The sequence below is a fragment of the Serratia sp. T13T92 genome (genome assembly GCF_047530105.1).
Classification (GTDB): Bacteria; Pseudomonadota; Gammaproteobacteria; order Enterobacterales; family Enterobacteriaceae; genus Chania; species Chania fonticola.
On the sequence record NZ_JBLJAK010000018.1, the window covers coordinates 1 to 106,106 of the forward strand.

A 106,106-nucleotide genomic window follows, 5' to 3' on the forward strand; every position below is an offset into this window, starting at 1 on the left:
AATCTCTCCCACGGGCTCATAGGCACTAGGGTTAGGGGGAGCTCACCGGCTATCTCCCGATGATCAGTCGGGGATCTTCTCCGCTAAGGCGGAGAAGATCAAGACATAAGGGTTAGGGTGAGGGGCAATTGCTTTGCCGATCTCACTTTTCTATCATCGTCTTACAGCTGTGCGATCAGCATATCTTCCAGCTTCTGCTGGTCGACGGCGAACAGGCGAATGCCTTCGGCCAACTTCTCAACCGCCATGGCATCCTGGTTATGCAACCAGCGGAACTCGGCCTCGGCCAGTGGCGCAGGCTGATAAAATCCTTCGGTAGACGGCATCAGTTTACGTTCGATAGGCTGATTGCTCTGCTTCAATTCTTCCAGCAGGTTTGGCGCAATGGTCAAACGGTCACAACCCGCCAATGCCAGGATCTGCTCAACCTTACGGAAGCTGGCGCCCATGATCACGGTCTGATAGCGGTGCTGTTTGTAGTATTCATAAATGGTGCGGACGGACTTCACGCCCGGATCCTGCTCGGCATCGTAATCGGTCATTGGCTGTCTGGCCTGATACCAATCGTAGATACGGCCAACAAACGGCGAAATCAGATAGACACCGGCTTCGGCGCAGGCACGGGCCTGAGCAAAGGAGAACAGCAGCGTCAGGTTGGTGTTGATGCCTTCTTTTTCCAGCTCTTCGGCAGCTTTAATCCCTTCCCAGGTGGCTGCCAGCTTGATCAGAATGCGGGATTTATCGATGCCCTGGTTTTGATACATGCCGATCAGCTTGCGTGCTTTGGCCACGCACATACCGCGATCGAAGGATAGACGGGCATCCACCTCGGTGGAGATACGGCCCGGCACGCTTTTTAGAATTTCTACCCCGATATTCACCGCCAGTCTGTCACTAGCGTTAATCAGCTGGGTTTCTTTGCTGCCGCCTTGCTGGCGGGCGTACTCCAGCGCTTCGGTGATCAGCGACTTATACTGCGGCAGCACCGCGGCCTTGAGGATCAACGAAGGGTTGGTAGTGGCATCCTGCGGCTCGAACTGGCGGATGGATTCGATATCACCGCTGTCGGCAACGACCACGGTCAGCTGTTTGAGTGCGTCTAACTGGTTCATTTATAAGCTCCTTGCCCAAAGTCATAACAGTAAATGAGAACGTATTTCATTATGGTTAACACCATGCATCATATGGCTGATGAATGAAATGCGCTTTTTCTGATTGTTGCGATGGATAGAAACAATGGGGGCAGAAATACCACTTGGGTCCCCCAAGCCGTGACCCTCTGTCGACGTTGGTTCAGCGTTGGCCAACGACCTGTTCGTAATAGCCGATCCTTGCCACCTTAGGCGCCGATCCCCCTCCTTCAAATTCAGAGCTCAACCAGGCTTCGACGATCGATTTTGCCAGTTCCGGGCCAATGACGCGTGCGCCAAGCGTGATGATTTGTGCATCGTTGCTTTTACGTGCGCGCTGTGCCGAATAGGTGTCATGGCACTGTGCCGCGCGGATCCCCGGAACCTTGTTGGCCACAATGCTCATGCCAATACCGGTGCCACACAGCAAAATGCCGCGTTGGTGTTTCCCATCCTTAATGCCCTGCGCCACCTGAAAGGCGATATCGGGATAGCCGATGGGGGCCGTATCGCTTCCCGGTGAGTAGTCGGTAACCGGAATATCTCGCTGTTGCAGAAACGCAACGATCACATTCTTCAGTTCAATGGCGGCATCATCGGCGCCAATCGCAATAGGCTGCATAACACATCTCCTGCTGGTCAAGGGTAAGGCTGACGATCCCCGGTGGCGCGTCATGGCTATTACCTTAACCATGATTTATCAAATGTTCAATTGATGTTCATTTGTTTTTGTTTTTGTTAGGGGGTTATGTCCACTAAAAGTGATTAACATCACGAATAAATCGGCTCAAAGGTCTTTCATATGACTTAAAGAGGGCTTTTTGAGCAGGATCACAATTTCAAAGGTTGGTGGTGGGCAAACATGTTGAGAGTATGTAGTGTTTATTTGTTCTTTGCGTGTACTTATGATCATAAAAATAAACCCTACCCGAGGATAGAACTATGTGTCAGAACTGCGTAACAGCGGCAAACATGGCCGAAGGCATTCCTGAAACCATGAAAGCGGTGGTGGCCTATGCCCCGAAGGACTATCGCTTAGAGCAAGTGGCGGTACCGAAAATTGGCCCGCAAGAGATCCTGGTGAAAGTTGAAGCCTGCGGCATCTGCGCCGGTGACGTTAAAGCGTTTGAAGGGGCCGCCAGCTTTTGGGGGGATGAAAAACAGCCGGCTTACATCAAAGCGCCGATGATCCCCGGCCACGAATTTATCGGCCACGTGGTGGGATATGGTGAAGGCGTTGAGGGATTTAAGCTGGGCGATCGGGTGATCTCTGAGCAGATTGTCCCCTGCTGGCAATGCCGCTTCTGTAACCGTGGCCAGTATTGGATGTGTGAGAAACACGACCTGTACGGCTTCCAGAAAAACGTTAATGGCGGCATGGCTGAATACATGAAGTTCACCAAAGAGGCCATTAACTATCACGTCCCTGCGGATATGCCGATCGAGGACGCCATTCTGATCGAACCCTATGCCTGCTCTTTCCATGCGGTACAGCGCGCCAACATCAAACTGGGTGACGTGGTGGTGCTGGCGGGGGCCGGAACGCTGGGTTTGGGGATGATCGGGGCGATTAAAAAATCCGGCCCATCGAAGCTGGTGGTGCTCGATCTGTCTGACGATCGCTTGGCGTTGGCGAAAGAATTTGGTGCTGACGTCGTGCTGAACCCACTGCGCGATGATGTGATGGCGATCGTTAAAGACATGACCGAAGGCTACGGCTGCGATATCTACATTGAAGCCACCGGCGCGCAGCAATCTGTCGAACAGGGGCTGATGCTGATCCGCAAATTGGGCACCTTTGTCGAGTTCTCGGTGTTTAAAGATCCGGTGACCGTCGATTGGAGCATTATCAGCGATCGTAAGGAGCTGGACGTGCTGGGATCGCACCTCGGCCCTTACTGTTATCCGTTGGTAATTGAAGGGATCCGTAATGGCGATCTGCCCACCAAAGGTGTCGTCACCCAAACGTTGCCGCTGGAGCAGTTTGCTGAAGGCTTCGCCATGATGAAACGGGGCGTCGGCTCAATCAAAGTGGTGCTCAACCCGAATCTGTAATGCCTGCATCATTCTTCGGGTGCGGGCTAGCCTGCACCTCCACAATTCAATGTGCTGGGGTGTTTTATGCTGAATGGACTGATTCATCGCATTGGTCTGTCACCAAAATTAATGCTCGGTTATGCCGGTGTGTTGGTCTTTATGATGGGGGAAGGGCTGGAACAAGGCTGGCTTTCACCCTATCTGATCGGCAAAGGCTTAACCATTCAAGAATCTGCGCTGCTGTTTAGCGTTTACGGTTTTGCTGCGGCAATCTCCGCCTGGTTTTCTGGCGTTTTGGTGGAAATCTTTACCGCTCGCCGCGTCATGCTGGCTGGGTTGTTGCTGTTCTTGCTGGGCTCGGTGTGTTTTCTGGTGTGGGGATTACCCAGTAATAACCTGTCGGTGATGATACCGACCTATGCGCTGCGCGGGCTGGGCTATCCCCTGTTTGCCTATGGTTTTCTGGTGTGGGTCGCCTATGAGGCTCCGCCGGAAAGGCTGGGTTCCGCCGTGGGGATTTTCTGGTTTGTCTACAGCGGTGGGTTGAGCGTGCTGGGCGTGCTCTACTCCAGCATCATGCTGCCGTACCTGGGGGAAATTCACACCTTATGGAGCGCATTAATCTTTGTGGTACTCGGGGCGATGATCGCACTGATGCTTAACCGCACCCCTGGCCATAGTGACGTGGGGGACAGGCAAAAAGCCTCTCTCAGCTATGTGCTAAAGGGGATCACCATTGCGTTTGAGAACCCGAAAATCGGCCTGGGTGGCATTGTCCGCACCATCAATACCTCTGCGGCGTACGGCTTCGTGGTGTTTATGCCGATGTACATGATGGATATCGGGTTTAGCCGCACTGACTGGCTACAGATGTATGCGGCACTGTGGACGGTGAACATTATCTTCAACCTGATCTTTGGGGTGATCAGCGACGGCTTGGGCTGGCGTAACGTCGTTATGTGGTTCGGTTGCGTCGGCTGCGCCATCACCACGCTGATGTTCTATTACGTGCCTTATTTCCTCGGCCCCAATTATCTGCTGACCGTCGTGGCCGCCGGGCTATTCGGTGCTTGCCTGGCTGCCTTCGTGCCTCTTTCGGCCATTATGCCAACGCTGGCCCCGGAGAATAAAGGTGCCGCCATGTCGATCCTCAATCTCGGCGCGGGGTTGAGCACTTTCGTTGGCCCGGCAGTGGTAGGGTTGTTTATCGGCAGCTTGGGGAGCAGCGGGGTGATTTGGATTTTCACCGGCCTGTATTTGTTCAGCGGCGTCTTGATGAAATATGTCACCTTGCCTAAAGCCGTGCCTGCCGCCGTGGAAGAAAATCATCACAGCTTGGCGTAACTAACCGTTTGAGGGAGTTTTCTATGATTACTGGTCAAAGCAAGGGAGTCTTGCAAGGGAAAGTGGCGTTGATCACCGGTGGCGCGGCGGGAATAGGTCTGGCTATTGCCAAATGCTATCTGCAAAACGGCGCGCAGGTTGTGCTGTTGGATCGCGCTGCACAGGTGGTGCAGATTGCCCAACAGCTGGATGAGCAGCTGGCGTTGGGCATCGTGATGGACGTCACCGACAAAGCCTCGGTAGAACAGGCGGTTGCGCAGGCCAATGCCCATTTCGGGCGGCTGGATGTGCTGGTCAATAGCGCTGGGATTGTCGTGCTGTATCCGGCGGAAGAACTGCCCGAAGACGCTTGGGATAGCACCATGGCGGTGAACCTGAAAGGGGTGTTCCTTACCAGTCAGGCCGTGGGCCACTATTTTATTCGTCAGGGCAGTGGCAGCATTATCAACCTGGCCTCGCAGGCCGGTGTAGTCGCCTTGCCCAATCATCTGGCTTACTGCGCCAGCAAGGCCGGCGTGATTGGCTTGACCCAGGTTTTGGCACTGGAGTGGGGGCCGCACAACGTGCGGGTAAACGCCATTTCACCCACGGTGGTGCTGACCGAGTTGGGGCGCAAAGCATGGTCAGGCGAGGTAGCGGAACAAATGAAGCAGAAAATTCCCCTGAGGCGCTTTGCCGAACCCGAGGATATTGCCGCCAGCGCGCTGTTCCTGGCGAGCGATGCGGCCAGCATGATCACCGGCAGCAATCTGGTGGTTGACGGCGGTTACACCATTCAATAACTCGATACTCAGGCAAAAGAGAGGCCATGATGAACAGAATCATTAACGATCCCGATCACGTCGTGGAAGATGCCATTCAGGGCTATCTGAAGGCTCATCCAGAATATTTCACCGCGACCGATAATGCACGAGTCCTCAAATACCCTGCTGCACCGATCCAAGGCAAGGTGGGTATTGTTACCGGTGGGGGCTCGGGGCATGAGCCAGCGTTTCTGGGCTATGTTGGCAAGAACATGCTCGATGCTGTGGCCATCGGTGAGATTTTCTCTTCGCCAACGGCGGGGGCATTTCTGGATGCGTTCAAGGCCGCGGACAGCGGGGCGGGAGTCGCCTGCCTGTATGGCAACTATGCTGGCGATAATATGAACGTCAAAATGGCGATGAAGAAGGCCAGTGCCGCCGGTATCACGGTAAAAACTGTGGTGGCAAATGATGATGTTGCCTCTGCGCCCGCCAGTGAAATTGAAAAGCGCCGTGGCGTCGCCGGTGAAATTCTGATGTGGAAAGTCGGAGCCGCTGCTGCAGCGTTAGGTTACGATCTTGACGGAGTGATCGCTGCTGCGCAAAAGGCGATTGGCCATTGCCGCTCGATCGGCGTCGGGCTCAGCTCTTGCACCATCCCTGCGGTAGGTAAGCCCAACTTCCATATAGCCGATGGCCAAATGGAGATCGGGATTGGCCATCACGGTGAGCCTGGGATTGAGGTATCACCGATCCAGTCGGCGTCCGCGATGGCTGGCACCATGCTCGACTTTGTGCTCAATGATATGCCGTTGAACAAGGGGCAGGAAGTCGCCTTGTTGATTTCCGGGTTGGGGGCCACGCCGGTGATGGAGCTCTACATCTATTATGCCGAGATTGAAAAGCGGCTGACGGAGCGTGGCATCAAGGTTCACCGTCGCTACGTGGGTAACTATTTTACTTCACTGGAAATGATGGGGGTGACGCTAACCGTGATGAAGCTCGACGACCAATTGAAAACGTTGCTCGATATGCCCGCTCATTCATTGGGCCTAACTCAGGTGGAGTGAATCATGACCACACAAATTTCGACGCAGTATGGCAACGAGATCGTCACGGCGCTGATTGGCGTGATTGTCAGCAATCGTGAGTATCTCAGTGAAATAGATGGCGCGATTGGCGACGGCGATCACGGCATTAATATGTCAAAAGGCTTCACCTTATGTGGTGAGGCCATCAAGGGCCAAAATCTGTCGTTGGCACAGGCTTTCGAAGCGGTAGCGGACGCGCTGATGGAAGGGATTGGTGGCTCGATGGGGCCGCTGTATGGCAGCCTGTTCATGGGCATGGCCGACAGCGTGCGCGATAAAATGGCGCTGGATAAACAGGTATTTCTGGCCATGTTGTGCAATGGGCTCACTGAACTGCAGGACATCAGCAGTGCTGGCGTCGGCGACAAGTGCCTGATGGATACGTTGATCCCTGCGATAGAAGGGTATGAGCAGGCGGTTCGGCGCGGCGATAGCTTCAGTGGTGCGCTGGAGCAGTTGAAACAAGCTGCCGTGGCCGGGCGTGATTCAACCCGCGATCTGGTTGCCAAGATTGGCCGTGCGAGCCGGTTGGGGGAACGTTCGCGCGGCGTGCTGGATGCCGGTGCGGTATCCTGTTGCCTACTTTTATGCCAACTGGCCGATGCGGTAGAACAACGCTTGAATACCGTTGCCGCCTGAACAGGTTATACTAGCGAGCAATGCGATAAGCTGGGTTCGGCATGCTGAACCCATCTTCTATTGAAAAAGACCAATCTGCCGTGGGGAAACGTGTAACGGATGGAAAAAAAAACAGGATCCCAGGATAACGAACTGCTGACTGAAATTGCCGTGGCTTATTATCAGGACGAAATCACTCAGGAGGAGATTGCAAAAAAGTTCGGTATTTCGCGGATTAAGGTCGGGCGTTTACTCAAGCGGGCCAAAGAAGAAGGCATTGTTGAGATCACCGTCCGCTATCATCCGGTATTCAGTACCCGGCTGGAGCAGCAAATGCTGGAGCGTTTCTCCCTCAGCCGTGCATTAATCGCGCTGGATCATCAGGATGAGGAAGAACAACGGCGTCAGGTAGCAGCATTGGTTTCCGGTTATCTGGCCATGACCCTGAAAGATGATATGGTGCTGGCGGTTGGCCAAGGGCGTAACGTGGCCGCGATTGCCGACCATGTGGGCAGCGTGGCACCAAAAAGCTGTAAATTTATCTGTGGCATTGGGGGAACGCATCGCCCTGGTGACGCTATAAATGCTGATCACATCAGCCGCCGGCTGGCGAAGAAGTTTGGTGGTAGCAGCGAGACGCTGTATGCCCCGGCATATGTCGAAAACCGGGCGCTGAAAGAGGCGTTTATGCAAAACGGTACCATCAAGGAAACCCTGGATCGGGCGCGCAAGGCCGATGTGGCTCTGGTGGGGATCGGTGATATGAACGAAAACAGCTACATGGTAAAGCTTGGCTGGTTTACTCCTCACGAGATCATTGATGCCAGTCTGAATCAGGGAGTGATCGGTGATATCGCCGGTTATGACTTTTTCAACGCGCAGGGGATGCATGTGGATACGGTGATGAATGATCGCGTCATTGGTCTGAGCATTGATGAGCTGCGGAAAATCCCTTGTGTGATTGCCATTGCCTCTGAGAATACCAAAGCGTTGGCTATTCTGGGCGCGCTGCGTACCGGGGCGATCGATATTATCGCGACCAGCGCCCTCAACATCCGCACCATTCTTAATATGTCACAGTAATCGCTGTGGCAAAAAAGGGTTTAACTGCGTCAGGTTAAACCCTTTGCGATTTCCCCTTCTGGTAAAGCTCACCTCCGGCCCTTGTCCGGTGAGCGCTCTAACAACGCAAAGCAAACGACAGCGCTGAGGTTGTCGGTATAATTATCCTCCTGAATTGTCCAATTATTAAAGAGCGATAGCATTTGATGTTATTCCAGTCATTCGGTTGAATAGTTCGCGTCGCCTAATTGTATTGAGCGTTTAAAAGTTAATGCGGCTAATAATAACCAGGAGGAGCCATGTCCAGCTTTGAGCCAGACGCCGTTGACGCAATCATTCAGCGAGTCTGTGAATATCTGCAACCGGTCTTTAATGCCCTTTTAGCGGGCTCTATGGCGTTATTGAAAGGCGCCTATCTGAATATGCCATCACGCCGCCGGTTATTAAACGCCGGTATTTGTGCCCTGTTGGCATTAACCATTCGGGATCTGTTATCGCTGATGGGTCTGGAGTTGGCATGGGCTAATACCATCAGCGTATTAATTGGTTTTCTCGGCGCGGATTATCTTGGCGATTTAATTAAACGATTTATTGGCAAAAAAACAGGATTTAACAATGATAAGTGAAAACACGGAGATTAAATTCAACGCGCGCAGCGAGAAAAACCTGCTCGGGGTGCACCCCGATTTGGTGCGGGTGATGCGTTTGGCGCTGCGCTATTCGCTGGTGCCGTACACCGTCACAGAAGGATTGCGTTCCATGGCCCGCCAACGGGATTTGCTGCGTGAGGGAAAAAGCCAAACGCTTAGAAGCCGCCATCTTACCGGGCATGCGGTTGACGTAGTAGCTATGCCTTCAGGGGCGGTGTCTTGGGAATGGGATTACTATGCCCAGATCGCATCGGCGGTGCGGCGTGCCGGGTTAGAGTGCGGTGTTGATGTCGAGTGGGGCGGGGGATGGAAAACGCTGAAAGATGGGCCACATTTCCAATTACCGTTCAAAGATTATCCGGCTTGAGCGGTCAACGGCGACTCCTGAGGTGATCAAAACTGCTGCTTTTCTGTTCGCTTAACTTCCTTTTAACTTTTATTTACAAGTTTCGCCCAAGGTTATGGCACGCTTCAAAGTTTGTGACGATTCTCTCACTATACTAGTTCAGCGATAAAGCCTTACCTCAACATAAAAGAAGAAAGCAAAGGAACCCATAATGGACGAACAGCTCAAACAGAGTGCCCTTGATTTCCATCAGTTTCCGGTCCCAGGGAAGATCCAGGTATCGCCGACTAAACCGCTAGCGACGCAGCGCGATCTGGCCTTGGCCTATTCGCCGGGCGTGGCTGCTCCCTGTCTGGAAATTGCCGCCGATCCGCTGGCCGCTTATAAATATACCGCCAAGGGTAACCTGGTGGCGGTGATCTCCAACGGCACCGCGGTGCTGGGGTTGGGGAATATCGGTGCGCTGGCCGGTAAACCGGTCATGGAAGGTAAAGGGGTTCTGTTTAAGAAGTTTTCCGGTATTGACGTGTTCGATATCGAAGTCGATGAACTCGATCCTGACAAGCTGATTGACGTGATCGCCGCGCTGGAACCGACCTTCGGCGGCATTAACCTGGAAGATATCAAAGCGCCCGAGTGCTTCTATATTGAGAAGAAGCTGCGTGAGCGCATGAAGATCCCGGTGTTCCATGACGATCAGCACGGCACGGCGATTATTACCACCGCTGCGGTGCTCAACGGCCTGCGGGTGGTGAAGAAAAACATCTCCGACGTACGCCTGGTGGTATCGGGAGCCGGTGCGGCCTCCATTGCCTGTTTGAACCTGCTGGTCGCGTTGGGTCTGAGCAAGCAGAACATCACCGTTTGCGACTCCAAAGGCGTGATCTATCAGGGCCGTGACGCCAAGATGGAAGAAACCAAGGCGGCGTATGCTATTGCGGATAATGGCCAGCGTACGCTGGGGGATGCCATTCCCAATGCCGATATTTTCCTGGGTTGCTCCGGCCCTGGCGTGCTGACGCAGGAGATGGTGAAAACCATGGCCAGAGATCCGTTGATCATGGCGCTGGCTAACCCGGAACCGGAAATTCTGCCGCCGTTGGCGAAAGCGGTGCGCCCAGATGCGATCATCTGTACCGGCCGTTCTGATTATCCCAACCAGGTAAACAACGTACTGTGTTTCCCGTTCATATTCCGTGGCGCGCTGGATGTGGGGGCCACCACCATCAACGAAGAGATGAAGCTGGCCTGCGTGCACGCCATTGCCGATCTGGCGCTGGCAGAGCAGAGCGACGTGGTGGCTTCGGCGTATGGCGATCAGGATCTCTCCTTTGGTCCGGAATACATCATTCCCAAACCGTTCGACCCGCGCCTGATTGTCAAAATCGCCCCGGCGGTAGCCAAGGCAGCCATGGATTCCGGCGTGGCGATGCGCCCGATCGAAGACTTTGATGCCTACGTGGAGAAGCTGACCGAGTTCGTCTACAAAACCAACCTGTTTATGAAGCCGATCTTCTCCCAGGCGAAGAAAGAAGTGAAACGCGTGGTAATGGCCGAGGGTGAAGAAGAGCGCGTACTGCATGCCACCCAAGAGCTGGTATCGCAGGGGCTGGCCTACCCAATCCTGGTGGGCCGCCCAAGCGTGATTGAAATGCGCCTGAAGAAACTAGGCCTGCAGCTGACGCCGGGCAAAGACTTTGAAGTGGTGAATAACGAGTCCGATCCGCGTTTCAATGAATACTGGGGTGAGTATTACCAGATCATGAAGCGCCGTGGCGTCTCCCAGGAGCAGGCTCGCCGTGCGGTGATCGGTAACCCAACGCTGATTGCTGCCATCATGCTGCACCGTGGGGAGGCCGACGCCATGATCTGTGGCACCATCGGCAGCTACCACGAGCATTATGACGTAGTGGAAAAGGTGTTCGGGTTCCGTGAAGGGGTACATGTGGCAGGGGCGATGAACGCCTTACTGCTGCCGAGCGGTAACACCTTTATCGCCGATACCTACGTCAACGATGACCCAACGCCGGAACAGCTGGCGGAAATCACCCTGATGGCGGCAGACACGGTACGGCGCTTCGGGATTGAGCCGAAGGTAGCACTGTTGTCCCACTCCAGCTTTGGTTCCTCCAACTGCCCGTCGGCGAGCAAAATGCGTAAAACGCTGGAGCTGGTCAATCAGATGGCACCGGGATTGGAGATCGACGGTGAGATGCACGGGGACGCCGCGCTGGTGGAAAGTATCCGCCACGATTTGATGCCAGACAGCCCGCTGAAAGGTGCGGCCAACATCCTGATCATGCCAAGTATGGAAGCGGCGCGGATCAGCTACAACCTGCTGCGTGTCTCCTCTTCCGAAGGGGTGACGGTAGGGCCGGTATTGATGGGCGTGTCCAAGCCGGTACATATCCTGACGCCGATCGCCTCGGTGCGCCGTATCGTCAACATGGTGGCATTGGCAGTCGTAGAAGCACAAACCCAACCGCTGTAATAGCGTGAAAGTGACCCCCTGCGGCTTCGGCCACAGGGGTTTTTTTTATGCGTGGCAGCGTTCGGCAATCGCCTGAATGTCGGCAGGTGTGGTTCGGCAGCAGCCACCAATCAAGCGGGCACCGGCATGCTGCCAATCGGCCAACTGATTGATCAGATGCTGCTGGTGGTTACCACAGCTGTGCCAGGTTTTACTCACCGCGTCGTAATGTTCGCCAGAGTTAGGGTAAACCAGTAACGGTTTATCGCTCAGCGCGGCAAGCTGCTGCAACGCCGGAGTGACGTTTTCCAACGCGATACAATTGACGCCAACTGCCAGCACCTGCGGGTTATCGTTAAGCTCAGCCATGACGACGGCCAGCGGCGTGCCATCGCTGAGATGCTGGCTATCGCGCAGAGTGAAAGAGAACCACCCACCCAGCGCTGGGAACTCCTCCAGCAGCGCCAGCAGAGCCTGTAGTTCGGCGAAAGAAGGCAGCGTTTCACATGCCAGCAGATCCACTCCGGCGTTGGCCAGAGCCGTGATACGCGGACGATGGAATGCGATCATCTCTGCTTGCGGCAGATGGTAGTCGCCACGGTATTCAGAGCCGTCCGCCAGGTAGGCACCATAAGGGCCGACTGAACCGGCGACCAGCAAAGGTAATCGCTGTGGGCGCTGGGCCAGATAATCGGCGCGCGCCTGCTGTGCCAGGTGGACGCTCTGGGCGATCAGTGCCAACGATTGCGGCTCATCCAGGCCCCGGCGTAAAAAACCTTGGGGCGTGGCCTGATAGCTGGCGGTAATGGCGCACTGTGCTCCTGCCTTGAAGTAGTCCAGGTGCACCTGATAAATCAGCTCCGGGTTTTCAATCAGCACTTTTGCCGACCACAGCGGATCGGTGAGATCGCAACCTCGGGCCTCCAGTTCGGTGGCCATTGCCCCGTCCAAAATCAACGTGCGGTTATCGGCCAGCAAGGCGGCCAGAGGGTTGTTAACCGACATGTTCTTCTCCGGTGTTCAGTAGGTTTTTCTGCCCGGAACGCCGGGTCAGGTAATAGGCCAGATAGCAGATCGCCACAAACGGCAGGCCGCAATACAGCGCCACGCGTTGCTCTGGGTCGAATGCCAGGCCGATACAGGCCAATAAACACAGCGCAAAGCCGACAATAGGCGTCAGCGGATAGCCTGGTGCACGGTATTTCAGCCCTTCAATCGGTTGACCGCTGCGCAGATAACGGCGGCGAAAAACGTAGTGGGCGGCACAGATGCTCAGCCAGACGGCAACGACCGCAAAGCCGGAAATGGCAGACAGTGCCACAAACACCGTATCGGGAGCGATCACGCTGGTCAACAGGGCCAGCACGCCGCCGAGCATGCTGAACGTTAACGCATTCATCGGGATCCCGCGCGCATTCACCCGTGAAAAATAGGCAGGCAGGGTGCGCTGATTAGCCAGCGACCACAGCATGCGCCCTGAAGCATACAGCCCGGAGTTGGCGGCCGAGAGAATGGCGGTCAGGATCACGAAGTTAAAAATATCGGCGGCATAAGGCACCCCAATGCGCTCAAAGACCAGGACAAACGGGCTTTTCACGATCCCCGCCTGCTCCATAGGGATCAGCGCTGCCAGAATAAATACCGTACCGATAAAGAACACCATCAGGCGGATCACCGTAGTGCGTATGGCCCAGGGCACCACTTTTTCCGGATTTTCGGTTTCGCCCGCCGCAATGCCGATCAGCTCAGTACCGGAGAAGGCGAAATTGACCGCTACCATGGTCATCAGGATCGGTAACGTTCCATTGGGCAGCCAACCCGATGAGGTCAGGTTACTCAGGAAGGGCGCTGGCGTGCCGTCTTTCATCGGGATCAGGCCAAACATGGCTGCACCACCCAGCACGATAAACGCCAGAATGGTGATCACCTTGATCAGTGAGAACCAGAATTCACTTTCGGCGAAGAAGCGGGTGGTAATGACATTGAGCAGAAAAATGGCCAGACAGAAAATCAGGCACCACAACCAGACCGGTGATTGTGGAAACCAGTATTGCATACAGAAACCGGCGGCTGTCAGGCTCGAACCCAACGCGACGGTCCAGGTCAGCCAGTACAGCCAGGCAACGGTATAGCCGGTAGCCGGGCCAAGATAGCGTGCCGCATAGACGTGAAATGCGCCGGTTTCCGGCATGGCGACGGCAAGTTCCCCTAGACACAGCATGACCAGATAGACCACGACAGCGCCAATCAAATAGGCCAGCAGGGTGCCTAGAGCACCGGTCGTGGAGATGATATAGCCGGTGTTGAAAAACAGACCGGTACCGATCACGCCGCCCAGCGACAGCATCACCAAATGCCGGGCTTTCATGGTGCGTTTGAATTGCCCTTCAGCGGCAGGTTGCATAACTCTATCCATATAGACGTCTAAATGGCTATCAGTTATACCCGTTCCCTTACGCGAAATCAACGTAACTCAAAATACGGTAACGAAAAAACGGCTGTCAGCCACCAGGTGCTGCCAATTCCTATATGCAAATGATAATTATTATCTATAATGTCGCCACTTTTGTGTAAGGAAAGACGTCATGAAATTTTTGATAGTGTTTGCAACGCTGGTGCTTACAGCCTGTAGCCAAGGGCCTGTGTCCTCACCGAAAAGCGACATCACCACGCTAGGCAAGATTGTTGATTTGCGCAGTGGCGAGACATTGACGCCGCAGCAGTTACTGACGCGCCTGGCAGATCAGCCACGGGTGATCGTGGGTGAAAAGCACGACAATCCTTATCACCACCAGATCGAACTGTGGCTGGTAGAGCAATTACCCAAGCTAAGACCGCAGGGCAGCGTGCTGATGGAGATGATCACACCCAGCCAGCAAGGCAAAGTGGATGAAGTAAAGCAGTGGCTGCAAACCGATCCGACGGTACGAGATAGCCGCGTAGCTGAACTGACCGCCTGGCAAGCCAGTTGGAAGTGGTCACTGTATGGCGACGTGGTAATGGCGGCGATGCGTGCACCTTATCCTCTGTTATCCGCCAACCTCGATCGCAGCGAAATCATGGCGTTTTATCAGCGGCCCGAATTCCCCAAAGGCCAGCTCTCCGTGCGGCCAGAAGTCCAGCAGGCGCTCGCCGCCACCATCCGTGATTCCCATGACGGCAAAATTGATGCGGTGCAGCTGCATGCCATGCTCGCCATTCAGCAGCAGCGCGATCGCCGTATGGCCGAAAGTTTACTGGCTGCCCCCACCCCGGCACTGCTGATGGTGGGTGGTTATCACGCCTCCAGAACGGTCGGTGTGCCGTTGCATATCCAGGATCTGCAGCCCGGTGCCAAATTTACGGTGTTGATGCTGGCAGAGCAGGGCGTGGCCATCGATCGGCCTATGGCGGATTACCTGTGGGTCACGCCAACCGCAAAATGATTACGTCAGGATAGCGAAAAGATCTGTCATTAACATTTACAAATGATTATCATTAGCAAATGTGATCTGCAATCATTCGCAATTAGGTAATCTACTATCCCTATGTTTAGTCAGCCTTATGGCCCTCAGGCGGCAACTCTGCCGCAGCCGCGCTGGGGGCGTGGTTTACTGTATGCGCTAGGCGTTCATCTGGCGCTGGTATTGCTGTTTTACTGGCCACAAACCTCGCTGCCGCCGGTGCTGATGCCACCACCGGCGATTATGCTAAGTTGGGCGGCGCAGATCGAAGCGCCAAGCCAGCCTAAGCCGTTGCCGCTGGGGTTGCAGCAACAGGCGGATAGTTCGGCGGCACAGCCTGTGCAACAGCAGAGGGAGCCTGAGATGCCCGAACTGGCACGTGCCGAAGCGGCAAAAATTGTGGTGGCCGAGCGCAGTAAAAATGCGCATAAGCAGCAGCGTAAAGCGCTGCCAAAGCCGCCAACTCCGATGGAGAAAGAGCAAGACGCCACGCATTCCGCAGCAGCCAGCACGGCGGCACCCAAGGCGCAAAACCTGGCACAGCGCGTGGCGGCACCGTTAAACAGCGATTCTACCGCGCAGGCACAGGCCAAGCTTTCCTGGGAGAGTCAGGTCAAAGGGATGCTCAACCGGGTGAAGCGCTATCCGGCAGATGCCAAACGGCGTCAGCGTTCGGGGGCACCGGTGGTGAGTTTTGTGGTGGATGCTCAGGGGCGAGTGGCCGATGTCGTACTGAAAACGCCTTCAGCTACCGCGTCGTTGGATCGTGAAGCGCTGGCGGTGATATTGCGTGCACAGCCGTTACCTTCGCCACCGGCGGAGATGCTGCGCCAAGGCAAGATTGCCGTGACCATGGCAGTGGATTTTAACCTGGCGCTGTTGTAAGCCAGCCATAAAGTATTTACCCATCAGGCTTTATCTCTTGTTGTGCGCAACAGGAGAGGGGTTTGCTACGCTCAAATTATCGTGAGGGGTTATGACATTACCTGTTCAATCGGCTCGCTGCCGCAGGCCTTTGGTGACTTATCTACTGATTTCCATGGGGTTATTAAGCTTTATCACCAAGGCGGCCGTGCAACCGCCCCAGGCTGAAATTATTCCGCATAAATTAACCGCCCAGGGCGAAACACGAATCGATAATTATTATTGGCTGCGTGATGATGAGCGCCAGAATAAACAGGTGTTGGCTTATCTGACGGCGGAAAACCGTTATACCGAACAGGTGATGCAGCCACACCAGACGCTGCGCGATCGGTTGTATCACGAGATGCTGGGCCGCATGAGCCCGGAAGATCGCTCGGTTCCCTACCAGCTCAATGGCTACCGCTATCAGGAAAGCATTGATGCGGGTAAGGAGTTTGCCGTCTACCAGCGGCAGGCCGTGGCGGATAGCTCCGCCTGGCAGACGTTGCTGGATGCCAATCAGCGCGCCCAGGGCCAAGATTATTACCGCGTAGGGGGAATGGCGGTCAGTGAAGATAACCGCCGCCTGGCCGTGGCGGAGGATACTCAAGGGCGCAGGCAATACCGCATTTCCCTGCGCGATCTGGCTAGCGGCGCTTGGGCCAAAGAGGTGATTGAAAACACCTCGGGCAATATGGTGTGGGCTAACGATGGCAACAGCCTGTTCTATGTGCGTAATCATCCCCAAACGCTGTCACCCTATCAGGTCTACCGTCATCAATTTGGTACGCCGGTTACTGCCGATAAGCTGGTGTATCAGGAAAACGATGGGGCATTTTACCTGAGCCTGGGGCGCTCCTCTTCGCGGGATTACGTGATTGTCACCATCAGCGGGAATACCACTTCCGAAGTGCGCCTGATCGACGCCAACCAGCCGCAAACTCCGGTACAACTTTTTGCCCCGCGTCAGGTCGGGCGCGAATATTACCTCGACCATTATCGCGGTGAGTTTTATCTACGTTCCAATCATCAAAGCCTGCATTTCGGTTTGTACCAGACCGCATCCGCGAGCCAGCCATGGCGGCCCCTGATCGCTCCACAGGAAAACAGTGAGTTGGAAAGCTTTGCCCTGTTTCGTGACTGGCTGGTGGTGAAAGAGCGCAGCGAAGGTCTGGTGCATCTGCGGCAGATTGCCTGGCAAGGGGGCGAGCAACGCAGCATTCCGTTTGATGATGCCAGCTATATGGCCTGGCTGGGCTACAACCCGGACCCGGAAAGTGACCGCCTGCGCTATGGCTATTCGGCCATGACCACGCCAACCAGCACCTATGAATGGGATCTCAACAGCGGCAAACGCGAGTTACTGAAACGGCAGGAGGTGAAGGGCGTAGAACCAGGCCTGTATCACAGTGAGCGCTTGTGGATCACCGCCCGCGACGGAGTAAAGGTGCCGGTCTCGCTGGTATACAACAGCGCCAAATTCAAACCTGGCAAAAGTCCGTTGGTGGTATACGGCTACGGCGCCTATGGCATGAGCATGGATCCTGCATTCAGCGCCAACCGCATTAGCCTGTTGGATCGCGGTTTCGTCTATGCGCTGATCCACGTACGCGGCGGCGGTGAGCTTGGGCAAGACTGGTATCAGCAGGGCAAACTGGCGAACAAGCCAAACACCTTCAACGACTTTATCGATGCCACTCAGGCGCTGATCGATAAGGGATACGGGCAGCCGGGGCGCGTTTACGCGATGGGAGGCAGTGCCGGAGGCTTGCTGGTAGGGGCGGTGATCAATCAGGCTCCCCAACTGTATAACGCGGTGGTGGCGCAGGTGCCTTTTGTCGATGTGCTGACTACGATGTTGGATGACAGCATTCCATTGACCGTTGGCGAATACGAGGAGTGGGGCAACCCCAATCAGCCGCAGCCCTATGCGCTGATCAAGTCCTACAGTCCGTACGATAATGTGCGCGCGCAGCACTACCCGAATCTGTTGGTCACCAGCGGACTTTATGATTCACAGGTACAGTATTGGGAACCCGCCAAATGGGTGGCGAAACTGCGCCAATTCCAGCAGGGGGATGCAGTGTTATTACTGTCCACGGATATGTCGGCGGGCCACGGGGGGAAATCGGGCCGCTTGAGTCGGTTGGAAAATAGCGCGCTGGAATACAGCTTTATTTTAGCAATGGACGAAAAAACACAAAAATAAGGATCTTGGCCGCGCAGCTTAATGGCTGCGCGGCAGATAATAACCATAATTAATTTCCGCCTACCTGGCGGTATTTTCTGCTGAGCATTGATCACTCACTGATTTTGATAGCAATACTTTAGGGGATATATGAAATTTAAACTGCTTATTGGTGCGGTTGGCACCGGTATGGTTTTGGCTGGCCCGCTGTTGGCCGCAGAAAATAAAGGCCAGGCGGTATTCAGCCCGCTGAACGTTTCGGCGGCGGCTAATAACAGCGAACAGGAGGCATTGGAAAAGCCAGGGGCATTCAGTTCGCGCGACGAAAATAAAAATCTACAGTCGATAGATAATATCCTGCGCAGCATGCCCGGCACCTTTACTCAAATCGATCCCAGCCAGGGGGCGGTCAGCGTCAATATCCGTGGGATGAGCGGTTTTGGCCGGGTAAATACCATGGTTGATGGCATTACCCAGAGCTATTTTGGCACCTCGACCTCTGGCGTGATGTCCCATGGTTCCACCAACAATCAATCCGGCGTGTTGATCGACCCGAATTTTATTGTTGGGGTCGATGTGGCACGTGGTGAGAACAGCGGTGCATCTGGGGTGAACGCATTGGCGGGCAGCGCCAACTTCCGCACTATCGGCGTGGATGATGTGGTGTTTGCCGATAATCCGTTTGGCGTGCGCACCAAGTTCTCCGTGGGCAGTAACGGTATTGGCCGCAGCGGTATGATCGCCGTTGGGGCCAAAGGGGCGGCGTTCACCGATACCGGCAGTTTGGGCGTGATGGCGGCCATTAGCGGCAGCTCCATTTATTCCAACTTCAACAACGGCGACGGCGTGAGCAGTGAAGATTTTGGTTACGACGAGTTTATGAAGCAAAACCCCAAATCGCAGCTGTTCAAGGTGGATATCAAGCCCAACGAATATCACAGCATTGAATTATCTGCCCGTACTTACCAGAATAAATTCTCGCGCCGCGATATCGACAGCAACGATTTTTATCTCAAATATCACTACGCGCCATTTTCTGAGCTGGTGGATCTGAATATGACCGCCAGCCACAGCAAGGGTAATCAGAAGTATGACAGCGATTCACTGTTCACTTTCTTTAATACCAATGCGGAAAACCGCTCCGACGCGCTGGATATCAATAATACCAGCCGCTTTAGCCTGTGGCAGACCGACGTAGCATTCACCTACGGCGGTAAACTGATGCGCAACCAGTACGACAAGCACGTTGAATCGCAGATTGAGGATCCGCAGACGGCGCATGAGGCGATCGAGAACAACACCTTTGCTCCGTCGGGCGACCAGCGTATCGCCAGCCTGTACACCGGCTTGCAGCTCAACCGTGATATCTACCAGCTCGATCTCAATCTCAATTATGCCAACAACAAGCTCACCGGCTTTAAACCGGCCTGTGATTTGCGGGTGGAGTGTTTTCCGCAGGGCAGTGCCAATATCGATCTGAAGGAGCACGGATTTAACCCGTCGGTGATGCTGTCTGCACAGGTCACGCCTTGGCTGCAACCTTTTGCCAGCTACAGTAAATCGATGCGCGCTCCTAATATTCAGGAAGTGTTCTTCTCTAATTCCGGCGGCGCTTCGATGAACCCGTTCCTGAAAGGCGAACGTTCAGAAACCTGGCAAGCGGGCTTTAACCTCAGCGGCAACGATCTGCTGTTCAAGCAGGACACCCTGCGCTTTAAGGCGGTGGTTTACACCAGTAAAATCAAAAACTATATCTTTAGCGAGTCTTACATGGTGTGCCGCAATGGCCGCAAGTGTAGTTTGGGTGAGAACTTGCAGAATGACTGGAGCGATGCCAGCGAAGAGTTCTCGGATAATATGTATATCTACGTCAACTCCCTGACGCCGGTACGTACCCACGGGGTGGAGCTGGAAGCTAACTATGATGCTGGCCGCGGTTTTGCCCGTGCCTCATTTAGCAAACAGCATACTGACCAACCTACCTCTATCGCCAGTAGCTACTTTGGCGCGGGGGATATCAATGAACTGCCGGACATGTACTTCACGCTGGATAGCGGGTTACGTTTCTTTGACGAAGCGCTGACCGTGGGTAGCATCATCAAATATACCGGCAAGGCTCGCCGCCTTTCTCCTGACTTTGAAATGAGTGAGGAAAACGGGATGTTGATGAAACAGGAGATGCCAAATATTCCCACCGTTATCGATCTGTACAGCACCTATCAGATCAACCGTAATGTTTTGCTGAAATTCAGCGTGCAAAACGTGATGGACAAAAGCTATTCCGACGCGCTTAACAAGCTGAATATGCTGCCGATCCAAGGGGATGAGGCAACCGCGGCCAACACCGCCCGCGGGCGGACTTATCTGTTTGGTGGCGAGGTGCGCTTCTAAGCTGATGGAGGGGGGCCTCCGGTGCTAATTGGCCCGTTTCGCCTGCTGCAGCCACTTGTCCAACTCATTGGCAAACTGCTGGCGATCGCGCTGGTTGAGAGTGTTCGGCCCCCCGGTCTGGATCCCGCTGGAGCGCAGGGTATCCATAAAATCACGCATGTTCAGGCGTTCACGAATGGTGTCGGGCGTATAACGCTCACCGCGTGGATTCAGGGCGATAGCGCCTTTTTCTATCACTTCGGCGGCCAGCGGGATATCCGCGGTGATCACCAGATCGCCTTTTTCACAGCGGCGCACGATTTCGTTATCCGCCACGTCAAATCCTGCAGCAACCTGCAAGGTGCGGATAAATTTCGAAGGGGGCGTGCGCAAAGGCTGATTAGCCACCAGGGTGACAGGCATTGCCGCACGGTCTGCGGCACGGAACAGCACTTCTTTGATCACGTTTGGACAGGCGTCAGCATCGACCCAAATCTGCATTATTGTTGCTCCTGTAGCCAGTCGCGTACTGGCAGAAAGTCACGGTATAGCGCGGCTTCCGGGCTGTCGGTTGCGGGCTGGAAGTTATATTCCCAACGCACCAAAGGCGGCATCGACATCAGGATCGATTCGGTGCGGCCCCCGGTTTGCAGGCCGAACAGCGTACCGCGATCCCACACCAGATTAAACTCGACATAGCGGCCACGGCGATACAGCTGAAACTGGCGTTGGTGGTCGCCCCAAGGCAGTGCTTTACGTCTTTCCACGATCGGCAGATAGGCCTCCAGGAAGCCTTCACCTACCGCCTGGGTAAACGCGAAGCAGCTTTCGAAATCCGGGGCATTCAGATCGTCAAAGAACAGGCCGCCGATACCGCGGGCTTCGTTACGGTGTTTGATAAAGAAATAGTCATCGCACCACTTTTTGTATTTCGGGTACACGTCGTCGCCGAAGGGGGCGCAGAGTTGAAGCGCTGTACGGTGCCAGTGAACGGCGTCCTCGGTAAAGCCATAGAACGGCGTTAGGTCAAAACCGCCGCCAAACCACCAAACCGGCTCTTCGCCCGGTTTTTCCGCGATAAAGAAGCGCACGTTGGCATGGCTGGTGGGAATATAGGGGCTAAGCGGATGGATCACCAGTGATACGCCCATCGCCTGAAAGCTGCGCCCGGCCAGTTCTGGACGATGCGCAGTAGCAGAGGCGGGCAGCGTGGCCCCCGAAACGTGGGAGAAATTTACCCCGGCCTGTTCGAATACCGCACCGTTGGTCAGCACCCGGCTGCGGCCACCGCCGCCTTCTTCACGCGTCCAGCGATCTTCCTTAAAATCGGCGCCGCCATCGGCCTGGGCCAACTGCTCACAAATCTTGTCTTGCAACGCCAGCAGGAAGGATTTTACTGCGGCAATGGTGGGTAAACTCATACGGGTTTTTCGCAATGGGTAACTGAACAGGGCGGCAAGTATACCTTCTCGCCCCGTATTTTGCAGGTCTAGCGCGGCTTACGTTGGTGAACGTCGTAATAGTGGAAGAAATTGATCACACCGTCTGCGATGGCACGGGCAATTTTTTCGCGAAAGGCGGTGGTACCTAACAGGCGCTCCTCACCGGGGTTGGTGATAAACGAGGTTTCTACCAGCACCGAAGGAATAGAAGGGGACTTTAATACGGCAAACGCCGCCTGTTCGGTGCTTTCGCTATGCAGGTGGTGAACCGGGCGGATCTGGCCCAGCACGTGGCGGCCCAGGGTCAGGCTGTTGTTGATGGTGTCGGTTTGCACCAGATCGAATAACACCTGCTGTAGATAGTTGTCCTGTTCTTTGTATTTGCCCCCCGCGACGTCATCGGCGGCGTTTTCCTTATTGGAGAGATAGCGTGCCATCGCACTACTGGCTCCGCGGTTGGAAAGGGCAAACACCGAAGCACCGGCGGCATCCGGGCTGGTAAATCCATCGGCATGGATCGAGATAAACAGATCGGCCTGGTGCTGGTGGGCGATCTCCACGCGCTGGAACAGCGGGATAAACTCATCCTCCTCCCGGGTCAGGCGGGCTTCAACGTGCTCGTGCTCATGCAAAAAACGCCGCACATGGTTGGCAATTTCCAGCACCACGTGTTTTTCCTGTGAACCTTCATGGCCCACGGCACCGGAGTCGATACCGCCGTGGCCGGGATCGATCATCACCACTCTTTTGCTCCCCGTGGCTTTGGGGAGCGGTTTGCTGTGCGGTTTTGGTTGCAGCATATTGGCCTGGGTGGCTGAGGTTTTTCCCCCGAGCAGGGCCAGAGCCAGGCCGGAGAGCAGCAGTTGGCGGCGGGTCGATGAAGCGGTGAGAGGGCTGAAATTGAGGTAGGTTTTGCTCTGTTTTTTCATCACGCGCGGCTCCAACTCGATCAATCTATTTCGCGACGTTATAGCGTATTGATCCCCATTAATCGACTTGATAACTATTGCCATTTATTACCTGGCAAAACGCTGCAGCTTGAAAGACTGTGGGTATCAGTTAATAATTACGCAATAATCAGAAAAAAGTTCAATTAACAGTAGCGAGCAACGATGGAAATTCGCGTATTTCGGCAAGACGACTTTGAAGAAGTCATCACCCTGTGGGAGCGTTGCGACCTGTTACGGCCATGGAACGATCCCGAGATGGATATTGAACGCAAACTGAACCACGATCCGGATCTGTTTTTGGTAGCGGAAGTGGGCGGTGAGGTGGTTGGCTCGGTGATGGGCGGTTACGACGGCCACCGTGGCTCGGCGTATTACCTGGGCGTTCACCCAGACTATCGCGGGCGCGGCATTGCCAATGCGTTGATTAGTCGGCTGGAGAAAAAGCTGATTGCGCGCGGCTGTCCGAAAATTCAGCTGATGGTGCGTGAAGACAACGACACCGTGATCGAAATGTATGAAAAGCTCGGCTACGAAATTCAGGCGATCACCAGTCTGGGGAAACGCCTGATCGAAGATCAAGAGTATTGATCGTCAGGGCGGTGGTTGCCACCGCCCCAAGCCCTGGTTTAAGGCAGTTTTTTGATGTTTTTCACATCGACTTCCACGTTGCTCCAGTCTTTATCCACTTTCCCTTCCAACTGAACCTTGTCTTTTGGGGTGATGGTCTGGCCGTTCCAGCGCTTTCTGTCGATCTCTACCGTCAGCGTGCCGGTGGCGTCGCGGAAGGTGTAGGTGTCATCACCCACGCGCTGTTCGATATTGCCCTGCAACATCACCCAGGTATCATCGCTCAACGATTTGACCTTATCTACCGTGGTCAGCGCGGCGCTAGGGCCGGAGAAGCCACCTTGCGGGCTGGTTTGCGTTTGAGCCGGTGTCGCGTTGGGGTCGAGGAACCCGCCCTGTTGAGCTAGAACCGGTGCGCTGCATAATGCGATGAGTGTAATTAAAGCGATCTTTTTCATCTGGATCTTCCTTATCAGTGGTCTGAATGATTTCCCGTTAGCGGGACATAACCTGATTAAACCATAAGGATCTTAAGAGCTTCTTAAGCTGAAGATTGAAAATGGTGGCCACCGTCGCCATTTGCAAGGGTAATCATAACATCGGCAAGGAAAAGTATTTGAAGGCGTCAACACACCGGTTTTCACCGGACGATTACGATCAGCACGGTATGTTACGGTTGCCGCTGTGGTTTTGGGGCGTACTAATCTTACAGGCTCGTACTTGGCTACTGTTTGTGATGGCGGGTACCTCACGCGATCAGGGTGCTGGCTTGTTACAGCTGTTCTATCCAGATACTCAGCGCTTTTGGTACGGTATTGCGCTTGGGCTGCCTGCGGCGCTGGCCTTCTTGATTGCTGGCCGCCGCCAGCATTGGCCACGTCTGTGGTGTAGTTGGCGTTGGGTACTGATAGTTTCGCTGGCGGCAGCGCTGCTCGGCTCGCTTTACAGCCTTTGGCAGCAAGACAGCAATGAACCTCCGTTGGATCTCCTGCTGGCGCTGTTGGATGTGCTGGCGATGGGATATCTTTTAATGAATAGGCGCTTGAAAGCCTGTTTTATCCCGCAGGATGAGGCGGGTTAATTGTTAAAAATTGCGGCACTTTTCCCAATTTACGCACTCCAACCTGGCAATTGATGGCGCAGCCACAGTGGTTATGAGAGGCTGCATATCGCCGATGTCTTTGATGTTAAGGAGCTATGAATGAATATTCGCCCACTGTTGTTAGGGCTACCGCTGTTGTTGACCGGCTGTTCGACCATGTCAAACTTCTCCTGGTCCAGCCTGTCGCCGTTCAACTGGTTTGGCGGCAGCGTGGAGGTTAGCGCTAAAGGCGTCGGTGATGTGGGGGCCGGTACCCCCATGACGGAGGCGGCGATTGGCAAGGGGCTGAATAACAATTACCGCATACGTGGCGGGATGGCGACCAATCAAGGGCAGATCGTTTCCTACTTCCAGGCATTGGACGGCGATGACGTGAAGCTGGTGATCACCGGGGAACCTAAAGGCCACGTGCAGCGCGTTGACGTGATGGACGCCAAGATCGCCACCGAATGGGGCAGCAAGCTGGGTACGCCGTTTAGCGAACTGTTCAGCAAGGCCTATGGTGCTTGTAAACCGGCCGAAGGTGAGGATGTTGGCAAGGTCGAGTGCGTGGCGCAGCAAAGCCGCAATGTCAGCTATATCTTCAGTGGCAAATGGGCTGGCCCACAGGATCTGATCCCACCGGACGATACTCTGCAGAGCTGGACGGTGAGCAAGATCATCTGGCATGCCAAAGCACAATAATTCTCGTTACGGGCGCACCTTGCGGTGTGCCTGCCTCGTTTGGCGTTAAATCCCTATTTTCTTTGCGTTCGGGCAAGGCAATCAGCCTGCTGTGCGTTATGATATTGCGCGTTTATAACAGGGCAACCTGTTACCCGATTCAGGTCTTGAGGAAATCAACATGACACAGGTTCAGAGCGGCATCCTGCTGGAACACTGCCGTTTTGGCATTTTTATGGAAGCGATGGTGCAGGGCGAATTCGTCGATCTGCGCCAAGGCTGCAAACAGTTTTGCCAGGTGCTCGGCGAGTTGCAGCAACAGTTTCCAGATGCCCATTTAGGTGCGGTTATCGCTTTTGGCTCCGACGTTTGGCATGACCTTTCCAATGGCCAGGGAGCCAAAGAGCTGAAGCCTTTCGCACCACTGGGCAAGGGGCTGGCACCGGCCACCCAACGCGATATGCTGATCCATATTCAATCGCTGCGTCATGACGTTAACTTCACCCTGGCGCAGGCCGCCCTGGCCGCGTTTGGTAACACCATTCGTATTGAAGAAGAAACGCACGGTTTCCGCTGGGTAGAAGAGCGCGATCTGAGTGGCTTTATCGACGGTACTGAAAACCCGCAGGGCGAACAACGCCCAGAGGTAGCGGTGATTGGCGCTGGTGAAGAAGACGAAGGTGGCAGCTACGTGCTGGTACAGCGTTATGAGCACAACCTGCGCCAGTGGCAGCGTTTCACCACCGAACAGCAGGAACAGATCATTGGCCGTACCAAACAAGACAGTGAAGAACTGCCGCCGGATCAACGGCCAGATACTTCGCACGTCAGTCGTGTCGATCTGAAAGAAGACGGCAAAGGGCTGAAAATTTTGCGCCAGAGCCTGCCTTATGGCACCGCCAGCGGCAAACATGGCCTGTATTTCATCGCCTATTGCGCGCGCCTGCACAACATCGAACAGCAGCTGTTAAGCATGTTCGGCGAGCTGGACGGCAAACACGACGCGATGCTGCGTTTCAGCCGCGCGGTGACCGGCAGCTACTACTTCGCACCTTCGCTGACGCGTCTGATGTCGCTTTGATGTAATTGGCTTTTATGTAGGGGTATAGCACGCTGTTAAACGGGTGCAGCATGCGGCGCCTCTACAATAAATTCATCAACATTGTCATTCTCTGGGCCAGTTCCTCTGGCTCCGGGCTTTCTCTCCCTCTGCGGTGAACCGCTCCCCTCCTGCCTTATAGCGTTTGATGCTTGAAAATCACTAAACGGTATATAAAAGCGTTACAGGTCTGCATCAAGTTATAAATACACTGGTCAATATCAGGGCATCAGCCCGGCTGTAAGACTCAGTGATAAGGTGCAGAATGAAACATTCCCGGGTTAAAAATACGCTGTTGAAAGGTTGGCTGGTGGCGGCATTGTTAGCCAGCGGTACGGCTTCGGCGGCAGAATTGCTCAACAGCTCTTATGACGTCTCCCGCGAACTGTTTGCCGCGCTGAACCCTGGCTTTGAAAAGCAGTGGGATCAGCAGCATCCGAACGACAAACTGACCATCAAACAGTCCCACGCTGGTTCTTCCAAACAGGCGTTGGCAATCCTGCAGGGTCTGCGTGCCGATGTGGTCACCTATAACCAGGTCAGTGACGTGCAAATCCTGCACGATCGCGGCCAACTGATCCCGGCAGATTGGCAGCAACGCCTGCCGAACAACAGCTCTCCATTCTATTCCACCATGGCGTTCCTGGTGCGCAAGGACAACCCGAAAGGCATCCACACCTGGAGCGATCTGGTGCGTGATGACGTGAAGCTGGTATTCCCGAACCCGAAAACCTCCGGTAATGGTCGCTACACCTATCTGGCCGCCTGGGGCGCTGCCAGCCAGGCTGATGGCAACGATCAGGCCAAGACCCGTGAGTTCATGACCCGTTTGCTGAAAAACGTGGTGGTGTTTGATACCGGTGGCCGTGGCGCAACGACGACCTTTGTCGAACGTGGCCTGGGCGACGTGCTGATCAGCTTTGAATCCGAAGTGAACAATATCCGCAAGCAGTACGGCGCAGACAAGTATGAAGTGATCGTGCCGCCGGTCGATATTCTGGCGGAGTTCCCGGTGGCTTGGGTGGACAAAAACGTCGAGAAAAACGGCACCGAGCAGGTGGCCAAAGAGTACCTGAACTATCTCTATAGTCCGGCGGCCCAGAAACTGATCACCAGCTTCTATTATCGCGTTAATGACCCACAGGTGATGGCGGCGGCCAAGAGCCAATTCCCTGAGACCAAGCTGTTCAGCGTGGAAGATCAGTTCGGCGGCTGGCCGCAGGTGATGAGTGCCCACTTTGCGACGGGCGGCGAATTGGACCAACTGTTAGCGGCAGGGCATAAGTAATGTTTTCGATGGCCAGCAAGCGGGTACTGCCTGGGTTTACTCTCAGTCTGGGAAGCAGCCTGCTTTTCACCTGCCTGATTTTGCTGTTGCCGCTCAGCGCGCTGGTGATGCAACTGGCGCAAATGAGTCTGGCACAGTATTGGGAAGTGATCACCAATCCGCAGGTCGTGGCGGCCTATAAGGTGACGCTGCTGGCGGCCGGAGTCGCCAGCGTTTTCAATGCGGTGTTTGGCATGCTGATGGCCTGGATCCTCACTCGTTACCAGTTCCCTGGCCGTTCCTTGCTGGATGGCCTGATGGATTTACCGTTTGCATTGCCTACGGCGGTGGCCGGCCTGACCTTGGCGGGATTGTTTTCTACCACCGGTTGGTACGGCCAATGGCTGGCTCATTTTGATATCAAGGTTTCCTTCACCTGGTTGGGGATTGCGGTGGCGATGGCCTTTACCAGCATTCCTTTCGTGGTACGCACGGTGCAACCGGTACTGGAAGAGTTGGGACCGGAATATGAAGAGGCCGCCGAAACGCTCGGGGCTACCCGTTGGCAGAGCTTCCGCCGCGTGGTGTTGCCAGAAGTTGCGCCAGCGCTGCTCGCCGGTACGGCGTTGTCGTTTACCCGCAGCCTGGGGGAATTTGGCGCGGTGATATTTATCGCTGGCAACATTGCCTGGAAAACCGAAGTGACCTCATTGATGATTTTTGTGCGCTTACAGGAGTTTGATTACCCGGCAGCCAGTGCGATTGCCTCGGTGATCCTGGCGGCATCACTGCTGTTGCTGTTTGCCATTAACACCTTACAGAGCCGCTTTGGCCGCCGTATTGGAGGGCACTGATGGCTGATGTTACCGCCCTGAACGGCGCAGAGCGCCCACGCGTGAATTGGGGAAAATGGACGCTGATTGCCATTGGCGCGCTGTTCTCCATCCTGCTGTTGGTCGTGCCGATGGTGATGATCTTTATCGAGGCATTCTCCTCTGGCGTGGGTGCCGTGTGGCATAACCTGTCGGACCCGGACATGCTGCATGCCATTTGGTTGACGGTGCTGGTGGCGCTGATCACCGTGCCGGTCAACCTGGTGTTCGGTACTTTGTTGGCCTGGTTGGTGACGCGCTTTACCTTCCCTGGCCGCCAACTGCTGCTGACGCTGTTCGACATGCCTTTTGCGGTGTCGCCGGTGGTAGCGGGGCTGCTGTATCTGCTGTTTTACGGCACCAACGGCCCGATCGGTGGCTGGCTGGATGCCCATGACATTCAACTGATGTTCGCCTGGCCAGGCATGGTGCTGGTGACGATATTCGTGACCTGCCCATTTGTGGTCCGTGAACTGGTGCCGCTGATGATGAGCCAGGGCAGCCAGGAAGACGAGGCTGCTGTGCTGTTGGGCGCCTCCGGTTGGCAGATGTTCCGCCGCGTTACCTTACCGAACATCCGCTGGGCATTGCTGTATGGCGTGGTACTGACCAACGCCCGCGCGATTGGCGAGTTTGGTGCGGTATCGGTGGTATCCGGCTCTATCCGTGGCGAAACCTATACCTTGCCACTGCAAGTGGAATTACTGCATCAGGATTACAACACCGCCGGGGCGTTTACCGCCGCGGCACTGTTGACCCTGATGGCGATAGTCACCCTATTTCTGAAAAGCGGACTGCAATGGCGCCTGGCGCGTCAGGATGCGCGTCTCGAGCGGGAGGAAAATCATGAGCATTGAGATTAACGGTATCAACAAGTCTTTTGGCCGTACCAAGGTATTGAACGATATCTCGCTCGATATTCCTTCCGGTGAGATGGTGGCGCTGTTAGGCCCATCCGGTTCGGGCAAGACCACCTTGCTGCGGATTATCGCCGGGCTGGAAAGCCAGAGCAGCGGTAAGCTGGGTTTCCACGGCACCGATGTCAGCCGCGTGCATGCTCGCGATCGCCGCGTCGGCTTCGTTTTCCAACACTATGCGCTGTTCCGCCATATGACGGTTTTCGACAATATCGCCTTTGGCCTGAGCGTGCTGCCACGTCGCGAACGTCCGAATGCGGCGGCGATCAAACAAAAAGTGGAGCAGTTGCTGGAGATGGTGCAGTTGGGTCATCTGGCTAACCGCTACCCTTCACAGCTTTCCGGCGGCCAGAAGCAACGTGTCGCCTTGGCGCGCGCGCTGGCGGTGGAGCCCCAGATCCTGCTGCTGGACGAGCCGTTTGGTGCGCTGGATGCTCAGGTGCGTAAAGAGCTGCGCCGCTGGCTGCGTCAACTGCATGAGGAACTGAAGTTCACCAGCGTGTTCGTCACTCACGATCAGGAAGAAGCGATGGAAGTCGCCGATCGCATCGTGGTGATGAGCCAGGGGAATATCGAGCAGGTAGGTTCACCGACCGAGATCATGCGTGAACCCGCCACCCGCTTCGTGCTGGAGTTTATGGGCGAAGTTAACCGCCTGAACGGTGAAATCCGCGGTTCACAGCTGTTTGTGGGCGCTCACCAATGGCCGCTGTCGTTCCAGCCAATGCATCAAGGCAGCGTCGATCTGTTCCTGCGCCCGTGGGAAATGGAGATCGGCACCGATTGCAGCGCCCGATGCCCATTACCGGTGCAGGTGTTGGAAGTCAGCCCGCGTGGCCACTTCTGGCAGTTGACCGTGCAGCCGATTGGCTGGCATCAGGAGCCTATCAGCGTGATTATGTCGGAAGGCCATGCTGCACCGGCGCGCGGGGACCGTTACTACGTTGGCAGCCTGAATGCTCGCCTTTACGCCGGTGAACAACTGTTACAACCGGTTGCGTTAGCTAAAAGCGCCTGATAATTTCTAACCATTCCCATTTAAGGCAACCCAGGGTTGCCTTTTTACATTATACGTAGGCAATGATTGTGACCACGCTGGAACAATGCATCGGTAATACACCGTTAGTAAAACTACAACGACTGGCCGAAGGGCTGGACAGTGAAATCTGGCTCAAGCTGGAGGGCAACAATCCGGCGGGGTCGGTCAAGGATCGGGCCGCGTTGGGGATGATCCAGCAGGCGGAACTGCGTGGTGAAATTCAGCCGGGCGATACGCTGATCGAGGCCACCAGTGGCAATACCGGCATCGCGCTGGCGATGATTTGTGCAATGAAAGGCTACACGCTGAAGCTGCTGATGCCGGAAAACATGAGTATGGAACGCCAGGCAGCGATGCGAGCTTATGGTGCCGAACTGATCCTGGTCAGCCGTGAGCAGGGGATGGAAGGGGCGCGTGACCTGGCGCTGGAGATGCAGCAGCAGGGGCAGGGCAAGGTGTTGGATCAGTTCAACAATCTGGATAATCCCTACGCGCACTTCACCACCACCGGCCCGGAAATCTGGCAGCAGACCGCTGGCCGTATCACCCATTTCGTCTCCAGCATGGGCACTACCGGCACCATTACCGGTGTTGGTGGCTACCTGAAAAGCCAAAATCCGCAGGTGAATATCATCGGCTTACAGCCCGCTGAAGGCAGCAGCATTCCAGGCATCCGCCGTTGGGCACCGGCTTATCTGCCGGGTATTTTCCGCCCGGAGCTGGTGGATCAGGTGTTGGATATGGCACAAAGCGAAGCCGAACAGACCATGCGCCAACTGGCGCAGCGGGAAGGTATTTTCTGTGGTGTCAGCTCTGGTGGTGCCGTAGCCGGTGCATTGCGCGTCGCTGCAGCTAACCCTGGCAGCGTCATCGTCGCCATTGTCTGTGACCGCGGTGACCGCTACCTGTCCACAGGCGTATTTTCGTAGCCGAGCGTTCATCGGTGGTGGGATGCAAACCCCGCCACCGGTTTTCTAATCGTGGCCTCGTTAGCCACCCGATGTTTATTGTTGTTACGACTCTCTCCTCCCATTCCCCCATGCCAACAACTCGATATTCCGCCAGCGTTCGCATATTGTGTAAGGATTAGGTAAAACCGGCTGCGTAGCGGGGCAATAGACGCGAAAATGGCGGCAAATCAGCGAAGGAGTGGGCATGAAAATTTTATTGGTCGATGACGATCTGGAACTTGGCACCATGCTGAGCGAATACCTGACGGCTGAAGGATTCAACGCGTCCCTGGTGCTGACCGGCAAGGCCGGAGTGGAGGGTGCGCTTTCTGGTGAGTATATCGCGATGATCCTAGACATCATGCTGCCGGACATGAGCGGTATCGACGTGCTGCGCGAGGTACGTAAAAAGAGCCGCTTGCCGATCATCATGTTGACGGCCAAGGGTGACAATATTGACCGGGTGATCGGGCTGGAGATGGGCGCCGACGACTATGTGCCCAAACCTTGTTACCCACGCGAACTGGTGGCACGCCTGCGTGCGGTGCTGCGCCGGTTTGAAGAACAGCCGGAAGCGGTGGATAAAGTTTCTGTCCTGAGCTTTAACGAATTGACCCTCAACCCGTCCACCCGTAGCAGTGCGTGGCAGGGCAAAGCATTCGATCTCACCGCCTCAGAGTTCAATTTGCTGGAGTTACTGCTGCGTTCGCCTGAACGAGTAGTGTCGAAGGATGAACTGTCAGAGAAAGGGCTGGGGCGGCCACGCGAGGCTTACGATCGCAGCGTAGACGTACATATCAGCAATATCCGCCAGAAACTGGGCGCGCTAACCGATAACCGACTGAGCATTGAAACCGTGCGCAGTATCGGTTACCGCATCAAGTAATGCCGATGCGCGGAAGACTGTTCTGGAAAATACTGCTCGGTTTCTGGCTGACGTTTATCATCATGACCCAGGCGTTGTGGGTGACGTTTACCTTTTATGGTAATCGCCATGAAGTCCCGGAAAACAGCATGACCTGGCGTATCGCTAATCTGCAACTGACCTCTGCGGCTTCGGTGTTGCGCAGCAGTGGGATGCCCGCGCTGAACGCAATGGTTGCCAAGTGGCCTGAAACCGAACGCCGCTTCTTAAGCGTGACACCAGCTTCTAAACCTTCGGTTGACCAGCCAGGCTCCGACCGACCCGCGAAAATGATGGTGGAATGGGTAACAGGTGCGGATAACCAGGGCTACCTGTTGAGCTACGATCTGGAAGGACTGCGTGCCGAATATCGGCCACCCAAGCGCTGGCGCCTGCTGAACATTCCGGAGCCAATGGTGTGGGTCGGTGGGCTGGGGGGCTTGCTGTTCAGCGCCATGCTGGCCTGGAACCTGACGCGCCCGATGCGCCAACTGCGCGCTGGTTTTGAGCGGGTAGCGCAGGGTGATCTGGCGGTGAGGCTGTTCCCGGCGATGCGGCGGCGGCATGACGAGCTTTCTGAGGTGGCGCGTGACTTTGACAGCATGGCGGAGCGGCTGGAGGTGCTGGTCAGCGCCCGTGAGCAATTGCTGCATGATGTCTCCCATGAGTTGCGTTCGCCATTGGCCCGCTTGCAGCTAGCGATCGGCCTGGGGCGGCAAAATCCGGAGAACGTGGAGAACTCGTTGCAGCGTATCGAGCACGAAGCCGGGCGGCTGGACAAGATGATTGGCGAATTGCTAGCGCTGTCGCGTACCGAGAACAACGGCCTGTCGGATGATGAAGAGTATTTCGATCTCTATGGGCTGGTGGAGGCGGTGGTTAACGATGCGCGCTACGAAGCGCAGATCCCCGGCGTAGAGATCGTGTTGCAGGCCAGTTCCGACGAGGAATACACCGTAAAAGGTAATGCCGAATTGATGCGCCGGGCGGTTGAGAACATTGTGCGCAATGCCTTGCGCTTTTCCAGCCATGGCCAGCGGGTGACCGTGGTATTGACGCGTATCGACCAGTTATTCCAGATCCAGGTCAGCGATCAGGGGCCGGGCGTGGAGGAGTCGAAGCTGTCCAGCATCTTTGATCCTTTCGTCCGGGTAAAATCGGCGATGTCTGGCAAGGGCTATGGCCTGGGTTTGGCTATCACGCGCAAAGTGGTGCTGGCCCACGGTGGGCAGGTTGAAGCACACAATGGCGAACAGGGCGGCCTAGTGATCACGCTGCGGGTACCGCGCTGGAGCTAAAGGTTACAGACAAAATAAAGACTGCTGAAACCCCTTTCTGGGCTCACGGCGGGGCGCTACACTGGTTGGTTTTCGCATCGTAGATGTGAGACTACTGACAAATTCGCTCCAAGCTCACTTGTAGGGGCGCTGCATGCTGCGCCCGTTATGGGCTCAGACTCAATATTGTTCTAACGGTTCAGCAATGTCGGTGCTGTTCATATCGTCGAAATTGACAGGAACGCTCCCTTTACCTTTTGCATAAAAAGACCTCGTGTTTTGGCAGCTTTATTGGTCTGGCCAATAAGGGTAGGGCAGCAAGGCTGTATGTTGCACGCAAGACGGGCGCAGCATGCAGCGCCCCTACGGAGTGAGCTAGGTGTTGATTTGACAGCAACCTGAGGCGGTTTGATTTTAACGATAATGCTGCTTATCCAGATCGTACTTTTTCATCCGCAGGTAGAGCTTCTTACGCGGGATCTGTAAATACTCGGACACCTCGTTAATCCGCCCCTGATGCAGGTTCAATGCCTCGGTAATGATCTGGCGCTCATAGTCTTCGATACGCTGATCCAGCGGCGCGGGATCGGATCCGTGCAACAGCGGGTTGGCGGTCTCTGCCAGTGGCATCACCCCGACGGCAAACAGCTCTGCGGCATTGGCCAGTTCGCGCACGTTATTTGGCCATACCCTTTTTACCAAACGCTTAATCAGCTCGGCTGGCAGATCCGGCAATGGATGGTTAAGGCGCAGGCAGGCTTGCTCCAGGTAGTGGCGGAATAACGGCTCTATATCGTCGGGGCGCAGAGAAAGCGGCAGGCAGGCGATTTGGGTCATGGCAAAGCAGTAATAGAAATCGGGCAGTAGGGTATGCCCGGCGGCCAGTTCCACCAACGGTGAAGTCCCAATGCCGATCAGCCGGAAGGGCAGCGGGTCTTGCCCCTGGAGCTGGATCAACCGCGCCTGCTGGGTGATAGACAAGTGTTCGAGGTGGCGTAAAATCAGTGTCCCGCCGCTTACCTGCTCAATCCATTGTTCTAACGGTGCTTCGCCGCCCGGGGTTAATTCACCCACGATCAACGGCTGTTCGCTGCGATGGCTCATGCGGTGTAAATAGCGGGCTGCCAAAGTCCTGCCGACCCCTAACTCCCCTTGCAGGTAAACCGCCAAATCGGTTTCGGCTACCTGCTGCAAACGCACCCGTAGCTGCTTTACCCACTCACTACGGCCAATCAGATTGCTCTGCAGCTGTTCTTGCTGCCAACGACGACGGGCAATGTAAGAACGTCTCTGGGCCAGCGCGGTAGCGACCTGTTCGAGTAGCTGGGCCGGGTTGACCGGTTTTTGCAGGAAGTCCCAGGCCCCTTTTTTCACCGCTTCAACCGCCATCGGCACATCGCCGTGGCCAGTGATCAACAACACCGGCAAACAGGCATCGTGAGCGAGCAGCAGCGCCATCAGCTCAATCCCGGAACAGCCAGGCATACAGACATCGCTGATAACGATCCCTGGCCACTCCTCACCGAGCATTTCCTGTGCCTTAAGCGGGTTATTACAGGCCTGAACCTGATAGCCTGCCTGGTTGAGCAGCATGGTATAGGCATCAAGGACGTCGGCATCGTCGTCGATTAACAGAATTTGCGCTTGTTGGCTTAGCATGGTTGATCCACCGGTTGAAACTGTAAAACGACGCAGGCGTTTTGCGTCAGCGTAGAGGCCAGATGCAGGCTACCGCCCATTTGCTGCATCAGCGAAAGCGAGATGGACAGGCCAATCCCCAAGCCTACCGATTTGCTGGTGGTGAAAGGTTTGAGTAACGATTCAGCCCGCGCTAGCGGCCAGCCAGGCCCATTATCCCACAGCATGATCTGCCAACCTGACGCTTGGCGTTGCCAGCTTATCTGCAATAGCGGCCGCTCCTGGCAAGCATCCAGCGCGTTGCTCATCAGATTGACCAACACCTGCTGAATGCGCACCTCATCACCTAACACGTTTGGCGCACCTTCCGGTAGCCGCAGTTCCCCCTGCAACGGTTGGTGGCGAAGAGCCAGCAACTCCCAGGCGGCAAGTAATGACTGGCGCAAATCAACGGGCTGAGAGGGGCTATCCTGTTCCGTTCGCCGGGTAAATTGCCGCAGCATACGGATGATGGCATCCATGCGGCTAATCAGACCATCGGCCTTGATCAGGTGATTAGACTTGAGATAAATGACAGGGGATAAGTGAGATAATTATGGGATGAACTGGGTCAACATGGGAAGAGACTGGATGGAATGTGCAATAACCTTACAGTATGTGAAAATCAGACCGGCCCGAAAAAAACAGGTTCGCACCAGTCTGGATTATGATTTTACTCCCTTGTTCCGGCATCGTCATCAGGTTCACCATCAAACAGCTTACCCTGCATCCGATCCAGTTCTTCTCTTTTGACCCTTTTCACCACGCTGTAGATCCATTGTAGCGAAACGCCGAACTTGCGGGCCAGCTCGTGATGGTTGCGTCCGTCAAACTCCAGGAAGATTTCCCTGTCGCGCTGGCTGACCTTCCAGACCATGCCCATCGGGAAATACACGTTCTGCCCGCCCCAGACCTGCATCATGCGGTTGGCTACTGCCTCGCCGATTTGGTCAGCCACTACGACGTCAATCACGATGATTTCACGCACCGTTGTAGCGGTATGCTGGGCAAGTTCAACCAGCAATTCAGGCCCCTTACTGCGAAACTGGCTATAGTCGCTCATGATCGTTTCCCCGTTGTCCGGTAATGCCACTTTTTGAGCTTCTCAATAACACTGCTGGCCTGTTCCGAATTCAGCCAGCGCAATCCGTCAACACCGGTTTCCCGTTTCACCCAACGTGCCAGCGAGAGTTCAGAACTGTCACGGATAACGCCCGCCGCAGCCATATCTAACCAGAGAGCGCGTATTTTGCGGGACTGTGGATGGTCATCCAGCGCAATACCGGTTTTGGCGTTTCCGGCAGGCTTAACCCTGAATACTTTCTTTTTCATGGACTCCAGAACGTTGGTTAGCTGCGGAAGTTCCATCCCTTTGGTTGAAGCCCTGCCGGTTAGCCCCTGCAGCATCTGACGGTAGGTGTCTTCATCCATCTTCAGGTCATTGCGGGCAATATGAATAAGCTGAATTAACTGTTGTTTAGTCATGGCTGTCGTCTCCAGCATCCCGTTGGCTAATAAAGTCGACAAAAAGCGGCAGTGTTAATGGCCAGAACAGGAAGATAACTGACCAACTAATCCAGCGTTTCGCCCCCTGGTAACGCGAGTAAAAACCCATATAAAGGTGCAACTGAGCGGTACACCAGCCCACAAATCCATACCAGAACACACCAGATACAATGAATTCTGCCATCATTGTGCCCCCAGTTTCCGCTGTTCCTGTCCGTTTACTGGCTGGTGCAGCCTGATGTTCTCGCCTTCCCTGTAACCAAGGTGGCGGGACATGTCTGCGTCACGTGATTTCCCGGCCTCACGGCCCGTGGTTGTGCCTGATTGCGGGTATTTCTGCTCAAGCCAAAGTTGAGCCAGTTCCCGTTCCTCGCGGGACATAGCAAATAAATGAACCTCGCTGCGCACAGCCAGAACCCAGCCTTCGGCAAATTTGTCACCACGGCTGGTTTTGGTTTTGTTCTTGATCCTTTTATTCTGCTGCCCGATATAGCTTTTACGTGCCGCTATTAATTGTCTGGCCAGCACTTCCCATGTGTATGAGGCCAGTTCCACGCGGTCTTTATTACCGTAAAAACCAACGCTGGGGTTAAAACCGGAATGAATAATAGATTTAACGCCAAATGCCGCCTGGATGATGCCCAGCAGGCCCAGCATATAGCGCGGGGGATTAACGCTGCCTGCGGCCCAGTAGCAACTGATGCTTTCATCAATGTCACTGAGTGCAAGGTCATTTTGGGTAATATTGTATGCCTGCATCAGTTTCTGGGCGCGTTGCAGGGCTAGCGCCGCTTCGTGAGGGTTATCAGATTTGGCCAGCGCCAGCAGTTTTTTTAACTTCTCCAGCACCTTTTCATTATTATTCTGCTGCATAAGTCACCCCCAGACGTTCGGCAAGGCGTTCCAGCTTTTGCTGCTTATGGAAGTCAATCAGCAGGCCCATCCCGTTGAGGCGGAACTGTTCAATCATGATTTCGACGTCGGCCAGCTTGCCAGCCAGGTCAACTTCATTGCCCAGTCCGTTCATGTTGCGGGCGGCGGCAGCGGCCAGTTCGGCGGCTTCTTCCATCAACTTCAGCGCCTGTGCTTCAGGGCCAAAGGTTTTCAGGGCCAGACCGTATATAGTGGAGCGGTTATATATTTTCATGCCTTTCATTGTTTTGCCTCGCAGGGGATGAACTCCATGGCAGGGACTTCCACGTAGTAATGCTGGCTGCAGTGAGGGCATACCAGCGTGACGAGAACCGCAGGGACACGGTATTTACCGGAGGTAATGACGCTGGCCTCGCTGAACTTCATGGTGGTAATACCTTTCTGGCAGTTGGTACATTTGATGGACATGTTTAATTCCTTAAAGCTGTTTTCGGCGTGCAGAAACCCACGGCGCTGACGCCGAAATAAAAAGAAAATGAATTAAAATTAAATGGCAGCGATATCTAACGGAATATTAATTAGCTTCCCGTGTTTGTCTTTCTCCCGGAAGTTAATATAGGTTTTGGACATGGCTACCTGCAGTGATTCCGATATAGCCTCCATCGCCCGCCCCCAGCGGTCGTCCTGAATTTTGACCCGGCGCAGGGAAAGAATACGCCCGGTATTAAGCTGGCCCTCTTTATCAACCTGGAAGGCGTCACCGATGATGGCCCGCAGATTGGCGTTCGCCCCTTCAGACCACTCGGTGACGCACTCGTCAATCAGGTCTTTGGCAATCTGCAGCTCAGGCCCGAAAGTCAGGGTTTCCTGCACGCGGATAGTGATTTGTTCACTGCCATCAAAGCTGCTGAATGTTACGTTACCCTTGACCCCGCCGCGTGTTCTGCCGTATTTCTCGGCCACGAGGTCAAGCCAGGCATAGCACTCATCAAAAGCGCGTTGTTTGAAGTCGCTGAGGTCAGCACTTTTGACCTTGGCTGCCGCGACCTGCTCTTTGACAAAAGAATCCATCGCCAGATCGTAATCGGATACCTGTGCAACCGGCACCAGGCGACCTTTGCGGTCTTTCATATATTCGTCTTTATTAATTTCGCTCATTTTTGTTCACCTTGTGGTTAATGTAATGACTCTGACCAGGTAATCCGGCAGCCATGCAACTCAAAGACGCCCTGACGAAAGCGCCCTGAGCCGTCATGGCCAACATGGATATAACTTGCTTTCCCCTGCGCCAGCAGGCGGGCACAGTGGCCGTTTCTGGCGATGCGGATGACCGGCTTACTGCCTACAATCATGATGCTCTGAACGGTGCTGTTCATGGCGTTCAGCGCGGCTATGGCAGACTGCAAATGGTGTATCTGCTGGTTGATATCAGTGATGGATTTCATTGTTACACTCCCTTGACGACGTCGGCGTTGACCTGCGGAACCCCGATTTCAGCGGCCAGATTCATGGCAGCTATCACCAGGTTACTGACGGCCAGCGGATACAGCAGGCTGACCATGCTTTTACGGTTACTGCCCAGATTGCTCAGGCGGGCGCGAATGGCGTCCACCGCGCTGGCGTCCATGACGTCGGCCAACTGCTTACCGGCGCGTTGCAGCTTGAACACCAGAAACTCTTCGAGGCTGTTGTCCAGTGGCAGTAGTTCAACCACTTCGCAGCGCTGTACTACTTCCCGTACCTCCATATTGCGTTCGGAAAGCTTGTCTGCCAGCTCCGGCTGGCCAATCAGCACGATAGACAGCAACCGTTTAAACCCGGACTCCAGCTCAAAGAAACGCTTGAGATGCTTTAAAGTTGGGATCGGTAGGCTGTGGGCTTCCTCAATCACCAGAACGTGGCTGAAACCCGCTGAGCAGCTGTCTTTCAGTACGCGGTGCAACTGGCGAAAGCGGGCATCCTGGCTGCGTTTGATGTTCTCCAGCGGCGCGATGGTGCTGACGATGGCCTCGGCGATAGCCGCCGCCTTCAGGGTTTTCCCTTTCACGTCATTGTCTTCCATGGCGATGATGTAGGGTTCAATGACCACCACTGGCGCATTCTCACGGTTGATGCGTTCAATCAGGTCGCGACGTAGCGTGGATTTACCCGCACCGGACTCACCGATAACCGCCATAAAACCACCGTGGCGGGCGGTCTGGTACAGCGCTTCACGCACGTAACGGATATCGGGCGTGGTGAACACATCCTCCGCGCCCTGCATGGCATCATCGGCGAACGGATCGCGGAAAAGGCCAAACGCTTTTTTAGTTGCTGGAAATAACACCTGCTTTTTGAGTAACATGTTCTCTTCCTCGCTGAGGTTAGTAGTACCCGCTGTACGGGGCGTGGCTGCGCCCTGTACAGCATCAAAACTCTTCGCTGTATCAATCCCTTTTGAGACCAGATACGTCGTCAGACGCTGGCGTACTTCGCCAGCATTGGTGCGAGGCCACTGATTGTGGTTAACAATCTGGGCCAGGGTGGCTTCAGATACCGCCAGTTTTCTGGCGACTTCGGCCTGTGGTAGTTTTGCCGCTTTAAGTTGTTGCTTCAGTACCAGCATGTTTTCCTCCTCAGTTGCCGTTAACGATGCTGATAACGCTGTTACGGACCGGAGTGGTCAGGGCGACCATCACTTCCTCCAGTTCCGTTTCGGGTACGCCTTCCGGGTACTTTGCCGTTAACTGGCGGTAGTGCTCCGGCGTCCACTTGTGCCCACTTGCTGTAAACTTCTCACGCAGTACCTTCGCGGCTTCAACGTGAGTCAAAGGGCGCTGCTCAACACGGGGGCTACGCACTTCAGAAGCCTGTCCACGGCGCGGCATATAAGTCGGTAACGTGGTGTCGTCAATATGCTTGTAAGGGTCAAGCCTGCCGCCGAACGGCAGCGCTTTCGCTTTACGCGCCGCTGCGGCATCAGTGGCGTTTTCCGTGCCGGTGACAAGCTGTTCAATCTCTTTTGCCGATGTCTGCGCCGGGGTGTCCGCTACTGCCTTATGGCTTTCGCCAAAGACAGCCGCTTTCTCGGCAAAACCAAACTCATTCTTTTTCACTTCATCGACCAGGAAGAACATCTCGTGGCCATCTTCACCAGTAAGCACCACCTGAGCGGCGTCGGTGCGCCATGGGTTGCGGGTAATCATCAGTTTCTCGCCCACCATCACGCCAGGCACCGCAGATACGTCGTATTCGATACCCCTGAACGGAACGCGCAGTTTTGACGTCACCTTACGGCTTTCCGGCGCGGCTACGGCAAGTTCGCGACAGACCTCAACAGATGGTGCTTTCAGAAGTTGTTCGGCGGTAATTTTCAGCCAGATATCCGTGCGGGTTTTACGGTGGCGGCTGTGAACTGCCGTGGCGTTAAAGTGGCTGCGCCATTTCACGGCCAGTGCGTTCAGCTCTTCTAGGCTATTGACCGGCTGGAACTTCAGCCCCGGCTCCAGCTTGCGTTCGATAATGTCGCGGGCTTTTTCCACTTGGCCAGTCGCACGGGCGTTATGCGGTTTGTGCGCTATCAGGTCGATGCCCAACGACCTGCATATATTCTTTGTCATGCCTGCGGTGTTGGCTGAGCCTGGGTCGAGGTAGAGTATTTTTGGCACACCGTGCAGCACATCCGCGCCACCGCGTTCCTGCATCGCATTGATAAGAACGGAGCAGAGGTTCTCACCGGACTCCGCACCCATCACGTACTGAACGTAAATCCAGCCGCTGGTATGGTCGGTAATTTCATAGCTCCACACGCGGTCACTGGCGATGCGGGCAATATTGGCAGGCTTGTTCTTGTAGAACTTCGCGCTGTCCATCACCTGCAATCCCTTGTGGCCGTTGCTCAGGTAATAAAGGGTGCAGAGTGAAGCATCAATCTCCCAGACGTGGTTAGGGTGCAGGCTGGCCATTTCTGAGGACGGGGCCGGGGCGTCCAGTTGCTCCGGGTGCAAACCGTAGTTACGCAGGGCGCGGCTGATGGTGTCCTCGGACAGTGGGAAAAACTCACCGGTTTCTTCATCCGTTCTGCCTGCGGCGATAAAGCCGTTAGTGCGCAGGGTCTCCACCGCATCAGCGATGGAGTAAAGACGCTTGCCATTTTTACGGGTAGCTTCACGCAGGGTCGCAGATATCAGCGCGGCCTCGTCGCGGCTCAGTGCGCTGCGCCCGGCATCAGCACGTTTTTTACGTTTGTCAGTCACAGATACCTCCTTCAGCTTGCGCAGCAGCGTTGCGCGGGAGAGGCCCAGTTCAGCGCAGGCTGCGTCATATACCGCACCGCGCTTTCCATGCCCCGCGTCACGTGCCGCGCGGGCAACAGAAACCAGTCGTTCAGTCAGGGCGGCGCTCATCGGTTACGCCTCCTGCCGGTTAATCTCAGGTGCTGGTTCAGTCAGCCAGGCTGGAGCAGCGTTGCCTGTCGGGGTATCAGGAAGGTCAAAGGTCGAACGGAGGTTGCGGGCGGCATATTCCAGCTCACAAACAAGCCCTGCCATAAAATCTTTTGGCGTATCAATCTGATTGTCTGCACAATATGCGCACAGAGTTTCAAAGGCGCTGAACAGGCGAACGGTGATGGCTGATTCCGCTTCGGTGGATAATGCTGTTACTTCAGCCCGCAATTTCTTCACCTCTTCATCAGGCTTGGGCGGCTGAATACGAGACTTTTTCTCCAGCTTCGTGGAAAGTGCGTCAATCTTCTCGTTTTTATCAGCCAGCACGCGCTGCTGAGCTGCACTGGTCTCGCGAGCTTCACGCAGAGCCTGACGCAATTCCCGGCAGCTCATGCGATCCACATCGTCTAATTTAAGCCCTACAACAGTACCACCATCGGCCAGCTCCGCGAGAGACTCATCATCTTCGGTCATTAGCTCAAACAGCTTGGATTTCCCCAAATGTGCCAACGTTGGCATATTTGATTTCAGCGAAGGGGATAAGTATTTAGTCGCTGCCTGCATCATCCTTACTGAAGTCCGGTATGGTAAACCCAGCTCATTTTCAATGATGCTAATAAACTCCCCATGTGGCTCATTCTCTTTCAGTATCACCAGACGCTTACCGGCTTCGAGCATAGACTCGGCGCTTTGTGCCATGTAGAAGCGGGTTTCGTGGACAATGCGATTACGTTCATACTGCAGACCGTCACCAAACTGCTGCATAATTTCGAGTTGATGCTCAGTAATTGCATTCAGACTGATATTAATGTCGCCACTTAGTGGTACATCTTCAACTAATTCAATTGATTGTGATTTTGTACGTCCCATTATTACTCCTTAGCGACTACCAGCCATGATTCGCTGGTTAATTTCATTGATACGGTCTTGTGCACGAGCCATCTCGCTGCTGTGCGCCATGGCGATTTGTAAAAGCTGGACACCTGGTGCAAAGCGCCCGTTATCTAGTTTCAGTGCTAACCCTTCGTCAATAAGGGTGTTTAGCGCACGATTGATATTTGCAGGGGACTCTCCAAGTGCTGATGCCAGTTCGCCATTTGAAACACCGTTCAGGGCGTGACCGCGCAGCGCTTTAAGGACTCGTAGGATGCGGGAACCAGAAGTGGAGATGTTGGTCTTCGTCATGTCATATTCCCCTTTTTACGATATGTGATAATCTGTTACACAGGCTAAAATTATCATGCTGCATGAGCTGATGGTTTGAGACCTAGTTTCACTGCAATTTCATGGGATTTACCGTAGTGGGCTTTGGCTTGGCCGTTAAGAACGCGGTAGACCTCATTACGCGTGTAACCATTTTCTTCAGCCCAGCGGGTAAACGTGATCCCCTGCTGACGGAAGAGAGTTTTAACTTGTTCTGCAGTCATCGTTGTCTCCTTGTTTGATGCAATGATGTTTGTTTTATATGTGATAGATTATGTGATCTAAACATCACTTAGTCAAGGTGGTTTTGTGACTAATAAGTCAATATTTGTGCGTCTTAAAGAAGAGCGGAAAAAATTAAAACTCACTCAGGCCACAGCAGCATTGCTCGCAGGTGTTAAGCGCGAGACGTGGAGTCGATATGAGTCTGGCATTATGTCACCAGGGATGGAGGTTCTCGCTGCGTTAGCTGCTGCAGGGGCTAACATTCAATACATTCTTACGGGGGAGTCATCAGGAGTGACCCTGTCCAGAGATGAAATGGAGTTACTACATCATTACCGAGAGGCCCCTCTTCAGGTCAAAGGGTCGGTGTTATCTGCATTAACGACAGGCTCTTCCAAAGAGCGAGCAGAACAAGTAATCCACGGAGATGTTCTCGGGAACGTCATCAAAGGTGATGTGACCATGGGCGCTGGGACAATAATGAATAAAAACACGAAGAGAAAATGAGCGAACAAAAGCAAACCGTTAACGGAGATGTAGGCAACGTTGTCAGTGGTGATGTAACCATTAATAACTACTCTGGTGAGGTTTCATCAGTTTCCCAGCAGCCGATTTCGCTACTACAGAAGCGCGATTTGCACAGGTTGATGGATGAGCTAGTGGAGGCTGGTGAAAGCAAGCGCGAAATGTGGTTGATGCTTCATACCAGACTTAACACCACCACTGTCAATGAGATGACAGCTGCTGATTATCATTGCGCAGTTGAGATCATTCAGGGATATGCTCAGCGTATCAAGTACCTTAAAGACTGTAATATTCTGGTTGCCAAAGTAATAAGCATTACTGATCCGGCTTACCGTATGGACAGAGACAGATATTGCCTGAAGCGTTTCGGGACAACTCATCTCAAGGGAATGAGTAAAGAGCAGCTTCAGGAAATATTTGGTTATTTTGATGATTTACTGAATGCTTATGACGACTCTAAAGTGTTGCCGTTGCCACAGGATAGGGTACCGCAACCAGTTCAAACGACATCTATATCAAAAAGAAAACCACTCGTTATCCTAGGAGCAGGAGCTATCATCGTTGCTGCAGTTTTGGTTGGTTTTGTGAGTTATTCTGATGGATGGGCTTCAGCAAAACAGAAAATTTCGGGTGAAGCAGATATCTTTATTGTTGAGACAAGCGACAATATATTAAATGCTTCTATTCCCGCGTTGCGTAGTATCTTCCCTGGGCTAAACAAGTACAAAGCAGATTTCATCTCAGTTTCAAGCTATAAGCAGAAATCTGGCTGGTACACAATTGTTTTACCCATTGCCGATGACGCACCAGTTCGAGCCAAGTACAAGCTTGACCAAAATAAATGCTATATCAACATATCCCCTGATGGTGGTTACGCTAAGGTACTCAATTCAACATGCCTGAAGCTTCTAATTGATAGTCCAGAAAATCAGGGGAAAGCACCAAACTATCGTTTAAAATAGCAGAAAAGTTGGATTCAGCATTATAATGTTAGTTCTGTATATTTAGAAATCAGATACATAGCGAATAACAATGAGTGGAGTCACAATGAAAGAATTTTTAGCTTTAATTGCAGCAATTGTCATCTGGGTCATCGTGGGTAAGTTCTTGTCACGATACTTTATCCGAAAAGGCCATAAGGTGTGGTTGAGCAAGACCAGTGGAACCCTTGTTGGCTCAGTAGTTGCGCTATTTTTCTTGATTTTATTTATTCCGATCCAAGATAACGATAATCCCAAAACAGCAACAATTGGCATGAGTACAGCCCAAGCTAATGCGGAACCCAAGGGGAAATCTGCTGAATTAGCTCCCAATGTTGCGAATGTGCCTATAGATTCTGCAACTGATGATTCTGAAAAGACCTTAGACATAACACCTGAAGTCTTCGCCAAACGAATGAACGAAAATCTCAAAGCAACTGAAAGCTCATTCAGGCTAAAAATTCGCGTTAAAAGTGGTGAAGTCAATGACACCTTCAACTATGCATTCAATGATCATTTGGCAATTTTAGGAACTGTCGATAAGGCAACTAAAAAACTCTCTGGCGTTACTCTCATCACCAGTGGTGATGGTACCGCAAGGTCAGGTATGGATGTTATGGCTGTTGTTGTATCGGCATACTCTGCAGCATTGGGTAAAAACACAATGAAAACTGGAGAACCGGCCAAAATAATGATGAAATTGCTTGAAATGAACAGGAAGGGATCAGAAGAAAATACAACAACTTCAACGACATTCAATGGTGCAAAATTCAGCCTCATTAGTAATGATACTATTGGTAATTGGTTCACAATTGAGCCAATCTAACTTTAAATGGGCATATTGCAATGCCCCTTTAAGTAAAAATAATGGCGAGTAGTCAGTTTTAGAAATTGCAAATTACTAATTCTTTCCGTCGTGAGGCTTTCCCTGTGACCTTCAGGTTGTAACTGATATCCACCGTCTGGATATTCAGGCCGTCGAATGCCTGCCGCATTTCCGGGATATCGTTCACCGAAATAATCATCTTCCCTTTGATACTACGCGCCAGTTCCGCCATGTGGTCATAGTTTTCCAGCCCAAACTCCACGCCGTAGCCTTCCGTTCCCCAGTATGGTGGGTCGCAGTAAAATAGCGTATGGGGGCGGTCATAGCGCTTTATGCACTGCTGCCAGTCCAGATGTTCTATCAATGTTCTCGACAGGCGTAGGTGCGCCATCGACAACTCCTCCTCGATGCGCAGCAGGTTAAAGCGTGGCGCACTGGTGGTGGAGGTACCAAAGGTGTGATCTGCAACCTTGCCACCAAATGCCTGCTTTTGGAGGTAGTAGAACCGGGCTGCACGCTGTATATCAGTCAGTGTTTCTTCTGGCGTACCCTGCAACCATTTGTAGATCTGGCGACTCACCAGCGCCCATTTAAACTGCCGGACAAACTCTTCCAGGTGATGTTTTACCACCCGATAGAGGTTCACCAGTTCGCCGTTGATATCGTTAATGACTTCGGTCTTGCTGGGGGTCTTGAGAAAATACAACGCCGCTGCGCCGCTGAATGGCTCAACGTAGCAGGTGTGAGCTGGAAAAAGCGGCAAAATATGTTTAGCCAGACGGCGTTTACCGCCGATCCATGGAACGATGGGCAAAGATTGTTCTTTCATTATCCGTAAGCCTTTTACAGTCAGTGAAAATATGGCAGGCTAGTCCGGTCTCGCGAGACTGACTGAACCTTGGTTGGCTCACAGCACACTCTGTGGGTTGATGGCCAGTCCGGTGTTAGCGCACCGGGCTGGTCGTTCTTTCACTGTCAGGATGAGGCTTAGGGATGTTCGGCGGCTATTAACGCGGTTTACTGGATATCGGTATACAGCCTCGTCATTTAACTGGTTTTATAAGGATGTCCCCCTGTTGGAAAAGTATTACACGCTTGATTCCGCTAATAGCCTGCGTTCACTCCATGAGATACCACTGCGTCACTACACCCCAAAACAGCCAGAGCTGGCTGATTTCCTGAATCAAATGTATCCAGAAGGGTTGTCAAAGCACGGCCATAACTACCTCTACAACCCTGCGCTTTTCGATGAAGACCATCAAAGGGACAGCGCCTTACTGATTGGTCTCATCCTTGAACTTGTACGGCGTAGCGACTTTGCTGATAAACCGTCCCGATATCAGTCGCTGTTTGCCTGTCAGGAAATCAGTGAGGTTAAACAATTCAGGGAATTGCTGGCCAACGAGCGTGGTGATGATGGAATACGGACAGCGCCGATATATGAAGTAAGGAACCAGAACCCTGTTCACCGTGGTGATATGAGACTGCTTAACAGTGATGGTCCGCTTCTGGATATATATCGTCGGGCGCATCTGTACTGGTCAGGTGAAAGTCTTACACATGCAAATGGTGAAGAACCATTCTGGGAGATACTGATCCCACTTCCGGCATCAACAGGCAGGCGGGTAATTGAATGAGCAATATGTCGGCCAGATAGTTAGCAAGGCGATCTGCTTTTTGGATTGGCACTAATGGTCAGTCTTATCTGTCCAATGAGTATTCCTTTCAGCTTATTTTCAGGGAGCATTCGTGGCGTTTTCTCCACCTGCTCAAGCGCGGCCTGCATCTCTCTTATTGCCTCTGTAAGATTGTCAGCATTGACGCTGAGGGTGTAAATTTTTTCCGCAGTTTCATACTCATCGCAGATGATCCCCATCAGGCAGAGTGAGCTGGATTTAGCAGTTGCCGAAGTCATACGTTTCCCCTTCAGATAAATATCTGTGGTTGTTGGCTAGTCAGGTATTGGTGCACCCGGTTTGTCGTTCTTTCAAAGTAATCATGCGTTTTGCCCCATTGGATCACTATTAACGCTGTTTAAAATCCATTTCCCCCGATATTTGTGATGCTGTCTCCCACACAATAAGGAGACGCTCCATGAAAAACCTGAAGAAAATCATTCCCACTGTTAAAAAGCCCCGGCTCAGCGGCTGGCTGCTGACCGCCGTGCTGCTGCTCGGTACCATTGGTCTGGTATCGCCGCAGCAGCTGCCGGTGGTGGTTTACAAGCTGTCACTCATCACGCTCGCTGCGGTACTCGGCTACTGGCTCGACCGTTCGCTGTTCCCCAAAGCCCGCCCCGGCCAGTATCTCAGGCATGACGTAAAACTGATGGAAGATGGCCGCTATCCCGTCCAGACCGGTTTGCATATGGTTTTTTCCGCCACGCTTATTCGCCGGGCACTGATCGTGTCGGCGGTCTGTCTGGCCGTCGCCACGGGGCTGTGATGATGAACTGGCCTCAAATCACACTCATCATCCTGCTGGCCTTCGGACTGGGCGTGACTGCCATCAAGCATGGCGAACCACGTAAAGACAGGCATAGCTTCTGGTGGCAGCTCGCTGGCAACCTGGTGATTGCCTGGCTGCTCTGGTGCGGTGGTTTCTTCAGCCAGGCCAGAGCGGCACAGCCTCCGCAGGCGGCCCTGCAGTACCGTGCCGATGTGATCCGCAATGCCCGGCTTGAATGGGGAATGTCAGCGCCGGTGGCAGACTTTGCCGCACAACTGCATCAGGAGAGCGGCTGGCGACCCGATGCCGTATCGCCGGTTGGCGCTCAGGGGATGGCGCAGTTTATGCCTGCCACTGCCGACTGGATTAGCCAACTGGTACCGGGCCTGAACAGCCGCGAGCCGTTTAATCCTGCATGGGCCATCCGGGCGCTGGTCAGCTATGACCGCTGGTTGTGGCAGCGTGTCAGTGCTGCCAATAACTGTGAGCGGATGGCCATGACGTTGTCGGGCTATAACGGCGGCCTGGGCTGGGTGCAGCGTGATAAGCGGCTGGCCGTGCAAAACGGGCTGGACGGCACCCGCTGGTTTGAGCACGTCGCCACCGTTAATGCCGGGCGCAGCACTGCCAATTGGCGCGAGAACCGTCACTATCCGCAGCGCATTCTGAAGGAACTGGCCCCGCGTTATCGCTCATGGGGAGGAGGCAGCTGTGTGGATTAGCTTGATAAAAAAACTGCCGTGGCGCGGAATCCTGCTGGCCATTCTCATAAATGCTTTCCTATTCGGCGTGTACTGGATGGGTTACAGCTCCGGGCATGACAGCGCAAAACGCGACGGGGATGCGGCGTTCAGCCAACTGCAGTCACAGTTCGATACGTACCGCCGTGAGCAGGCTGAGTTGGAAAACGCCGCGCTGCGGGCCTGGGCAAAACGCTATCAGGAGCAGGTAGCCGCAGGCCATCAGGCAGAGGCTGATTACCTTGAGCAGGTTGCGCAGCTTGAAAACCAGAACCAACAACTTAAAGAGAAAATTGATGATGTTACACAGCGCTGGATTGATGAAAAAGGCAAGAGCCATCCCATTGAGTGCGTGTTTACTCGCGGTTTCGTGCGCCAGTACAACGCCGCACTCGGATATGCCAACGCATCCGTCGACAGCGGTCATGCAGGCGACACTACCACCGCTGTCCCCGGTGCTGGCACAGCGTCCGGGCCATTTGAAGCCGCTGACGCCTGGCTACGCAACTCAGGCGTCTCACAACAAGATGTCCTCGCCAACATCATCGACAACGCAAGACAATGTCGCCTCTGGCGCAGCCAAATAAACGGCCTGCTGGACGAACGAGAAGGATTAGAGAAATGACGTTGCAGGTTGAATTTTGGACGGTGGTGGGCTTCCTCATCACCTTTATGAGCTTTGTCGGCGGTATGGCCAAGTGGTTATTCAGTAAAGCCGAGGAGCGTCAGGCGGCGCGATTTGCCTCACTTGAACAATCGCTGCAGCTGTCCACCTCGAACTGGGGTGAACTGGAAAAAGAATTTCTGCGTTTTAAGGCTGATTTGCCGTTGAACTATGTCCGTCGCGAGGATTACATCCGGGGCCAGACGGTCATAGAGGCCAAGCTCGACGCGCTTTATAACAAGCTGGAAGTGGTACAACAGTACCGTATTACCGGAGGTCAAAATGGTTGATATCGCCCGTGTGCGCCGAGAATCCCTGCGCTGGAGTCTGCTGGTCGCCCTGAACAAAACCCGCCCGTACACCGCCAGCGAAACACTGCTGCTGGATGTTTCCCGCGCCATTTACGCCGACACCACGCCGCTGGAGTTGCGTCGTGAGCTGGACTATCTGGCTGACCGCAAGATGGTTGAGCTTGAGAAAAAACCTGCCGGAGACTGGTTTGCTGACCTGACCCGCCTCGGCGTGGATCTGGTTGAATATACCGTGGAGTGCGGCCCCGGCATCGCCCGCCCGGAAAAATACTGGAGTGAATGATGGCCAGACGCAGCACGATAGACAAGCTGCCGGAAGACGTGCGCCGCTGGCTTGAGCGGGCGCTGAATGAATCCGGCTTCAGTGGTTATACCGAACTGGAGTCCCTGTTGCGTGAACGGGGTTACGTCATCAGTAAATCGGCCATTCACCGCTATGGTCAGAAGATTGAGCGCCGCTATGGTGCCATTCGCGCCGCCACCGAAGCGGCCCGCATGCTGACCGAGGGGGCTGCTGACGATCAGGATGCGCGTTCAGAAGCGGTTATCGCCCTTATCCAGACCGAACTGTTCGAGAGCATTGTCCAGCTGCAGGAAGCCGAAGAAGGCGAAGTCGACCCCAAAGAGCGCGTGGCGCTGCTGTCTAAAGTCGCCAAGAACGTCGCCACGTTGTCCCGCGCCTCCGTCAACCTGAAGAAGTTTCAGAGCGAAGTCCGTGACCGCGCCCGACAGGCGGCCAGCAACGCCGAGAAGATTGCCCGCAAGGGGGGCCTGTCTGCCGATGCTGTCCAGGCGCTGCGCCGTGAAATTCTGGGGATTGCCACATGACACAGCTTGCTCCCGTAGTACCTGATACTTCGGCGCTGGATGTTCCCGTCGCGCTGATGCCTTACCAACAGCGCTGGGTCGCAGATACGTCCCCGCTCAAGGTGATCGAGAAGAGCCGCCGTACCGGCATTACCTGGGCGGAAGCGTCCGATAACGTGTTGACCGCTGCGTCTTCGGCACCTGCAGGGGGCATGAACGTCTATTACATCGCCTACAACCAGGACATGACCGTCGAATATATCCAGGCATGCGCCATGTGGGCGCGGGCATTCAACTATGCCGCCAGCGAGATCGAGGAAGGTTTCTGGGAAGAAGACGAAGATGACAAGCACATCAAGACCTACACCATCAAGTTTCCCGACTCCGGCTTCCGCGTCGTCGCCTTGTCCAGTCGTCCGTCGAACCTGCGTGGCCGTCAGGGCATCATTGTTATCGATGAAGCCGCGTTCCATGAGCAACTGGACGAACTGCTGAAGGCCGCGCTGGCGATGTTGATCTGGGGCGGTAAGGTGCGTGTTATCTCTACCCATGACGGCGACGACAACCCGTTCAACACCCTTATCGGTGATATCCGCGCCGGGCGTCAGGGCGGCAGCGTGCAACGCATCACCTTTAAGGATGCTGTCATTGAGGGGCTGTTCCGTCGCGTTTGCCTGCGAACCGGGAAGACATGGTCAACTACCGCCGAGCAGGCATGGATGGCATCGGTGTACAAGTTTTACGGTACCGGTGCCTCCGAAGAGCTTGACTGTATCCCGGCCAATGGCGGCGGTGCCTGGCTGTCCCGCGCCCTGATTGAGTCCCGTATGTCGCCTGATACGCCAGTGCTGCGTCTGACCTGCCCGGAGGGCTACGAGCTGAAGCCCGATGCAGAGCGATTCAGTGAAACGCAGGACTGGCTGGATGAGAATCTGAAGCCGCTGCTGGAGGCGCTCCCCGCTGATGCTCGCTCGTTTTTAGGGCGTGACTTTGGCCGCAGCGGTGACCTGTCGGTGGACTATCCACTGCTGCAGGAGAAGAACCTGGTACGCCGCGTACCGTTCGTGATGGAGCTGCGTAATGTGCCGTTCAAGCAGCAGGAACAAGTTACCTGGTACCTGATGGATGGCCTGCCAAACCTGATGGGCGCGGCACTTGATGCCCGTGGTAACGGCTCATATCTGGCGGAGTATGCCATGCAGCGCTACGGCTCCAGCCGGGTGAAACAGGTCATGCCTACCGAGAGCTGGTACCGGGAACACATGCCGCCGGTCAAGGCTGCGCTGGAGGATGGCAACCTGATTGATTTGCCAAAGGATGAAGACACGCTGGATGACCTGCGTGCCGTTCAGGTGGTTAACGGGGTTCCCCGCGTACCGGAGCAGCGGTCAAAAGCGAAGTCGGACAGTGGCAAACGCCACGGGGACTCGGCTATCTCGCTGGCGCTGGCGTACTTTGCCAGCCGTGAAATTAACAAAGGGCCGGTGAAGGCAAGCTCACGCCGTCGTCGCCAGTCGGCCCGCATGCTGGAGGGTTACTGATGCCGAGTGGACTCTGGGTTTCACCCAATGAATTTGTCAGCTTTGCCGAGCCGAACAAGACGCTGACGGAGCAGATTGCGTCCCGCAGTCGCTCTATCGACTTCTTCGGGCTGGGGATGTATCTGCCCAATCCCGATCCTATTCTCAAATCACAGGGTCGGGATATTCGCATCTATCGCGAGCTGCGTACCGACCCGCTGGTCGGTGGCTGTATCCGCAGACGTAAAGCGGCGGTCAAGTCGCTAGAACGAGGTCTGGAGCAAGGTCACGCTTCGCCTCAGGTGCTTAGCTTCATCCGGGATATGCTGGACGACCTCGATATTTCCCGCATCATCGGCGAGATGACCGACGCCGTTCTCTATGGGTACCAGCCCTGCGAAATCATGTGGGGCCGTTCGGTTAAGTCCTGGGCGGTCACCGATATCGTGGGCAAACCACCCGAATGGTTCCAGTTCGACAACGACAACCTGCTGCGCTTCCGGGCAAAAGACGCCGGGCTGGAGGGCGAACCCGTACCCCTGAATAAGTTTGTTGTACCGCGTCAGGATGCGACTTACGACAACCCATATGGCTTCCCTGATTTGTCGATGTGCTTCTGGCCTGTGACGTTCAAGAAAGGCGGGATGAAATTCTGGGTACGTTTTGCCGAAAAATTCGGATCACCGTGGGTTATCGGCAAGCATCCACGCGGTACGGCACAGGGTGAAATTGACCTGCTGCTGGACTCGATGGAGGCGATGGTCGAAGACGCAGTGGCGGCTATTCCTGATGATTCCTCTATCGAAATCAAAGAGGCCGTAGGCAAAGCCGACAGCAGCGATATTTACCAGAATTTGATCACGCTCGCCCGCAGTGAAATCTCTATTGCCCTGCTGGGGCAGAACCAGACCACCGAAGCGAACAGTAACCGCGCCTCGGCGCAGGCGGGTCTCGAGGTCACCAGCGATATTCGCGATGCCGACGCCGAAATCGTCGAAAGCGCGGTGAATCAGGTGATACGCCAAGTGGTCGCGCTGAACTTTGGCGACGTTGCCAGCCCCGTCTGGCGCATGTGGGAACAAGGAACGGTCGACGATACGCAGGCTACCCGCGACGAGAAACTCAGCCGCGCTGGTGTGGTATTCACGCCACAATACTTCAAGCGCGAGTACCAGCTGCAGGACGGTGATATTGACGAGACACCGCTGTCAGAACGCCAGAAGAACGCTGCATTGCCACTGTCGTTCGCCGAGGCGATGGATGCCGATATTCAGGCTCAGCAGGATCTGGATGATGCGCTGGATATTCTGATGAACGGCGGCTCGTTAAACGGCGTGCTTGAGCCGGTGCTGGCACCGCTGTTTAAGCAGGTTGAAGGCGGTGTTAACCCATCGGAGCTGCTGGGTGCGCTGGCCGAACTGTACCCGCAGATGTACGCGGATGACCTGCAGGAGCGGCTGTCCCGTATCCTGTTTGTCTCAACACTCTGGGGGCGTCTGCATGAGCGTGACCACGGCTGAACTGGCGTACTGCATGACGTTGTCCCCGAAGCGGGCCATCAGTTACCTGAAATCCAAAGGGTACAAAATTACCTGGGACTGGGAGGAGATGTGGCAGGATGCGCATGCCCGTGCGTTCACCGTGGCCAAAGTAACCCGCCTCGATATTCTGGAGGATATCCGAAGCGCCCTGCAGAAAGCGCTGGATGAGGGGAAGACAGACCGCTGGTTCCGAAAGGAGCTGGAACTGGAGCTGCAGCGTAAGGGATGGTGGGGGCCACGAGACACCACCGACCCAGTAACGGGTGAGCCAGTCACCATCCAGCAGGGCAGCCCGTGGCGGCTCAACACCATCTTTCGCACCAACATGTCGGTACTCTACAGCGCCGGTCGCTGGGCGGAGCAGATGGAGAACGTCGACGACAGGCCGTACTGGATGTATACCGGCATCAACGACAGCCATACTCGCAAGAGCCATCTGGCCCTGCATGGTCTGGTGCTGCGTTATGACGACCCGTTCTGGCAAGCGTTCTACCCGCCGAACGGCTGGCGCTGTCGTTGTGGTGTGATTGCCCTGAGTGCGGCAGACGTCCGCGCCCGTGGGTTGAAGGTGGTAGATTCCGGCTCATCCATGGGATGGGAGCTGAAGCTGGTGTCGGAGAAAACCGGCGAGATGCAGAACGTCGCCACCTTCAACACCAGTACCACGAAGGTGGCCACCGACGTTGGCTGGTCTTATGCGCCGGGTGCGGCCTACCGTCCTGACCTTGCCCGTTATCAGGGCATACTACAACCGCTGGCACAACAAGAACTGAGAGGATAACGATGGCTTCCGATAATCTGGTTAACATCACCATTAATGATGAGTCTTTGCGCCGGAGTCTGCGGGCGTTGGATTTAGCTGCCACAGACCTAGGGCCTGTGATGCGTAAAATTGCGGGAACTCTTCTAGCAGAAACGCAGTTTAATTTTCTGGACGAGGGACGCCCAGGTTGGATACCGTCGTTGGCAGCGCAAAAAAGAGATGGCCAGACTCTGCAGGATACCGGGCGACTGATGGGGTCTATCGCCACTGACCATGATGACAGGCAGGCTGCCGTTGGTACGAACGTAATTTACGGTGCCGTCCATCAGTTCGGTGGGTTAATTGGTCGCAATAAGACCTTTAAACTCCCGGCGAGACCGTTTTTACCAATGACGGAAAGCGGGGAATTACAGCCAGATGTGGTCGTTCCTATTCTCGATACGATTGTGCGTCACCTTGAATCTGCGGCCCGTCGTTGATTTTAACCCTCCGGGGCAGGCGGTTTGCCGCGTTACCCGCCCCGGAGCCTTTATAAAGGTTTACAGCCCCCTCGTTTACGGCTTTAATCACTCCAGCTTCCCTCTCTCTGTCATATCCCCCCTTATTTTTTCTAAAGCAGATTAAAAGCGCTCTTCGTGGGTTTTCCACAAACTGTCTCCGACAACATCACGCGGGGCAGCAAAATGTCAGCCATTCATATTTTCAAAGCCGGTACTCATACCGACATGCACGGCACGAAACTGCCGTTCACGCAAAGCGATCTTGCCGCCTGCGTTAAAGCCTACGATCCGTCCATCCATGAAGCGCCGCTCGTTATTGGTCACCCTAAAACGGAAGACCCGGCGTGGGGCTGGGTGAAATCCTTGTCACTTAGCGGCGCTGACCTGCTGGCCGAGCCTGAACAGCTCGACCCGCAGTTTGCCGAGCTGGTGGGCAACGGGCGCTTCAAGAAAGTCTCAGCCTCGTTCTATCTCCCTGACTCACCCAACAACCCGAAACCCGGCACGCTTTACCTTCGCCACGTCGGTTTTCTGGGGGCGCAGCCCCCCTCTATTAAGGGGCTGAAGCAGGTGTCATTTGGCGAGTCAGAAGAAGGCGTCGTCGAGTTTGCCGACTGGGGTGATATTACCAATGCCTCACTGTGGGGACGCCTGCGCGATTTCCTTATCGGCCAGTTTGGCCTGGATGAGACCGACAAGGTGCTTCCGTCATGGCAGGTCGACTCCCTGCGCGAAGAAGCGTACCGCGAGCCGGTGCAGGCCGTGCCGGACTTCAGCGAACCAAACCCTAACCCTCAACAAGAGAACGACACGATGACCAAAGAAGAAATTGAAGCCCTTCAGGCGGAAAACACCCGTCTCAAGGCTGAGGCCACCCAGCGAGCCGAGCTGGATGCGAAGAGTCAGCAGGAGAAGCTGCACGCTGACAACGTTTCCTACGCTGAGAAGCTGGTAAGCGGTGGTCAACTGGCCCCGGCCGCGAAGCCCGTTGTTGTCGCCATTCTGGATGCGGTATCTGCTGGCGATAAGCCGGTGGAATTTGCCGAAGGCGACATTCGTACACCGCTGGCGACGGCATTCAAAACGCTGCTGGATGGCGCTGCACCGGTGCTGAGCTTTAGCGAACACGCGACCAAAGACCGTGTGGATACCGGAGTTTCAACGGCTTCAGCAGAGTTTGCTGAAGCCGATCCAGAGCGTCTGGCGCTGCATCAGAAGGCGCTGGATTTGTCGAAAAAAGAAGGCATCAGCTACGACGCTGCTGTCTCACGCTGCCTGTAATTAAGGAGAGAGCATGTCTGATTATTTAAAGGGTAAGCGCGTCGTTGATCCGGTGCTGACCAGCATCGCACGCGGTTATAAAAATGCCGCGTTCATCGGCGAGCACATCTTCCCGATTGTCCAGACCGACAAGGAAGGCGTGAGCGTGCCGACCTTCGGCAAATCGGCTTTTGTGGAGTATGACACCGAACGTGCCGTGGGGGCTGACAGTAACGTCCTTGTCCGTGAGAAGACCGGCAAACTGGATCTGGTTCTTAACGAGCACGATCTGGCCGCGCCAGTGGACTACCGCGAGCAGGCAGAGTCGATGTTCAACGAAGAAGCCAAGGCCATTCGTCGCGTTACCAGCGGTGTCAACCTGCGTCGTGAACTGTATGCGGCCCGTCTGGCCCAGGACAAAAACGTGTACCCGGCATCGTCCGTTAAAGCACTGGCAGCGGCTGAACGCTGGGTCGGTGGTAAAGGCGATCCAATTGGCATTATTGAAGGTGGCATTGAGGCTGTACGTAACAAAACCGGCCTGCGCCCAAACCTGATGACCATGGGGGCCAGCGTCATGTCGTTGTTGAAGTTCCACCCGGCGATCCAGGCCGCGATTGGGGCCAATGAGCGCAAGCGCATCACCCTCGAAATTCTGAAAGACCTTTTCCAGTTGGACAATGTGGTGATCGGCGAACCGGTCTCTATGGCTTCCATGAAAGATGCCCAGAACAAGGACAAGACCCCGTCCGATATCTGGGCCGATAACCTGATACTGCATTACGTCGGCAAACCCCAGCCGGGCACCGACAGCGCTGACGAAAATGAACCATCGTTCGGTTATACCCTGCGTCGTAAGGGCATGCCAGTGGCGGACAAATACGACGGCGTCGGCGGCAAGGTGAAATACTGCCGTTATACCGATATCTACAAAGTCGCCGTGGTCGGTGGCGATGCCGGGTATCTCATCACCAACATCGTGAAATAAGGAGACGGTTATGGGTACAACTCAGCAGGTCATTCTGACCACTACCGTGACGGCCAGTGCGGCGCTAACCCAGCAGCGTTTTGTGGGTGCCGATAATGCCCCCTGTCAGGCTGGCGCTGTCGCGTTGGGTGTGGCAGAAGTCGATGCCGCAGCTGGTGATGTCACACCGGTTAACGTGCTGGGCATCATCGTTGTCGAAGCGGGGGCGGCGGTAACAAAAGGCCAGAACGTGCAGTCGGATGCCAACGGCTGCGCCGTTCCACAGACAGCCGCAGCCGGTGATACCCCGGCAGGTATCTCTGCCGGTATCGCGCTGGATGAGGCGCTGGCCGCAGGCGACGTTATCCGCATCCTGCGCGGGGTGTGACATGTACTGCACCCTGGCGGACTTGCTGGAGCAGATACCGGAGCGGACGCTTATCCAGTTGACCAACGAGGAGATGGATTTTGACACCCCCGCCACGGTTAACGCAGATGTAGTTGATAGCTGCACCCGCTATGCAGGCGAACTGATTGATGCTCACCTGCGCGGGCGTTACACCCTGCCGCTGACGGAAGTGCCGACCGTTCTGCGGGATATTGCCATCACGCTGTCTCGTTACCGGCTGTACGCCCGCCGCCCGGAAGGCGATCTGCCCGATACCGTCAAGGATGACAACAAAGAGGCCCGGCGTCAGCTGGAGGCTATCCGCGATGGGAAGCTCACGCTGGGGCTGCAGTCCACCCAGAAAGATGTGCCTGAGTCCGGTGAAATCCGGGCGCGGGCACGCCGTCCCACTTTTGGCGGGCGTGATGGTTTGCTGGAGAAATACTGATGAATGTTCTGCCCGTCCTTGATGCAGTCCTGGCCCGCCTCAAAGAGAAACTTCCCCAGCTACCGGTGGAGTATTTTCCTGAGAAACCGGCTGAATATCGCCTCAATCATGCCGTCGGCGCATTGCTGGTGAGCTACGCCGGGTCACGCTTCGATAAACCCAATGATATCGGTGCGGTGCTACAGCCCCAGACCATCCAATTGTGCGTTACGGTGGTCTTTCGCCAGCTCAACGGCAAGCGTGGGGCGATAGACGTGCTCGATGCTATACGCCGCATCCTCGGAGGCTATACCCCGCCGAACTGCCGCCGTCGTATCTGGCTGACCCGTGAGGTGTTTATCGGGGAAGACAAGGGGCTGTGGCAGTACGCCCTCGACTTTGCAACTGAAAGCGTCTTTATCGAAGACAGCGATTTACCGTCCGGCCCGCTGTTAACCGAAGTGAATTATAAGGAAAGCGAGTGATGAAAGAATACCGCTATTTCGGCCCGGCCAGCGGCGTCACGCTGTCGGACGGAACCGAAATCCTGCTCTGGCCGGGGAAGAACGTCTCCCTTCCAGAGAACCATGAGTATGTGACGGTTCTGGTGGCGCTGAAGCACCTGACGCCGGTACCTGAAGAAACCAAACCCGCCAGCACACCCGCGCCTCAGTTACCAAAGCGCAAAAACGGTGGCGACAACGATGTGAAAACGGAGGACTCCCATGGCAGCTAACTATCTGCACGGCGTCGAAACCATTGAGGTCGAAAACGGTGCCCGCCCGGTTAAGACGGTGAAGTCTGCTGTTATTGGTCTGATTGGTACCGCCCCGATGGGTGACGTCAATACGTTAGTACAGTGCCTGTCTGAGAAAGATGCGGCAGCATTTGGTAACCAGCTTACCGGCTTTACCATTCCGCAGGCGCTGGATGCCATCTACGACCACGGTGCAGGCACCGTTCTGGTGATCAACGTGCTCGATCCAGCAGTGCATAAAACTGCTGTGGCCGACGAGGATGTGACGTTTGATAAAGCGAGCGGCAAGGCCCGATTGGCAAATCCAGTGGTTGCGGCATTGGTGCTGAAGCCTGCCAGCGATGGTCAGCCTTACGTGGAAGGCAAAGATTACTTGCTCGACGCGCAGACCGGTGTGATCAGCAACCTCGGTAAAAGCATTGCAGCGGGCGCTACGGTGAAAGCCAGCTACAACTACGCTGACCCGACCAAGGTCACGCCTGCCGATATCATTGGCGCTGTCAACGCAGCAGGCAATCGCACCGGGATGAAGCTGCTGAACGACAGTTTTAACCTGTTCGTCTACTTTGCCAAAATCTTGATCGCCCCAGTGTTCTGCACCCAGAACAGCGTCTCTGTTGAGCTTATCGCCATGGCTGAGAAGCTGGGGGCGTTGACCTACATTGACGCACCGATTGGCACCACCTTTGCGCAGGCACTGACGGGGCGTGGCCCGGAAGGCACCATTAACTTCAATACCAGCTCCGACCGTGTCCGTCTGTGCTATCCGCACGTCAAGGTGTACGACGCAACCACCAACAGCGAGCGACTGGAGCCGCTGAGCCAGCGAGCTGCCGGGCTGCGTGCCAAAGTTGACCTGGATAAGGGCTACTGGTGGTCTTCATCCAACCAGGAAATCATCGGCATCACCGGCGTGGAACGTCAGTTGTCGGCGATGATTGATGACCCGCAGAGCGAAGTGAACCTGCTCAACGAACAGGGCATCACTACGGTCTTCAGCAGCTATGGCAGTGGTTTGCGTCTGTGGGGGAACCGCACTGCCGCATGGCCAACGGTGACCCATATGCGCAACTTTGAGAATGTGCGCCGCACCGGCGATGTGATCAACGAGTCCCTGCGCTACTTCAGCCAGCAGTACATTGATATGCCGATCACCCAGGCACTGATTGATGCGCTGACGGAATCGGTCAACGCCTATGGCCGGAAAATGATTGGCGACGGTGCGCTGTTGGGCTTTAAATGCTGGTTTGACCCTGCCCGTAACGAAGAGACGGAGCTGGCCGCCGGTCACCTGCTACTGAGCTACAAATACACGCCGCCACCGCCGCTGGAGCGACTGACGTTTGAGACCGAGATCACCTCGGAATACCTGCTCACCCTGAAAGGAAATAGCTGATGGCCAAGATTGAGATCAACCGCATCACCAATGCCAACATCTATCTGGATGGCGCTAACCTGCTGGGTCGGGCTGAGGAGGTCAAACTCCCTGATGTGTCCATGACCATGCAGGAGCACAAAGCGTTGGGGATGGTAGGCAAGGTGGAACTCCCGGCAGGTTTCGACAAAATGGAAGGCGAGATCAAGTGGAACAGCTTCTATCGCGATGCCATGTTGTCAGCCGCTAATCCGTATAAATCACTGGCCCTGCAGTGCCGTTCCAGCGTGCAGCGTTACAGCTCACAGGGACTGATTGATGAAATCCCGCTGGTCACCTTCCTGACGATCATGTTCAAGAAGAACCCGTTGGGGACATTCAAACAGCATGAGAACGCCGAGTTCTCCAGCAGCTTCACCTGCACGTACATCAAACAGGTACTGGACGGTGAAGAATTGCTGGAGCTGGACTATCTGGCCAACATCTTCCGTGTCGGCGGCGTTGACCAGCTGACTGACTACCGCATTAATATCGGGGGCTGACGGTGACCGTCGAGATTGAAGACAAAGGCGGGAACTGCAGTTCTATCGGCATGGGGAATGGTACCTGGTTCACCATTCTGGATATTCCGGGCGTGGAAAACCTTTTTAATATCCGTAAAACCAATGACCCTATTGACTGTACCCGCTCAAAGGCCCGTAAGCTGGCTGATTTGATTGAAGCCTGGACGCCACCCGATCACTGGTTCACTGGTATAGGTAAAGCCGAAGGAAAGGCGCTTATCATTGCGTTCCTGCGCAACTGCAAGGGCTTTCGCACTCACTGATATAACAGGGGCTTCGGCCCCTTTCTTCTTAATCCCCTTTAATATCTGTCGCCCCCACAACTGGACATACTGCTCTGAACTTACACAGGAGCATGAACATGTCAGATACCAAATCCAACGTTTTTCTACTGGCTTATCCGTTTACCACCGCCGCAGGCACCAGAGTTGAGCAGGTTGAAATGAAGCGCCTCACGGTCAAAGACCTGAAGCAGGTGCGCAAAATCAGTAAAGACCCTGCTGACTGGGACGAACCGCTGATTGCCCGTAGTACCGGTATTCTCCCGGAAGACCTCGATAATATGGATCTTGCCGATTACATGGAGTTGCAGAAACGATTTCAGCAAGTCACTGGGCTGGGCAAGAGCAACGAGGACGCTGATGCAGGCACAGGGGCTGCTGGCGAGGTGGTTTAGGTTTCAGCCGGGGGAGATTGATGCCCTCGATACTGACGATCTGGAGATGTGGCTGGAGCAGGCTGAAGAGCAAATCAAGAGCGAGTACGGCGACAAATCGTAACCCAGACAGCCGCACTTTCGCGGCTGTTTTGCTTAGTTCGCCCCCTATCCGCATCTTTCTTCCTTTATTACGTAATCTGAGGATCCCCCGTGGTCAGTAACTTTTCAGTTGGCGTTATTATTGGCGGCATAGTCGGGAGCAGCTTTCGCTCTGCCGTTAGCGGCACCCGTCGTGCGCTGGATTCCCTCGGTGATACCTCTCGCCGACTCCAGGAACGCCAGGACGCGCTAACCCGAGCCATGGCTCGCTATGGCCAGTTGGGTTCCTCTCAGGCTAACCGTCTTAATAGCGATCTGCAGCGTGTCAGGCGCACCATGGAGCAGATTGAGCGGCAGCAACGCCGTCTGTCGGCGGTGTCAGCAACCAGTGATGCGCTCAAGTCCAACCGCATGGCGCTCTATGGTCAGGGGGCAGAGACTTACGGCATCGCCCGAACGCTGGGCGCACCGGTCATGGCCTCTGTCAAACAATATTCATCGTTTGAATCTCAGCTACGCGATATCAGTGTTACCGGTGATCTGGATTCAAGGCAGGAACATGCCATTGGTACTGCCATTCGTCGGGCATCCCTGCAGGTCAATCAGCTCCAGGAATCCCTGCTGGGCGGCGTTGGTCAACTGGTTGCCGATGGCATGAATCCGGAACAGGCAGCGACCTTTGCCGGGATGCTCGGTAAAGCGGCCACGGCCACCAAAGCTGATATGACCGACCTCGCCAAAATGACCTATGCATTCAGCGATGCGCTGAAAATTACTGATGCGAAAGAGCTGGAGCAGGCGTTTGGGATTGCGGCGACCGGGGCTAAGCTCGGCTCGTTTGAATTGAAAGATATGGCGAAGGCACTGCCGGGTATGGCCAAAGCCTTCGCTGCCCGTGGTATTTACGGTAAAGACGCCATAACCCAGATTGTCGCCAGTCTGGAAGTGGGTAAAGGCAGCGGCTCAGCGGAAGAAGCCGTCACCAATATGTCCAACTGGCTGGCAGCAATGGGACGTGGAGATACCACGCAGAAATACGCTAAGGCTGGTGTGGATTACCAGGGATCAATGCAAAACTATGTAGCCCAGGGTCTCTCTCAATATGAAGCCTCTCTGATGATTGCCAACCGATTTATCGACGGTAAAGGCAAGGCATTCGTACAACAATGGAAAGCTGCTGGCTCAAGGGGCGATCAGGAAGGCCAGCAGAAGCTGATGGAGTCATTTGGACTGGCGGAAGTCTTCACCGATATTCAGACCGTCAACCATCTGCTGTCAATGCGTCAGGGCTGGGATAAATACCAGTCTAACAAGCAGGAAATGAATACTCCTTCTGCAATGTCTACGTTGGACAAGGATGCAGCGAAACAGAATGATACGCTCGAAGGGCGCTGGCGCAGAACGAAGATTGGCTTTAACGACTCGGCTATTAGCATCGGTGAATCACTACGCCCGGCTTTGATCCAGTTGGTGGAAACGTTCATCCCCTTAATGAACAGCGTTGGAAAATGGATCGCGGCTAATCCGCAACTCGTGAGCGGTACGATTCAGGTAATCGGTGCATTACTTGCGTTCAAGATGGCAACCATCGGCCTCAAGCTCGGACTGAATCTTCTTATCTCACCTTTCGTCAATGTCTGGAAAAACGCCGTGCTCCTTCGGGCCAACTGGCTTCGGCTATCGCTCGCACTGGGTGAAGGTGGCAAACTCCGCTGGCTGGTGACCGGCTTCAGCACTGCCTCCAAAGGAGCCGGAACACTGGCCCGCGTGCTCGGTGGTGGCCTGGTTCGTGGACTAATGCTCGCGGGTCGTGCCGTTCTCTTCATAGGTCGGGCGCTGCTGATGAATCCCATTGGACTAATCATCACTGGCGTAGCCATGGCTGCTTATCTGATCTACCGCTACTGGGGGCCAATTTCTGCTTTCTTTAAGCGAATGTGGGCGCAGGTAACCTCTGCGTTCACTAATGCATGGAGTGGTATCAAGTCGGCATGGAATGGCGTATCAGGCTGGTTTACTGGTTTGTGGGGTAATGTTAAAGCAGCTTTCAACGGTGGGATCATTGGGGTCAGCAAACTTATTGTTAACTGGTCTCCACTAGGCTTGTTCTATAAAGCCTTTGCAGGGGTAATGAGTTGGTTTGGCGTCGATATGCCGAAAAACTTTACCGACTTCGGCGGCAATCTGATCAGTGGTCTCGTTAACGGCATCGGTAATAAACTGTCGGCAGCGAAAGACACCATCGTTAACTTCGGCAACTCCATTTCGGGCTGGTTTAAAGAAACCCTGGGTATTCACTCTCCGAGCCGCGTATTTATGGGCTTCGGCGACAATATAGGCCAGGGGGCCGCTATCGGCCTGCAGCGTACCACGCCCCTGGCCGCACTCGCTGGTCAGCGTCTTGCCACCGAAATGACACCGGATATTCCCCGCATCCCATCGCCGGAAATCATGGCAGCGGGTTATTCAGGTCGTGGCGCAGCTGCTGCTGGTGGCGGAGCGTCTGGTGGTATTCAGGTCAGCTTTAATCCCCAGTTTTACCTTAATGGCAAAGAGACTGCCGCACCTGCCGGGCTTACCGGCGCACTGAATATGAGCCTGCATGAGCTGGAGAAAATGCTGGAGCGCCTTATGGCTCAGAAACAACGTCGGGGGTACGAATAATGTTTGCGGTACTGGGTGATATTGAGTTTGAACTGATTACCTACTGGGACGGCTTCGAAGCGACATTCGGCGTCGATTATGCCGAACATGCCCGCATCGAAGGAAAGCCCGGCCTGCAGTTCGTCGGCGATAAGCTGGACGAAATCCAGATAAGCCTGGTCTTCCATCAGCATTATTGTGTGCCCGACGTCGAGCTGGCACGCCTGCGAACGGCCATGAAAGCCCATCAGGCGCTGGCGCTGGTCTTCGGGAATGGTGACTATCGTGGCTGGTTCGTCATTACCGACGTGACCGCGACCAGCGAACAGACCGACAGCACTGGCAATGTGCTGGCCGTCAACGCAACTGCATCGCTGCGGGAGTATATCGGCGATCCAAAGAGTCCGCTGAAGCCGCCTGCAATACGCACGCAAGTTCCCGGCGTCGGGGCGGTTTCGGGTGCCGTTCCTTCACCTTCGGGGGTGGCACAGTACGTCCGCGACGGCGTCAATTATGCCAAACAGGCGCAGTCCGTTCTCCAGACCACCATCAGTGCCGTTCGGGTGGCGCAGAAAATGAAGGATAACCCCGCCGTCGCGCTGACCCGCGTGCCGGGGCTGATGAGCGGACTGGGCAACGTGTCCGGGGCGTTAGGTCAAAGCGTTCCGGCATTTAATGCGCTCTCAGAATCCATGCCTGATGCCATCAGTCTGGCCAGAGCTACCAGTGATGCGGCCACGTATGTACAGCAGGCGCAGTCTTCGTTGAACGGTGTGGACGGCAGCAATATCGCGGCGGCGCTGGATGCGGTTTCGGGTCAGTTGAACTCCGCCAGTACCACCTTTACCCGGATGTCGCCGGGGTTAAGCACCATGGCCGCCAAAATTCTGGCGAGGAGTGTGTGATGTTTCTTGAACATGTCACCCGTGACGGAGAGCGCTGGGACGCTCTCGCATGGCAGTACTATGGCGACCCGCTGGGTTATCCCCGAATTATCGCCGCTAACCCGCATGTGGCCATAACACCAGTGCTGCCCTCCGGGTTGTTGCTATTGATCCCGGTTATCGAGGCTACCGATGCCAGTACAGAAGAGGATATTGCCCCATGGCTGAGGTAAACAGCACTACACAGGCTACATCAGCGTTGACCGGCGTCAGCGGTGTGCTGAGTCCGGTGTTCACCCTGTGGTATCTGCAAAAGAACATCACCAGTGATATCGCACCTTATGTTACCCGCGTGACCTACAGCGACAACATCAAAAGCGAGTCCGACACCATTGAGGTGGAACTGGACGACACCGATGGTCGCTGGCTGGATAAGTGGTATCCGGGCAAGGGTGACACGCTGACGCTAAAGATGGGCTATCAGGGCGAGAAACTGCTGTCCTGCGGTACCTTCTCGATTGACGAGCTTGAGGTGAGTTCGCCCGCATCTGTTGTCGCCATTCGGGGCGTGGCCACGTCGGTTAATAACGCTTTACGGACTAAATCCAGTCGTGGTTTTGAGAGCACCACGCTGGCGGCCATTGCAGGACGTATTGCCAAAAAGCATCAGCTGAAGCTGGTTGGCAGCGTTGAGTCCATCAAAATTGACCGCGTAACACAGTACGCTGAAACGGACGTCGGTTTCCTGCGGCGGCTGGCCAGTGAGTATGGTTATGCGGTGAAAGTCGTTAGCGACCAGCTGATTTTCTCTCATCTGGCCACGCTTCGTGGTCAGGAGCCGGTTAAGCAACTGAAACCGCAGGATGTGGCCCGTTTTTCCCTGCGCGACACCATCAACCGGGTCTATAAGTCCGCGAAGGTGAAACACCAGAAGAGCAGCGATAAAAAGCTGATCGCCTACGAGGTTGCAGGTGGTACCAGTGAAAGTGACAAACAGGTCAAACTGGCAAAAGTCACCAGCGCTGATTCACTGAAGGTCAACAGCCGCGTCAGCGACCCGGACAGCGCCCGGATCAAGGCAGATTCGGCGCTGGCCAGCCATAACGAATACCAGCAGAACGGCTCCCTGACGCTTATGGGGACACCCCAACTGACGGCGGGCAACAAAGTTGAACTGGTGGGCTTTGGTCAGTTATCCGGGCCATGGCTGATAACCACTGCTCGGCATGCGTTTGACCGCAACAGCGGCTACACCACTGAGCTGGAGGTGGCACGAGGGCCGGTCACGCAGGGCAAGGCGAAGAAAGGTGCGAAAACCGGTAAACCCCAGCAACTGACCGTCTACAAATACGATGGCACCACATCCACGGTAATAAAGGGAGATAAATAATGTCTGTTGTCACCCGTCAGATCGGTACGGTCAGCGCCGTGGATGCTGACAAGGTTCAGGCACGTGTTCGCCTGCCTGAATGTGACAATATGCGCACCAACTGGCTCAACGTCCTGCAGCGCAACACTCAGAACAACAAAGACTACTGGCTCCCCGATGTAGGGGAGCAGGTTGAGGTGCTGCTGGATGCCAACGGCGAGGATGGGGTCATTCTGGGCGCGGTGTATTCCGACGTCGATAAGCCACCATTCGGCAACAAAGACGTTCGCGGTACTCAATACGCGGACGGGGCTGAGTTCAGCTACAATCGCGCCTCCCATACACTCACCATCCGGGGGGGGATTGAGCATATAGTGATTGAATGCAGCGCTGACGTGATGGTGAAAACGCAGAAAGCCACGATTGATGCACAACAGACCGAAGTGACCGGCGACCTGCTGGTCAGGGGGAAGCTAACTTACGAGGGCGGTTTGGCTGGCTCTGGCGGTGAAGGTGCTGCCGCGACAATTCAGGGCAACGTCGAGATTGAAGGGAACGCCCACTCAACCGGGAGCATGCTGTCAGACGGCGATAACTCCAACCACCACTCCCACTGAATCTTCTTAAACGCCTTTAATATCGGCGTTCCCGCGCAGGGGCAATACTGCCCCTATGAAAACAACCTCCGTATTCTGGCAACCGGCCCTGCAGGCCCCTGGCGAAATCGTCCAGGGGCTGGATGATATCTGGCAGGCCATCCAAATCATCCTGCGTACTCCTCGCGGCAGCGACCCACATCGCCCGCAGTTCGGCAGCAATCTGCACCTTTATATCGACTGGCCTATCGACCGTGCAATCCCACATGTGGTGCGCGAGTCCGTCGATGCCATTCGCCGCTGGGAGCCTCGCTGCCAGCTTATGTCGGTTAAACCCGCCGTTGACGGCGACCATCTTACGCTCCGGGTGATCTGGAAAGGCTCAGACGGACAGGCCCGGACTCAGGAGCTGCTATGGCGCTGACAGAACCCGACTTTATTGAACGCGACGCCGATACAATCACGACTGAAATGATTGCGCAGTACGAAGCCGCAACCGGTAAAACGCTGTATCCCGCTCAGGCCGAGCGCCTGCTGATTGACCTGTGGGCCTACCGCGAAATGCTAGTCAGGGTGGCGGCGCAGGAAGCGGCCAAACAGAATCTGGTCGCCTTTGCCCGTGAGCCGATGATTGATTACCTCGGTGAACTGGTCGGTGTGTACCGTCTGGCCGCGCAGCCTGCCTCCATCCCACTCCAGTTCTCTGTGGAGGAGGCTCTTGTTATCGATGTGCTGATCCCGGCTGGTACCCGCGTCAGTGCTTCCGACAGCATTATTTTTTCCACCGATACGGACGTGGTGTTGAAGGCCGGATTGCTGCTGGTCAACACCACGGCCACCTGTACCGAACCGGGCGTCGCTGGCAACGGATGGCAACCTGCGCAGGTCAGTCAGTTGCTGGATGAGATTGATAACGTTGACCTGCAGGTGACCAATCTGGCGGCCAGTTCTGGCGGCTCAGAACAGGAAGACAACGACAGGCTGCGCGAGCGCATCAAACTGGCCCCGGAATCGTTCACGAATGCCGGGAGCCGTAAGGCATACCGCTTTCATGCCATGCAGGCCCATCCCAATATCGTCGACGTTGCCGTGCTCTCTCCGGTTCCGGGCACAGTAGAGCTGTATCCGCTACTCAGTACCGGCCTGCCGGACGACAGCATCCTCACATTGGTTGAGAGTTTCTGTTCGGACGAAAAAGTCAGGCCACTTACTGATACCGTGCGGGCTAAAACGCCAGTGCAGGTGGATTACACCATCGAAGCCAACATCACGATCTACCGTGACCAGGATGCCAACTCGATAAAAGATGCCGCTAACAGCGCCATACAAAACTGGGTGGCGTCCCGTACCGCAGCTTTGGGCCGCGATATTGTCCCCAGTCAGATTATCAGCGTGCTGTCCGTTGCCGGGGTCTATCAGGTCGAACTGGTGACACCCGCGCTGAGGGTCGTTGCTGAAAGCGAGTGGGCAAACTGTACGGCGATCACTCTCAACATGACCGGGGTGTCCGATGGCTGAGCCGCTACAACTCCCGCCACCACTTGAGGGTGATATCAGCCTCAGAACGCTGGGAAGACTGGCCGGGCGGCTGGACAACATCGACCTGAGCGTACTGATGGTCTACCTGGTCGACATTGTTGACAGTTCCGCGCTGCCCTGGCTGGGCGAGCAGTTCTCCTTGTTCGGTGATGGCTGGGAACTGGCGGAGTCGGATGATGTGCGCCGAACTCTCATCAAGTCGGCCATTGAGCTGCATCGCTACAAGGGGACGCCATGGTCAATCCGCGAGATCATCCGACGTTTTGGCTTTGGTGAAGTCGACCTTATTGAAGGCACAGGGCAAGTCAGCTACGACGGTAAACACACTTACAACGGTATCTATGTCCATGGTGATGCAGAGGCCTGGGCGGTTTACCGCGTCATTCTTCAGCAACCCATTACCAACGATCAGGCAGCGTTGCTGCGAAAGACACTCGCTGCGTTTGCACCGGCGCGTTGCCATCTGGCGAGCCTGGAGTATCAGTCTGTCGCTATTCGCTACAACAACACCGTCAACTATGACGGCAGCTACAATCACGGGAGCAGTTAATTATGGCAAACCTACCTGAAACCCCGCAGTGGGAAGAAGGCGTCTACCAAATCGAGGTCTCTGACCCCGTTCTGGGCGGGCCTGACGGGATTTCTAACCGTCAGGCTAAACAGCTGGCCAGCCGCACTTCATACCTGAAACAACAGGTTGAAAAAGGTGGTTCAGACCTTGAGAAACACATTGAGGCAGCAGACCCTCATACCCAGTACGCGCCGAAGGCTAACCCGACTTTCACCGGAGCACCGACAGCACCAACACCGGAAAACAACGACAACAGCAAAAAGTTGGCCACGACGGAATTTGTGGCCAAAGCTCTGGCAACATTAGTAGACAACGCTCCAGAAGCGTTGAATACGCTGAAAGAGTTGGCTAATGCCCTAGGTAATGATCCCAACTTTGCCACTACGGTGCTAAAGAAATTGGCAGAGAAACTGGCCAAAGACCAGAACGGCGCAGATATTGCTGACCCGATACTGTTTGTCAAAAATTTAGGTTTAAGCGATGGCAATTATGTCGGCCGATTGCTCAGCTCCCCGAAAGTGTTCACTTCGTCAGGAACCTATACACCGACACCTGGAGCAAAGCGTATTCGTATCACGATGACGGGTGGTGGAGGCGGTGGTGGTGGTTGCCAGGCATCAGCGAACAATGAAACCTATTTTGGTGCTGGCGGGGGGGCGGGAGCGACTGTGATATCGATGTTTACTTTAACAGGAGCCGCCAATTATCCCCTGGTCATTGGTTCCGGCGGTACCGGTGGGGCTGCTGCAGCTAATGGTTCAAATGGTGGAACAACCTCATTTTCTACAATCTTTTCAGCTCCAGGTGGTGAAGGAGGCGGCAAGTCCGGTGTTTCAAATACCAATGGAGGAGCAGGAGGGGTGCCGACTAGTGGTGATATACGCCTCATAGGTGGATACGGGGGCGATGGTCAATCGGGACTCATAGCTGTAACAGGTCAAGGGGGAGTGTCATATTTTGGTGGTGGTGGCCGAGCTGGCGCTGGTAGTGGCGTTAATGGTGCTGCCCCAGGTTCAGGTGGTGGAGGCGCTTACGACTCTGCTTATTCTGGAATTGCAATGAAAGGTGGTACTGGCGCATCGGGGATAATGATTATTGAGGAGTTTGCATAATGCCTAATTACGCATTAATTAAAAGCGATGTTGTTGAAAATATCGTTGTCTGGGATGGGAAAAGTGACATCTTTAACGATTATATTACTGTCAACGTCGATGATATGCCCGTTGGCATTGGTTGGTCATATGATAGGGGGGTGTTCCATGAGCCGCCCTTGCCCACACTCAGCCCTCAGGAATTAGTGGAGTCTGCAAAACTGCGGCAGCAGGCTCTTCTTGCTCTCGTTGATGAAATAACATCTGATTGGCGGGTGGCGTTGATGCTCGGCGATATTAGCGAAACTGACAAAACAAAACTGGCGACGTGGATGAACTACAAAAAAGCGGTGAAAGCTGTCAATGTTTCGATGGCTCCTGATGTTAGATGGCCAGTTAAGCCAGAGGTGTAGGTCATTTTATCTGAAGGGTTAGACTGTCGAGGCAATTCTGGCATTTTCCGGTGGATGTTCAGGGGAGGTAGAACGCGCTAGGATTGTAATTCTTTTGCGAATGTTGAAACGCCGCAGTGATGCCATTTATCTTACGGAAATGGGCACATTTATCGCGCGGCGCATCAATCAGGGCCAGCGTGGCCGCCTCGGGCTGTTGTTTCTCAACCGCATGGCGAGCGGTAAACAGGTACATCGACAGGGCGTTGAGCGGTTGGTTGATTTCATGGGCCAGGGTGGTCATGGTCTGCCCAACCACGGCCAGTTTGGCGGCCTGCACCAGCTCATCCTGTGTAGCACGCAAATGCAGCTCAATGCCCTTACGCTCGGTGATCTCCTGCTCCAGCCGGGATTTTTGCTGGTTCAACTGGCCTAGGGTCCGCCGCAACAGACGGGCGATGCGGCCCAGTTCATCGCCACCGTAAACCGGGATCGCTGCGTTGGTTTCCCCAAGGCCGATGCGTACCACCACCTGGTTGAGCTGGGTAAAACGCTTGACCAGGCGGGAACGGATAAAATAGTGATTGAGCAAATACACCAATAACATCGCCAGCAGTGTGGCGATCACAATTAGCCTGCCGCTGACGCGGATGATCTGCTCCAGGCGATGGTTAAAGGTCTGCATCTGCTGGTGGCTGTTACTCAGTTGCGATTCCAACTGCGTGCGAAAGCGGGCAAGCGTGGCCTCCTTGGCCTGAGTAGCCAACGTAAGTGCCCGTTGTGCCTGATGATAGTTTTTCATCGCCGCGGGCATGCTGTTTTCGGCGATGCCGGTCTCCAGTAGTTCGTCTATGGTTTGACGTAGCGTGATGGTGCTGGGATGAGCCTGCAACCCCTGCATACTTTCGTTGGCCGTTTTTTGCAGATAGGCGAGGTAACGCACATGCTCGGCAACCGAAGTAGGTTCTTCACTGCCAGATTGCAGCTCGTTGAGGCGATCGCGTAAAGCATCGGCGATCTGGTTCTCAATGCGTGCCAGGGCATAGACTTGCTGCTGCTCACTTTGCACCTCGCGCAGACTGGCTTGCAAGCGGGGGAGTACCTGGCCAGAGCCTGTCTCCATCTGATCGAGCAATGCCCCCTGTTGCCAACTGAAATCCTGCACCAGCGAATTCAGCTCGGTGGTGAAGTCATCATGTAACCAACTGATGCGCGCGGCGATCTCATTGACCTTTTCCCTGGCGATAAACATGTTGTAGAGCGCGTTGTCCAATCGGCCCAACAGTTGGCGGCTTTCTGCCAGCGTCGCCTGAATTTGCTGACGTTCAGGGTTATCCAACTGCATGCTGGCCTGCTCGATTTGCTCCAAATGACCGACGATCTGATTTCTTAACTGCAGGCGGGCATTGGTATTGGCGGCCTGCAAAAACTCATTGAGCTGATCGACCAGCGTGTTCAGATTGCTTTCGATCACGAACGAAGATTGGATACGCGGAAAGTAATCATCCAACGCATAGCGGACCTGCGAGCTTTGCTCATGCCAGGAGTACAGGCTGACGCCGCTGACGGTAAGCGTCAGCAGCGCGCCGGTAAGAAACGCTCCCCGCAGACAGGCGCTGATGGTCAGGCGTTTGAAGAAGCGCGGCAATAAACGGCTCATTTTAACTCTTCCAGCGCCTTGATGGCCTTTCTTTGCTGCTGCTGAAAGAACAGTTGCCATTCCATGACCTGCTGCTCGCTCTCGCTACGTGCCGCAAACTGTTTAAGGTACTGCGGATCTTCGCTTTGGGCCTGGGTGACAGGAATAGCGGTCAACAACGCGCGGATCTCCGGCAAGGGCCGTTTGAGGCGGCTTTCAGCGCCATGCAACGCTTTCCAGGCGTCCTTGAGCTGAGACAGGCGGAAGCTGATGGCCGTATCAAACAGCTTTTGTACCAGGCGCTGACGTTGCAGGATCAGCGAGTAATTAAGCGGCGGCCGCTGTAACAGCTTTTGCTGCTGCGCGAAACGTGGGCTGTCTGCCGGCAGCGGAACCACCGGGTATTTACCCGTGCTGGTATCGGCCAGGACCCGCTGCCCCTGCGGGCTGAGTAGGAACTGAATAAAGCGCCGGGCCTCGGCGGGATAATGGCTATTGCTCGTCACGGCAATATAGGTGGGGGAGGCCGCGGCCTGAGGGAAATAATGGAAGGCCAGATGCGGATCGTCGAGCAGCAGATTGGCGTAGTTATCGATAATCGGCCCGACGGACCCCAGGCCGCTTTTGACTTTATCCGCCACGCCAAAGCTGCGCGAAGAGATGGTGATCAGGTTACCGGCTGCCGATAACATCGTTTGCCAGCCAGATTGCCACCCCCGCTGTTGCAACAGCGACTCCACCATCAGGTGGCTGGTATCCGAGCGGGAAGGGCTGCTCATCAGCAGGGCCCCCTGGTAGCGGGCATCGGTCAGATCGTCCCAATCGTCTGGCAGCGGCAGCCGTTTCTCTGCCAGATTGGTGCGGTTGATCAGCAGGCCAAAACCCGAAATGGCTACCGCCACGGCGGTATTGCGGATAGGTTCAGGCACCAGCCGCTGTGATTGTTCCGGAGCACCCTCATAGTTTGCCAGGCGCTGATGCTGTTGCAGGTGCTGGAGCAGCATGGGGGAGGAGGTCAGCACCAGATCGACGTTGTCACTGCCGGTGCTGTCGAGCAGTTGTTCCAGGGAGGCGCTGGTGCGGTTCAGCGTGCGGATGACCACCGACTGCGGCTGACCTTGCCAACGGCTGATGAGATAGGCGGTTGCCTCTGGTGAAAAGGTGGTGGCCATCACCAGTTCATTTCTTTTGGCCCCGGCGACACTGGATAACAGCCAGCAGGCCATTGCCGTAAAAATGAGCGTTGCACGCATAATAAAACTCTCCCTCGACCTCATCGTTTGTGATCTTATTCATAAAATCGCAATAACGATAAAAATAACCCGCAAAACATTTGGGACAAAAATATTTTCCGTCAACCAATAGGATTTAGCCGGGGTTATAACGTTGATGAAGTCAGAATATTACCATTGATAGACTATCAATACTGTTAACACCTTCAAAAACATCACCACTTGTGGGCTGGCTTTGTGTGCAACTGCAGTGCTGTGGCACTCTAGCGCGTGGAGGTGAGCGAACTGGTTTTTGGTTAATAACGGTAATGTTAATTGATGGGTCAAAATTGGGCTTATTTGTTCTGGGTTTGAGTCAATTTTGACACATATTACGGGGCTTGTCTTATTAATGAATTAATTACACCATCCGCTGCGAGCGTTATTAATAAATAGCAGGCGCATCGAGCCAGTACAGATAAACCTCACAGGGGAATAACATGTTTTCATTATTAAAACCTAGCGCGGCGGCGAAGCGTGTTCCGCCAGAACAGGTGCAGGCAACCTACCAGCGTTATCGCATGCAAGCGTTACTGAGCGTCTTTTTGGGCTACCTGGCCTATTACATCGTGCGTAACAACTTCACCCTTTCGACGCCCTACCTGAAAGAGCATCTGGATCTGAGTGCGACGCAGATCGGCATGTTGAGCAGTTGCATGCTGATTGCCTACGGCATCAGCAAAGGGGTGATGAGCAGCCTGGCCGATAAGGCCAATCCCAAAGTGTTTATGGCCTGTGGCCTGGTGCTGTGTGCCATCGTCAACGTCGGTTTGGGGTTCAGCACCGCCTTCTGGATCTTTGCCGCATTGGTGGTGTGTAACGGCCTGTTCCAGGGGATGGGCGTAGGCCCTTCGTTCATTACCATCGCCAACTGGTTCCCACGTCGTGAGCGCGGCCGCGTTGGCGCATTTTGGAATATATCCCACAATATCGGCGGCGGGGTGGTGGCCCCCATCGTCGGCGTGGCCTTTGCGGTGTTGGGCAGTGAACACTGGCAGAGCGCCAGCTATATCGTCCCTGCGGGCGTGGCGGTGCTGTTTGCGCTGGTGGTTCTGTGGCTGGGTAAAGGCTCGCCGCGCAGTGAAGGTCTGCCTGCCTTGGAACAAATGATGCCGGAAGAAACCGTCAGGATGACAACCGGTGTGCAGGAGCAGGCACCGGATAATATGAGCGCCTTCCAGATCTTCTGTACCTATGTCCTGCGTAATAAAAATGCCTGGTACGTGTCACTGGTGGACGTATTTGTCTACATGGTGCGCTTTGGCATGATCAGCTGGCTGCCTATCTACCTGCTGACCGAAAAGCATTTCTCCAAAGAGCAGATGAGCATCGCGTTTCTGTTCTTCGAATGGGCGGCGATCCCGTCCACACTGTTGGCTGGGTGGCTGTCGGATAAGCTGTTCAAGGGACGCCGTATGCCGCTGGCGATGATCTGCATGGTGATGATTTTCATCTGTCTGATTGGTTACTGGAAGAGTGACTCGCTGTTAATGGTCACCATCTTTGCCGCGATCGTCGGTTGCCTGATCTATGTGCCACAGTTCCTGGCTTCGGTACAGACGATGGAGATCGTTCCCAGCTTTGCTGTCGGCTCTGCCGTTGGCCTGCGTGGCTTTATGAGCTATATCTTTGGGGCCTCGCTGGGCACCAGCCTGTTTGGCGTGATGGTCGATAACATGGGATGGCATGGAGGCTTTTATCTGCTGATGGGCGGCGTGGTGTGCTGCATCTTGTTCTGCTATCTGTCACATCGTGGCGTATTGGCCTTGGAGCGTGAAAGACAGCAACAGGAGCTACAAGCGGAGCCGCTGGTAGCGCAGTAGAGCTTAGAAGTCCTGGATAAAAAAATGGCGCCGATAAAGGCGCCATTTTTACGATCGAACCGCGATTACTTCTTGATGCGGATGATCGGGGTCTCGCCAACGGTGACGCTGCCGGACAGTTTGATCAGCTCTTTGATCTCGTCCATGTTGGAGATAACCACCGGAGTCAGGGTAGACTTGGCTTTCTCTTCCAGCAGGGCCAGATTGAACTCGATAATCACATCGCCTTTCTTGACGCGCTGACCTTCTTCCGCGATGCGTTTGAAGCCTTCGCCTTTCAGTTCAACGGTGTCGATACCAAAGTGCACGAACAGCTCAATGCCGCTATCAGATTCGATAGAGAACGCATGGTTGGTTTCGAAAATTTTACCGATAGTGCCGTCAACCGGAGCAACCATTTTGTTGCCTGCAGGTTTGATAGCAATGCCGTCGCCAACGATCTTCTCGGCGAATACGACGTCCGGTACATCTTCGATATTGACGATTTCGCCAGAAAGTGGAGCGACGATCTCGATAGTGCCCATGTCTTTCTTGTCATCAGAAACCAGAGACTTCAGTTTATCGAACAAACCCATGATCTTCTCCTAAGCATTAAATTGGGCGGCGTTCCAGTGTCGTGGAATTTTAGCAGAGCGTTTTTTCTTCGATGAACTTATTGACGCAGTTCATCAAATCCTGTGCCGTTGGTTGTTCCAAGGCCTGCGCTGCCAATGCCTTCACATCTTCGAAATTGGTATTACGAATAATTTTCTTGATGCGCGGGATTGCAATCGCACTCATGCTGAACTCATCCAGCCCCATGCCCAAAAGCAACAGTGTAGCACGCTCATCGCCAGCCAGCTCGCCGCACATACCGGTCCACTTGCCTTCTGCGTGAGATGCATCAATAACCTGTTTGATCAGGCCAAGCACTGATGGGGACATCGGGTTATAGAGATGAGAAATCAGCTCGTTGCCGCGATCTACTGCCAGAGTATACTGGGTTAAATCGTTTGTCCCAATACTAAAGAAGTCGACTTCTTTCGCCAGGTGGCGAGCAATCACTGCCGCGGCAGGTGTTTCCACCATTACGCCCACTTCAATGCTCTCGTCAAAGGCTTTGCCTTCTTCACGCAGCTGCGCTTTCAGCGTTTCCAGCTCGCCCTTCAGATCGCGCACTTCTTCCACCGAGATGATCATCGGGAACATGATGCGCAGTTTACCGAAAGCAGAAGCACGCAGGATGGCGCGCAGCTGAGCGTGCAGGATTTCCCGGCGGTCCATCGCGATACGGATCGCGCGCCAGCCCAGGAACGGGTTCTCTTCTTTTGGCAGGTTCATGTACGGCAGGTCTTTATCGCCGCCGATGTCCATGGTACGGACGATGACTGCCTGTGAGCCCATGGCTTCCGCAACGGCCTTGTAAGCCGAGAACTGCTCGTCTTCGGTTGGCAGTGAGTCGCGGTCCATGAACAGGAATTCGGTACGATACAGGCCGACACCTTCGGCGCCATTGCGCTCTGCACCGGCGACGTCGCGCACGGTACCGATGTTGGCACAGACTTCAACCTGATGCCCGTCCAGCGTGATCGCCGGCAGGTCTTTCAGCTTGGCCAGATCGTTTTTCTCGGTGACGTATTGGGTATGAACCGCTTTCAGCTGTTCAATCACCTCGGTCGTCGGGTTGACATAAATCTTGTTGTTAACCGCATCCAGGATCAGATAATCGCCGTTTTTTACCTGGGTGGTCACGTCGCTGGTGCCAACGATAGCAGGCAGTTCCAGGGAGCGAGCCATGATCGAAGTGTGGGAAGTACGGCCACCCAGATCGGTGATGAAGCCCAGCACTTTGTCCAGGTTCAGCTGTGCGGTTTCTGACGGTGTCAGGTCCTTCGCGACCAGGATCACTTCATCTTGAATGGCGGTCAGATCGACAATCGCCAGGCCCAGGATGTTTTGCAGCAGACGCTTACCGATATCACGCACGTCCGCCGCGCGCTCTTTCAGGTATTCGTCGTCTAATTCTTCCAGCGCTTTCGCCTGGCCTTCGATCACGGTGTAGGCTGCCGCATCGGCAGACGCCAGATCGTCTTTGATGAGGGCTATGATTTCCTGCTCAAGCTCTTCGTCTTCCAACAGCATGATGTGGCCTTCGAAGATCGCTTCTTTTTCTTCGCCGAAGGTCTCGCCTGCCTTGGTTTTGATTACTTCCAGCTGTTCAGACGCTTTGGCGCGGCCTGCCAGAAAACGTGAGATTTCCTGCTCTACATGGTCTGCAGAGATTTTTTTCCGGTTGATGACAATTTCATCTTCCTTCAGCAAGAGAGCCTTACCAAAAGCGATACCCGGTGATACTAAAATGCCTGAAATCATAACCCTACCTTACTCTTGACTGGTGTTAACTAAAAAGACGGGCCGATTACTCAAGCTCTGCCATCAGTTTTACCAAGTGCTCAACGGCTTTCTGCTCGTCTTCACCAACGGCTTCGATGGTGACTACTGTTCCTTGGGTCAGGCCCAGAGTTTGCAGCTTAAACAGGCTTTTGGCGCTAGCGCTCTTGCCGTTGGAAGTCACGGTGATGTCAGACGCGAAGCCTTTGGCTTCTTTTACGAACTGAGCGGCAGGGCGAGTGTGCAGACCATTCGGAGCGGTGATAGTCACTTCTTGCTGGAACATTGATGTTTCCCCAACTTATCGGATTTAAGGTTGTGGAGCTAAAGTTTAGCCTAACGGCGTGATTTTAGCTTGTCTGGTTAGCGCCTGACTATGGTACAGGGGCGAGCGTTGATGCAACATAAAACGACGCTTTAAGCATTTCAGATCAAAAAATCCGAGCATCTGGCGTTGTTTCAATCAGCTCCCCATTATGCCGTGTTTTTCGCTGGAGCAACAAATGAGTAAATCGATTCAGCTCAAACAATGGCAGGAAGGTGATTAATTTTGCGCATCGAAATAATTGACCGGTTAAATACTAAAGCCAGCGGCGAAAATCAATCGTTGAGTGGTGTAAACTTTGATCCAGTCCACAAAAAAAGCACCTGAATAGGTGCTTTTTTAGCTATTTGTGCACTGTTTGCGCTATTGCTGCAGTTCCTGTTCGGTGAACAGATCGGCAAACAAAGCGGTGCTCAAGTAGCGCTCACCTGAAGAAGGCAGAATAACCACAATTGTCTTGTCGGTAAAGTCGGCTTCTTCGGAAAGTTTGACGGCGGCCGCCACGGCGGCACCGGAAGAAATCCCGGCCAGGATGCCTTCTTCTTCCATCAGGCGGCGTGCCATGCTGATGGCTTCGTCGTTGGTGATCTGCTCGACGCGGTCAACCAGGTTCAGATCCAGGTTGCCAGGAATGAAACCGGCACCGATGCCCTGGATTTTATGCGGGCCGGGTTTGATTTCCTGGCCTGCCAACGCCTGGCTGATGACCGGTGAGTCGGTTGGTTCAACCGCCACTGTGGTGATAGCCTTGCCCTTGGTGTTCTTGATAAAGCGGCTGACGCCGGTCAGTGTACCGCCAGTGCCGACGCCCGCGATAAAGACATCGACTTCGCCATCGGTATCTTCCCAGATTTCCGGGCCGGTGGTTTGTTCGTGGATTTCCGGGTTGGCCGGGTTACTGAACTGTTGCAGCAGGATGTAGCGGTTCGGATCGGTGGCCACAATCTCTTCGGCCTTGGCGATCGCCCCTTTCATGCCTTTGGCACCTTCGGTCAGCACCAGATTGGCACCCAGCGCCTTGAGCAGTTTACGACGTTCGATGCTCATGGTTTCCGGCATGGTCAGCGTGAGCTTGTAACCTCGCGCCGCGGCGACAAACGCCAGGGCGATACCGGTGTTGCCGCTGGTTGGCTCCACCAGCTCTTTGCCTGCGCTCAGAATGCCACGTTTTTCGGCATCCCAAATCATATTGGCACCGATGCGGCATTTGACGCTGAAGCTCGGGTTGCGAGATTCAACCTTGGCGAGAATGCGTCCGTTGCCGATACGGTTCAGACGAACCAGCGGCGTATGGCCGATTGTTAATGAGTTGTCTTGGTAAATCTTGCTCATGGCCCGTCCTTATAACTCTATGAAATGTAGGGAACATCGAAAGCATACGCTAACGGTCTCGGCAGGGAAGTAAAGAATTGGTATATCGATATGTTATTAGAGAATAAGTTTTAATCACAATAACAAGGGCGCACGAAGCGCCCTTGTGCAAGAAACAATCTTACCTGCTCCATTAATGACGAACGAATTGTGCACGATAACGGTCGACCCACATCGCCGTGGCACCGCAGACTGCCACCGGCAGGATCACCAGATTGAGGATGGGGATCATGGTGAACAGGCTCACCAACGCGCCAAACTGCAGATTATCGGTTTTGTGCTGGCGCAACGCCTGGCGCATCTCGGCGAAGCTGACCTTGTGGTTATCAAACGGATAATCGCAGTATTGAATGGCCAACATCCAGGCGCTGAACAGGAACCACAACACTGGTGCCAACGTTTGGCCAATGCCCGGTATAAAGTAGAGCAACAGCAGGCCCAGCGCGCGTGGCAGGTAATACATCAGCTTGCGCCATTCACGGGACATGATGCGCGGCAGATCTTTGACCACGCCGAGCATACCGGTATCCGGCAGCGGTTTGCCGGTCAGGCTGCCTTCGAGCTGTTCCGCCAGCAGCCCGCAAAACGGGGCGGCGATCAGGTTGGTGATGGTGCTGAACAGGTAACTGAACACCAACAGCACGGAAATGACCGCCATCGGCCAGAGTAAATAACTTAGCCACTGTAGCCAGCTTGGCACATGGCTCATCATGCTCGGGATCCAGTCGCCCAGTTGGCTGAACAGCCACCAGAAGGCAGAGCCCATCAGCAGCACGTTCACCAGTAACGGCAGGACGACGTAGCGTTTAATACCCGGGCGCGAAATCAGGCGCCATCCTTGGGCAAAATAATGGAAGCCGTTGGTGGACCCAACAGGGGGAGGCACATAGGACATATCTTAAGATTTTCTCTTTGGCTAAACAGGCTAAGCTATCATATAGGGTTGATTTTCCACTGGCTAGAGCCACATTGGCTGAAAAAACAGCAAAAAAATGCCGAATAATCATCTTTATTGGCATAAAGTTCAGCACGGACTTGCACTTGTGCCTGTGGGCAAATAGAGTTAAAGAGTGAATGTTTGCCGCGGTGGCAATGTCTTGGAACAACAGAGATAGCAATGATGCAGGATTTGCGTCTGATATTAATCGTTGTTGGCGCGATCGCCATAATAGCGTTGTTATTACATGGTCTTTGGACCAGCCGTAAGGAACGCTCGTCCCTTTTTCGCGATCGCCCAGCCAAACGCTCGAAAAATGAGCGTGAACCTACTCCACTTGATGATCCTGCTGAAAGCGTGGGAGAGGTGCGTATCCGTGCCACTCGCGCAGAAGTTGAGGATGAGCCATCAATGGGCCATATCGATGTCGCACGCGAAGAGCCGGTGATTGCACCAAGGCCAGCTCCAGCAGCTCAACCTGCGTCTCGGCCAGCCCAGCCCGCGCCGCTCTCCCAGCGGCCGGATTACGATGACATCCTGCTGGATAACTATGCCCAGGACGAGGACGAAGAGCCGCAGCAACCTGTTGTGCGTCGTGAGCCGCGCGTTGACGATATGCCTCCGGCTACCGCTCCTGCGCCAGAGCCTGCCTTCCATCATGCAGAGCCTATGCGTGAACCGCAGCCAGCGCCGGAACCGTTGAAACCGGCAAAACTGCAGGAAACCGTATTGGTGCTGCACGTGGCAGCCCATCAAGGCGGTGTGATCGGGGGTGAAGTGTTGCTGCAGAGCGTACTGCAGGCGGGCTTCCAATTTGGTGAAATGGGTATCTTCCATCGCCATATCAGCCCGGCAGGCAGTGGCCCCGTGCTGTTCAGCCTGGCCAATATGGTCAAGCCTGGGTCATTCGATCCGGAAATGATGTCCGATTTCTCCACGCCGGGCGTATCGATGTTTATGATGGTGCCGTCTTACGGCGACGCCAATCAGAACTTCAAACTGATGCTGCAATCGGCACAACGTATTGCCGACGATGTGGGTGGCGTGGTGCTTGACGATGAGCGCCGCATGATGACCCCGCAAAAGCTGGAAACCTACAAAGCACGCATCCGCGAAGTGTTGGAAAACAACGCCTGACCGGTTGCCAGTGCACTGCATAATCCGTAATCCAGAACCCCCGCCAGCCGGGGGTTTTTTATCTTTGATGGTGAGCCATGGCTTCGATTAACGAAACAATCAATCAACTACGCACCTCATTGCGCCATCACGAATATCAGTATCACGTACTCGATGCGCCGGAGATCCCGGATGCGGAATACGATCGCCTGATGCGTGAGCTGCGTGAGCTGGAAGAGGCCCATCCTGAACTGATCACCGCCGATTCACCGACGCAGCGCGTCGGGGCCGCTCCCTTGGCGGCGTTTGATCAGGTGCGCCATGAAGTGCCGATGCTGTCGTTGGACAACGTCTTTGATGAAGAGAGCTATCTGGCGTTTTACAAGCGCGTGCAGGATCGCCTGAAAAGCAGCGAGCCGCTGACCTTCTGCTGTGAGCTGAAGCTGGACGGGCTGGCCGTCAGCCTGCTGTATGAAGATGGCGAGCTGGTGCGTGCCTCCACGCGTGGTGATGGCACCACCGGGGAAAATATCACTTCTAATGTGCGCACTATCCGTGCCATCCCGCTGCGCCTGACCGGTGAAAATATTCCGCGCCGGGTGGAAGTGCGTGGCGAAGTCTTTATGCCGCATGCCGGCTTTGAGCAGATGAACGAAGAGGCGCGCCGCAAAGACGGCAAAATCTTCGCCAACCCGCGTAACGCGGCGGCGGGCTCGCTGCGTCAGCTTGATCCGCGTATCACGGCCAAGCGCCCGCTGACCTTCTTCTGCTACGGTGTTGGCCTGCTGGAAGGGGGCGAATTGCCACGCAGCCATTGGCAACGCCTGATGCAGTTCAAAGCCTGGGGCTTGCCGGTGAGCGATCGCGTCAAGCTCTGCACCGGTAGCGATGAGGTGCTGGCGTTTTACCGCCAGGTCGAGCAGGACCGCATCAATCTTGGCTTTGATATCGACGGCGTGGTGGTGAAGATCGACGATATCGATCTGCAAGAATCTCTGGGCTTTGTTGCTCGCGCACCGCGTTGGGCTACGGCGTTCAAATTCCCGGCACAAGAGCAGATCACCGTGGTGCGGGAAGTGGAGTTCCAGGTCGGGCGTACCGGTGCGATTACGCCGGTCGCACGTCTTGAGCCAGTATTGGTGGCCGGGGTGATCGTCAGTAATGCCACGCTGCATAATGCCGATGAAATCGAACGCCTTGGCCTGCGCATAGGCGACACGGTGATCGTGCGCCGTGCCGGGGATGTGATCCCCAAAGTGGTCGGGGTGATCGAAGATCGACGCCCGCAGGACGCGCGTGAAGTGGTATTCCCACTGCATTGCCCGGTTTGTGGTTCCGATGTGGAGCGGGTGGAAGGCGAAGCCATTGCGCGCTGTACCGGCGGGCTGATCTGTGGTGCCCAGCGTAAAGAGGCGCTGAAGCACTTTGTTTCCCGCCGGGCGATGGACGTTGACGGCATGGGCGATAAAATCATCGAACAGCTGGTCGATAAAGAATATGTCAAAACGCCAGCCGACCTGTTCCGTCTTTCCGCCGGTATTCTCACCGGGCTGGATCGCATGGGGCCAAAATCGGCACAGAATCTGGTCAATGCCTTGACCACCGCCAAACAGACCACCTTTGCGCGCTTCCTGTATGCGCTGGGTATTCGTGAGGTAGGAGAGGCCACGGCAGCCGGTCTGGCGGCGCATTTTGGCTCGTTGGAGAAGCTGCGAGAGGCCGATCTGGACGCGTTAAAACAGGTGCCGGACGTGGGCGAAGTGGTAGCCAGCCACGTGGTTAACTTCTTTGCTGAAGCACATAACCAACAGGTTATCGCCGAGCTGATCAGCCCGGAAATCGGCATTAACTGGCCTGCTCCGCTCGTCGTGGTCGCCGAAGAGATCGACAGCCCGTTTGCCGGTAAAACCGTGGTACTGACCGGGTCTCTTAGCCAACTTTCCCGCGATGAAGCCAAAGATCGGCTGACCGCGCTGGGGGCCAAGGTCAGCGGCAGCGTATCCAAGAAAACCGATCTGGTGATCGCCGGTGAAGCCGCTGGCTCTAAGCTGGTCAAGGCACAGGAACTGGGGATCGAGGTGATCGACGAGGCGGAGATGATCCGCCTGCTGGGGGCCTGATGGAAAAAGAGAACCTGATCGAAATCGCCAACACCGTGATGCCCTTTGGCAAATACCAGGGCAGGGTGCTGATCGACCTGCCGGAAGAGTATCTGCTGTGGTTCGCCCGTAAGGGCGAATTCCCCAATGGCAGACTGGGAATGCTGATGGAAATGACGTTGGCGATTAAAATCGAAGGGCTGGATCACCTGATCAAACCCCTGAAGAAAAGCTGAGTCGATGGGCGTAACGCCATGTTACGCCCTTCATCGTCTAGATATAAACGTCCACGGCGTTGGCGGCGGTCGGGCGGTTGACGCCATCACCGCTCATGGCCTTGGCCATCTGCTCTTCCTGCTGCTTTTCCATTTCTTGTTTCTGAATGCGCGCGATCTCAGCCTGGAGCATTTGGATCTGGCTCATGATCAGCTGTTTTTGCTGCTCGATCTGTTTGGCATCGCCATCCGAGTTTTGCAGCTCAACGAGCTTTTGCTGCAGATTCTGGATCTGCTTAAATAGCGCTGAAATACGTGAGGCCGCGCTGCTATCTTTTGGCGCCACCGGTGTATCAGTCTCGGTTTCCTTGGCCTTCCCCCCTTCAGGGGTATTGTTAACCGGTGCCGACATCAGTGCAGCCCCGCCTTTACCGGTGGCGGTGAACACCTCGCGGACTCCGGCAATCGGGTTCTTGATGGGCACAATCATGGTAATGTTGGTCGACATGCGATCCTCCCAGGTAGCTTGTCAGAGGTATCGGCAAATCGCGGCAAAACTTTACCTTGGCGTCAGCTTTAGCTGTGGCCAGAGTTCGAGCCACTGTTTCTCCACCACGCGCTGTTCGAAAGCGGCCAGGTTGTTGCTCTTGGGGTTGAAGGTGATGCTGTGGTTGAACAGCGCCTGTAGGCCAAAAGGGGCGACGAGCTGGATGCTGCCATCGGCTTGCAATCTGGCACCCACGGCGGTTTCGATCTCCGTCCAATAGCTGATGGCGTCTTCGCTGTCGCGATAGGGCGCGCGGTGACTACGCAGGTGCATACGTGCCTGATTCTTTACCGACCAGGGTTGTGTCGACCATTCCAACAGACGCGACTCCAGCATCTGGTCGCGCTCGGCATCGCTATGGCGCGAGTCGAAATGGATCACATCGATATCGTTGAGCGGTGTGCTGGCCGTAAAACCATGCAGCCGGTCCCACACCAGATTACGCACGAAGCCCGCACCCAGGCACCAATCGTTCAGCCCGAGCCGCCGGGCGGTGGCTAATACCTGCATACGTTCGTTATCTTGGCGTAACCAATCAATAATTTGTTGCTGAGGTGTCATCAATAGTGCCATCAATGCTCATTTGTTTCCGCTACTGTAACCCGAAACGGGCGGCGGCGTGATGGCGAAAATGGCAAAAAAAAGCGCGGCATAAGCGCCGCGCTGAGATTGCTGATAAACCCACCAGCCCCAATTGTAGGGGCGCTGCATGCTGCGCCCGAGATCAAGCCGTTTGAGGTTAGGTCAAAGCCATGATCAGAACTGGGTGTTCAGGCTCATAAAGTAAGTCCGACCCGGTTCGTTATAGGTTGCTGCCCCGGCACCATAGATATTGACTGCCCCGGTGACTGGGTTACCCACGTTTTGCGAGTTACCGGAACGGAACTGGCGTTTGTCGAACAGGTTCTCGATCCCCGTCGTCACGCTGACATTTTTAGTCAACGCGTAGGTGCCGCTCAGGCCAAAGATCGCGTAAGGGCTGACCTCACGAGTTTCCGGCCCAGTGGTTGGCTCCCCACGGTAGTTGTATTTCTTCGGCTTTTGACGGCCGTACCAGGTCGCGGTGGTTTGCAAAGAAAGATCCTGCGTGGCCTGCCAGCTCAAGGTTGAGTTGATGGTGAACTTGGGAATAATCGACAGGTAATCACCGGTGGTTTTATTTTCGTTCTCAATCATGTAGGTGGCGTTGTTGTTCCAGGCTACCGTTTCGCTCACCGGCACGTTCAACGTACCTTCCAGACCCTGGATCACCGCTTTAGGCACGTTCTCCCAGCGATAGATATCGGTTTTACTGGAGTTAGAGGCCATTGGCGAATAGCCCGCTTCGATCTTGTTGCGGTAATCGTTACGGAAGTAGGTGATGCCTGCCAGCCAGCCTTCATGGTGGAATTCCAGACCGATCTCTTTGTTAATGCTGTTCTCGGCCTTAAGATCGTCATTACCCATCAGATAGCAGCCAGTCCCCGTCGCGCTGGCGGCACAGCCCTGGCCTTTGCTGTAGAGAATATAATCGCCGTTGCTCTGGAACAGGTTGGGTGCCTTATAGGCGCGAGCAATACCCATTTTCAGGGTAAACAGATCGCCCAATTCCTGTGACAGGTTGAGTGACGGGCTCCAGTTGTTGCCGGCCGTGGAGTGATGATCGTAACGCAGGCCTGGAGTCAGCATTGTGGTATCAGTCAGCTCGATATTATCTTCGGCAAACAGCGAGAAGATATCCGCGGAGGAGTACGGGCTGCGGTTGCTACTATCGGTACCAGGGATCGCTCCCCCGGTATTCGTACCGGTCAGCGACTGGGTGGTCGAAGAAGGATCTTTCATCTTCTGCTGGTTCCACTCGGTACCCAGCGTGGCGGTTTGCGGCACCCACATATCGAACGGAATGCTGACTTCACTGTGGGCCAGGAAATCGTCCAGACGGGTGGTGTTGTAACTGTCGCTGGCGAAGATCCCTTCCAGGCCCCCGGCCAACCCTTCGGCTAAACGGGTATTGCGCGTGCGTTCAAACTGGACGTAGTTGTTGGTGCTGACGCCGCTATCCCATGCGCCACGATAATTGACCGCATAGGTTTCACGATACATACGGTTGGTTTCTTTACCGTAGTTGCTCTGCACCAGCGCATTGGTGTTGGTGTTTTGGGTATCCCCGGCGTACAGGTTGCCCTGGCGGCCATAGGCGTACTGGAAATCCAAGGTCTGCAGGTGGGCGAATTCCCAGCTCAGCAAGGCATCGATATTTTTGTCGACCACCCCTTCACGACCGGCAGGCAGAGTATTGGCATAGGTGCCGGTACGTTCGGACTGATGCCCCTGGTTGATATCCCAGGCGTCGGCCTGCGTTTTGCTGTAGCCACCAAACAGACGGAAGCTCAACTGATCGCTTAACGGGCCGGAAAGGCTGAAATCGGTACGCTTGGTGGCGCCTTCATCCTTATGCTGCGGTACGTTGAAATAACCGTTCAGTGTACCGTGCAGGTCCTGGCCAGCTTTTTTGGTGATGATGTTGACCACGCCACCTGCCGCGCCGTTACCGTAGCGGGCAGCCGCTGGGCCACGCAGCACTTCGATACGCTCGATCATCTCCGGCGGCACCCAGGCGGTATCGCCACGGGTATCACGCTCACCGCGCCAGCCTTGGCGCACCGAGTTACGGCTGCTGGCCGGCTTGCCGTCGATCAGGATCAGGGTATTTTCTGGCCCCATGCCACGAATATCGAGTTGGCGGTTGTTGCCCCGCTGGCCGCTGGTGGAGTTACCGGTCAGGTTGACCCCCGGCATGGTACGGATCAGCTCATTGATATCACGAGCGGGCGGGCGTCTTTTGATTTCTTCGGCAGTGATGGTGGAAACGCCGGGCGCTTGAAGGTTTTGTTTGGCGGCGGTGACGACGATGACATCTTCAGAGGCGGATTCTTTTTTACTTTTCTCAGCCAGCGCGGCGCTGTCTGAGGGGGTGGCCGTTTGCTCGGCATTGACCGTAACGGAAAATGCAGACGTGCCCAATCCTAACCCGATGAGTGTGGCTAAAGAATAACGAGATAACTTCCGATTCATTTTGAGGTTCCTACCTAACAACCCTTCCTGATGCGGCGCTGTGTGACAACCGGTAACGGAACGGTTTGTTGTAGTTTTATTGTGTAGTCGAAAATAGTAACGAAACCCAGAGGCCAGGCTGACTGGCAGCAAGATCCCGCTCAATAATTCGGCATCCATCCCTGTTGAAGAATGCCCGCTCTATTTCGAGCTTGTATACACTATTGCAAATGCAAATAATTATCAATAGTATTCCTTGTGCCGTTTGGCATTTGGGAACCGGTGAGTCGCACGGCGTGCCTTGCCAACAACACAATGAGTGGGCGTTTTGAAAACTGAACAACAACCAGCAAGCAGTACGTTATTGGCGAGCAAGCATGCAGGGAGCCACGGTTGGTGGCTGGATATCGCCCGGCGTGGCACCCCCTTGGTGGAACTGCAGGATAATGGGCGATGGAAGGTGACGTTCTTGTGGCGCGACCCTCAGGGCGGTGAACTGACCTCGGCTTATCAACGTGTCTGGATCCATATCAATTGCCTTACCGATCATCATCAAGCATCGCCCCCGCAGAGCCTGCAACGGCTTGCTGGCTCGGACGTCTGGTATTGGCAAACCGAGCTGCAAGGCGACTGGCGCGGCAGCTACTGTTTTATCCCCTGCATGGAGGATCGTCCCTTCGAACCGCAGGGGGACAATTCCCACGCCAACATGCTTTCTATTCGCCACTGGTGGCATCAGGTGTTTGCCCGCGCAACTCACGATCTGCTTAATCCTTACCGCGCCTGGCCTGGAGTCGGGGGGCACACGCTTTCCGGCCTGCATATGCCACAGGCTCCCCAACAACCAGCCTGGCGGGACTTTGACAACTATGCCGTGACCAGCGGCCGCTGTACGCCTGCACCTCCTGCCAAACTGCAACGGCATACCTGGCATAGCCAGCGACTGGGAACCTCCCGCCACGTCTGGATCTACTCCACCGGTGAAAGTAACCCGGCGGCGCGGCCATTGGCTATTTTGCTGGACGGCCAATTCTGGGCCAATCAGATGCCGGTCTGGGATCCGCTGATGCAACTGACGCGTACTGGCCAACTGCCGGAGGCGGTCTATCTGCTGATCGACGTGATCGACCAGCAACACCGCGCACGGGAACTGACCTGCAACGATGAGTTTTGGTTGGCCCTACAGGAAGAGTTATTACCGCAATTGGCCGACTGGGCACCGCACAGCCGTGAGGCTGCCAACACCGTGGTAGCTGGGCAAAGCTTTGGTGGCTTGGGGTCGCTCTATGCTGGCCTGCGCTGGCCGGAATATTTTGGTGCCACCATCAGCCAGTCCGGCTCGTTCTGGTGGCCCCGCCGCGATATGTTGCAATTGCCCACCGTGCCCGAGGATGCCTGCTGGTTAATCCGCCAGGTAGAAGACGGGCAGTTGGGCGCGTGCGGCAAGCTGAAGGTGTTTTTAGAGGCCGGGGCGCATGAAAAGCTGGTCCACCGGGTGAATGACCGTATGGCGGCCCTGTTAAGTGAAACCGGGCATCAGGTGCAATATCGGCTGGTGGAGGGCGGGCACGATGTGTTGTGCTGGCGTGGTGGTTTACTCGATGGTCTGCAGGCGCATTGGTCGGAGCTGGCCAACTGCCGTGCCGAATTGAAGCCATCCGCCAACCCTTTTCATGCTTAAGGAGCAAGTAATGGAAACCTTAAACCCGTTCGATGACGAGCAGCAAATTTGCTACGTCCTGCGTAATGAAGAACTGCTTTACAGCCTGTGGCCGGATTTCAGCGCCATACCGGCCGGTTGGGTCAGCGTTTTTGGCCCGGCTTCCCGGGAGCACTGTGTGCACTGGCTAGAACAGAATTGGCAGGATATGCGGCCCGCATCACTGCGTAAGGCGTGATGGAGACGCAGCAGCAAGAACCGACAACAGGAGCGAACGTCGTGTCAGAAACCTCTATTTTACCCACCGGGCAACAGGTTACCGTTGAATTGCCATTGGTGGCCGCGCAGCCCGGTATTTGGGTTGCCGATCAAATTTCACCTTACGGCAATGCCTATGCGGTCGCCCATTATATCGAACTGAACGGCCTGCTGGATAAAGACCACCTGCTACAGGCGATCTCACTAGGCCTGGCTGAAGTGGATACCTTAAGGCTGCGTTTCGTTGAGCGTGACGGTGTGCCGATGCAGTATTACGACGCCGCGATGCCGTTGGCTGCGCCGGAATGGATTGATTTAAGCGACTCGGCGGATGCAGAGGCGGCGGCCCACGCGCTGATGCAGATCGACCTTGGTGCCGAATTGCGAGTGAGCAGCGGCAAACCGCTGTATCGCCATATCCTGATGCGTTTGCCCGACGATCGCTGGTTCTGGTATCAGCGTTACCACCATCTGGTGGTCGATGGTTTCAGCTTTACCGCCATCGCTCGCCGTATCGCCAATATTTATACCCGCCTATATCAGCAAGAGCAGCCGGAACCGACGCCGTTCACGCCTTTTAGCGATGTGGTGGCGGAATATCAGCAATACCAGCAATCTCCAGGTTATCAGCGTGATGCCGATTTTTGGTTGAACAAGGCACGGCAGTTGCCCACGCCAGCCACCCTATGCCCGCAACCGTTAGCCGGGCAAGCACCCTCGACGCGTATTCACCGCTTGGCGCAGTTCTGTGCCGCGCAGGATCTTGCGCCACTGGTCAGCCTGGGCCAGCAACAGCAGCTCAGCGCAGCCGATATGGCGATGGCGCTGGTGGCCGTGTGGGTGGCTCGTCTGACAGGGCAAACCCACTACAGCGCCGGGTTTATTTTTATGCGCCGCATGGGTTCGGCTGCGCTTTGTGCCACCGGGCCGGTGATTAACGTGCTGCCGGTGGAAATGCACGTCGCGCCGCAGGCAACGCTGGCCGATATCGCCGCGCAAATCAGCCGTGAACTGAAGTTTGCCCGCCGCCATCAGCGCTATGATGCCGAACAGGTACAGCGCGATTTGGGGCGTATTGGCGACAGCCAGCCGCTGTATGGCACCGTCTTCAACTTCAAGATGTTCGATTACCAGCTCGATTTTGCCGGTATCAAAGGGATCACCCACGATCTGGCTTCTGGCCCGGTGCGTGATTTGGAAATCGCCTTGTTTATCGACGAGGCTGGCACGCTGAAGATTGAGCTCTTGGCCAATGCCGAGCGTTATTCGTTAGCCGAACTGACGGAGCATTTACAGCGCTTGCCACTGTTGCTGCGGCAGTTTGCGAGCCAACCGACATTGCCGGTAAGCGAAGCCGATTTGCTGAGTGAAAAAGATCACGCCTTGCTGGCCAAAGTGAACGACACCGCTTACCCGGTAGCAGCACAGACCCTTAGTGGTCTGCTGGCTGAGCAGGCGAATAAAACCCCGAATGCCCTGGCGCTGGCCGATGAACACTACCGGTTCAACTACCGCGAAACTCGCGAACAGGTGATCGCCCTGGCCCAACATTTGGTGGCTCAGGGGGTGCAACCGGGCGACATCGTGGCGGTGGCATTGCCGCGCTCGGTCTTCCTGTCGCTGGCGTTAATGGCAATAGTGGAAGCGGGAGCGGCCTATTTGCCACTGGATACCGGCTATCCAGATGAGCGCCTCAGCATGATGCTGGAAGACGCGGCCCCACGCCTGATTATCACCGATGCCTCCCAGCAGGCGCGTTTTGTGGGGCAGGGGGAAGTGCTGTTATACGATGCGCCACTGGTAGCCTCCGCTGCTGCATCGAGCGCGATCCAAGGCCCGACGCCGCATCATCCGGCCTATATCATCTTCACATCCGGCTCAACCGGGCGGCCGAAGGGCGTGCTGGTTGGGCATCAGGCCATCGTTAACCGTTTACTGTGGATGCAGCATCAGTATCCGCTGGCGGCAGACGATGTGGTGCTGCAAAAAACGCCGTGCAGCTTTGACGTCTCGGTGTGGGAATTCTTCTGGCCACTGATGGTGGGTGCGCAGTTGGTGATGGCACCGCCGGAGGCTCACCGCGATCCTCAGCAACTGCAAACGCTAATCGATCGGTATAACGTCACTACCATGCACTTTGTTCCTTCGATGCTGGCGGCCTTTGTCGGTGCTTTGGACAGCACAACCGCCATCGCCCATTGCCAGCCACTGCGTCAGGTGTTCTGTAGCGGTGAAGCATTACCGGCAGAGCTGTGCCGCCTGTGGCAGAGCCGCACTCAGGTGCCGTTGCATAACCTCTACGGCCCTACCGAGGCGGCGGTGGACGTGACCTGGCATCCGGCCTTTGGTGACGCCCTTGCAGCGGTTACCGGAGCTAACGTCCCCATCGGATTGCCGGTGTGGAATACCGGTTTACGTATTCTCGACGCGCGCTTACGCCCAGTGCCACCGGGTGTAGCAGGCGATTTATATCTGACCGGCGTGCAACTGGCTCATGGTTATCTGGCCAGGCCGGATCTGACCGCCAGCCGCTTCGTCGCCGATCCGCAGGGCAACGGTGGCCGGATGTATCGCACCGGTGATGTTGCCCGCTGGCTGCCAGACGGTGCGGTAGAATATCTGGGGCGCAGCGACGATCAGCTGAAAATTCGCGGTCAGCGGATTGAACTCAGTGAGATCGACCACGCCCTGCTGTCACTGCCGGGCGTACGTCAGGCGGTGGCTCATGCCTTGGTATTGGAGGGCACGGTCGTTGATGCAATGGGCGGCGATGCCCGGCAACTGGTGGGCTATCTGGTTCCACAGCCCGGCGTACATCTGGATAGCGAAGCCCTACGTGCTGCGCTAGCCGATCGCTTGCCGCAGCATATGGTGCCGATCGCCCTGGTTGAAATGGCCGAGTTGCCTCTTAGCGCCAACGGCAAGCTCGATCGCAAAGCCTTACCACAGCCGCAAACCGGTGCTGGAAAGGCCGGACGCGAGCCGGAACCCGGGTTGGAAAGCGAGATTGCCGCAGTTTTTGCCCGTTTGCTCCAGCGCGAGCAGGTATTTGCCGATGACGATTTCTTTGCCCTGGGCGGGCATTCATTGCTGGCGATGCGTCTGGCCGCCGAGTTGCGGCGCGATCTGGGTAAAGCGGTATCGGTCGGTCAGGTGATGGTCGCTTCGAAAGTGGAGCAACTGGCACAGCTACTGGCGGAAGAACGCACGCAGGAAGAGGCCGACCAATGCGGTTTCGACAGCGTGTTGCCGCTGCGCGTTACCGAAGGCCCAACGCTGTTCTGCCTGCACCCGGCTTCCGGTTTCTCCTGGCAATTCAGCGTGCTGCCGCGTTATATCGATCAGCATTGGTCGCTGGTGGGCATTCAGTCTCCACGCCCGGATGGCCCATTGGCGTTGGGTGAGGATATGGATCAAGTCTGCGATGCGCATCTGGCCACGGTATTACAGGTACAGCCACACGGCCCGTATCACTTTATCGGTTATTCCCTGGGGGGAACGTTGGCGCAAGGTATCGCAGCGCGTTTGCAGGCGCGTGGGGAGGAGGTGGCTTTCCTTGGCTTGCTGGATACCTATCCGCCGGAAACCCAGAACTGGGACGTGATGCTGGACGACAACGTGCTCAAAGAGGTGCAGCGCGAGCGTGAGCAGTTCCTGGCGGTATCAGAAGATACGCTCGATCCGGCGCTGGGCGGGGCGCGTGTCGCGATGTTTGACAATATCGAAGCCAACTACGCGGATTCGGTCAGGCTGTTGTCACATACCCATACGGCACATTTCCAGGGACAAGCGACGCTATTTGTGGCCAAGCGCACCTTGCAAGCAGGCATGGATGTGCAGCAGACCTGGGCGGAATATGTCGATGCGTTGCAGGTGTTTGAGCTGGATTGTGCGCATGTGGATATCGTTTCACCGGCTTCGTTCAAGGTGTTGGGACCCTTGTTAAACCGGGTGTTGCGGGCACTGTAGCCGTAATGCCATGTGCAAACTGCAGGTTAAAAACGACAGTGAGCCGTTCTCGCTGAAAAAACATTTCCTGGCGGAGTGTCTGCGATAGGTGGCAGGAGATCTAACGCGGCACTTGCCCTGTTGCTGTTGCCACCAAGTATGACCTGTCTTATCATCCCAACCGGGCAATAGCAATATTGCCCGCCAATGGAGGCGATCCGCGTGCGTACGGGCAGCGGTGACGGACATTATCCAGTCAGGAAGGAATAAAATTTGAAACAGCTACAGAAAACCCGTGGATACCGGCAGCCACTGCTTGCCTGTCTGATCATCAGCAATGTCCTGCTGATGGCTGGCTGCGCGAATGAACGCCCGGTCACCTCGTCTGTCACACCGACTGCGGAGCCTACGCCTGTTGTCGTTGAGACTCCGTCATCCCCGCAAGAACCGACGCCTATAAGCAGGTGTCAGAGCGATCTTGCCGCGTTGCAAACCGTTAGTCCTCGGACCTATGCAGTCAGGAAGGCCAATTTTGACAGTCTGCTGGCCAACGCCTCGTTTTACAGCGGGGTACGTGGTGATGTGAACGCATTGACCAAAAATACGGTAGACGCACTGTATAAATATAAAACCAATCAGCTGTGTACACAGATCGGGCAAGACTTGCTTAACGGACTGATCCGCAAAATGGAGAGCGTGAAATGAAGTTGGGGTTAAAGTATGGTTTGGCCTTGAGCCTGACGTTGCCGGTGGGCTGCGCATTGGGTGCAGAGCAACTCAAGGATAACAGGGCCAGTACCATCCAGGCCTTGGAAGCGATCACCAGCCAAGAGAGTGAGGCTCCGGCGTTGTTGCTGTTGAGCCCTTCACAACTGAATGAGATCAGCCCTCCTGCAGAAAGGAAAGTGAGTAAACCTTCCACCAATACCAAGACCCGCGAGTCATCTCCCCTGCAAGCGCAAATCAAACAGTTGAATGCTGCCCTTGCTCAACGTGACCAAGAGCTGCAGCAACTGCGTCAGGCAGCACAGCAGGATGCGGATGCTCGTGCCGAGGTTAGCCAGTTGAAAAAGACCCTGCAGGAGAATTTGCAGGCGACGGATCAGATGCAGCAGGATATGGTGGCTGCGGCGACGGCTAAAGGTGAGAACTCCAACGAAAACGGTAGGCTACAGCAGGCGCTGGACCAAAGCCGCCAACAGAGCTCGGCGTTGCAGAAGCAGTTGGCTGCCCTGGCCAAAGCACACACCGATAATAGCCAGGAAAACAAGGCGTTGCAGGCAGAGTTGAACGACAGCCGTCAACAGGCCGAGCAAGCGAAAAAGGCGTTGGCCGAGTTATCTGCGAAAGCTGAAGCTAAACCCATCTTGCAGCTTGCGCTGGATGAAAGCCTGCACAACCAACTGACGATGCTGAAAGTAGCCAACGAACAGCAACAGGCGGAAAACAGCCGGCTGCAGCAACAGTTGGCTACGCAGCCTCGAGAAATCATAGAGCCGAAGTCAGAGCTTGAGATCCGTGATTATGCCATCGGCAGTTCACTGGCAGAAGACATGCTGGCCTTGCTCAAACAGCGGGCGGCTCAGGGGGTTGAAGTGGACAGCCGTCTGGCGCTGGCGGGGGTGCAAGATACCTTCGCGGGCAAGCTCAAGCTGCAACCGGAGCAGATCGACAAGGCGTTGGATGCCAGCGAAAAGTTGGTGCAACGTAATGCACAGCAGCAAAAGTTGGACACCGAAAAGGCAGGCGCAAGTTACATCGAGCAGTTTGCCAAGCAAAAACAGGTGAAAAAAGAGGCTTTAGGCTACTTTTACCGGATCGATAAGACCGGAAAGGGGGCTCTTGGCGCAAACAACATGGTCAGCGTGGCGGTAAAAGAGAGCCTGATCAACGGTAAAGTCATCAAGGATATGCAGGCGGCAGGCACCTCGGTCACCCAGTTACTGAGCAGCTATCCACCGATATTCAGAACGGCGATCTCGAAGCTACAAAATCACGGCAGTATCACGATGGTCGTACCGCCAAGCTTGGCTTACGGCGATAAAGGTCTGCCCCCTGATATCCTGCCGGGATCGACCATGGTCTATAACGTAACGGTATTGGATGTCGCGCCTGCCAAGTAAATGGAGTTCGACGGTGGCCGCCTGCGTAAAGGTTTTTCAACCTTGCACGGCCATAGTTAGTTAGACGGCTGGCGCGCTCACGGTGATGAAGTCTCAGTAGAGCCATCGGCTATCAGCCGGTGGCCTGATTTTTCATTGTGAGTTTGCTGTCTGCTATTTCCCCAATGGCACCACTAGCGGCGTATGCGAGACCGGATCGTCGATGATCACGCACTTCAGCCCGTAAACTTCCTCGATCAATTCCGGCGTAACAATGTCTTTTGGCGCGCCCTCTGCCACCACTTTGCCGTCGCGCATGGCGATCAGATGGGTGGCATAGCGGCAGGCATGGTTGAGATCGTGCAGCACCACTACCAGCGTGTAATGATTCACCCGGTTCAACTGGCGCAGCAGTTCCAGCAGATCGATTTGGTGAGTGATGTCCAGCCAGGTGGTCGGTTCATCCAGCAGCAGCAGCGGCGTTTGCTGGGCCAACACCATGGCGATCCACACCCGCTGGCGTTGGCCACCGGAAAGGGTATCGACGGGTTGATCGGCCAACTGTGCCACGCCGGTTGAGCGCATGGCCTGTTCCACTGCCTGCTGATCTTCGTCGCGCCAGCGGCTGAACAGGCTCTGATGAGGGTAGCGGCCACGGGCAACCAGATCGAACACCGTGATATCGCCTGGGGCAATCGAACTTTGCGGTAACAGGCCCAGTTGGCGTGCGACTTCCTTGGTGGGATATTCGCGGATTTGTCGGCCGTTCAGCCACACTGAACCCGCCTGCGGTTGCATCAGGCGGCTGAGGGTGCGCAGCAGCGTGGACTTACCACAGGCGTTTGGCCCGATAATGACCGTCAGTTCGCCGTGAGGAATAGACACTGAAAGATCGCGTGCGACGATTTTCTTGTCGTAGCTCAGCGTCAGGTTTTCGGCACGCAATGGTGCGGTTAACGGGGTTTCAGCATTCATTTTTTTCGTGACTCACGGATAAGTAACCAAATCAGATAGATGCCACCGATGCTGACGGTCAACACGCCGACCGGCAACTGATAAGGCATAAACAGGCGCTGCGCTGCCACATCGGCCGCCAGCAATAATAGGGCACCGGTCAGCGCGGTGAGCAGTAAGACATACTGGTTGGCGCACAGGCGGCGGGCAATTTGCGGGGCGACCAGGGCAATAAAGGAAATCGGCCCGGCCACGGCGGTGGCGGCAGCGGTTAGTATCACGCCGACCAACAACAACAACAGCCGGGAGCGTTCAACCCCAACGCCGAGTGCGCAGGCGGTGTCATCCCCCATTTCCAACAACCGCATACGCCTTGTCAACGTCAGCAATACCAGTAATGCCAGCAGCAGCACCGCCAGCACCGGCAGGCTTTTCGCCCAGGTGATGCCGTTGAGAGAACCGGCGTTCCACAGCCCGGCGGTCATGGACGCTTCCAATGAGGCGCTGACGATCATCCAGGTATTGGCGGCCAACAGCAGGGCACGAACGGCAATCCCGACAATAATCAGGCGGAAGGTTTCTACCCCGTTGCTCCAGGCCAACAGATAAACCACCCCGGCGGTAAGCAGGCCACCGGCCAACGCCCCAGAGGTAATGCCGATAACGCTGCTGTTAAACAGCACGATGGCGACCAGCACTCCGCTATAGGCTCCCGTATTGAAACCAATCACGTCAGGGCTGCCGAGCGGGTTACGCAATAGTGACTGGAAAATCGCACCGCTGAGGCCGAGCGCTGCCCCCAACAGTAAAGCCATGGCCACACGTGGCAAACGCCACTGGGTGACGATCACCGCAAGATTGGCCGGGCCTTCGCCGCGTAACGCGTCGATCACCTGCGCCGCGCTGAGCTGCAAGGTACCAGAACCGAGGGCATAAACCGCCAGCGCAAGGCAGGCGAATAACAACAGCAGGGCAGTTGCCAACGGACGCGCCAGCCGAAACGGCTTTTTGGCGAGGATCTGGCGGGAAACCAACAGGCTCATCTTATCCTCCCCGCCGGAACATACGGCGCTGGCGCACCAACATAATCAACATCGGCGCGCCGATCAGGGAAAGTACGATGGAGACCCGCAGTTCCCCCGCGACCAGAAAGCGCCCCAGTAAATCAGCGCTCAGTAGCAGAATAGGCGTTAAAACCAGCGTCCAGGGCAGCATCCAGTTGAGTTCTGACCCCGCCAGCCGCCGGGCAATGTGGGGCATCATCAGCCCGACAAAGGCGATAGGGCCAACGGCGGCGGTAGCTCCGCCACAGAGCAGCGTAATAGCTAACAGGCCAAGCAGTTGGGTGCGAATAATTCCGGTGCCGAGCGCCGCTGCAAGCTCACTCCCCATGCTCAAGCTGTTCAACGCCTTGCTAAGCCACAAGGTGATCAACGTGCCCAGCAGGATTGGCAATGCGACGCTGCGCACTACCGCCATATTCTGAATGTCCAGTGTGCCAGCCTGCCAAAAACGCAGTTGATCGAACACCAAAGGATTGAGCAGAGCGATGCCGGTGGTCATCCCTTCCAGCACGGCGGCCAGCGCCACCCCGGCCAGCGTCAGGCGTACAGGATTAACGCGGCTGCCGCCCATTGCGCCCACCAGCGCCACCAACAGCGAGGCAAACAGCGCACCGGCAAAGGCGAACCACAGATATTGGCTGACGTTGGTCGCATCAAAGAAGGTAATGCCCAACACCACGGCGAAACCTGCCCCGGAGTTAACCCCCAAGATACCAGGGTCTGCCAGCGGGTTGCGGGTGAGGGTTTGCATCAGCGCGCCAGCCAGCCCAAGCGCGATGCCAGCCAATACGCCGATAAGCGTGCGTGGCAGACGTGCTTCGGTAATGATGACGCAGTCTGCGCCGCTGCATTGGCCGCTCAGCGCGGCGACGACGTTACTGAAAGGAATGGATTTAGCCCCCAGCGATAGGCTGAGCATCATCACCAGCAGCAGCACGGCAAAGGCGCACAGCAGGCCAAACAGGCGTTGCCAGAAGGAGCGGGATAACCCCAGAAACAGAATGCCCCTGCGGTCAGGAAGCGGAGGAGAGCAATTAGGTGTAAGCCGGAACATGACAGCCCATTATTAACTGAATATCAATGATATCTATTATCATTATTGATTGTATTTATCTATGGTAGCATGGCAGCCTAACCAGCACTAGCGCTGAGCCTCTCGAATATCGTGTCGTTGTTTGTGGAAGATCAAGGATATAAGTTGTGGTGATAACAAAATGAATAAACCCTCTATTTTGCTCGATTTTAGCCTGCTTAGGACCAACCCCGCTTTTCGTGCCGTATTCTGCGCCCGTTTTATTTCGATCCTGGCATTGGGCTTGATGGCGATCGCCATTCCGGTGCAGATCCAGGCGTTAACCGGCTCAACCCTGTTGGTCGGGTTGTCGGTGACCCTGGCGGGCAGCGGAATGTTTGCCGGTTTGCTGATGGGCGGGGTGCTGGCCGATCGCTATGAACGCCGTCGGTTGATCCTGTTTGCGCGCTCAACCTGCGGTGTGGGCTTTCTGGGGTTGTGCCTCAATGCTGCGCTGCCAGCACCTTCGCTAACGGCGATTTATCTGCTAGCGGTATGGGACGGATTTTTTGGTGCGGTAGGCGTGACGGCGTTGCTGGCGGCGACACCGGCGATCGTTGGCCGTGAGAATATCGTGCAGGCCGGGGCCATCAGCATGCTGACCGTACGCTTTGGGTCGATCCTGTCTCCCGCTATCGGCGGGTTGGTGATCGCCGGGGCAGGTATCAGCTGGAACTATGCGCTGGCGGCCTTGGGGACGTTGATCACCTTGATCCCGCTATTAAAATTGCCTCAGTTGCCACCGCCGCCACAGCCTCGTGAACATCCATTGAGGGCGCTGATCGGCGGCTTCACCTTCCTGTTCCAGAACAAGGTGATTGGCATGGTAGCGCTGATTGGTGCGTTGATGACCATGGCCAGCGCGGTGCGAGTGTTATATCCGGCCATCTCCGGTATGTGGCAGGTCACTACCCAGAGCCTGGGGATCATGTATGCGGCGGTGCCATTAGGGGCGGCGATTGGCGCATTTACCAGTGGCCGAGTGGCTCAGGTGGCGCGGCCGGGCTGGATGATGTTGATCACGGCGATAGCGGCTTTCGTGGCCGTGGGGTTGTTTGGCCTGATGCCTTGGTACGGCATGGCGCTGTTATGCCTGGTGGTGTTTGGCTACCTCAGCGCGCTGAACTCGCTGCTGCAATATGGCCTGATACAGAACCTTACGCCGGACGCGTTTCTAGGCCGGATTAACGGCCTGTGGACCGCGCAGAACGTAGTGGGGGATGCGCTTGGTGCTTTGCTGCTTGGTGCGATGGGGGCATTTATGCTGCCAGCGATGAGCTCTACCAGCTTCGGTTTTGGTGCAGCGCTGCTGGCAGTGGTGCTGGCGTTTGCCATGCGTGGCCTACGCAACGTGAGCATGGGCGGGCAGAGTGAGAAACTCCAACCCGCCACCGCGACTACGGAGAAATAAACAGCTTTTCCAGACGCGTCAGCAAGTTGCTGGCGCTGTAATAATCCAGGCGGAAGGTGTCGTTCCCCAATGGGTAAACCCGCTTATTCTCCACCGCTGGCAGATGAGCCAGGAAACTGTTGCTCATCAGCCGCTGTGCATCACTTTCATCGTTGGCGAATAACAGCAGCGTTTGCCCATTCAAGCCTTCCGCCAGGTTTTCACCGCCGAGCTGCACGATGTCTTTACGCGCCCCTTGGCTGGTGCTGGCGTTGAGCTTTGGCGGCAAAGTGGCCAGGGTAAAGCCTAGCTGTTGCAGCAGTTGCCCTTGGGATGAGTCGGCGGTCCACAGGTTGGCATTCTTGCCATCGCTGCGAAACACCAGTGCCGTTATGGGTTGGGGTGGCAATGTCATCTGCTGTTTCAGCGTTTTCTCACGGCGATCAAACTCACTGACGATCTTCTCCGCCTGTGCTTCATGGCCGGTCGCTACGCCGAGTATGTTGGCCAGTTCCTGCCAGCTTTTATCGTCGTAGTTCACTACCAGCACCGGAGCGATTGCTGACAGTTGATCGTACAGGCGCACCGCGGAGTCGGCCCCGGTAGCGGACATCACAATCAGGTCTGGTGCCTCACCGGCGATCGCCTCGGCGTTGGGTTCACCAATATATAACCGCTTCACTCCGCGTTTGGCCGCAATCTCTCCCCACTGGTGGAAAAAGCCCTGCCGATCCGATAGCCGGTTGTTTGGGCTGGTGGCTCCGCTGGCAATCACTGGGGCGTCGATCGCCAGCAGTGTCCCGGTAACCGTCACGCTGGTGGAAACGATGCGCTGTGGGGGTTGGTTAAGGGTGATAACGCCGTGCGAGGTTTCAATACTGCGCGGCCAGGCTTGAGTCTCGGCTTGGGCCACGCTCAACGCCAGCAGGCCAAACAGCGCCAGGCTGAGCCGCAGGGGAATTGACATCGGTGAGATCCTTTTAATCCGAATGATTATCATTCATTGGTCAGAAACCACCAAGTTTAACCGTTAATGTGGGTTAGCAGAAGAGGTTACGTTTATTGACATGGTTAGTTCTGGCAGGTACTTTATCGCGGATGCAATACAAATGATAATCATTATTATATTGGTTATTGTTAATGAAACAAGAGGAAGTACCTATGGACGTAGCCGTTAAGGGCGCTGCGCAAAAGGACCTGCAACAGGGTGTAGATCTGGCACAGGCCGCCACAATATCCCCGACTTCAGGTTTCTTTTTTACCTCGCCTTTTCGCAGTCTGAGCACCCAGGGATGCTTTGCCCGCATCACCATGCCAGCGGTTGATGGCGATGACCTGCAGGGCCAATTCCAGCAGGCGATACAGCAGGCCTTTGCGCAGGCCCGCAAGGCAGGCATCAAGGATCCGCTGCTGTGTGGCGCGATCCCTTTCGATACTCGTCAACCCTCGTCACTGTTTATCCCGCAACAGACGCAATGGTTCGATCGCGAATCCCTACAGTCCAGTTTGGCGCCTGCTGCTGGACCGATCCCTGAGATTGTCCGGCAAACCGAATTGCCAGCGCAGCCGCAGTTTATGCAGATGGTTAGCGATGCCGTACAGGCAACTAGCGGTGATCGATTGGATAAGGTGGTGCTCGCCCGCCTGTTGGACATTGAAACCAGCAAGCCGGTAGACCACGCAGCGCTGATGGCGCGCATCATTGCCCAGAATCCGCACGGCTTCCATTTCCACGTGCCGCTGGCAGAGGGGGCATTGGTGGGAGCCAGCCCAGAGCTGCTGCTGCGTAAATTTGGCGACCAGTTCCATTCCAATCCGCTGGCGGGATCGGCACGGCGCGAAAGCGATCCGCAGCGGGATCGGGCCGTCAGCGAACAGCTGTTGGTGTCAGGCAAAGACCGTTATGAGCACCAGATCGTGACCGAAGGCATGCGCCAGGTCCTGGTTGGGCGTTGCAGTCATTTAAATATTCCCGCTATCCCGGAGCTGCTCAGCACCACTACGTTATGGCATCTTTCGACGCCAATCGACGGTGAAGTGGCCGATCGGGCAGAGAATGCCCTGTCGCTGGCCTGCCTGTTGCACCCGACGCCGGCATTATGCGGTACCCCAACGCTGGCAGCGCGCGATCTTATCGAACAGCTTGAGCCGTTTGACCGGCAGCTGTTTGGTGGCATCGTCGGATGGTGTGACGCCGAGGGCAACGGAGAATGGGTCGTTACCATACGTTGCGGCACCGTCAAGGGTAATCAGGTACGCCTGTTTGCCGGTGCGGGCATCGTGCAGGACTCTTCCCCGCAGTCCGAATGGCACGAAACCGGTACCAAACTCAGCACCATTCTGCGTGCGTTTGGCCTTAATCAAGGATAGAGAGTCCCCCATGACTATTGCTTTTACCCCCTGGCCTGAAGAGTTCGCGCGCCGTTACCGCGAACGCGGCTATTGGATCGATCGGCCTTTGACCGACATCTTGTCCCGTCAGGCAGATAACGATGCTATTGCCATGATCGACCCGCAACGCAGCTTAAGCTATCGCCAGCTGGAACAGCTTTCCGACCGTCTAGGTGCCGCCTTGTTACGGCGCGGACTGCAATCGGGCGATACCGCGTTGGTTCAACTTGGCAACGTGGTTGAATTCTATGTGGTGTTCTTTGCTCTGTTAAAAATCGGCGTGGTGCCGGTGAATGCCCTGTTCAGCCATCAACGTAGTGAACTGAACGCCTATGCCAGCCAAATCAAGCCTGCGCTGCTGATTGCCGATCGCGATCACGCCCTGTTTGCTCAGGATCAGTTCCTGGATACGTTCAGAGAACAGCATCCTTCGCTACGGGTGGTTGGGCTGCGTAATCAGGCCGAAGGTGAACAGGCGTTGGCGGCTTGGCTGGAAGAGGAACTCGGTGCTTTTGAACCGAGGCCAACGGCTGCCGATCAGGTAGCGTTTTTCCAGCTTTCCGGTGGCAGCACCGGCACGCCGAAGCTGATCCCGCGCACTCATAACGATTATTACTACAGCATCCGCCGCAGCGTGGAGATTTGCCGTTTTGACAGTGCTACCCGCTATCTGTGTGCGTTGCCGGTGGCCCACAACTATCCAATGAGTTCTCCGGGCGTGTTGGGGGGGTTTTACGGTGCCGGGCTGGTGGTATTTGCCAGCGATCCTGCGGCTGCCCAATGCTTCAAACTGATCGAACAGCATCAGATCACGGTCACCGCGTTGGTGCCGCCTGCGGTTACCCTGTGGTTACAGGCGATCGAAGAGTGGGGCAGCAATCAGCCGTTAGCCAGCCTGGCGCTGCTGCAGGTCGGCGGAGCCAAATTGGGGGAAACCCTGGCAGCCCGCATACGCAATGAGATCGGCTGCCAGTTGCAGCAGGTGTTTGGCATGGCCGAAGGGCTGGTGAACTACACATTGCTGGATGACGACGACCAACACATTCTCACCACCCAAGGCACGCCTATGTGCCCGGACGATGAGCTGTGGGTGGCAGATGAACAAGGCAATCCGCTGCCGGTAGGGGAAACGGGCCGCCTGATGACCCGTGGGCCATACACCTTCCGCGGCTATTACCAAAGCCCTGAGCATAATGCCGAAGCCTTTGACGAGAACGGTTTCTACTGTTCCGGCGATCTGATCAGCCTGACGGCGGACGGTTATGTGCAGGTGCAAGGGCGGCAGAAAGACCAAATCAACCGCGGTGGCGAAAAGATTGCCGCAGAAGAAATTGAAAATCTGCTGCTGCGCCACCTTGCGGTGATTAACGCCGCGCTGGTGTCGATGCCGGACGATCTGATGGGGGAAAAAAGCTGCGCCTTTATCATCGCGCACGAGGCCATCAAACCCGTGGTGCTGCGCCGCCATCTGCGTGAGCAGGGCGTGGCCGAATTTAAATTGCCCGACCGCTTTATTCAGGTGGAGTCACTACCGTTAACCCCGGTCGGTAAAGTCGATAAAAAACTGCTGCGTGAACGCCTGGAAGCGCAACAACTGGCTCAGGCCAAAGGAGAATAAGTCATGGCGATCCCTAAACTTAACGATTATGCGTTGCCAACGCCGAGCGAACTGCCGGTTAACAAGGTTAACTGGGCCTTCGAGCCACAGCGCGCAGCACTGCTGATCCACGACATGCAGCAATATTTCCTCAATTTCTGGGGCGAAGATAGCCCGTTGATCAAACAGGTGGTCGAGAACATCGCCGCTCTGCGCCGCTACTGCAAGCAACAGGGCATCCCGGTGTTTTATACCGCGCAGCCTAATCAGCAAAGCGATGAAGACCGTGCCTTGCTGAATGATATGTGGGGGCCGGGGCTGAACAAGCATCCTGAGCAGCAGGCGGTAGTCAGCGAATTGGCACCGGAAGCTGACGACACGGTGCTGGTTAAGTGGCGTTACAGCGCGTTCCACCGCTCGCCGTTGCAAGAGATCCTGCAAGAAAGTGGGCGCGATCAGCTGATTATTTGCGGCGTCTACGCGCATATCGGTTGCATGACCACGGCTATCGACGCCTTTATGCGTAACATCAAGCCGTTTATGGTGGCCGATGGCCTGGCAGACTTCTCCCGCGAGGAACACCTGATGGCTCTGCGTTACACCGCTGGGCGCTGTGGCCGCGTGGTGACCACCGCCGATCTGCTACCCGGTATTGCCAGCATTGATGCGCTGCGCCAGCAAATTATCCCGTTGCTTGATGAAGATAGCGAAGACATCGGCAATGATGAAAACCTGATCGATTACGGCTTGGACTCGGTGCGTATCATGGAGTTGGCAACCCGCTGGCGTAAAATTCGTGAAGATATCGATTTTATTGCACTGGCCAAATCACCCACGATCGATAGCTGGTGGGCGTTGCTTTCCGAGAGGAAATCCTGATGACCAAAGAACAGGAATTTAGCGGTAAACGCGTTTGGGTGACCGGTGCTGGAGCGGGGATTGGTTATCAAACCGCATTGGCATTTGCACAGAGTGGAGCCGAGGTTATCGGCTTCGATCTGCATTTTGGCGATCTGGACTATTCATTTCGTACCGAAGTGCTGGATATCACCGATGCTGCTGCGGTAGATAGCGTTTGCCAGCGACTATTGGCAGAACATGAGCGGTTGGACGTGTTGGTCAATGGGGCTGGCGTTCTGCGCATGGGGCTGACCGATGAAACCAGCAATGCGGACTGGCTTGCCTGCATGGCGGTGAACGCCGGTGGTGCCTTTAACCTGTTCCGTCATACCTTGCCGGTATTCCGCCGTCAGAAGCAGGGGGCCATTGTGAGCATTGCCTCTAACGCGGCCCATGTGCCACGTGTTGGCATGGCGGCCTACTGCGCCTCCAAGGCCGCGATGCGCAGCCTGTGTCAAACTGTGGGGCTGGAAATGGCGCCTTATGGCGTACGCAGTAACCTGGTTTCCCCCGGTTCGACCAATACCCCGATGCTGCGCGGGATGTGGCAGGACGAACACGGCGAAAGCAATATGATCAAGGGTTTCCCCGACCAGTTTAAGTTGGGTATCCCGTTGGGCAAGATTGCCCAGCCGCAGGAAATTGCCGATGCGATTCTGTTCCTGGCGTCTGACCGGGCTAACCATATCACGATGCAGGATATTGTGATTGATGGTGGGGCGACGTTGGCGGCTTGAGTTTGGGGTGAGCGGTTGATTTGAAGAGGGGGCTGATTATTCGGCCCCCTTTTTTGTTTTTGGAGGAAGTTAGTTTTGCAGGATGACTGGCTGTTTGCGTTCGTCGATAGTTAGGTTAATGGCGATATTGCTGGTGGCACAGACTGTTCCCTCTCCTTGGGGAGAGGGCTAGGGTGAGGGAGATATCACCGCGGGCTGAGGGGGCGATCGCCGGGTAGGTCAAAAGAGTGGGGTGCTTGCATTAGGCACCGGTACGGTGGGGCGTGCAGGATGATTGGCTGTTTGCGTTCGTCGATAGTTAGGTTAATGGCGATATTGCTGGTGGCACCGACTGTTCCCTCTCCTTGGGGAGAGGGTTAGGGTGAGGGAGATATCACCGTGGGTTGAAGGGGGGGGCCGGGTAGGTCAAAAGAGTAGTAGGGTGCGGACATTAGACACCGGTACGGTGGGTCGTGCAGGATGACCGGCCGCCGCCGTTGTCTCGCAAGCGAGACTCGAACCTGAACGCAGGTTCTCACCCACACGACCCTTCTTTGCGTATGTGGTGAAGGAGATGGCACTGTTGTGGGGAGCGCACATGCGAAAAAGGCGCCTAAAGGCGCCTCAGACTGATGACGAACCCCATTATTTTGATGGGGTTCGTTGTTTTTAGCGACCGTAGGTCGCGATCGCGATATTTTCCCACCACACTGCTTTTTGCTTTTTCTGAGGGCCTCTATGGGGCTCCT

The 106,106-nt window shown here is 55.3% G+C and carries 109 protein-coding genes and 2 pseudogenes; 72 read left to right on the top strand and 39 right to left on the bottom strand.

Translation table 11 applies throughout. From position 1 onward, the window contains the following. Positions 1-161: 161 nt before the first annotated feature. Complete coding sequence (gene tal / locus ACMV5I_RS16900) at positions 162-1,112, bottom strand: transaldolase (RefSeq protein WP_414824883.1); 951 nt, start codon at positions 1,110-1,112, stop codon at positions 162-164. Between the two features lie 181 nt (positions 1,113-1,293). Beyond that, a complete protein-coding gene (gene rpiB, locus ACMV5I_RS16905) occupies positions 1,294-1,752 on the bottom strand; it encodes a ribose 5-phosphate isomerase B (protein WP_024484504.1) in 459 nt (152 codons plus the stop codon). A 320-nt stretch (positions 1,753-2,072) separates the two neighbouring features. On the opposite strand from rpiB, the gene ACMV5I_RS16910 reads away from it, so the two are divergent. The 9 genes from ACMV5I_RS16910 (at position 2,073) to maeB (ending at position 11,512) form a co-directional block, all read left to right on the top strand. Beyond that, complete coding sequence (locus ACMV5I_RS16910) at positions 2,073-3,185, top strand: MDR/zinc-dependent alcohol dehydrogenase-like family protein (RefSeq protein WP_024484503.1); 1,113 nt, start codon at positions 2,073-2,075, stop codon at positions 3,183-3,185. Positions 3,186-3,251: 66 nt separating this feature from the next. Next, positions 3,252-4,511, top strand: a complete 1,260-nt coding sequence (locus ACMV5I_RS16915) for an MFS transporter (RefSeq protein WP_414824884.1) — start codon at positions 3,252-3,254, stop codon at positions 4,509-4,511. Positions 4,512-4,534: 23 nt separating this feature from the next. Next, positions 4,535-5,293 carry an SDR family oxidoreductase gene (locus tag ACMV5I_RS16920; protein WP_202727534.1) on the top strand — a complete coding sequence of 253 codons (759 nt, stop codon included), beginning with the start codon at positions 4,535-4,537 and terminating at the stop codon, positions 5,291-5,293. A gap of 29 nt (positions 5,294-5,322) precedes the next feature. After that, on the top strand, positions 5,323-6,324 hold the full coding sequence (locus ACMV5I_RS16925; RefSeq protein ID WP_121609017.1) for a dihydroxyacetone kinase subunit DhaK: 1,002 nt from the start codon (positions 5,323-5,325) through the stop codon (positions 6,322-6,324). A gap of 3 nt (positions 6,325-6,327) precedes the next feature. Continuing rightward, positions 6,328-6,984: a dihydroxyacetone kinase subunit DhaL gene (gene dhaL / locus ACMV5I_RS16930; RefSeq protein ID WP_121607486.1), complete on the top strand. Its 657-nt coding sequence runs from the start codon at positions 6,328-6,330 to the stop codon at positions 6,982-6,984. 99 nt (positions 6,985-7,083) lie between these two features. Continuing rightward, positions 7,084-8,046, top strand: a complete 963-nt coding sequence (locus ACMV5I_RS16935) for a sugar-binding transcriptional regulator (protein ID WP_046807976.1) — start codon at positions 7,084-7,086, stop codon at positions 8,044-8,046. A gap of 278 nt (positions 8,047-8,324) precedes the next feature. After that, positions 8,325-8,651: a phage holin, lambda family gene (locus ACMV5I_RS16940; protein ID WP_202671316.1), complete on the top strand. Its 327-nt coding sequence runs from the start codon at positions 8,325-8,327 to the stop codon at positions 8,649-8,651. Further along, the gene (locus ACMV5I_RS16945) at positions 8,641-9,042 is read left to right on the top strand and encodes a M15 family metallopeptidase (RefSeq protein ID WP_202671317.1); all 402 of its coding nucleotides are present in this window, start codon (positions 8,641-8,643) and stop codon (positions 9,040-9,042) included. The genes ACMV5I_RS16940 and ACMV5I_RS16945 overlap by 11 nt, the downstream gene beginning before the upstream one ends. Positions 9,043-9,232: 190 nt before the next feature. After that, positions 9,233-11,512, top strand: a complete 2,280-nt coding sequence (maeB, locus tag ACMV5I_RS16950) for an NADP-dependent oxaloacetate-decarboxylating malate dehydrogenase (protein ID WP_202727532.1) — start codon at positions 9,233-9,235, stop codon at positions 11,510-11,512. A 45-nt stretch (positions 11,513-11,557) separates the two neighbouring features. On the opposite strand, the gene mmuM is transcribed toward maeB, so the two are convergent. Both mmuM and mmuP read right to left on the bottom strand, forming a co-directional pair. Next, complete coding sequence (gene mmuM / locus ACMV5I_RS16955; protein ID WP_414824885.1) at positions 11,558-12,496, bottom strand: homocysteine S-methyltransferase; 939 nt, start codon at positions 12,494-12,496, stop codon at positions 11,558-11,560. Next, positions 12,486-13,895 (bottom strand): S-methylmethionine permease, encoded by a 1,410-nt coding sequence (mmuP, locus tag ACMV5I_RS16960; RefSeq protein WP_021807081.1) that lies wholly within the window; start codon positions 13,893-13,895, stop codon positions 12,486-12,488. The genes mmuM and mmuP overlap by 11 nt, the downstream gene beginning before the upstream one ends. Positions 13,896-14,076: 181 nt before the next feature. Between mmuP and ACMV5I_RS16965 the strand changes: the two genes are divergently transcribed. The 4 genes from ACMV5I_RS16965 to ACMV5I_RS16980 all read left to right on the top strand — a co-directional run bounded on the left by ACMV5I_RS16965 (position 14,077) and on the right by ACMV5I_RS16980 (position 20,416). Next, positions 14,077-14,916 (top strand): ChaN family lipoprotein, encoded by an 840-nt coding sequence (locus ACMV5I_RS16965; protein WP_414824886.1) that lies wholly within the window; start codon positions 14,077-14,079, stop codon positions 14,914-14,916. Positions 14,917-15,018: 102 nt separating this feature from the next. Then, positions 15,019-15,819: a TonB family protein gene (locus ACMV5I_RS16970; protein WP_414824887.1), complete on the top strand. Its 801-nt coding sequence runs from the start codon at positions 15,019-15,021 to the stop codon at positions 15,817-15,819. A 154-nt stretch (positions 15,820-15,973) separates the two neighbouring features. Continuing rightward, positions 15,974-18,046, top strand: coding sequence for a S9 family peptidase (locus ACMV5I_RS16975; RefSeq protein ID WP_414824942.1), 2,073 nt, complete (start codon positions 15,974-15,976; stop codon positions 18,044-18,046). Between the two features lie 129 nt (positions 18,047-18,175). After that, entirely contained in the window at positions 18,176-20,416 is a 2,241-nt protein-coding gene (locus tag ACMV5I_RS16980; protein WP_024484493.1) for a TonB-dependent receptor domain-containing protein, read from the top strand. A 24-nt stretch (positions 20,417-20,440) separates the two neighbouring features. Here the strand turns inward: ACMV5I_RS16980 and ACMV5I_RS16985 are convergent, their stop codons facing one another. From ACMV5I_RS16985 to amiA, 3 genes are all read right to left on the bottom strand, one after another. Then, positions 20,441-20,896, bottom strand: coding sequence for a YaiI/YqxD family protein (locus tag ACMV5I_RS16985; RefSeq protein WP_024527105.1), 456 nt, complete (start codon positions 20,894-20,896; stop codon positions 20,441-20,443). Continuing rightward, a complete protein-coding gene (gene hemF, locus ACMV5I_RS16990) occupies positions 20,896-21,816 on the bottom strand; it encodes an oxygen-dependent coproporphyrinogen oxidase (protein WP_414824888.1) in 921 nt (306 codons plus the stop codon). Before hemF ends, ACMV5I_RS16985 begins: the two co-directional genes overlap by 1 nt. A 68-nt stretch (positions 21,817-21,884) precedes the next feature. After that, complete coding sequence (gene amiA / locus ACMV5I_RS16995) at positions 21,885-22,766, bottom strand: N-acetylmuramoyl-L-alanine amidase AmiA (RefSeq protein WP_368439608.1); 882 nt, start codon at positions 22,764-22,766, stop codon at positions 21,885-21,887. 183 nt (positions 22,767-22,949) lie between these two features. Here amiA and ACMV5I_RS17000 point away from each other — a divergent pair, with 183 nt between their 5' ends. Next, entirely contained in the window at positions 22,950-23,375 is a 426-nt protein-coding gene (locus ACMV5I_RS17000) for a GNAT family acetyltransferase (protein WP_021807072.1), read from the top strand. A gap of 38 nt (positions 23,376-23,413) precedes the next feature. Here ACMV5I_RS17000 and ACMV5I_RS17005 read toward each other — a convergent pair whose 3' ends face one another. After that, complete coding sequence (locus ACMV5I_RS17005) at positions 23,414-23,812, bottom strand: YgiW/YdeI family stress tolerance OB fold protein (protein WP_024484489.1); 399 nt, start codon at positions 23,810-23,812, stop codon at positions 23,414-23,416. 158 nt (positions 23,813-23,970) lie between these two features. On the opposite strand from ACMV5I_RS17005, the gene ACMV5I_RS17010 reads away from it, so the two are divergent. The 10 genes from ACMV5I_RS17010 (at position 23,971) to ACMV5I_RS17055 (ending at position 33,465) form a co-directional block, all read left to right on the top strand. Continuing rightward, complete coding sequence (locus tag ACMV5I_RS17010) at positions 23,971-24,435, top strand: DUF2919 domain-containing protein (RefSeq protein ID WP_202811235.1); 465 nt, start codon at positions 23,971-23,973, stop codon at positions 24,433-24,435. Positions 24,436-24,555: 120 nt separating this feature from the next. Continuing rightward, positions 24,556-25,140 (top strand): RpoE-regulated lipoprotein, encoded by a 585-nt coding sequence (locus tag ACMV5I_RS17015; protein WP_414824889.1) that lies wholly within the window; start codon positions 24,556-24,558, stop codon positions 25,138-25,140. 160 nt (positions 25,141-25,300) lie between these two features. Continuing rightward, entirely contained in the window at positions 25,301-26,200 is a 900-nt protein-coding gene (locus tag ACMV5I_RS17020) for a Dyp-type peroxidase (RefSeq protein WP_024484486.1), read from the top strand. Positions 26,201-26,483: 283 nt separating this feature from the next. Next, positions 26,484-27,506, top strand: a complete 1,023-nt coding sequence (locus tag ACMV5I_RS17025) for a sulfate ABC transporter substrate-binding protein (RefSeq protein WP_021807068.1) — start codon at positions 26,484-26,486, stop codon at positions 27,504-27,506. Next, on the top strand, positions 27,506-28,339 hold the full coding sequence (gene cysT / locus ACMV5I_RS17030; RefSeq protein WP_021178700.1) for a sulfate/thiosulfate ABC transporter permease CysT: 834 nt from the start codon (positions 27,506-27,508) through the stop codon (positions 28,337-28,339). Before ACMV5I_RS17025 ends, cysT begins: the two co-directional genes overlap by 1 nt. Continuing rightward, positions 28,339-29,214 carry a sulfate/thiosulfate ABC transporter permease CysW gene (gene cysW / locus ACMV5I_RS17035; RefSeq protein ID WP_021807067.1) on the top strand — a complete coding sequence of 292 codons (876 nt, stop codon included), beginning with the start codon at positions 28,339-28,341 and terminating at the stop codon, positions 29,212-29,214. The genes cysT and cysW overlap by 1 nt, the downstream gene beginning before the upstream one ends. Further along, positions 29,204-30,292 (top strand): sulfate/thiosulfate ABC transporter ATP-binding protein CysA, encoded by a 1,089-nt coding sequence (gene cysA, locus ACMV5I_RS17040; protein WP_021178698.1) that lies wholly within the window; start codon positions 29,204-29,206, stop codon positions 30,290-30,292. Before cysW ends, cysA begins: the two co-directional genes overlap by 11 nt. Positions 30,293-30,360: 68 nt before the next feature. Then, on the top strand, positions 30,361-31,242 hold the full coding sequence (gene cysM / locus ACMV5I_RS17045) for a cysteine synthase CysM (protein ID WP_098931856.1): 882 nt from the start codon (positions 30,361-30,363) through the stop codon (positions 31,240-31,242). A gap of 226 nt (positions 31,243-31,468) precedes the next feature. After that, positions 31,469-32,149, top strand: coding sequence for a response regulator transcription factor (locus ACMV5I_RS17050; RefSeq protein WP_202811233.1), 681 nt, complete (start codon positions 31,469-31,471; stop codon positions 32,147-32,149). Between the two features lie 5 nt (positions 32,150-32,154). Beyond that, the gene (locus ACMV5I_RS17055; protein ID WP_414824890.1) at positions 32,155-33,465 is read left to right on the top strand and encodes an ATP-binding protein; all 1,311 of its coding nucleotides are present in this window, start codon (positions 32,155-32,157) and stop codon (positions 33,463-33,465) included. A gap of 393 nt (positions 33,466-33,858) precedes the next feature. Here ACMV5I_RS17055 and pgtA read toward each other — a convergent pair whose 3' ends face one another. From pgtA to ACMV5I_RS17130, 15 genes and pseudogenes are all read right to left on the bottom strand, one after another. Continuing rightward, positions 33,859-35,103, bottom strand: a complete 1,245-nt coding sequence (gene pgtA, locus ACMV5I_RS17060) for a two-component system response regulator PgtA (protein WP_141132688.1) — start codon at positions 35,101-35,103, stop codon at positions 33,859-33,861. Beyond that, a pseudogene (locus tag ACMV5I_RS17065) lies at positions 35,097-35,639 on the bottom strand (ATP-binding protein); the annotation flags it as partial. The pseudogene ACMV5I_RS17065 and the gene pgtA, both read right to left, overlap by 7 nt. A 155-nt stretch (positions 35,640-35,794) precedes the next feature. Next, entirely contained in the window at positions 35,795-36,184 is a 390-nt protein-coding gene (locus ACMV5I_RS17070) for a Mor transcription activator family protein (RefSeq protein WP_414824891.1), read from the bottom strand. Then, a complete protein-coding gene (locus ACMV5I_RS17075; protein ID WP_414824892.1) occupies positions 36,181-36,606 on the bottom strand; it encodes a gp16 family protein in 426 nt (141 codons plus the stop codon). Before ACMV5I_RS17075 ends, ACMV5I_RS17070 begins: the two co-directional genes overlap by 4 nt. Next, positions 36,599-36,814, bottom strand: coding sequence for a hypothetical protein (locus tag ACMV5I_RS17080; protein ID WP_414824893.1), 216 nt, complete (start codon positions 36,812-36,814; stop codon positions 36,599-36,601). The genes ACMV5I_RS17075 and ACMV5I_RS17080 overlap by 8 nt, the downstream gene beginning before the upstream one ends. Continuing rightward, positions 36,811-37,500, bottom strand: coding sequence for a DUF2786 domain-containing protein (locus ACMV5I_RS17085; protein ID WP_414824894.1), 690 nt, complete (start codon positions 37,498-37,500; stop codon positions 36,811-36,813). The genes ACMV5I_RS17080 and ACMV5I_RS17085 overlap by 4 nt, the downstream gene beginning before the upstream one ends. After that, positions 37,487-37,783, bottom strand: coding sequence for a hypothetical protein (locus ACMV5I_RS17090; RefSeq protein WP_414824895.1), 297 nt, complete (start codon positions 37,781-37,783; stop codon positions 37,487-37,489). The genes ACMV5I_RS17085 and ACMV5I_RS17090 overlap by 14 nt, the downstream gene beginning before the upstream one ends. Then, positions 37,780-37,968: a hypothetical protein gene (locus ACMV5I_RS17095; RefSeq protein WP_112778212.1), complete on the bottom strand. Its 189-nt coding sequence runs from the start codon at positions 37,966-37,968 to the stop codon at positions 37,780-37,782. Before ACMV5I_RS17095 ends, ACMV5I_RS17090 begins: the two co-directional genes overlap by 4 nt. A gap of 78 nt (positions 37,969-38,046) precedes the next feature. Beyond that, on the bottom strand, positions 38,047-38,658 hold the full coding sequence (locus ACMV5I_RS17100) for a DUF3164 family protein (RefSeq protein WP_191914703.1): 612 nt from the start codon (positions 38,656-38,658) through the stop codon (positions 38,047-38,049). A gap of 17 nt (positions 38,659-38,675) precedes the next feature. After that, entirely contained in the window at positions 38,676-38,945 is a 270-nt protein-coding gene (locus ACMV5I_RS17105) for a hypothetical protein (protein WP_150343948.1), read from the bottom strand. Positions 38,946-38,947: 2 nt separating this feature from the next. Continuing rightward, complete coding sequence (locus tag ACMV5I_RS17110) at positions 38,948-40,105, bottom strand: ExeA family protein (RefSeq protein ID WP_414824896.1); 1,158 nt, start codon at positions 40,103-40,105, stop codon at positions 38,948-38,950. A 10-nt stretch (positions 40,106-40,115) separates the two neighbouring features. Beyond that, a complete protein-coding gene (locus tag ACMV5I_RS17115; RefSeq protein WP_414824897.1) occupies positions 40,116-41,885 on the bottom strand; it encodes an integrase in 1,770 nt (589 codons plus the stop codon). A gap of 3 nt (positions 41,886-41,888) precedes the next feature. Further along, positions 41,889-42,797, bottom strand: a complete 909-nt coding sequence (locus tag ACMV5I_RS17120; protein ID WP_414824898.1) for a DUF3102 domain-containing protein — start codon at positions 42,795-42,797, stop codon at positions 41,889-41,891. A 9-nt stretch (positions 42,798-42,806) separates the two neighbouring features. Next, positions 42,807-43,112, bottom strand: coding sequence for a helix-turn-helix domain-containing protein (locus tag ACMV5I_RS17125; RefSeq protein ID WP_414824899.1), 306 nt, complete (start codon positions 43,110-43,112; stop codon positions 42,807-42,809). Positions 43,113-43,165: 53 nt separating this feature from the next. Next, positions 43,166-43,354, bottom strand: coding sequence for a DNA-binding protein (locus ACMV5I_RS17130; protein ID WP_414824900.1), 189 nt, complete (start codon positions 43,352-43,354; stop codon positions 43,166-43,168). An 85-nt stretch (positions 43,355-43,439) separates the two neighbouring features. Here ACMV5I_RS17130 and ACMV5I_RS17135 point away from each other — a divergent pair, with 85 nt between their 5' ends. The 3 genes from ACMV5I_RS17135 to ACMV5I_RS17145 all read left to right on the top strand — a co-directional run bounded on the left by ACMV5I_RS17135 (position 43,440) and on the right by ACMV5I_RS17145 (position 45,686). Then, positions 43,440-43,862, top strand: a complete 423-nt coding sequence (locus tag ACMV5I_RS17135; RefSeq protein WP_414824901.1) for a helix-turn-helix domain-containing protein — start codon at positions 43,440-43,442, stop codon at positions 43,860-43,862. After that, entirely contained in the window at positions 43,859-44,842 is a 984-nt protein-coding gene (locus tag ACMV5I_RS17140; protein ID WP_414824902.1) for a hypothetical protein, read from the top strand. Before ACMV5I_RS17135 ends, ACMV5I_RS17140 begins: the two co-directional genes overlap by 4 nt. 85 nt (positions 44,843-44,927) lie before the next feature. Continuing rightward, positions 44,928-45,686 carry a hypothetical protein gene (locus tag ACMV5I_RS17145; RefSeq protein WP_414824903.1) on the top strand — a complete coding sequence of 253 codons (759 nt, stop codon included), beginning with the start codon at positions 44,928-44,930 and terminating at the stop codon, positions 45,684-45,686. 58 nt (positions 45,687-45,744) lie between these two features. Here ACMV5I_RS17145 and ACMV5I_RS17150 read toward each other — a convergent pair whose 3' ends face one another. After that, positions 45,745-46,515, bottom strand: coding sequence for a DNA adenine methylase (locus tag ACMV5I_RS17150; RefSeq protein ID WP_414824904.1), 771 nt, complete (start codon positions 46,513-46,515; stop codon positions 45,745-45,747). Positions 46,516-46,762: 247 nt separating this feature from the next. Here ACMV5I_RS17150 and ACMV5I_RS17155 point away from each other — a divergent pair, with 247 nt between their 5' ends. Next, positions 46,763-47,323, top strand: a complete 561-nt coding sequence (locus ACMV5I_RS17155; RefSeq protein WP_414824905.1) for a DUF2441 domain-containing protein — start codon at positions 46,763-46,765, stop codon at positions 47,321-47,323. Between the two features lie 20 nt (positions 47,324-47,343). Here ACMV5I_RS17155 and ACMV5I_RS17160 read toward each other — a convergent pair whose 3' ends face one another. Continuing rightward, the gene (locus ACMV5I_RS17160; protein WP_414824906.1) at positions 47,344-47,601 is read right to left on the bottom strand and encodes a hypothetical protein; all 258 of its coding nucleotides are present in this window, start codon (positions 47,599-47,601) and stop codon (positions 47,344-47,346) included. A gap of 179 nt (positions 47,602-47,780) precedes the next feature. On the opposite strand from ACMV5I_RS17160, the gene ACMV5I_RS17165 reads away from it, so the two are divergent. The 30 genes from ACMV5I_RS17165 (at position 47,781) to ACMV5I_RS17310 (ending at position 70,580) form a co-directional block, all read left to right on the top strand. Beyond that, positions 47,781-48,131 (top strand): putative holin, encoded by a 351-nt coding sequence (locus ACMV5I_RS17165; protein WP_414824907.1) that lies wholly within the window; start codon positions 47,781-47,783, stop codon positions 48,129-48,131. Between the two features lie 2 nt (positions 48,132-48,133). Beyond that, on the top strand, positions 48,134-48,856 hold the full coding sequence (locus tag ACMV5I_RS17170) for a transglycosylase SLT domain-containing protein (RefSeq protein WP_414824943.1): 723 nt from the start codon (positions 48,134-48,136) through the stop codon (positions 48,854-48,856). Then, entirely contained in the window at positions 48,846-49,499 is a 654-nt protein-coding gene (locus ACMV5I_RS17175; RefSeq protein ID WP_414824908.1) for a hypothetical protein, read from the top strand. Before ACMV5I_RS17170 ends, ACMV5I_RS17175 begins: the two co-directional genes overlap by 11 nt. After that, complete coding sequence (locus ACMV5I_RS17180) at positions 49,496-49,828, top strand: hypothetical protein (protein WP_197825814.1); 333 nt, start codon at positions 49,496-49,498, stop codon at positions 49,826-49,828. The genes ACMV5I_RS17175 and ACMV5I_RS17180 overlap by 4 nt, the downstream gene beginning before the upstream one ends. Next, entirely contained in the window at positions 49,821-50,132 is a 312-nt protein-coding gene (locus tag ACMV5I_RS17185; protein ID WP_414824909.1) for a hypothetical protein, read from the top strand. Before ACMV5I_RS17180 ends, ACMV5I_RS17185 begins: the two co-directional genes overlap by 8 nt. Continuing rightward, on the top strand, positions 50,132-50,677 hold the full coding sequence (locus tag ACMV5I_RS17190; RefSeq protein WP_414824944.1) for a DUF3486 family protein: 546 nt from the start codon (positions 50,132-50,134) through the stop codon (positions 50,675-50,677). The genes ACMV5I_RS17185 and ACMV5I_RS17190 overlap by 1 nt, the downstream gene beginning before the upstream one ends. Continuing rightward, positions 50,674-52,197 carry a hypothetical protein gene (locus tag ACMV5I_RS17195; protein ID WP_414824910.1) on the top strand — a complete coding sequence of 508 codons (1,524 nt, stop codon included), beginning with the start codon at positions 50,674-50,676 and terminating at the stop codon, positions 52,195-52,197. The genes ACMV5I_RS17190 and ACMV5I_RS17195 overlap by 4 nt, the downstream gene beginning before the upstream one ends. After that, the gene (locus tag ACMV5I_RS17200; protein ID WP_414824911.1) at positions 52,197-53,696 is read left to right on the top strand and encodes a DUF935 domain-containing protein; all 1,500 of its coding nucleotides are present in this window, start codon (positions 52,197-52,199) and stop codon (positions 53,694-53,696) included. The genes ACMV5I_RS17195 and ACMV5I_RS17200 overlap by 1 nt, the downstream gene beginning before the upstream one ends. Beyond that, a complete protein-coding gene (locus tag ACMV5I_RS17205; protein ID WP_414824912.1) occupies positions 53,677-54,498 on the top strand; it encodes a phage minor head protein in 822 nt (273 codons plus the stop codon). Before ACMV5I_RS17200 ends, ACMV5I_RS17205 begins: the two co-directional genes overlap by 20 nt. A 2-nt stretch (positions 54,499-54,500) precedes the next feature. Further along, a complete protein-coding gene (locus ACMV5I_RS17210) occupies positions 54,501-54,959 on the top strand; it encodes a phage virion morphogenesis protein (protein WP_414824913.1) in 459 nt (152 codons plus the stop codon). A gap of 204 nt (positions 54,960-55,163) precedes the next feature. Next, positions 55,164-56,261, top strand: a complete 1,098-nt coding sequence (locus ACMV5I_RS17215) for a peptidase (RefSeq protein ID WP_414824914.1) — start codon at positions 55,164-55,166, stop codon at positions 56,259-56,261. A gap of 13 nt (positions 56,262-56,274) precedes the next feature. Beyond that, the gene (locus ACMV5I_RS17220; protein ID WP_414824915.1) at positions 56,275-57,228 is read left to right on the top strand and encodes a hypothetical protein; all 954 of its coding nucleotides are present in this window, start codon (positions 56,275-56,277) and stop codon (positions 57,226-57,228) included. Positions 57,229-57,238: 10 nt separating this feature from the next. Next, positions 57,239-57,595: a DUF2190 family protein gene (locus tag ACMV5I_RS17225; protein WP_414824916.1), complete on the top strand. Its 357-nt coding sequence runs from the start codon at positions 57,239-57,241 to the stop codon at positions 57,593-57,595. Between the two features lies 1 nt (position 57,596). Continuing rightward, entirely contained in the window at positions 57,597-58,043 is a 447-nt protein-coding gene (locus ACMV5I_RS17230; RefSeq protein ID WP_414824917.1) for a gp436 family protein, read from the top strand. Beyond that, positions 58,043-58,507, top strand: coding sequence for a Gp37 family protein (locus ACMV5I_RS17235; protein ID WP_414824918.1), 465 nt, complete (start codon positions 58,043-58,045; stop codon positions 58,505-58,507). Before ACMV5I_RS17230 ends, ACMV5I_RS17235 begins: the two co-directional genes overlap by 1 nt. After that, positions 58,507-58,758, top strand: coding sequence for a hypothetical protein (locus tag ACMV5I_RS17240; RefSeq protein ID WP_414824919.1), 252 nt, complete (start codon positions 58,507-58,509; stop codon positions 58,756-58,758). The genes ACMV5I_RS17235 and ACMV5I_RS17240 overlap by 1 nt, the downstream gene beginning before the upstream one ends. Beyond that, positions 58,748-60,175, top strand: a complete 1,428-nt coding sequence (locus ACMV5I_RS17245; RefSeq protein ID WP_414824920.1) for a phage tail sheath subtilisin-like domain-containing protein — start codon at positions 58,748-58,750, stop codon at positions 60,173-60,175. Before ACMV5I_RS17240 ends, ACMV5I_RS17245 begins: the two co-directional genes overlap by 11 nt. After that, on the top strand, positions 60,172-60,696 hold the full coding sequence (locus tag ACMV5I_RS17250) for a phage major tail tube protein (RefSeq protein WP_164079462.1): 525 nt from the start codon (positions 60,172-60,174) through the stop codon (positions 60,694-60,696). The genes ACMV5I_RS17245 and ACMV5I_RS17250 overlap by 4 nt, the downstream gene beginning before the upstream one ends. A gap of 2 nt (positions 60,697-60,698) precedes the next feature. After that, a complete protein-coding gene (locus ACMV5I_RS17255; protein ID WP_414824921.1) occupies positions 60,699-60,980 on the top strand; it encodes a hypothetical protein in 282 nt (93 codons plus the stop codon). 98 nt (positions 60,981-61,078) lie between these two features. Continuing rightward, positions 61,079-61,393 carry a phage tail assembly protein gene (locus ACMV5I_RS17260; protein ID WP_414824922.1) on the top strand — a complete coding sequence of 105 codons (315 nt, stop codon included), beginning with the start codon at positions 61,079-61,081 and terminating at the stop codon, positions 61,391-61,393. Positions 61,394-61,585: 192 nt separating this feature from the next. Beyond that, the gene (locus tag ACMV5I_RS17265; protein WP_414824923.1) at positions 61,586-64,138 is read left to right on the top strand and encodes a phage tail tape measure protein; all 2,553 of its coding nucleotides are present in this window, start codon (positions 61,586-61,588) and stop codon (positions 64,136-64,138) included. Continuing rightward, positions 64,138-65,022 carry a phage tail protein gene (locus tag ACMV5I_RS17270; protein ID WP_414824924.1) on the top strand — a complete coding sequence of 295 codons (885 nt, stop codon included), beginning with the start codon at positions 64,138-64,140 and terminating at the stop codon, positions 65,020-65,022. Before ACMV5I_RS17265 ends, ACMV5I_RS17270 begins: the two co-directional genes overlap by 1 nt. Continuing rightward, the gene (locus tag ACMV5I_RS17275; RefSeq protein WP_168216494.1) at positions 65,022-65,234 is read left to right on the top strand and encodes a tail protein X; all 213 of its coding nucleotides are present in this window, start codon (positions 65,022-65,024) and stop codon (positions 65,232-65,234) included. Before ACMV5I_RS17270 ends, ACMV5I_RS17275 begins: the two co-directional genes overlap by 1 nt. Further along, complete coding sequence (locus ACMV5I_RS17280; protein ID WP_414824925.1) at positions 65,222-66,391, top strand: phage late control D family protein; 1,170 nt, start codon at positions 65,222-65,224, stop codon at positions 66,389-66,391. Before ACMV5I_RS17275 ends, ACMV5I_RS17280 begins: the two co-directional genes overlap by 13 nt. Further along, a complete protein-coding gene (locus tag ACMV5I_RS17285) occupies positions 66,391-66,987 on the top strand; it encodes a phage baseplate assembly protein V (RefSeq protein ID WP_414824926.1) in 597 nt (198 codons plus the stop codon). The genes ACMV5I_RS17280 and ACMV5I_RS17285 overlap by 1 nt, the downstream gene beginning before the upstream one ends. A gap of 55 nt (positions 66,988-67,042) precedes the next feature. After that, a complete protein-coding gene (locus tag ACMV5I_RS17290; RefSeq protein ID WP_414824927.1) occupies positions 67,043-67,390 on the top strand; it encodes a GPW/gp25 family protein in 348 nt (115 codons plus the stop codon). Beyond that, positions 67,381-68,484 carry a baseplate J/gp47 family protein gene (locus ACMV5I_RS17295; RefSeq protein WP_414824928.1) on the top strand — a complete coding sequence of 368 codons (1,104 nt, stop codon included), beginning with the start codon at positions 67,381-67,383 and terminating at the stop codon, positions 68,482-68,484. Before ACMV5I_RS17290 ends, ACMV5I_RS17295 begins: the two co-directional genes overlap by 10 nt. Beyond that, positions 68,477-69,055, top strand: a complete 579-nt coding sequence (locus ACMV5I_RS17300; protein ID WP_414824929.1) for a phage tail protein I — start codon at positions 68,477-68,479, stop codon at positions 69,053-69,055. The genes ACMV5I_RS17295 and ACMV5I_RS17300 overlap by 8 nt, the downstream gene beginning before the upstream one ends. 2 nt (positions 69,056-69,057) lie before the next feature. Then, positions 69,058-70,188, top strand: a complete 1,131-nt coding sequence (locus ACMV5I_RS17305) for a hypothetical protein (RefSeq protein ID WP_414824930.1) — start codon at positions 69,058-69,060, stop codon at positions 70,186-70,188. Then, complete coding sequence (locus ACMV5I_RS17310; RefSeq protein ID WP_414824931.1) at positions 70,188-70,580, top strand: tail fiber assembly protein; 393 nt, start codon at positions 70,188-70,190, stop codon at positions 70,578-70,580. Before ACMV5I_RS17305 ends, ACMV5I_RS17310 begins: the two co-directional genes overlap by 1 nt. Before the next feature lie 160 nt (positions 70,581-70,740). Here the strand turns inward: ACMV5I_RS17310 and ACMV5I_RS17315 are convergent. Together ACMV5I_RS17315 and ACMV5I_RS17320 are read right to left on the bottom strand one after the other, a co-directional pair. Further along, a pseudogene (locus ACMV5I_RS17315) lies at positions 70,741-72,219 on the bottom strand (HAMP domain-containing protein); the annotation flags it as partial. After that, positions 72,216-73,451: an ABC transporter substrate-binding protein gene (locus ACMV5I_RS17320; protein WP_284122667.1), complete on the bottom strand. Its 1,236-nt coding sequence runs from the start codon at positions 73,449-73,451 to the stop codon at positions 72,216-72,218. The gene ACMV5I_RS17320 and the pseudogene ACMV5I_RS17315, both read right to left, overlap by 4 nt. Positions 73,452-73,909: 458 nt before the next feature. On the opposite strand from ACMV5I_RS17320, the gene pgtP reads away from it, so the two are divergent. Beyond that, complete coding sequence (pgtP, locus tag ACMV5I_RS17325) at positions 73,910-75,292, top strand: phosphoglycerate transporter PgtP (protein WP_414824932.1); 1,383 nt, start codon at positions 73,910-73,912, stop codon at positions 75,290-75,292. A 65-nt stretch (positions 75,293-75,357) separates the two neighbouring features. Here the strand turns inward: pgtP and crr are convergent, their stop codons facing one another. From crr to cysZ, 5 genes are all read right to left on the bottom strand, one after another. Next, the gene (crr, locus tag ACMV5I_RS17330) at positions 75,358-75,867 is read right to left on the bottom strand and encodes a PTS glucose transporter subunit IIA (RefSeq protein ID WP_021807057.1); all 510 of its coding nucleotides are present in this window, start codon (positions 75,865-75,867) and stop codon (positions 75,358-75,360) included. A 49-nt stretch (positions 75,868-75,916) separates the two neighbouring features. After that, positions 75,917-77,644, bottom strand: coding sequence for a phosphoenolpyruvate-protein phosphotransferase PtsI (gene ptsI / locus ACMV5I_RS17335; protein ID WP_024484478.1), 1,728 nt, complete (start codon positions 77,642-77,644; stop codon positions 75,917-75,919). A gap of 46 nt (positions 77,645-77,690) precedes the next feature. Beyond that, positions 77,691-77,948, bottom strand: coding sequence for a phosphocarrier protein Hpr (gene ptsH, locus ACMV5I_RS17340; protein ID WP_021178688.1), 258 nt, complete (start codon positions 77,946-77,948; stop codon positions 77,691-77,693). Positions 77,949-78,350: 402 nt separating this feature from the next. Beyond that, complete coding sequence (cysK, locus tag ACMV5I_RS17345; RefSeq protein WP_046808395.1) at positions 78,351-79,319, bottom strand: cysteine synthase A; 969 nt, start codon at positions 79,317-79,319, stop codon at positions 78,351-78,353. A 172-nt stretch (positions 79,320-79,491) separates the two neighbouring features. Continuing rightward, the gene (cysZ, locus tag ACMV5I_RS17350; RefSeq protein WP_021178686.1) at positions 79,492-80,253 is read right to left on the bottom strand and encodes a sulfate transporter CysZ; all 762 of its coding nucleotides are present in this window, start codon (positions 80,251-80,253) and stop codon (positions 79,492-79,494) included. A 222-nt stretch (positions 80,254-80,475) separates the two neighbouring features. Between cysZ and zipA the strand changes: the two genes are divergently transcribed. The 3 genes from zipA to ACMV5I_RS17365 all read left to right on the top strand — a co-directional run bounded on the left by zipA (position 80,476) and on the right by ACMV5I_RS17365 (position 83,746). Further along, entirely contained in the window at positions 80,476-81,432 is a 957-nt protein-coding gene (gene zipA / locus ACMV5I_RS17355) for a cell division protein ZipA (RefSeq protein ID WP_260513641.1), read from the top strand. Positions 81,433-81,509: 77 nt separating this feature from the next. After that, positions 81,510-83,531 carry an NAD-dependent DNA ligase LigA gene (gene ligA, locus ACMV5I_RS17360; RefSeq protein WP_414824933.1) on the top strand — a complete coding sequence of 674 codons (2,022 nt, stop codon included), beginning with the start codon at positions 81,510-81,512 and terminating at the stop codon, positions 83,529-83,531. After that, positions 83,531-83,746 (top strand): DUF3820 family protein, encoded by a 216-nt coding sequence (locus ACMV5I_RS17365; protein WP_021178683.1) that lies wholly within the window; start codon positions 83,531-83,533, stop codon positions 83,744-83,746. The genes ligA and ACMV5I_RS17365 overlap by 1 nt, the downstream gene beginning before the upstream one ends. A gap of 37 nt (positions 83,747-83,783) precedes the next feature. Here ACMV5I_RS17365 and ACMV5I_RS17370 read toward each other — a convergent pair whose 3' ends face one another. The 3 genes from ACMV5I_RS17370 to ACMV5I_RS17380 all read right to left on the bottom strand — a co-directional run bounded on the left by ACMV5I_RS17370 (position 83,784) and on the right by ACMV5I_RS17380 (position 87,326). Next, complete coding sequence (locus ACMV5I_RS17370; protein WP_202811510.1) at positions 83,784-84,233, bottom strand: FlxA-like family protein; 450 nt, start codon at positions 84,231-84,233, stop codon at positions 83,784-83,786. A 51-nt stretch (positions 84,234-84,284) separates the two neighbouring features. Next, positions 84,285-84,833 (bottom strand): nucleotidyltransferase family protein, encoded by a 549-nt coding sequence (locus ACMV5I_RS17375; protein WP_414824945.1) that lies wholly within the window; start codon positions 84,831-84,833, stop codon positions 84,285-84,287. A 195-nt stretch (positions 84,834-85,028) separates the two neighbouring features. Then, entirely contained in the window at positions 85,029-87,326 is a 2,298-nt protein-coding gene (locus ACMV5I_RS17380) for a TonB-dependent siderophore receptor (protein WP_141132685.1), read from the bottom strand. Positions 87,327-87,633: 307 nt separating this feature from the next. On the opposite strand from ACMV5I_RS17380, the gene fes reads away from it, so the two are divergent. The 5 genes from fes (at position 87,634) to ACMV5I_RS17405 (ending at position 95,294) form a co-directional block, all read left to right on the top strand. Further along, the gene (gene fes / locus ACMV5I_RS17385; RefSeq protein WP_414824934.1) at positions 87,634-88,986 is read left to right on the top strand and encodes an enterochelin esterase; all 1,353 of its coding nucleotides are present in this window, start codon (positions 87,634-87,636) and stop codon (positions 88,984-88,986) included. Positions 88,987-88,996: 10 nt separating this feature from the next. Continuing rightward, complete coding sequence (locus ACMV5I_RS17390) at positions 88,997-89,203, top strand: MbtH family protein (protein WP_021178678.1); 207 nt, start codon at positions 88,997-88,999, stop codon at positions 89,201-89,203. A gap of 41 nt (positions 89,204-89,244) precedes the next feature. After that, a complete protein-coding gene (locus tag ACMV5I_RS17395) occupies positions 89,245-93,192 on the top strand; it encodes an enterobactin synthase subunit F (protein ID WP_414824935.1) in 3,948 nt (1,315 codons plus the stop codon). Positions 93,193-93,444: 252 nt separating this feature from the next. Next, the gene (locus ACMV5I_RS17400; RefSeq protein WP_414824936.1) at positions 93,445-93,876 is read left to right on the top strand and encodes a hypothetical protein; all 432 of its coding nucleotides are present in this window, start codon (positions 93,445-93,447) and stop codon (positions 93,874-93,876) included. Further along, the gene (locus ACMV5I_RS17405) at positions 93,873-95,294 is read left to right on the top strand and encodes an FKBP-type peptidyl-prolyl cis-trans isomerase N-terminal domain-containing protein (RefSeq protein ID WP_414824937.1); all 1,422 of its coding nucleotides are present in this window, start codon (positions 93,873-93,875) and stop codon (positions 95,292-95,294) included. The genes ACMV5I_RS17400 and ACMV5I_RS17405 overlap by 4 nt, the downstream gene beginning before the upstream one ends. Positions 95,295-95,447: 153 nt before the next feature. On the opposite strand, the gene ACMV5I_RS17410 is transcribed toward ACMV5I_RS17405, so the two are convergent. From ACMV5I_RS17410 to fepD, 3 genes are read right to left on the bottom strand one after another with little or no spacing between them, the layout of a single operon-like run. After that, positions 95,448-96,248, bottom strand: coding sequence for an ATP-binding cassette domain-containing protein (locus ACMV5I_RS17410; protein WP_021807045.1), 801 nt, complete (start codon positions 96,246-96,248; stop codon positions 95,448-95,450). Then, positions 96,245-97,270 carry an iron-enterobactin ABC transporter permease gene (fepG, locus tag ACMV5I_RS17415; protein WP_202671333.1) on the bottom strand — a complete coding sequence of 342 codons (1,026 nt, stop codon included), beginning with the start codon at positions 97,268-97,270 and terminating at the stop codon, positions 96,245-96,247. Before fepG ends, ACMV5I_RS17410 begins: the two co-directional genes overlap by 4 nt. A gap of 1 nt (position 97,271) precedes the next feature. Then, complete coding sequence (gene fepD / locus ACMV5I_RS17420) at positions 97,272-98,345, bottom strand: Fe(3+)-siderophore ABC transporter permease (RefSeq protein WP_121607458.1); 1,074 nt, start codon at positions 98,343-98,345, stop codon at positions 97,272-97,274. A gap of 160 nt (positions 98,346-98,505) precedes the next feature. Between fepD and entS the strand changes: the two genes are divergently transcribed. Further along, positions 98,506-99,774 (top strand): enterobactin transporter EntS, encoded by a 1,269-nt coding sequence (entS, locus tag ACMV5I_RS17425; protein ID WP_121607457.1) that lies wholly within the window; start codon positions 98,506-98,508, stop codon positions 99,772-99,774. On the opposite strand, the gene fepB is transcribed toward entS, so the two are convergent. After that, positions 99,761-100,720 carry a Fe2+-enterobactin ABC transporter substrate-binding protein gene (fepB, locus tag ACMV5I_RS17430; RefSeq protein WP_261457364.1) on the bottom strand — a complete coding sequence of 320 codons (960 nt, stop codon included), beginning with the start codon at positions 100,718-100,720 and terminating at the stop codon, positions 99,761-99,763. The genes entS and fepB overlap by 14 nt on opposite strands. A 194-nt stretch (positions 100,721-100,914) precedes the next feature. Between fepB and ACMV5I_RS17435 the strand changes: the two genes are divergently transcribed. The 4 genes from ACMV5I_RS17435 to dhbA are packed head-to-tail and all read left to right on the top strand — an operon-like array spanning position 100,915 to position 105,378. Beyond that, positions 100,915-102,123 (top strand): isochorismate synthase, encoded by a 1,209-nt coding sequence (locus ACMV5I_RS17435; RefSeq protein WP_414824938.1) that lies wholly within the window; start codon positions 100,915-100,917, stop codon positions 102,121-102,123. 10 nt (positions 102,124-102,133) lie between these two features. After that, entirely contained in the window at positions 102,134-103,762 is a 1,629-nt protein-coding gene (locus tag ACMV5I_RS17440; RefSeq protein ID WP_414824939.1) for a (2,3-dihydroxybenzoyl)adenylate synthase, read from the top strand. 3 nt (positions 103,763-103,765) lie between these two features. Continuing rightward, a complete protein-coding gene (locus ACMV5I_RS17445; protein WP_414824940.1) occupies positions 103,766-104,620 on the top strand; it encodes an isochorismatase family protein in 855 nt (284 codons plus the stop codon). Continuing rightward, positions 104,620-105,378, top strand: a complete 759-nt coding sequence (dhbA, locus tag ACMV5I_RS17450) for a 2,3-dihydro-2,3-dihydroxybenzoate dehydrogenase (protein ID WP_414824941.1) — start codon at positions 104,620-104,622, stop codon at positions 105,376-105,378. Before ACMV5I_RS17445 ends, dhbA begins: the two co-directional genes overlap by 1 nt. The last annotated feature ends 728 nt before the right edge of the window (positions 105,379-106,106 follow it).

What these genes read in the sequence shown, in the direction of transcription:
- tal (WP_414824883.1), bottom strand. Translation starts at nt 1,112, where the DNA reads ATGAACCAGTTAGACGCACTCAAACAGCTGACCGTGGTCGTTGCCGAC.
- rpiB (WP_024484504.1), bottom strand. Translation starts at nt 1,752, where the DNA reads ATGCAGCCTATTGCGATTGGCGCCGATGATGCCGCCATTGAACTGAAG.
- ACMV5I_RS16910 (WP_024484503.1), top strand. Translation starts at nt 2,073, where the DNA reads ATGTGTCAGAACTGCGTAACAGCGGCAAACATGGCCGAAGGCATTCCT.
- ACMV5I_RS16915 (WP_414824884.1), top strand. Translation starts at nt 3,252, where the DNA reads ATGCTGAATGGACTGATTCATCGCATTGGTCTGTCACCAAAATTAATG.
- ACMV5I_RS16920 (WP_202727534.1), top strand. Translation starts at nt 4,535, where the DNA reads ATGATTACTGGTCAAAGCAAGGGAGTCTTGCAAGGGAAAGTGGCGTTG.
- ACMV5I_RS16925 (WP_121609017.1), top strand. Translation starts at nt 5,323, where the DNA reads ATGAACAGAATCATTAACGATCCCGATCACGTCGTGGAAGATGCCATT.
- dhaL (WP_121607486.1), top strand. Translation starts at nt 6,328, where the DNA reads ATGACCACACAAATTTCGACGCAGTATGGCAACGAGATCGTCACGGCG.
- ACMV5I_RS16935 (WP_046807976.1), top strand. Translation starts at nt 7,084, where the DNA reads ATGGAAAAAAAAACAGGATCCCAGGATAACGAACTGCTGACTGAAATT.
- ACMV5I_RS16940 (WP_202671316.1), top strand. Translation starts at nt 8,325, where the DNA reads ATGTCCAGCTTTGAGCCAGACGCCGTTGACGCAATCATTCAGCGAGTC.
- ACMV5I_RS16945 (WP_202671317.1), top strand. Translation starts at nt 8,641, where the DNA reads ATGATAAGTGAAAACACGGAGATTAAATTCAACGCGCGCAGCGAGAAA.
- maeB (WP_202727532.1), top strand. Translation starts at nt 9,233, where the DNA reads ATGGACGAACAGCTCAAACAGAGTGCCCTTGATTTCCATCAGTTTCCG.
- mmuM (WP_414824885.1), bottom strand. Translation starts at nt 12,496, where the DNA reads ATGTCGGTTAACAACCCTCTGGCCGCCTTGCTGGCCGATAACCGCACG.
- mmuP (WP_021807081.1), bottom strand. Translation starts at nt 13,895, where the DNA reads ATGCAACCTGCCGCTGAAGGGCAATTCAAACGCACCATGAAAGCCCGG.
- ACMV5I_RS16965 (WP_414824886.1), top strand. Translation starts at nt 14,077, where the DNA reads ATGAAATTTTTGATAGTGTTTGCAACGCTGGTGCTTACAGCCTGTAGC.
- ACMV5I_RS16970 (WP_414824887.1), top strand. Translation starts at nt 15,019, where the DNA reads ATGTTTAGTCAGCCTTATGGCCCTCAGGCGGCAACTCTGCCGCAGCCG.
- ACMV5I_RS16975 (WP_414824942.1), top strand. Translation starts at nt 15,974, where the DNA reads ATGGGGTTATTAAGCTTTATCACCAAGGCGGCCGTGCAACCGCCCCAG.
- ACMV5I_RS16980 (WP_024484493.1), top strand. Translation starts at nt 18,176, where the DNA reads ATGAAATTTAAACTGCTTATTGGTGCGGTTGGCACCGGTATGGTTTTG.
- ACMV5I_RS16985 (WP_024527105.1), bottom strand. Translation starts at nt 20,896, where the DNA reads ATGCAGATTTGGGTCGATGCTGACGCCTGTCCAAACGTGATCAAAGAA.
- hemF (WP_414824888.1), bottom strand. Translation starts at nt 21,816, where the DNA reads ATGAGTTTACCCACCATTGCCGCAGTAAAATCCTTCCTGCTGGCGTTG.
- amiA (WP_368439608.1), bottom strand. Translation starts at nt 22,766, where the DNA reads ATGAAAAAACAGAGCAAAACCTACCTCAATTTCAGCCCTCTCACCGCT.
- ACMV5I_RS17000 (WP_021807072.1), top strand. Translation starts at nt 22,950, where the DNA reads ATGGAAATTCGCGTATTTCGGCAAGACGACTTTGAAGAAGTCATCACC.
- ACMV5I_RS17005 (WP_024484489.1), bottom strand. Translation starts at nt 23,812, where the DNA reads ATGAAAAAGATCGCTTTAATTACACTCATCGCATTATGCAGCGCACCG.
- ACMV5I_RS17015 (WP_414824889.1), top strand. Translation starts at nt 24,556, where the DNA reads ATGAATATTCGCCCACTGTTGTTAGGGCTACCGCTGTTGTTGACCGGC.
- ACMV5I_RS17020 (WP_024484486.1), top strand. Translation starts at nt 25,301, where the DNA reads ATGACACAGGTTCAGAGCGGCATCCTGCTGGAACACTGCCGTTTTGGC.
- ACMV5I_RS17025 (WP_021807068.1), top strand. Translation starts at nt 26,484, where the DNA reads ATGAAACATTCCCGGGTTAAAAATACGCTGTTGAAAGGTTGGCTGGTG.
- cysT (WP_021178700.1), top strand. Translation starts at nt 27,506, where the DNA reads ATGTTTTCGATGGCCAGCAAGCGGGTACTGCCTGGGTTTACTCTCAGT.
- cysW (WP_021807067.1), top strand. Translation starts at nt 28,339, where the DNA reads ATGGCTGATGTTACCGCCCTGAACGGCGCAGAGCGCCCACGCGTGAAT.
- cysA (WP_021178698.1), top strand. Translation starts at nt 29,204, where the DNA reads ATGAGCATTGAGATTAACGGTATCAACAAGTCTTTTGGCCGTACCAAG.
- ACMV5I_RS17050 (WP_202811233.1), top strand. Translation starts at nt 31,469, where the DNA reads ATGAAAATTTTATTGGTCGATGACGATCTGGAACTTGGCACCATGCTG.
- ACMV5I_RS17055 (WP_414824890.1), top strand. Translation starts at nt 32,155, where the DNA reads ATGCGCGGAAGACTGTTCTGGAAAATACTGCTCGGTTTCTGGCTGACG.
- pgtA (WP_141132688.1), bottom strand. Translation starts at nt 35,103, where the DNA reads ATGCTAAGCCAACAAGCGCAAATTCTGTTAATCGACGACGATGCCGAC.
- ACMV5I_RS17070 (WP_414824891.1), bottom strand. Translation starts at nt 36,184, where the DNA reads ATGAGCGACTATAGCCAGTTTCGCAGTAAGGGGCCTGAATTGCTGGTT.
- ACMV5I_RS17075 (WP_414824892.1), bottom strand. Translation starts at nt 36,606, where the DNA reads ATGACTAAACAACAGTTAATTCAGCTTATTCATATTGCCCGCAATGAC.
- ACMV5I_RS17080 (WP_414824893.1), bottom strand. Translation starts at nt 36,814, where the DNA reads ATGATGGCAGAATTCATTGTATCTGGTGTGTTCTGGTATGGATTTGTG.
- ACMV5I_RS17085 (WP_414824894.1), bottom strand. Translation starts at nt 37,500, where the DNA reads ATGCAGCAGAATAATAATGAAAAGGTGCTGGAGAAGTTAAAAAAACTG.
- ACMV5I_RS17090 (WP_414824895.1), bottom strand. Translation starts at nt 37,783, where the DNA reads ATGAAAGGCATGAAAATATATAACCGCTCCACTATATACGGTCTGGCC.
- ACMV5I_RS17095 (WP_112778212.1), bottom strand. Translation starts at nt 37,968, where the DNA reads ATGTCCATCAAATGTACCAACTGCCAGAAAGGTATTACCACCATGAAG.
- ACMV5I_RS17100 (WP_191914703.1), bottom strand. Translation starts at nt 38,658, where the DNA reads ATGAGCGAAATTAATAAAGACGAATATATGAAAGACCGCAAAGGTCGC.
- ACMV5I_RS17105 (WP_150343948.1), bottom strand. Translation starts at nt 38,945, where the DNA reads ATGAAATCCATCACTGATATCAACCAGCAGATACACCATTTGCAGTCT.
- ACMV5I_RS17110 (WP_414824896.1), bottom strand. Translation starts at nt 40,105, where the DNA reads ATGCTGGTACTGAAGCAACAACTTAAAGCGGCAAAACTACCACAGGCC.
- ACMV5I_RS17115 (WP_414824897.1), bottom strand. Translation starts at nt 41,885, where the DNA reads ATGAGCGCCGCCCTGACTGAACGACTGGTTTCTGTTGCCCGCGCGGCA.
- ACMV5I_RS17120 (WP_414824898.1), bottom strand. Translation starts at nt 42,797, where the DNA reads ATGGGACGTACAAAATCACAATCAATTGAATTAGTTGAAGATGTACCA.
- ACMV5I_RS17125 (WP_414824899.1), bottom strand. Translation starts at nt 43,112, where the DNA reads ATGACGAAGACCAACATCTCCACTTCTGGTTCCCGCATCCTACGAGTC.
- ACMV5I_RS17130 (WP_414824900.1), bottom strand. Translation starts at nt 43,354, where the DNA reads ATGACTGCAGAACAAGTTAAAACTCTCTTCCGTCAGCAGGGGATCACG.
- ACMV5I_RS17140 (WP_414824902.1), top strand. Translation starts at nt 43,859, where the DNA reads ATGAGCGAACAAAAGCAAACCGTTAACGGAGATGTAGGCAACGTTGTC.
- ACMV5I_RS17145 (WP_414824903.1), top strand. Translation starts at nt 44,928, where the DNA reads ATGAAAGAATTTTTAGCTTTAATTGCAGCAATTGTCATCTGGGTCATC.
- ACMV5I_RS17150 (WP_414824904.1), bottom strand. Translation starts at nt 46,515, where the DNA reads ATGAAAGAACAATCTTTGCCCATCGTTCCATGGATCGGCGGTAAACGC.
- ACMV5I_RS17160 (WP_414824906.1), bottom strand. Translation starts at nt 47,601, where the DNA reads ATGACTTCGGCAACTGCTAAATCCAGCTCACTCTGCCTGATGGGGATC.
- ACMV5I_RS17165 (WP_414824907.1), top strand. Translation starts at nt 47,781, where the DNA reads ATGAAAAACCTGAAGAAAATCATTCCCACTGTTAAAAAGCCCCGGCTC.
- ACMV5I_RS17170 (WP_414824943.1), top strand. Translation starts at nt 48,134, where the DNA reads ATGAACTGGCCTCAAATCACACTCATCATCCTGCTGGCCTTCGGACTG.
- ACMV5I_RS17180 (WP_197825814.1), top strand. Translation starts at nt 49,496, where the DNA reads ATGACGTTGCAGGTTGAATTTTGGACGGTGGTGGGCTTCCTCATCACC.
- ACMV5I_RS17185 (WP_414824909.1), top strand. Translation starts at nt 49,821, where the DNA reads ATGGTTGATATCGCCCGTGTGCGCCGAGAATCCCTGCGCTGGAGTCTG.
- ACMV5I_RS17190 (WP_414824944.1), top strand. Translation starts at nt 50,132, where the DNA reads ATGGCCAGACGCAGCACGATAGACAAGCTGCCGGAAGACGTGCGCCGC.
- ACMV5I_RS17195 (WP_414824910.1), top strand. Translation starts at nt 50,674, where the DNA reads ATGACACAGCTTGCTCCCGTAGTACCTGATACTTCGGCGCTGGATGTT.
- ACMV5I_RS17200 (WP_414824911.1), top strand. Translation starts at nt 52,197, where the DNA reads ATGCCGAGTGGACTCTGGGTTTCACCCAATGAATTTGTCAGCTTTGCC.
- ACMV5I_RS17205 (WP_414824912.1), top strand. Translation starts at nt 53,677, where the DNA reads ATGAGCGTGACCACGGCTGAACTGGCGTACTGCATGACGTTGTCCCCG.
- ACMV5I_RS17210 (WP_414824913.1), top strand. Translation starts at nt 54,501, where the DNA reads ATGGCTTCCGATAATCTGGTTAACATCACCATTAATGATGAGTCTTTG.
- ACMV5I_RS17215 (WP_414824914.1), top strand. Translation starts at nt 55,164, where the DNA reads ATGTCAGCCATTCATATTTTCAAAGCCGGTACTCATACCGACATGCAC.
- ACMV5I_RS17220 (WP_414824915.1), top strand. Translation starts at nt 56,275, where the DNA reads ATGTCTGATTATTTAAAGGGTAAGCGCGTCGTTGATCCGGTGCTGACC.
- ACMV5I_RS17225 (WP_414824916.1), top strand. Translation starts at nt 57,239, where the DNA reads ATGGGTACAACTCAGCAGGTCATTCTGACCACTACCGTGACGGCCAGT.
- ACMV5I_RS17230 (WP_414824917.1), top strand. Translation starts at nt 57,597, where the DNA reads ATGTACTGCACCCTGGCGGACTTGCTGGAGCAGATACCGGAGCGGACG.
- ACMV5I_RS17235 (WP_414824918.1), top strand. Translation starts at nt 58,043, where the DNA reads ATGAATGTTCTGCCCGTCCTTGATGCAGTCCTGGCCCGCCTCAAAGAG.
- ACMV5I_RS17240 (WP_414824919.1), top strand. Translation starts at nt 58,507, where the DNA reads ATGAAAGAATACCGCTATTTCGGCCCGGCCAGCGGCGTCACGCTGTCG.
- ACMV5I_RS17245 (WP_414824920.1), top strand. Translation starts at nt 58,748, where the DNA reads ATGGCAGCTAACTATCTGCACGGCGTCGAAACCATTGAGGTCGAAAAC.
- ACMV5I_RS17260 (WP_414824922.1), top strand. Translation starts at nt 61,079, where the DNA reads ATGTCAGATACCAAATCCAACGTTTTTCTACTGGCTTATCCGTTTACC.
- ACMV5I_RS17270 (WP_414824924.1), top strand. Translation starts at nt 64,138, where the DNA reads ATGTTTGCGGTACTGGGTGATATTGAGTTTGAACTGATTACCTACTGG.
- ACMV5I_RS17275 (WP_168216494.1), top strand. Translation starts at nt 65,022, where the DNA reads ATGTTTCTTGAACATGTCACCCGTGACGGAGAGCGCTGGGACGCTCTC.
- ACMV5I_RS17280 (WP_414824925.1), top strand. Translation starts at nt 65,222, where the DNA reads ATGGCTGAGGTAAACAGCACTACACAGGCTACATCAGCGTTGACCGGC.
- ACMV5I_RS17285 (WP_414824926.1), top strand. Translation starts at nt 66,391, where the DNA reads ATGTCTGTTGTCACCCGTCAGATCGGTACGGTCAGCGCCGTGGATGCT.
- ACMV5I_RS17290 (WP_414824927.1), top strand. Translation starts at nt 67,043, where the DNA reads ATGAAAACAACCTCCGTATTCTGGCAACCGGCCCTGCAGGCCCCTGGC.
- ACMV5I_RS17295 (WP_414824928.1), top strand. Translation starts at nt 67,381, where the DNA reads ATGGCGCTGACAGAACCCGACTTTATTGAACGCGACGCCGATACAATC.
- ACMV5I_RS17300 (WP_414824929.1), top strand. Translation starts at nt 68,477, where the DNA reads ATGGCTGAGCCGCTACAACTCCCGCCACCACTTGAGGGTGATATCAGC.
- ACMV5I_RS17305 (WP_414824930.1), top strand. Translation starts at nt 69,058, where the DNA reads ATGGCAAACCTACCTGAAACCCCGCAGTGGGAAGAAGGCGTCTACCAA.
- ACMV5I_RS17310 (WP_414824931.1), top strand. Translation starts at nt 70,188, where the DNA reads ATGCCTAATTACGCATTAATTAAAAGCGATGTTGTTGAAAATATCGTT.
- ACMV5I_RS17320 (WP_284122667.1), bottom strand. Translation starts at nt 73,451, where the DNA reads ATGCGTGCAACGCTCATTTTTACGGCAATGGCCTGCTGGCTGTTATCC.
- pgtP (WP_414824932.1), top strand. Translation starts at nt 73,910, where the DNA reads ATGTTTTCATTATTAAAACCTAGCGCGGCGGCGAAGCGTGTTCCGCCA.
- crr (WP_021807057.1), bottom strand. Translation starts at nt 75,867, where the DNA reads ATGGGTTTGTTCGATAAACTGAAGTCTCTGGTTTCTGATGACAAGAAA.
- ptsI (WP_024484478.1), bottom strand. Translation starts at nt 77,644, where the DNA reads ATGATTTCAGGCATTTTAGTATCACCGGGTATCGCTTTTGGTAAGGCT.
- ptsH (WP_021178688.1), bottom strand. Translation starts at nt 77,948, where the DNA reads ATGTTCCAGCAAGAAGTGACTATCACCGCTCCGAATGGTCTGCACACT.
- cysK (WP_046808395.1), bottom strand. Translation starts at nt 79,319, where the DNA reads ATGAGCAAGATTTACCAAGACAACTCATTAACAATCGGCCATACGCCG.
- cysZ (WP_021178686.1), bottom strand. Translation starts at nt 80,253, where the DNA reads ATGTCCTATGTGCCTCCCCCTGTTGGGTCCACCAACGGCTTCCATTAT.
- zipA (WP_260513641.1), top strand. Translation starts at nt 80,476, where the DNA reads ATGATGCAGGATTTGCGTCTGATATTAATCGTTGTTGGCGCGATCGCC.
- ligA (WP_414824933.1), top strand. Translation starts at nt 81,510, where the DNA reads ATGGCTTCGATTAACGAAACAATCAATCAACTACGCACCTCATTGCGC.
- ACMV5I_RS17365 (WP_021178683.1), top strand. Translation starts at nt 83,531, where the DNA reads ATGGAAAAAGAGAACCTGATCGAAATCGCCAACACCGTGATGCCCTTT.
- ACMV5I_RS17370 (WP_202811510.1), bottom strand. Translation starts at nt 84,233, where the DNA reads ATGTCGACCAACATTACCATGATTGTGCCCATCAAGAACCCGATTGCC.
- ACMV5I_RS17375 (WP_414824945.1), bottom strand. Translation starts at nt 84,833, where the DNA reads ATGACACCTCAGCAACAAATTATTGATTGGTTACGCCAAGATAACGAA.
- ACMV5I_RS17380 (WP_141132685.1), bottom strand. Translation starts at nt 87,326, where the DNA reads ATGAATCGGAAGTTATCTCGTTATTCTTTAGCCACACTCATCGGGTTA.
- ACMV5I_RS17390 (WP_021178678.1), top strand. Translation starts at nt 88,997, where the DNA reads ATGGAAACCTTAAACCCGTTCGATGACGAGCAGCAAATTTGCTACGTC.
- ACMV5I_RS17405 (WP_414824937.1), top strand. Translation starts at nt 93,873, where the DNA reads ATGAAGTTGGGGTTAAAGTATGGTTTGGCCTTGAGCCTGACGTTGCCG.
- ACMV5I_RS17410 (WP_021807045.1), bottom strand. Translation starts at nt 96,248, where the DNA reads ATGAATGCTGAAACCCCGTTAACCGCACCATTGCGTGCCGAAAACCTG.
- fepG (WP_202671333.1), bottom strand. Translation starts at nt 97,270, where the DNA reads ATGAGCCTGTTGGTTTCCCGCCAGATCCTCGCCAAAAAGCCGTTTCGG.
- fepD (WP_121607458.1), bottom strand. Translation starts at nt 98,345, where the DNA reads ATGTTCCGGCTTACACCTAATTGCTCTCCTCCGCTTCCTGACCGCAGG.
- entS (WP_121607457.1), top strand. Translation starts at nt 98,506, where the DNA reads ATGAATAAACCCTCTATTTTGCTCGATTTTAGCCTGCTTAGGACCAAC.
- fepB (WP_261457364.1), bottom strand. Translation starts at nt 100,720, where the DNA reads ATGTCAATTCCCCTGCGGCTCAGCCTGGCGCTGTTTGGCCTGCTGGCG.
- ACMV5I_RS17435 (WP_414824938.1), top strand. Translation starts at nt 100,915, where the DNA reads ATGGACGTAGCCGTTAAGGGCGCTGCGCAAAAGGACCTGCAACAGGGT.
- ACMV5I_RS17440 (WP_414824939.1), top strand. Translation starts at nt 102,134, where the DNA reads ATGACTATTGCTTTTACCCCCTGGCCTGAAGAGTTCGCGCGCCGTTAC.
- ACMV5I_RS17445 (WP_414824940.1), top strand. Translation starts at nt 103,766, where the DNA reads ATGGCGATCCCTAAACTTAACGATTATGCGTTGCCAACGCCGAGCGAA.
- dhbA (WP_414824941.1), top strand. Translation starts at nt 104,620, where the DNA reads ATGACCAAAGAACAGGAATTTAGCGGTAAACGCGTTTGGGTGACCGGT.